A 115,343-nucleotide genomic window follows, 5' to 3' on the forward strand; every position below is an offset into this window, starting at 1 on the left:
ATGATGAGATGGCAATTGGTGCGATTATGGCACTGGATCAGTTGAAGAAGAGCGATGTGTTAGTGGCTGGCATTGATGGCACACCGGATGGTTTGCAATTCATCAAGAATGGCAAAATGGCGGTGACCATTTTCCAGGATGCGAAAGGCCAGGCCATTGGCGCAGTTAATGTGGCAAGCGATATGCTGACCGGCAAAAAAACCGAAGCCTATAACTGGGTGCCCTATCAGACCGTCACGAAGGAAAATTACCAGGCCCTCAGTGACAAGAATCAAAAGTGAGATGATGGCGGTCGACAGGGCCGCCAGTTACACGGATGATGATGGCCCCCCTTTTTTTGGCGTGAAAGCTCCATGTGCCAACGCTGTTCATTCATACCCTGCACGGAATTTCATCCACTTACTGAGTTAGTTTCGCAAGCAAAAAAAGCAGCCCATCGATTGTAATGATAACTATTCGCAGTTAGTATCAGCTCAACTTTACATTTGACACACTTTGACATCATGTTGCCCGCTGCCACTTCCTCTGCTGCGCCTTCGCTTGCGACATTCTATGCCGATAACTGCGGCTGGCTGACGCAATGGCTCACTGCAAAGCTGCGATCCGCTTTTGATGCGGATGACGTCACGCAAGATACTTTCATGCGCCTGATGAGCGGCAACAATCTCTCCGAAGTGCGCGATGCCAAATCTTTCCTGTGTACCATTGCCAAACGCGTGATGGTCGATCGTTTTAGACGTCATGCGCTGGAAAAAGCTTATCTGGAGATTCTCAGCCAACTGCCGGAAGCGGTAACGCCCTCACCCGAGTTACAACAGAGTCAGCTGGAAACGCTGCAACTCGTGGATCAGATGCTGGATGGACTGGGTAACAAAGCACGTCAGGCATTTCTGCTGTCACAGTTGGATAACCTCACCTACGCCGAAATCGCACAGCAGCTTTCGGTGTCTGTTAGTTCAGTGAAAAAGTATATGGCAAAAGCCACCGAGCACTGTCTGCTGTTTCGCCTTGAGCACGGTATCTAAATCATGTCATCCCTCACGACTGAACAACGTCAGGCTCTGCGTAACGCCTCACACTGGTATGCCGTGTTAAGCGGCGAACGTGTCAGTCCGCAGCAGGAAGAAAAGTGGCAGCAGTGGGTCGATGCTAATCATGAAAATCAGTGGGCATGGCAGCAGGTGGAAAATCTGCGCCAGCAAATGCAGACCATGCCAGGCAATATTGCCAGCAAAACGCTGCATGATTCTCAACTGACCCGACGCCACGTTCTGAAGGGCTTACTGCTCGCTGTGGGAGCTGGCGCGAGCTGGCAACTTTGGCAAAGTGACCTTTCCACTGGCATCCGCGCTGACTATCACACGGCGAAAGGCGAAATTCGCCAGTTCCCATTAAAAGATGGCAGCTTGCTCACGCTGGACACCGCTTCCGCCGCTAATGTGCGTTATGACGATAACGAGCGGCATATTGATTTGCTGTTTGGCACTCTGGCGCTCACCAGTGGCAAGGATGCGCTGAAGCGCCCGCTTCGTGTTTATACCCCACAAGGACAACTCACTGCGCTGGGTACCGAATTTAGCGTGGAGCAGCAAGATAATCTCACCCTGCTGAGGGTGAACCAACATGCCGTGGCAGTGCGATTGGCACAGCAACCGGATCAGATCATGATCGTGCAGCAAGGTGAGATGCTGAGTTTCAGCGCTAACGCCTTCGATGCAGTGCAAAAGGTTGACGAAAAACTGCAATGGACACGTGGCCTGTTGAGTGTCAGCGATCGTCCGCTCGGCGAAGTCATCGCGCAACTGGCACGTTATCGCCAGGGCATTTTGCGCTGTGATCCTCAAGTCGCTCAGTTGCGCGTCAGTGGAACCTATCCTCTGTTGCAAAGCGATGTTGCGCTCAATGCTTTGCAACAAACGCTGCCCATTTCCCTGCAACGCGTTACGCGCTATTGGGTCACGGTGAAGGCCCGATAATTTTTTTATAAAAAATGTCTCCGGGGATTGTCCCTTTTCTGCCGCTCATACGACTTCTCTCTGAATACAGCAAAACAATGATAATTTTTGGAGACGTTATGACGGTTTCACGTGCCTCTTCACTGCGCGCATTGTCCAAAGCCAGCCCGCTGGTAATGGCTATTCGCCTGAGTTTGTTACCTTTGGCTTGTTTCACACCAGGCATCGCTCAGGCTGCAGCGCCAGCCACCGCGCATTATGCCATTCCTGCGGGTCCTCTTGATGCCGCGTTGAATCAGTTTGCGGCCTCAGCGGGTATTACGCTGTCACTGGATGCCGAGCTAACTCGCGGAAAAAAGAGTCCCGGCTTACAGGGCGACTATACGATTAATGATGCGTTCACCCATTTGCTGCAAGGCAGCGATCTTCAGGCTAATGGCCTCGGCGCAAATGTATGGACTGTCAAACCGCTCGGTCACACCGTGGGTGAACCCAGTCTGACCGTAGTAGGCGACTGGTTAGGTGATGCGCGTGAATCTGACGTATTCGAACATGCCGGTGCACGCGATGTGATCCGTCGCGAGGATTTCGCCAAAAACGGTGCCGCCAGCATGCGCGAAGTGCTTAACCGTATTCCGGGCGTCAATGCGCCGGAGAATAACGGTACCGGCAGCCACGATCTGGCGATGAACTTTGGTATCCGTGGCCTCAATCCTCGTCTCGCCAGCCGATCAACCGTGCTGATGGATGGCATACCAGTGCCCTTCGCACCTTACGGACAGCCGCAACTCTCTCTCGCTCCGGTTTCACTGGGCAATATGGATGCTATTGACGTGGTGCGCGGCGGCGGTGCAGTACGTTACGGGCCACAAAGTGTCGGCGGCGTGGTCAACTTTGTGACGCGTGCCATCCCTGAGCATTTTGGTATCGAAGCCGGCGTTGAAGGCCAGCTCAGCCCCACCTCCTCACAAAATAACCCAAAGGAAACCCATAATCTTCTGGTCGGCGGAACGGCTGACAACGGTTTTGGCAGCGCGCTACTTTATTCGGGCACCCGAGGCAGTGACTGGCGAGAACACAGTGCCACACGTATTGATGATGTGATGTTGAAAAGCCGTTATGCGCCGAATGAAGTCCATACCTTCACCAGCCTGTTGCAATACTACGATGGTGAAGCCGATATGCCGGGCGGCCTGTCGCGCGCGGATTATAATGCCGATCGCTGGCAATCCACCCGTCCTTATGACCGCTTCTGGGGGCGTCGTCAGTTAGCCAGCCTGGGCTATCAGTTCCAACCCGATCAACAGCATAAATTCAACATTCTTGGTTTCTACACCCATACCTTGCGCAGCGGCTATCTCGAACAAGGGTCGCGTATCACCCTATCACCGCGTGAGTACTGGGTGCGCGGCATTGAGCCACGCTACAGCCAGAGCTTCAATCTTGGCCCTTCTGCCCATGAAGTCGGCGTCGGTTATCGCTATGTCAGCGAATCCGGTCATGAAATGCGCTATTACACCCCAACCGTGAGTGGTGAATTGCCCTCTACTGCCAGCTCTTACGATCGCGACACGCGTTCTGGTACCGAAGCGCACGCCTGGTATCTTGATGACCGCATTGATATTGGCAACTGGACCATCACGCCAGGGATGCGTTTCGAGCACATCAGCTCCTATCAACGCAATGCCATTCGCGGCACTCAGCAGGACGTCAGTTATAACGCGCCACTGCCTGCATTGAATGTGCTTTATCACCTGACCGACAGCTGGAACCTCTACGCCAACACCGAAGGCTCCTTCGGTACAGTGCAATATAGCCAGATTGGTAAAGCCGTAGAGAGTGGCAGCGTTGAACCTGAGAAAGCACGCACCTGGGAGATCGGTACGCGCTTTGATGACGGCGCGCTGACGGCCGAAATGGGCTTGTTCCTGATTAACTTTAACAATCAGTACGACTCAAATCAGACTGACGATTCTGTGACGGCTCGCGGGAAAACCCGTCATACCGGCCTGGAATCGCAGGTACGTTATGACCTTTCCGCCCTGAAGCCTGCGCTGGAAAACGTCTCAGTTTATGCCAGCTACACCTACGTGAATGCCGAAATCCGTGAAAAAGGCGATACCTATGGTAATCAGGTACCGTTCTCACCGCGTCAGAAAGGCACGCTTGGCATTGACTACAAACCGGGCAACTGGACCTTCAACCTCAACAGTGATTTCCAGTCCAGCCAGTTCGCTGATAACGCCAATACCGTTCAGGAGAGTGCTGATGGCAGCACCGGCCGCATTCCCGGCTTTATGCTGTGGGGAGCGCGTGCCAATTATGATTTCGGCCCACAAATGGCCAACCTCAATCTGGCCGTTGGCGTGAAAAATATGTTCGATCAGGACTATTTCACTCGATCGTATGATGACAACAACAAAGGCCTGTACGCTGGACAACCGCGCACCTTCTATTTGCAGGGTTCACTCAAGTTCTGATAAGCCATTTATAACCGGGCAGCCCTTGGGCTAGCCCGGTTTTTTGCTTTGTGGAGATGTCACTATGCAACAATTATTTCGCTGGCTGATGATGGGATGTTTCTTCGCATCGGCTTTAAACGCGCACGCTGTCACGGTGCAGGATCAACATGGGACTTTCACCATCGAGAAGGTTCCTCAGCGCATTGTGGTACTGGAGTTATCCTTTGCGGATGCCCTCGCGGCAGTGGCAGTGAGCCCGGTGGGCATCGCTGATGACAATGATCCGCAGCGTCTGCTGCCAGAAGTCCGTCAGCAGCTGCAACCCTGGCAATCCGTTGGCCTGCGGGGACAGCCAAGTCTTGAAGCCATTAGCGCCCTACATCCTGATCTGATTATTGCTGACAGCAGCCGCCACGCCACGATTTATGCCTCACTGCAGCGCATCGCCCCGGTTTTATTACTGCAATCGAGGAATGAAACTTACGCGGAAAACCTGCAATCTGCCGCGATCATTGGCGATGTGGTTGGGAAACATACTGAAATGCAGCAGCGTTTGGCATTGCATCAGCATCGTATGCATGACGCCGCCGCAAAATTGCCGCCAAATACCTCGGTGCTGTTTGGCACTTCACGTGAAAACCAGTTCACTTTGCACTCCTCAGCCAGTTATACCGGAGGCGTGTTAATGGCGTTAGGAATTCTGGTGCCCCAGCCTGTCAATCACACGCCGATGACCGTGCTCAGCCTGGAGCAGTTGCTGGCGATTAATCCTGATTGGTTACTGGTGGCGCACTATCGCGATGAAAGTATAGTGAAAAAATGGCAGCAAGATCCGTTGTGGAGCCTGATCAAGGCTGAACAGCAGCATCATATCCGCGCAGTGGACAGCAACAGCTGGGCGCGCGCACGCGGATTGTTTGCCGCGGAAAAAATTGCCAGTGACGCCGTCACGTTATTGACTGCGCCATGACACAATTTCAACGCTGGTTAATCAGCCTGCTGGCATTGGGCACCGCGTTTTGGTTCAGCCTGATAAGTTTTGCCGCGCTACCGATATCCGCGCAGGCGGCCTGGCATGCACTGCTGCCAGGAGACGCGCACAGTGTGGCGGAAGCCCTGGTTTATAACCTTCGCCTGCCGCGTACGCTGGTGGCCATCATGTTGGGAGCCAGTCTGGCGTTGGCTGGTGCGCTGTTGCAGGTGCTGACCCACAATCCGCTGGCCTCACCGGCTATTCTTGGCATCAACAGCGGTGCGGCTCTGGCGATTGCGCTGACGTCTGCATTTAGCCCGATTGTGTTGCAGGGCTATCCGCTTTCGATCATCGCGGCTACGGGGGGTGGGTTGAGCTGGCTGTGCGTCAGTGCAGCAGGCCGAGGAAGTAACCAGCACACCGACCGCCAGCGGCTGATCCTTGCTGGCATAGCCCTTTCTGCGTTTTGCATAGCGTTAACGCGTGTGACGCTGCTGCTGTCAGAAGATCACGCCTTTGGCATTCTTTACTGGCTGGCTGGCGGTATTTCCCATGCGCGATGGCAACAAGTCTGGTTACTGCTGCCGTTTGTCGGTTTCCTGACGCCGTTAATTTTATTACAGGCTCGTGCGCTCAATCTGCTCGGCATCGGTGATGAGGCTGCTCATGCGCTGGGGGTGAATTTGTATCGCCTTCGACGACTCCTCAGCGTGGCACTGCTGATACTAGTGGGCGCCTGTGTGAGTGTAGCCGGGCCGTTAGGCTTTATCGGGTTGTTGGTTCCTCATCTGGCGCGGGCGTGGATTGGGCATGATTTACGCATCATGTTGCCGATGTCGATGATCCTCGGCGCGTTGATTTTGTTAATGGCGGATATCGCCGCCCGGTGGTTAGCCTGGCCCGGTGAAATACCCGCTGGCGTGGTGCTGGGATTGATTGGCGCGCCGGGATTTGTCTGGCTGGCGCGGAGACGCCATTCATGAGTGCACGCTTAGTATTCTGTTTACTGTTGGCGGGGATGATAGTCGCCGCGCTGTTCAGTTTGAAACTCGGCGTGCAAGGCATGAGCTGGACGGTGTTTTGGCAATCATGGCATTCCGCTGGCGATGCCCACTATGCCGTGTTCGAATATCGTTTGCCGCGCCTGGTGCTGGCGGTTTTGGTGGGGGCGGCGCTGGCCGTTTCCGGTGTTCTGGTACAGGGCATCATTCGCAATCCCCTGGCTTCACCGGACATTCTCGGCGTCAACCATGCCGCGAGCCTGGCTACGTTGTCAGTGCTGCTGCTCTTCCCTGCGCTTCCTGGCTTCTTGCTGCCCCTGTTTGCCTTCGGCGGTGGATGTCTGGCGTTACTGATATTACGCATGCTGGTGAATTTCTCGACACCTTTACGTCTGGCAGTGGTTGGCATCGCGCTGGCGGCTTGCTGGGCAAGTTTGACGGATTACCTGATGTTATCGCGCCCGCAGGATGTCAACATGGCGCTGCTTTGGCTGACTGGCAGCTTGTGGGGACGTGACTGGTCGATGGTTACGCTGGCATTGCCTATCCCACTGTTGCTGCTGGGCAGCCTGCGTTTTACGCGCGATCTTGATCTGCTGGCCCTCGGCGATGAACGCGCCGCCACCCTCGGCTTCGGCCTGGCGTCCGTTCAGCGTTGGGCTTTAATCATCGCCGTGGCGCTGGCGGCGATCGGCGTGGCGATCTGTGGGCCAATCGGCTTTATCAGCCTGGTGGTACCCCATGTGATGCGCCATTGGGTTGGCGGACGCCATCGCCACTTACTGCCGCTAGCGGCTATTGGTGGTGCATTGCTGCTGGTATTCGCTGATTTATTCGCACGCACTATTGCCCCCCCGATGGAACTGCCAGCAGGTGTGATTACAGCACTACTCGGTGCTCCCTGCTTTTTCTGGTTACTGATTAGGAAGCGCTAAATGCAACTCTCAACTCACGATCTCTGTATCGGTTATGGCAACAAACGCATCCTTCACCATTTGAATCTTGCGCTACCGAGAGGACAGATTAGCGCGTTGCTCGGTCCCAACGGCTGTGGCAAATCGACGTTGCTGAAAAGTTTTGCCCGATTACTTACCCCGCAGCAAGGCGAAATACGCATTAAACAGCAAGCTTTAACGTCTCTGACTTCTCGTCAACTGGCACGACATCTGGCGTTGTTACCGCAGCAGCATTTGATACCCGAAGGCATCAGCGTTGAAGAGCTGGTGGGATATGGACGCAGTCCGTGGCTGCCCTTCTGGGGCCGCCTGTTAGCCAGCGACAAAATGCAGGTTCAGCATGCGATGGATCGGATGGATATTGGTGACCTCGCGCGTCAACGGGTCACCGCTTTATCAGGAGGCCAACGCCAGCGGGTCTTTCTTGCTATGTTGCTGGCGCAAGATACGCCGCTGGTTTTACTCGATGAACCCACCACCTGGTTAGACATCAATCATCAGGTTGAGCTGATGAAATTGATGGGTGAACTCAAAGCACAGGGTAAAACCGTTATTACCGTGCTGCATGACCTTAACCAGGCCGGCCGCTATTGCGATCACCTGGTGTTACTGAAGCAGGGGCAGTTGGTGACTCAAGGCACACCGACAGAAGTATTGACGCCGCAGGTCTTACGCGAGGTTTTTCAGGTCGAAGCCAGCGTGGTGGCCGACCCATTGTGCGGCGCACCACTCTGTTTATTTCACGATGCTTAAATCAAGCGCCACCGAAGGTGGGCAGCCAGCCCACCCAGCTCAGTAACCAGGCGACGATATTCAGCACACCGAAAATCATCACCAGCACAATCGGAAGCGTGGAACGCGGCATCCCGGCAAAACGCTGTTGTGCTTTCCATGCCAGCATTGCCGGGATAAACACCGCCCAAAGCGTAGCAAACAGTCCTGCGAAGCCAATCGCAGCGACAAAGCCATGTGGCCAGAGTAATGACGCCATCAATGGTGGCAGAAAGGTCAGGCAGGCGGTTTTCAGCCGTGCAGCAGGAGAATTGCCCCAGCCTAAACGATCGGCGATGAAATCAAACAGACCGGCTGTAACGCCGAGAAAGGACGCAATCACAGCGAAATGCGAAAAGATCGACATCATCAATGCCAGTGCGCTGACGTGCAGATGATTGCTCAGCGCCGCCATTAGCGCGGCGATATCGCCACCCTGCTGCACGATTGCAGGAAATGCCGCGCGCGGCAAATTGCCCATGGTGCTGGTAACCCAGAACAGATAGAGTGCCAGCGACATTAGGGTACCGAGCACCAGCGCTTGAGTGATATGCCGTTTATTGCGGTGGTAATAACTCACCAGCCCGGTGATATTGCCGTGATAACCAAAAGACGCCAGACAAAACGGCAATACCCCGAGAGCATAAGGCCAATAGCTTTCCCCAACTGGCGCCGCGCTGATCAACGAAGGTAAACTGACCTGCGTCAGCAAACCACCAAAGAGCAGGATCAACAGCAGGATTTTCGCCAGTACGCAGAAGGTCATTAAACGACTCACGCCAGTGGTACCGAGCCACACCACGGCGGCAACGCAGAGCGTTAGCGTGATTTTCGCACCGGCGGTGGAGAGCGGCAGCCCCGCCAGATTGAGCGAGTGCTGATAAACCGGACCGCTGGCGGAGATGTAGGCATAAGTCAGGATGCCCAGCACAAACAGAATACTGAGACCGTTAAGCGTTGCCCAACCGCGACCCAGTAGATCTTTGGTTAAGGTGTCATAACCCGAACCCTGCGGATAATGCAGGCTGGTGCGCATAAACAGCAAACCTGATAGCAACATCGCGCCCCACGTCACCAATAACAGCAGCAGCGCCCAACCAAACCATGCACCGGCCATCACAATTGGCAAGGTGAACATACCCGCACCCACCACCGTGCCGCAGATAATCATCGCGCCCCACCAAACAGAGGGTTGGCGACGGCTCAAGGTTAAATCCGTCATTTTGTAAAATCCCTGCAAACATCAAAGGCGGCGATATTACACGGAAAGCGGCGTGAGGGAGAGGCAACGGCAGCAGGTCGTGACGCGCTGAGTGTCAGCGTAGGGTGACAGCGTCATTCGTTAGAGAGGTGTTCAGACTTGTTGTTGATGAATTCATCGAAACATTGGTAAGTGCTGGTATCAAATAACGAAATGGCCTCTACTTCATTCATTGGTATCACATGCCGGAAATGTTGCAGGTTCAATCCCTTTGAGTCCGCCGTAATCCCCTTCTTCAGATAGAGTTCGTAATAACGATGTTGTTCGTGATAATACAACGTGTCCTTATCCCGGTAGCCACTGATACAAGGGATGATAGACAGGTGCTGGGTGAGACTGTGCTCTATACGAGGTGCGGCGACATAACCAATGTAGACCTTGCGTGATTTAAGCGTAACGAAAATCAACATGTCCTCATCAATAGCCTGAACCAGCAGGGATTCAATCGCATCCAGGGCTGCCATTTCACGATAGGCGGCCTGACGGACGCGTTCGTCACGCAATGATTTTTGTGCGGCATCACCTGCCCTCCAGGCGATAAAACACCCTGCACACAAAGAGAGAATGAAAAACAGTGGATATGAGAGAGCCGTTTTGTTCGTTAACCACGAATAGAAGTCTTTGATGCCATAGGTGGACACAAACACATGGGGATTGAAATAATGAGACTAACAATGAGTAAAAACAGGTAGATGAACAGAACCAGGCAAAATCCCTGAATGACAAACTTGCAACCATGCATGGCAACATAAAAGTACGATGTCCAGCCATTAGTTCTGGCCTGGCGTATGCGTGATTTTGATAATGATTTTCTGTAAACCAAAAGCCACAGACCAATACAACCATAATCACCAACGGACCCATCGTTAATCCTTAACGTTTCGCGGCCAATTCCTTCATGCGAGCCTGCATGGAATCGCGGACCTGCGGATTACTCATATTTAACCAGGCATTACCGTTCGCATCAGTGATAATTTTACTGTCATTTGACTGCTCAATATCCTGCTGGTTGATTGATTGCATCAATCGCCCCGGCATGCTGAGAAAACGCTCCAGAAATTTTGGCATATGATCTCCTGACTTCACGAAGTTTAAACCGTCAACGGGCATCAACCGTTTCAACATGATGCCTCCTCAAAGTAAAAACTCAACCTTTCCTGAAATTTCGACATTTAAATGTGGGCAACATTCAATTCAAGTCTGAAAAAGTAGCCCTTTTAGAAGGCAAAACAAGCCATCTCGCTTTAAATGAACTGAATATTTATACAGCACTTAGCGGTGAATCTCCAACGATAAATCAAGCACACTTTCTGACGCTGGCTACTGACACGGGCGCACTTGGTGCGCCCGTGTTTCCGTCATTGATAAAACGCAGGGCGTGGTGGCATGGTAATCGGCACAATCTCACCGTTGTTCTGCGCGGCAACACAAGCATCGGCAGCAACCGCCGCAGCATAGCCATCCCAGGCCGATGGGCCCGTCATGTTGTCAGACAACACATTGTTGATGAAATCCTGCAATTCCACATCATAGGCATCGATGAAGCGCTTTTTCCAGTCGATCAGAATTCCCGTGTAGAGTTTAGCCGCGCTTCGCGTCTGAACGGACATCGGCTCAGGTAAGCTCGCAATCCCGGTCTCACCCACCACTTCACACTGGATATCATAGCCATAGGCACAGTTGACGAAAATTTCGACGTCAATACGCACACCTTTCGCCGTTTCCAGCAGCACTATCTGTGGGTCTTTCAGATGCGATGAGGCTTTACGGGTTTTACGCGGATAAATCACCTGAGCACTGACGTAATCGTCTTTCAGCAACCAGCGCAGAACATCCAGTTCATGGATCAGCGTATCGGTAATCGCCATGTCCGTGGTGTAGGCATCGCCGACTTCCGGGTTACGGTGTGCGCAGTGCAGCATCAAGGGTTCGCCAATGTCTCCGCTATCAATAACGCTTTTCAATGCACGATAGCCGCTATCGTAAGGGCGCATGAAGCCAACCTGCACGCGCTTTTTACCACTCGCGATCTCCGCCTCCACAATGTTCATACAACCCTGCGCCGTCACCGCCAGCGGCTTTTCACAAAATACCGCTTTCCCGGCTTTAATCGCTGCCAGCACAAATTCTTCATGTGTCGGGCCCCATGATGTCACCAGAACCGCCTGTACATCGGGAGCATTAATCAGGTCATGTGCATTGTCATAGATCTCGGCTTTGAGCGCGAGATCGGTCAGGATCTGCTCGCAGTTAGCACGGTTGATGTCATTCAGTGCAACCACGCGAGCGTTTTGCAGCACCTGACTGCAGCGACGAATGTGTTCGCGCCCGATTGCGCCAGTGCCAATTACACCAATATTCAGCGTCATGGTTTGTTCCTTCGTTCTTCTGTACGAGTAAAATTAATGGTTCAGATAATCAATGCTGGTACGAATCTCACGCGCGATATCCGCTTCGCTCCACGCTTCCATCACTGACGAGAAGGGTTCAAACGCGTAAGTACCGGTGTAACCTCTCTCCTCCAGGCGCTGGACTTGTCGTTTCGATTGCAACATGTCATCAGCGCTGAGCATGATGCGTTCTTCATCAGTCAATTCTGCAGTTGGACGTGTATCCGTCACACCAGACAGGTGAACCAATCCGATGCGGTTAACGTCAACGCCACCGGCGAAGTCCTGTTCTGCGCCTTCATACAAATGATGATGGAAGGTATCGAGCACGATCTTGAATGGCACATCTGCCTGTTTGATCAACTGTTGTGCCAGTGCCGCCGAACGCAGCGAACTCTGTGGAAAGCCCAAAGGTTCCACCAGCCCTTCAATGCCGTATTCGGCGAACAGCGGCGCGAGCGTTTTTAAAGCGGCAACCGTTTGTTCACTGGAGACCACCGTTCCGTCATTGAGTGGGCACAGCACCAGCGCTTTCGCCCCGGTTTCACGTGCGTCTTTTAATAAACCCTGTGTTTTTTCCAATATCTCAGCGGATAACTGGTTAAAGGGATACACCGCATTGATTGTTTCGATGGTCAGCGCATGTTGATTTGCCAATTCACGAATTTTCTCGCCCCCTAAACCATCCGTCACACTTCCGCCCTTCATATCATTACGAATCTCGACCTTATTTATCCCTAAATCTTTCACCAGGGTGAAAAACTGATTAACAGTTAAGTTCGGCGCAATTTTTCGATTAATACAAAAACGGTCACGGCTTATTTTCTGGCTCATGTTATTTCCTGAAATGATTATCAGCGCATTGTGTTTTGGTTATTCTGTTTTGCTGCAGTGTTTAGCGTGTTTTGATAGTAATTTATCTTCTGGATTTATACTGCGTCATCGTTGAGTGATTTACATCAAGCTCGCAAATCCATCCTAAGGCTTGCCGTCATACAGCGCGAAGAAGTAATGCTCGACCTGTTCCAGACTGCGCCCCCGCGTTTCCGGAATGGTGCGCAGCACAAACATCGAGCCACCAATACCGATGATCGCGAAGGTGAGGAATGCGCCTGCAAGACCAAAAGCAGCCAGCAATATTGGAAATGCCATTGAAATTGCAAAGTTGGCCATCCACAGTGCGAACACCGCGCCGCCCATGCAGATCCCACGCATGCGCGCCGGGAAGATCTCCGAAAGCAGCAGCCAGGTCACCGGGGAAAGTGCGCCTTGCTGGAAACACAGGAACATCAGCATGCCAGTCAATACCAGATAGGCACGCAGCAGATTGACCTCTCCGCCTGCCAGATATTCCGGCATGAAGAAGCACACGGCGGCAATAAAGAACAGGCAAGCCGTACAGCCCATCTGTCCCACCAGCACCAGCGGTCGACGACCGATTTTGCCTATCATCCAAATCCCGACCAGGGTCATCAACACGGAAATGACGCCGTTGGCAATGGTGGCAAACAGCGCGGCATCATTGCTCAGCCCCGTTGCTGTCAGCATGGTCGGCGCGTAGTACATAATGGTGTTAACGCCGGTCAACTGCTGGATGGCAGCGATACCAATACCTAACAGAAACACCTTACGTAGCCAGGGCGTACGCAGATCGCGCAGCCGACCTTTACCTTTCTGCCGGTTTTCTTCAATGGTCTCTTCAATCTCTTCTAACTCCCACTCAACATCGTCTGCTGCACGGGTCTTCTCCAACACATGCCTGGCTTCGCGGATATTGCCTCGCATCACAAGCCAGCGCGGGCTTTCTGGCATAAAAATCATGCCCAGCCACAACAGCACGGCGGGAACAGTCGAGAGTGCCAGCATCCAGCGCCAGGTATGTTCACCGCCCCAGATTTCATTGAAGGTTGCATTCGAGACATACGCCAGCAGTTGACCCGATACAATCATCAACTCCTGTAAGGTCACCAGTTGGCCGCGTTTATTGGCTGGCGCGATTTCAGCGATATACACCGGCACAGTCGCCGCAGCACCGCCCACGGCAATGCCGAGGAAAAGTCGTGACATAATCATCGACACAACATCCGGCGCAAAGGCTGAACCGACTGCGCCAAGGGCAAAAATAAACGCCAGAGTGATGATGATTTTGCGCCGGCCCATGGCATCGGCGAAATGTCCGGCCAGTAAAGCGCCGAATGCGGCTCCAAACAGTAACGAGCTGGTCACCAGGCCGGTGGTGAAGGGCGTTAATTGCAGGTCACTGCGCATAAATAACAGCGCACCCGATACCACCCCAGTATCGTAGCCAAATAATAATCCGCCGAGCGTTGCCACCAGCGCAATAATCTTCACAAAAGGCTCAGTTCGCGTCACGCTATTCGGGCCTGACGCGGTATTGGTCGAGATATACAGTTCTTTTTCCATAACCTCTCCTGGTAAAAACGCATTTGGAAATACAGCAGAACAAAACAGAAAATGACGCTATCGGTATTTTTATTTCATGTTAATTTTTATTTGAAATTCATTTTCCGAAATGTGATATCAAGCATTCTGGCTGATTTATTTTGATGGTTAAACATCAAAAGGGAGCGTTAATTTAAAAAGTGAGAGGCGAAGATGGATTCGAATAACCCTGGATTGAGGTGGGCAATGTTTATTAATAGCGGCGTGTATGTATTTAAACATTCGAGAGAGGAAATAAGAAAAACCTTACGCCAATGGATATTGGCGTAAGGTAAACGCGATCAGAATTGCCAGCGAACCCCGCCGTTATAGCGCCAGCCTTTCGTACCGTTACCGTCAATTTCCTGACGATAGTCGGCCTCGGCATACAATGAGAGATTCCCTTTTAGCGCGGCCGTACCACCGATGCCCACATCCCACATCTGTCCGAACTTTCCGCTGTAGAAACTGACACTGTCCGCGCCGCCGTTAATGCCCGCTCGCGTAGTGGCCGCCCCTCCCCAACCACGCGTATAGCTGGTGCGCAGATAAGGCGTATATTGCTGGCCGGCTGTATCTTGCCAGGTGCGATCCAAACGCGCGCCCACGCGGCCAATGGTTTGATCGTAATTGCCCCAACTGACGCGTGTGTTATCCCGATCCACCAGATCATCCATGTTAAGTTGCAAGTACATTAACTGCGCCTGCGGTTCGAGACGTACGCCATTGCCCAACTGCCACGGATAGCCGGTTTCCAGTGAAGCGCCCCAGCCATTGCCTTTCAGTTTGCCCACCTCTTTTTGCCGCGCAATATCGGTATCGCCACGATGCCAGTCGAATGACAGTGCCCCTTCAACATAGAAGCCACTGTCACGCAGCCAGGTGCCGTACAGCGACAAGGTATCGCTATCGAAAGTGGTCGAGCTGTAACCGTCCGCTGCATCAGGACGAATACGGGCATTACCGCGCGTATAGGCCACTCCGGCTCGCAAACTGTCGCTGGCGCCTTGCAGATGAATCAGATTGCCGCCCAGTTGCACTGCGCTGTAATCAAGATCGAAATCGTAGCCGTTTTGACTCAGGCTGCGATCCGTCTTGTAGGTGAGATTGGAACCCAGATAACGGATAAACATCTCACCGCCATTGCCCGCGCTGCTGCCTGAATCCTGACGTAGCTCTCCCAGTCGCTTATGAAGATCGTCCATCACCGCCATATTGTAGTAGGCCAGCCCGACCGGCGCAGAAATATAAGATGGCATCTGAGGCGTAAGTTGTGGGCGCACCGCATTACCTGCTGCATCGCTGACAAAGTTACTCGCGAGACGAAAATCCTGACCGGTTCCGTTAGAACCGCTGTAAAGACCATATTGATAAGGACCCGCGGCGACATAGCCCTTTGCCAGCGCGAAGCTGTTAGCACTGGCATTGCCGGTTACCTGCGCCAGTGCAATGCCCTGTTCAGGCGTCATCACCGCCAGACGGTTCCCCGTCGGGTTAACATCCAGCAGAGTGGTGCCGCTGGTATTGCCATTCACACGCACACTGTCACTGACGCCTGTATCAATTTGCGTATTGAGCTTCACGCGTCCGCCAGCTGAATTGAGATCGCCATCGATGGTTAGCGTGTTGCCCGGAACACCATTGCCATTAGTCAGATCCAGCGTACCGGCATTATTCATCACCAGCGAACCGTCGGTGGCGCCACTCAGCAGTGGATTGACGCCGTTGCCCGCATACAACGTTGAGCCTTCGCCGATATTAATGGTGCTGTGCGCCAGTTTCAGGTTATCGGTCAACGTCCATTGAGTGTTATCGAAGTTGATGGTGCTCCAGCCACCGCCAAGGTTGGTGCCTTTGCTCAGGTCATCGGCGCTAAATGACCCGCCGCGCGCATTGATGTCATTAAAATAGAGCGTGCTGCCTGCGCCATTCTGCGTGGTGATGTGCCGGGTATTGGCCAGATCAACCTTCTCCACCAGCGCCTGGTTAGTGCCGCTCCCCATTGTCACGCTGCCATTAAGCGTGCCGCCGGACACCTGCACGATGTCGTTACCGGCCCCCGTATTCACATCCCCCACCACGCTGCCTGACATCAGTGCAATGCGGTCGTTGGTCGCGCCGCCCGCCACCACCTCAATATCCGGGAAGGTGGCGCTGATTTGCCCCTGGTTGATAAACAGTGTTTGCCCTCCGCGCAGATCAATCACCGGTGAGACTTTACTGTTTGAGACGATACTACCCCGGTTAATCACTTCACTGGCGGTGTCAGTGACAATCGCCGATCCGCCACTAAAGTCATACACACCGATAAAGCCTTCGTTGATCACTCTGCCGGTCGTATTAGCGCGTACGCCGGTAGTATTGGCACCCGAAAGGAAAATGGTGTAATTGGGACCGAGGGTCAAATCGTTGTGGGTGACAGAACCATCTTCATTAGCAAACAGATAGCCGATGCCGGGCGCGTTGGTCAGGCTGTTGCTGCTGACGTTGATATAAACATGGTCGTCATAGCCGAACGACGTTGCCGAGCGAATGCCATTACCGCCATTGACGTCCAGTCGCACATAATTTAGTGCAATATTGCTGGTTTCAGCGCGGTTATTAATAAGATTACGGGCACCACTCAATTCCATATGATCGGCGATAAACCCTGCGGCACCGTTATCAATCACCACCGTGTCTGCGTCACCGCTGGACCAGATATTGCTGCTGTAACTGTTGTACTGTTCGCCTTGCCCATCACCAATAATGTTAAGCGAACCGCCATTGCCAACACGAATGGCAGCGGTCCCTTCGGAATAGATCTGTCCACTGTTTTGCCGATAAGTTGACGCTCCTGATGAGGCATCCAAAGCCACACCTTTATAAGCGGAAATCGAACCACTGTTGATCAGAAGGCCGCCATCCGTCAGTGCAACCGCGCGGCTGTTGTTGCCAATGACGGTGACGGTACCCTGGTTATTGATATAGCCGCCGTCGCCTGCACTCAGTAACGAGATGTTCTCCGCATCCGTCGTCAAATTGGAGCTGTTGCTAATGCTGCTAAAGCCTTCAAGCGCCTGATAACCGATTTGATTGGCAGCATGGAATGCAATTTGACTGCCTTCACCAATCACTACCGTTCCGCCATTGCCCGCCTGCGCACCCACCGCATGTTCACCGTACAGATTGATGGTGCCATTTTGGTAGAAATAAGCTGCGTCCCCAAAAGCTACGCCGCCCACGGAAGGCTGTGTCGCGCTGGCATTGCCGGCGGAGACATTGATCGTGCCGTTGTTGGTCGCACGAGCGCCAACCGAATAGGTATAACCCTCGGTGTAAAGCCCGCTACTGCCATTCGTGATCGACACAGTGCCATTGTTGGTGGCATTCCCGCCGAGCGAGCCAATCCCCACCGTGTTGCTGCCTTCCAGTGCGATATCACCGTTATTGATCAGCTGCCCAGAGCTACTGGCAATAAAACCAATCTGCCGATCCTGCGAGCCATAGATATTGGCATTGTTAGTCAGCAGCGTGTTGGTGTAAGGCAGCGTTGTGGAGTTGGTAATATTGCCATTGAGGTCGGTACGATTGCCTTGTACCTGTGCCACGATGCTATGTATGCCATTCATATTGACGGTGGTTGCAGCGTCAATCGTGCCCTGCGCAGCACCCTCAATACGCAACCCGATGCCATTTTCGCCGAGATTAAAGATGGCATTGCCAGTGGTGACCGTGGTGTTATCTCCACTGCCCAGGACGGCGGTGGAAAGGTTGCCGTTTGAAGTTAACGTCATGCCACTGCCATCAAAGCTCGCGCCATCCTGCACACGAAAGATGGATGCGTTCTCTCCCGTTACGCCGTAGTGGCCATTCTCGGGCAGTAAAATTTTTGCGTTCGGCCCCATAGCGAGAAAGGTGATTTGATCGGCACCGCTATTACCCGTGGGTAGAGCCGCCTGCGACACATTCACCGTGGCATTGCCTTCCGCGCGTATCCCAATCGCGCCAACTCCGTTTAAGGTGATCGGTCCGCTGATCTCCGCCGAAGCGACGCCGCTATTGATACCCTTCACCCATACTGCGGTGTTACGTGTCCCTGTTGTGACATTTGCATTCCCAGCAATATTGATTTGTCCATCAGACCAGGCGTGCGCAAAACCACCGTCATTCGCCGTCACCAACAGGCCGGTACCGTTATCGCCATTCAGGTTAATCACTCCGGCATTGCCCACCTGACCGCCGCTGCCAGAGTCCATCACCGCCAGTCCAGTGCCGCGACCATTGACATCAATGACGCCATTATTCAGGGTGACGGCATCCGCGCCGCCAGACACGCTCATCGCCGCGCCGCTTTGTACGCCCGAACCCATGATGATGTGGCCGTTGTTGACTGCGCTGTTGCGACCCAACTGAAGGATACCGGTGGCGCTATCCAGCATAATGTCAGACGTTGCATCACCGGGATGATTTTGCGGCGTACGGCCAAGATAGATTGTGCCGTTGTTAGTAAAGGTGCTCGCATCGCCGCTCAGCGTCACCGCTGTTGCACTGCCGTTGTCGCCGACCAGATTGATGGTGCCGTTATTCACCCCTTCGCTGTTATCCAGCACAACGGCTGATCCCGCGCTGTTGATAATGCCGTTGTTGATAAAGTGACTATCACTGGCATTCACCGCTAATCCGTTAATGCCGAGCGTGCTGGTATCAATGCCACTCCCATCGGCGTTATTAAAGAAACCACTATTAATCACACCGTTGTTGATGCCGCTGCTGCCGTTGGTTAATACCAGGGCATCATTATCGGTGATTCCGCTACCGGTACTCGCTAACTTGCCGTTAATGGTTGCGGTGGCACCATTGTCCGCGCGCATCGCTCCGCCGTTGGCATTCGCCACCTCAAGGGTTTTTCCTGCCTCAATAGTGGCACGCGCATTGGCACCGTCAGCGCTGAGCACCACGCGCTCGCCTATTGGCAGGAAAGCTTCATCGTCATCCGGGGTATTCACTCCCCACACCACCTGCCCGCTGCTGAGCGTCACTGCTTTATTAAATTCGTTGTTGTAGTCAGCGGAACTAATTTGGCCATTCTGCAGTTGCTCAATCAGCCAGTCGTTGTAATTTTGCAGGTCGCTCAACGACGTCACGTTAAAGTCGGTGGTATCGCCATAGAGGCTGGTCACACTAAATGCGCCGTTATACGCCACCAGATTGTCCACATTCAGACCCCATCGCGACACGGCAGGAATCTGCGTCGCGGTGGATGTGATACGGTTATCCGAATCCCAGTTCATGTTGCCTTTGTTGCTGGCAGTGAATAAGCGGCTCTGCTTTGCCGCCATCTCCCAACCATTTGCCACCGTGCTGGCTCCCTCAGTGCCTAGTTGTACGTTGATAGTGCCATTACTCACTGAGGCAACACGCGCATCAATGTACTGCTGATTCTTCACCTCTTCGAAATCGGTGACCAGGGTGCTGCTATCGACCGGCGCGAGATTGCTTAACGCGGCAGTGTTGTAAGTCTGGAAATTGCTGTAAGAGCGGTGATCCTCATCAGGCACGGAGATCGTGAAATCTTGCGCCCCCAGACTCAACCTCTCTTTACCCAATAAGTTGTTATCTGTCACCAATCGGCCTTGATCCTGTAACTCGCCAATGGAGACCTGCAATTCGCCACTTTTACCCGGCGTAAATTGCGGCAACCCCGTTAGCGATTGTGTGCTGCCGTTGCACACGCAAAACACCCCCACTTTGTTGTCATTTTTCGCAGGGTCAAAGGGTTGAATCACGGCGGCATTGGTTTGCATCGCAGGAATCATAATGCCTTGTGCAGCCAGCAAACTGATAACCAGCGGTTTTAATTTAAATAACATCCTTTCCTCCAGAGAGAAAATAATATTTTTCGCGCGGCAAAAACTAATACCGCGCATGACGATTGGTTTAATAAACGCGAGAACAAGAATGGAGAGCGTATTATGTCGAGTTATCTCACCATTTCGTAAAGAAAACGTCTAGCTGGAGTTAAGGTGAACAGGGGGATTTAAGTCAAATTAAGAATTAACCCTTGAAAATCAGCAGGTAACACGGAATAATTTTAATGGGCTCATCTTCATTTATATCAATGCATTAGACTAAATTTAAAGTCCATTCATTACTGGGTTTATTGAGGTTTTTATATTCTTATTATCGATATTCGCCGATAACAGAAAAAACGATTCCCCAGTGAAATAGATCCGTTCTATTTTGAATATTAACGTTATGAAGATTAATAATCGCAGCGCTGTAGCGGGTCGGAAATAATTGACTCAAAATTGATATGCTGTCGATTCTCGAAGGCAGGAATCAAAGCGAGGATGTAAATTCTCGCCATCTTAAATTTGTGATCGTTCGCGCAACAAACCAACAAACATCCTTGTATGGTAGTCTAAAATTATAAACCTGCAGGATTTTGACTATGGCATCTTCCACTTTTACTCAGACCCAAACGGCACAGGGAAATCACACCTCACTCATTCGTCGTGTCGCCAGTGCTTCGGCGATTGGCACCGCGGCGGAATATTATGATTTCTTTGCCTATGGCACGGCTGCAGTGCTGTTTTTTGGCCACCTGTTCTTCCCCAGCCACGACCCTTTGATCAGCACCCTCGCCGCGTTTGCAACTTATGCCGTTGGCTTCCTCGCCCGGCCGATTGGCGGCATCGTTTTTGGCCATATTGGTGACAAAGTGGGACGTAAAAAAGCGCTGGTGGCCACCATCCTGATAGTGGGTCTCGGTACTTTTTGTATTGGCTTGCTGCCAACCTATGAAAAGATCGGCATCTGGGCACCGGTGTTGTTGATCGCTATTCGCCTGATGCAAGGTTTTGGCGTGGGCGGCGAACAAGCTGGCGCGGTCCTGATGACCGCAGAATATTCGCAAGCATCACGTCGTGGTTTTTTTGCCAGCTGGGTACAAATCGGTGCGCCGGTTGGGTTCCTGCTGCCGCTGGCACTGTTCGCAATTCTTAATGCCTCCCTGAGCGCGGAACAAATGATGGATTGGGGTTGGCGCGTGCCCTTCTTACTGAGCGCAGTGCTGGTCATCGTAGGATTGTTTATTCGTTTGCGCATCGATGAATCGCCAGTGTTCGCCGCCATTCGCGAAACCAAGGCCGCCGAATCGCGTCCGTTAAAAGAAGTGATTCGCGGTAATCCTAAATTAGTCATCAATGGTGTGGCGGCTAAATTAATTGAAGCTTGCGCCTTTGCCCTCTTCACGGTGATTATCCTGGCGTGGGGCAAAGCCAACAATCTCGACGCCGGCATACTGATGAACAGCATGATTGTGGCTGTGATACTCGAGGTATTTGCCATTCCGCTGATGGGGGCGTTATCCGATAAGATCGGTCGCAAACCGGTATACATGATGGGTGCACTGCTGATTGTGATTTCCATCGTGCCGTTCTTTTATGCCCTGTCCCAAAACAGCTACTGGCTAACGCAAAGTGCGATGATTGTCGCGCTGACGCTGGGCCACAGTATGTGCTACGCCCCACAGGCTTCCTGGTTCCCGGAACTGTTCCCGACGCATATTCGCTGCAGCGGCATTGCAGTGATTTGGCAGGTGGGATCGTTAATTGGCAGTGGCGTGCTTGGCTTAGTCGCGGTGAAAATCCTGCAGGCCACCGATGGGCACTGGTATGGCCTGGCGCTGTATGTTGCAGTACTGGGGGTGATTTCCGTTGTAGGCCTGCTGCGATTGCCTGAAACGGCTCCAGGCCGACGTGATGGCGAATATCATACCTGGGAACAACATTAATTAACGATGGGCGCACTAAGGTGCGCCCATATGCTTTATTCAGATATGCAATGCCATTTAAAGCATTTGCCAGACCCCCTTCTTGCAATAGCATGACTTTTCTCTTCTTTATCCTCACAGCTGAATCGCTAGCCCATGCGCAAACTGTATCAACGTTGCCTCTCGTTAAATGATTTCGAGAAATATGCCCAAAAGCGTCTGCCCCATCCGCTGTTCGCTTATGTGTCCGGTGGTGTTGAGGACAACATTGCGCTCCATCACACTCAGCAATCCTATGCTCATTACGGCCTGATACCTGAAAACATGGTCGATGTGTCGCAACGTAATACTGAGGTAGATCTGTTTGGGCATCGCTATGCGGCGCCTGTGGGTATTGCGCCGATGGGCATCTCTGCCATCACCGGTTTTCAGGGCGATATTGCTTTAGCGCGGGCAGCAGCGTGCAAGAACGTGCCCTTTATTATGAGCGGTTCCTCGTTGATTCCACTGGAGGACGTGGCTGCGGCTAATCCGGCGATGTGGTTCCAGGCCTATTTGCCAAAGACGCTGGAAGAGATTGATGCGTTGGTGGATCGCGTCAAGCGAGCGCGCATATCCGTACTGGTCGTGACGGTGGATACGCCGGTCAAAGCTAACCGGGAAAACAACGTGCGCGTCGGATTTTCCACGCCATTCCGCCCCAGTCTGGCCTTGGCGTGGCAAGGCGTCACCCATCCCCGCTGACTTTACGGCACGCTGTTGAAAACCTTACTGACCTCGGGCATACCTTATTTCGAGAACAACAACGCAGTGCGTGGCGCACCGCTGTTTTCCAAAAATGCCGTGCGTGACTTCAGTGGGCGCAGCCATCTCACCTGGCAGCATATCGAACATATTCGTCAGCGCTGGACGGGCGCGATGGTTATTAAAGGCATTCTGAGTCGAAATGATGCATTGCGCTGTAGATCCATTGGCATCGACGGCATTGTGGTCTCGAATCACGGCGGTCGTCAGTTGGATACGGTGATCCCGCCGATTTGTGTTCTGCCCGAGATTGTCACCGCTGCGGGAAATATGACGGTGATGATGGACAGCGGCATCCGACGTGGCACCGACGCCATCAAAGCATTGGCGCTGGGGGCAAGGGCCTGCTTTGTTGGCAGGCCTTTTAACTATGCAAGTGCAGTAGGCGGAACATCGGGGGTTGAGTGGGCCATTGACCTTATCACTAATGAAGTCAGTCGCGATCTGGGCATGCTGGGTGCACCCTCGCTCGCTGACCTCAGTGAAAAGCATTTACGCCTGATAAAGTGACAGTGTCATGCCATGCAGCTCGTCGACGAAATGTGGTCCCCGCTTTGGTTCCATGGGGCTCGCCTGTCACATCTAACGTTCTGCGGCTAAGGTTTACGCGGCAGTGAAACGCACAACAATCCAAACACAATCAATACAACACCGGCAAAACTGCTCCAGCGGAAGGCTTCACCGAACATTGGCAATGAAATAGCTGCCAGCCACACCAGCACATAACTCAGGCTCAGCAACGGATAGAGGCGGTTAAGCTGCATATGACGTAGCGCCAGCATCCAGCACAGCATCGATAATGCGTACGCACCAAGTCCCAGACCGAGCAGGAGCAGCGGCTGCAGATGCTGCCAGAATTGCGGGCTAAGGATTGCAGTCAATGGCGGGAAATGTAGCATCGCGTCACGCAGGACCAATTGCGCCAGCGACACCATCAGCACGCTACACAGTGCGAGGATCACCCCTTTCATAGGTGGCTCCCCATCAGCGCGACCCCGGCAACAATCGCCAGCGTACCGAACCATTGTTGCAAGGTGTATGTCTCACGCCAGATCAACTTAGCTGCTATGGCCACCAACACGAAGTTGAGACTCAGCATCGGATAGGCCACGCTGACCGGCACCACACGCAATACCAGCAGCCATAGCAACATCGCCACGCCGAGCAAAAAGAGGCTCAGCGCAATCCACAAGATGAGCTGCTTCTTGCCGTGGCGCCTCCCCAGATACGCCGCCTGCTTTTGACAAAGCTGGGCGGCGCAGCTCAACAAACTGACCAGAAGAATAAGCAACAGGTTCATGGTGTCGCGTTATAACCGTAATAGACCAGTCGACCTTGACGATAAACGTCATCCGGCGTTGGCATTGCAGGGTCAGGCCCGTTCTCGCCCGAGTTGAGCATCATCACCACGGACACTTTGCCATGGCGACGATGTTCACGCAGCCAGTCAGCAAATGCTGCGCCATCAACATAGCGCGTTTTCGCATCGGGATAGCTAAGACCGTATTGCAGTTCGCCTTTGGCATCATAGAAAGTGATATCACTGCGCTCAGTTTCCCATGCCACCGCAGCCGCGATGCCAGGATTGTCAGCCAGCAGATAACGGCTGTCTGCCAGTTGATGATGCACAGCCTGTACAAAACTCTGCGGCTGTTTGGAGTCACGAACCTTCTGCGGTATCGCGAAGCCGATCAATAGCGCCAGCGTTAACGGACAAAGCGCCGCCAGTTGCCAACGGCAGGCACCCGGTTTGAGACTGAACCACCCCATAATGCCCCAGCCGGCAAAGGCCAGTACGCCACAGATTAACGGCAGTATTTCATCATGGGTATAAACGGGCTTGTGCGCCAATCCCCATGGCGCAACCACCACCAACAGGACTAAGGTGGTTATGGCGCCAAACAGCAGGTTTATCCAGCCATTAACTTTAAACACCTTCACTAATTGTGCAGAACCACTGTGGGCGTAATGCGCCATCAACAGTGCTAAAGGTGCAAAGCACGGCAGAATGTAGGTCGGCAGTTTGCCTTTAGCGATGCTAAAGAACAGCAGTGGCAAGATCACCCAACTTAACAGGTAAACGGCTCCCGCATGTTGACGACGCTGGCGCCATGCGCCCATCAGTGAGCCCGGCAGCAGCGCCAGCCACGGCAGGCATCCCGCCAGCAACACCGGCAGGTAATACCAGAAGGGGGCTTTGTGCTGTGCATCTTTCTCTGCAAAGCGCTGAATATGCTCAACCCAGAAGAAGTAATGCCAGAAATCCCCTTCCTGGCGATAAATGGCCAGCGCCCACGGCGCACTGAGCAGTGCGGCAACGATGATCGTCAAAGGTCCCCAGCGTAATAGCTCGCCGAAGCGTTTTTGCCAAATCGCCCAGGGCACTATCGCCAATACCGGCACCGCCAGCGCAAGGAAGCCCTTGGTCATAAAGCCCATCGCGCAGGCTGCGCCCAGCAGCACATAACCGCAGAGACGCTGTTGCGTAGTAGAAGCTTGCGCCACCAGCCAATAGCTGCACATCGCGGCAACCATCCACAACAGCAGAATAGGATCCAGCACCGCGTAAGTGCCAATGCCATACACCAGAAGCGAAGTGAGAAAAATGATGCTGCCGGTCAGTGCGATTTTCCGGCTGGCAAACATCTGATGGCCCAGCCAATAAATCAGCACTGCACTGAGCATGGTGCAAAAAATCGAACCGGCGCGTACACCGAAGTTGGTATGGCCAAACAAGAGCTGGCCGATATTGTTGACCCAATAACCCGCTATGGGCTTTTCGAAATAACGCAAATCAAAGAAGTGCGGTACCACCCAATTGCCATTAACCAGCATTTCACGGCTGATTTCAGCGTAGCGGGTTTCATCCGGCTGCCATAAGGCGCGGAATTCGATCGGGATAAGATAATAAAGCGCGAAAAGCGCCAGGAGCAGCGCCGTTTTGGTGCCTGTACGCATCCGTGGTTCCTATAAAGTTTCCTGTTAACGTTTAGCGCTGGCAGCCCAGCCAGCCTTCGCGTCCGGGTATATGCCCACGTACCAGATTGCCCTGCGGGAGTGTGCTGAGATCGTCAGGTAACAACTCGCTCAGAGGACAGAAGTGAATGCCTTGTTGCTCTGCGCGGGTTAACAACTCGCCAAACGCCTTAGAACCGATAATGCCTTCAACTTCAGCATGAATGGTGTACACCGGCGATCCTTCGGCTTCGAGCATCTGCTCAAGAATGAAATCGTTATAGTCAGCGGCGCTAACTGACTGTCCGACGACTTCATCCCAGGTAGGCAATGTCACGGGGATTTGCACCGTGCCTAAGCTGCCATCACGCAGACGCGGCAAGAAGGGTCCAGTACCACGACAATCACTGTTATAGCTGAAACCGAAGGTCTGCTTAGCGGCGACAACGCGGCCATCCGCCCGCCATCCGGCCACGGCAGAGCAAGTGACAGCGTCACCGATAATCGCTTCCAGTGCGGCTTTCCCACGCGAAATCTGTTCCAGCAACTTTTCTTCTGACCACACGCCTGCCCAGGTTTGCCAGGCAAAGTGATCCCAGGCGTGCAGACCGACTTCATGATGATCGGCTGTGGCGCTGATGATCTCCTCCAGACCGCGGCCAATCTCACGTCCTGGCCAGGCCGTACCAGCCAATAAAATATCCCAGCCGTAGAGTGAAGCTGCGCGCGAGCGCAGCATTTTCCATAAGAAGCGCGGTTTCATCAGGCGCCACAAGTGGCGCCCCATGTTATCCGGCCCAACGCTAAAGAAGAAACTGGCCTGCAACTGATGCAGGCTAAACTGCTCTAGCAGCGCCGGAACGCCGAGTTTGGTTCCACGCCAGGTATCAACATCTACGCGCAAACCAATTTTCTTCATGGCTTATCCTGCAACTCAACGGTGCGCAGGAAGAAATCCAGCGTGTTATCGATCGTGGTATCCATCTCAATGGTCGGCGTCCAGTCCAGCAAGCGACGCGCATTTTTGATTGACGGCTTACGATGCTCGACGTCCTGATAACCTTTACCGTAGTAGCTGCTGCTCTCTACTTCGCGGAAACCGGCGAACGGCGGGAATTGGTCGCGCAGCGGATGACGTTCGAAGCTTGCCAGCAGGCGTTCAGCCAGCTCTTTGATGCTCGCCTCGTTTTCCGGGTTGCCGATGTTGACGACCTGACCGTCACAGTTGCTGTTTTTGTTCTCAATGATGCGGAACAACGCTTCGATACCATCGCGAATGTCAGTGAAGCAACGCTTCTGTGCACCACCGTCGATCAACTTGATCGGCGAACCTTCAACCAGGTTGAGGATCAGTTGGGTAATCGCACGGGAGCTACCAATACGCGCAGCGTTCAGGTTGTCGAGACGCGGGCCCATCCAGTTGAAGGGACGGAACAGCGTGAAGCGCAGACCTTCTTTTTCGCCGTACGCCCAGATCACACGGTCCAGCAGTTGTTTGGAAACCGAGTAGATCCAGCGCTGTTTATTGATCGGCCCCACTACCAGGTTGGAGTGATCTTCATCGAAGTGTTTATCGGTGCACATGCCGTACACTTCTGACGTGGAAGGGAAGATGATGCGCTTTTTGTATTTTACGCAATCGCGGATGATCTTGAGGTTCTCTTCAAAATCGAGTTCGAACACGCGCAGCGGGTTGCGGGTGTATTCAATTGGCGTAGCAATCGCCACTAATGGCAACACCACATCACATTTTTTGATGTGATACTCGATCCACTCTGAGTGAATGCTGATATCACCTTCAACAAAGTGGAAGCGCGGCTGATCTAGGAAACGGCTAATGGCATCCGATCCAATATCCAGACCGTAAACTTCAAAGTTGTCATCCTGCAGCAAACGTTCGGTCAAGTGGTTACCGATGAAGCCATTCACACCCAGAATCAACACGCGTGTACGACGTTTAACGGCTGCAACCGGCTGAGAGTACAACAGTGCGCCCGGCACCATTCCCAGACTCTGCGCCAGCTGGCTGCCGTTCATATAGACGCCATTTTCACTTTGTCCGGTTACTACTTCCAGGGCACCTTCTCCGCAGGCAATCAGGAAAGGTTCAACGGAAATCACTGTGCCTGGCTTGGCTTTTGGCGCATCAACATGTACGCGCCCTTTCCACACCACAAATTTCACAGTACCGGCGAAGGCAAATGCGCCCGGCCATGGATCGGTGACCGCACGCACCAGGTTGTTGATTGACTGTGCGGACTGTTCCCACTTAATGCGACCGTCTTCTGGTGTGCGACGTCCCACCACCGTCGCCTGGCTGTGATCCTGAGGAATTGCCGCAATTTCCCCACGTTTCATCGCTGGCAGTGCCTGCTCCAGCAGTTGTGTAGCACAGGCTGTCAGTTTGCGATGCAGAGTTAAGGCGTTGTCTTGTTCATCAATGGCGACACGCTGCTGTGCCACGATATCGCCTGCATCCGCGCGTTTTACCATGCGATGCAGGGTCACGCCGGTTTCAGTCTCGCCATTCACTAACGCCCAGTTAAGTGGCGCGCGCCCACGATATTTAGGCAGCAGTGAACCATGCAGGTTGAAAGCGCCCAGGCGCGCGCTGCTGAGGATGCTGTCATTGAGCAGATTGCGATAGTAGAAGGAGAAAATGTAATCCGGTGCCATGGATTTAATGCGGTCGACCCACAAAGGATGGTTAGCATCTTCCGGCGCATACACCGCGATACCCTGCTCTGCCGCCAAACGGGCGACAGAACCAAAGAAGTGGTTCTCATTAGCAGAATCAGCATGGGTGAAGATCGCGCTGATTTCGAAACCCGCATTTAACAGCGCAGTAATACCTGCACAGCCCATATCGTGGTAGGCGAAGACGATAGTTTTCATTGCTCAATTTCCTGTACAGAGGAGACATCTTTCTGCGAGTTAATAACACGTTGAATGAAGTAGCGCGGACGAGCGCGGACGTCGTTGTAAATTCGGCCGATGTATTCGCCGAGTAGGCCCATACCGATAAATTGCGCGCCGACAAAAATAAACAGCACCGCAAACAGCATGAACACCCCGTCTCCGGCCCAGTCGGCACCGAGGAACAGGCGCAATACGATCAGTACCAGTGAGAAGGCGAAACCGGCCAATGCAATCAGACTGCCGACAATACTCAGCAGGCGCAGTGGCGTGGTGGTCAGGCAAGTCACCAGGTCATACATCAGATTGATCAGCTTCATAAAGCTGTATTTCGAATCACCAAATTCGCGCTCGGCGTGGGCGACAGGCAGCTCAATCGTGCGGCGCGCAAAGGTGTTGGCCAGGATAGGAATAAAAGTGCTGCGCTCGTGACAGTTGAGCATGGCATCGACAATGTGACGGCGATAAGCACGTAACATGCAGCCATAGTCACCCATCGCTTTACCGGTGACGCGTTGAATCAGCTGGTTGATGGTGCGGGAAGCGCGGCGACGGAACCAACTGTCCTGACGATTTTGACGCACAGTACCGACCACGTCATACCCCTGCTGAGCGGCTTGCACCAGATTGGGGATCTCTTCAGGTGGATTCTGCAAATCCGCATCCAGTGTGATAATCAGGTCGCCTGATACATGGCTAAAACCGGCCATGATTGCCGAGTGTTGTCCATAGTTGCGGTTCAGCAATACGCCGACCACATGGCTTCCGGGCATGTCAGCGGCATCCGCGATCATCTCACCTGAGCGGTCGCTACTGCCGTCATCCACCAGCAAAATCTCATAATCGAGATTCAGCACAGCACATGCCGCATCGGTGCGACGCACCAACTCTGGCAGGCTCTCCTCTTCGTTGTAAACCGGGATCACCACGGAAACTTTACGAATATCTTTTTCTTCGAGCATGTCAATCAAACTCCAGCGATATGACGTAATGCACCGATTACGCGGCTGACATCTTCATCGCGCATATCAGGGAACAGCGGTATTGAGCAGATGCGGTCGCTATTCCATTCCGTGTTGGGCAAGGAAAGTTGCGGATAACGTTCGCGGTAATACTTGTGGGTATGCGCAGCACGGAAATGCAATCCGGTACCAATATCCTGCTTTCTCAATGTTTCCATTAGTGCATCGCGGCTTAAACCGCAGGTGGCTTCATCGGCGCGGATGATAAACAGATGCCAGGCATGTTGATGAGACCATTCAGGCTGAGCGAGCGGTAAAAAAGGGGTATCCGCCAGCTCGATCAGATAACGCTGCGCAATCTCAGCACGACGCGTATTAATGGCAGCCAATTTGTTTAACTGCACCAGCGCAATCGCCGCGCTGATATCTGGCAAGTTGTATTTGAAACCTGGCATGATCACTTCAGCCTGCGGTTTGCGCCCATGGGTATGGCGGTCATAGGCATCCACACCCAAGCCATGGAATTTCAGGCTGCGCATACGATCGGCAAGTTCAGCGTCATCGGTGACGATCAAACCGCCCTCTGCACAAGTCATATTCTTAATGGCATGGAAGGAGAAAATGGCCGTACCTTGCTGGCCAACGTGCTGACCTTTGTAGTGACAACCTGCGGCATGTGCAGCATCTTCTATGACTGCAATGCCGTGGCGCTCACCGATTGCGCGAATCGCATCAATATCCGCAGGTGCCCCGGCATAATGCACTGGAATAATGGCGCGAGTGCGAGGTGTAATCGCTGCTTCAATTTGCTCAGGGGTAACCATCAGCGTATCGCGATCAATATCAATCATTACCGGCGTGGCGCCGAGTAACGTAATAATGTTAATTGTCGACACCCATGTCAGTGAGGGCGTAATCACCTCATCACCGGGTTGAATATTTAACGCAAGAAGCGTGACGTGCATGCCTGCCGTGGCGGAACTGACAGCAATCGCATGTTGATTGCCGGTTAACTGGCAAAAGGCTTGTTCCAGTTCCGCATTTTTAGGGCCAGTAGTGATCCAGCCAGATTCAAATACCGCTTTTACCGCTGCTAACTCTTCCTCGCCTAATGATGGACGCGAGAATGGAAGAAAAGTCATAAGTTTACCTTACCGTTTCAAACCCAAAGTTGCCTGCAATAGGGCCAGTTGCAGTGTGCAATCATAAAGTTTCTCAACAACATCCAGTAACTTGCTGTTTAAACGTAGATTAAGCGGAACCAATTCGGTAGCACGAACTGTTAATTCTTTAATCTGGCGCAAAAAACTTAAGCACACCTGTCATATTGCCTCGTAGAACAAAATACGGAGGAAAACTTAACGGAACATTAAATGGCAGTAAGACAAGATGAGTTATTTCTTAAATGTTGATGATCGGTAGAAGAATCTGGCTGGTAATGTCGTTGTAAAAAGAATATTCATCAATCTTTCATTAAAGATTCAAAATAGGTTAACCACCGCAAGACATACGAAACGAGGAATAGGAAGTTTCTATTTAAATCAATAATAAACATAACGATAAAAATTCAACCTATACTGTTCTTAAGGTTAAATTAATATTCAAATCTTACTCTATGTTGGGAAATCAAACGGCATATAAATGGAGGAGGATACGCAATGAATACAGGAGCCGACAGACTCGCTCAGGCAGCGCTGCGCCGCCACCATATCGGGGTGAAAACCAAAGGTTTGCGTTTTCGCGGTGACATGTATGTGTTTCGCTACAACGCAGGCCATTATGACGTTTTTCTCAACAATGATCGCGTGATGTCACTGGCCACCAGCAACGTTCAGGAAGCCATTCAAATGTTCAAACAGCAGTCCTCTCTCTAACTGCTGTTCCTGCCCCTTATGCTCTACGTTTTTACGGTTGGATTGTTGAATCTGCTCTGAAATCTCACTGATAAACTATGTAATACCCTGTTCGAACTCGCAAACTTTAACATTCGAGCGTAGCGTCTCCTGGCTCATGCAAAGGGATCGCCGAGGTTAATCATGGAGTGGACGTTATGGATAGTCGTGTGGGTGTTGGGATCAAGCGTTGGCAGCTTCATTAATGTCGTGGTTTATCGACTGCCCAGACAATGGCTGCATTCGGAAGCGCAGATAAGTTTGTGGCGGCCCGCTTCACACTGCCCGAAATGCAAACAGGCGCTGCGCTGGCGGGATTTGCTGCCCGTGATCAGCTGGCTGCTTTTACGAGGTCAATGTCGAGATTGTCACTCTGCAATCAGTGCACGTTATCCCGTGGTCGAATTTTTCAGCTCATCGGTCAGCCTCATCCTCGTCTTCTTGTTTCCTGCTGATGGACATTTCGCCATCACGCTCCTGCTGTTTTGGGCGCTGCTAACCCTATCGCTGATCGATATTGACCATTATTTGTTGCCGGATGTGATCACCCTGCCATTGCTGTGGTTTGGACTATTATTAAAAGCAGTCGGATGGCTACCGGGCTCACTCAATGATGCCGTGCTTGGCGTGGTTTCAGGTTACAGCGCGCTTTGGTTAATCAGCCATTTATATCAATGTGTTAGTGGTAAATTAGCACTGGGTATGGGCGATGCAAAGTTAGTGGCGGCATTAGGCGCCTGGCTGGGTTGGGCACTTTTACCCTATGTGCTTTTGCTAGCTTGTAGTGGCGCAATTTGCGCACTATTTTTCGCCAGTATTGGCTGGCAACGTGACCTCTCTCAACCCCTTGCTTTTGGTCCCTGGATTGCTCTGGCGGGCATAAGTCTTTTTATTAACACGATTATTTAATAACCACTTCATCTGCTGGCGCTAAAATAGCCGGCCAATTAGTGGCCAACGCCCTGATTCCTATATGAAAAGAATAAACAAATCTAAACAAAATAAATCATTGTGATGTACGTCAAAAGGCTCTATATTGGCCGCGTTTTTTAAACCACTGATACTTTTTTGTTCAACTAGTCAATCGGCCAGCCATCACGAGCCCCGGTTGAAGGAGAGATATGATGACGGATAAAGTCCGTATTGATAATTTTGGTGCCAACGCATTCAATGGAAACAACGACGCTTTCTTAGCCCGTCAGGCTGAGTTTGAATCAAACGTCAGGAGCTACCCGCGCAAGTTGCCTTTAGCGATTGCCAAAGCCAACGGCGTGTGGATCACAGATGTCGAGAATAAACAATATCTTGACTGCCTGGCTGGCGCAGGGACGCTGGCACTTGGTCATAACCATCCTGATGTTCTGCAGAGCATCCAAAATGTCATTACCAGCGGCTTGCCGTTACATACTCTTGATCTGACGACACCTCTGAAAGATCAATTCTCAGAATCTCTGCTCTCGCTGCTGCCTGGCCAGGGTAAAGAATATTGCCTGCAGTTCACCGGTCCTTCCGGTGCGGATGCGGTTGAAGCAGCACTGAAGCTGGCGAAGAAAGTCACTGGCCGTAGCGGCGTGATCAGCTTCTCTGGTGGTTACCATGGTATGACTCATGGTGCGCTGGCTGTGACTGGCAACCTGTCACCGAAAGAAGCCGTTAACGGCATGATGCCAGAAGTGCAGTTCATGCCTTACCCGCATCTGTACCGTTGCCCACTGGGTCTCGGCGGTGAAGCGGGTGTGAAAGCCCTGACTTACTACTTCGAAAACCTGATCAACGACGTGGAAAGCGGCGTGCGCAAGCCTGCAGCCGTTATCCTGGAAGCCGTTCAGGGTGAAGGCGGTGTGAACCCTGCTCCGGTCGAGTGGCTGCAGCGCATCCGTAAAGTCACTCAGGAACACGGTATTCTGCTGATTCTTGATGAAGTTCAGGCAGGCTTTGCCCGTACCGGCAAATTCTTTGCCTTCGAACACGCAGGCATTGAGCCAGATATTATCGTGATGTCTAAAGCAGTAGGCGGTGGTCTGCCACTGGCTGTTCTGGGTATCAAAAAGCAGTTCGACGCCTGGTCTCCAGGTCACCATACCGGTACCTTCCGCGGCAACCAACTGGCGATGGCAACCGGTCTGGCCACTCTGAAAGTCCTGACCGAGCAGAACATCGCCGGTAAAGTGGCTGATCAAGGTGAATGGCTGAAAGCACAGCTGGCTGAGATGCAGAAACGCTTCCCGGTTATCGGCCACATCCGCGGTCTGGGCATGATGATCGGTATCGAGATCGTTAAACCAAACGAAGCGGCTGACCATATGGGTAGCCTGCCGGCTGATGGTGAACTTTCTGCACTGCTGCAGAAGAAGTGCTTCGAAGCAGGTCTGATTCTGGAGCGTGGCGGTCGTCACGGTGCAGTACTGCGTCTGTTGCCGTCACTGCTGATCACCAACGAAGAGCTGGCGATTTTCCTGGATAAATTTGAGCAGGCGCTGATTGGCGCTGGCGTCAAACCTGTTTGATTGGAAGAGTAAATGTCTGAAGTAAACCCGATTCTGGCCGCCTCTGCACAAAGCATTGAGGCGTACCAGCAGGCGATTGCCCAAAGCAGCGCCGCGGTTGTGCAGTGGCTGCAACAGCCTGAGATGTATCAAGGCAAAAGCGTTGCCGAACTGCGCGAGCGTATCACGCTCGACTTCAATCCAAACGGCCTGGGTAACCAGGCCGCGATTGAACGCGCGATTGAGTATTTCCTGAAAGACAGCCTGTCAGTGCACCACCCACAATGTGTGGCGCACTTGCACTGCCCTAGCCTGGTCGTTAGCCAGGCTGCCGAAGTGTTGATCAACGCCACCAACCAGAGTATGGACTCATGGGATCAGAGCCCTTCTGCCACCATCATTGAGGTCAAACTGATCGAATGGTTGCGTGCACAGGTGGGTTACCCAGCAGGCGATGCTGGCGTCTTCACCAGTGGTGGCACACAAAGCAACCTGATGGGTCTGATGCTGGCGCGTGATGCGTTCTATCAGCGTCAAGGTCATTCAGTGCAGTTGGACGGCATCACTGGCGATCTGCGTAAGATCAAAGTGTTGTGTTCTGAGAACGCGCACTTCTCGGTACAGAAAAACATGGCGCTGCTTGGCCACGGCTACAATTCTGTGGTGCAGGTGAAGTCTGACCAGTTCGCACGCATGGACGCTAACGACCTGAAAGCCAAACTGGCGCAGGCCGAAGCCAATGGCGAGCAGATTTTGGCGATTGTCGCGACGGCTGGTACTACCGATGCGGGTGCGATTGATCCACTTCGCGAAATCGCGGGCATCGCGGCTGAGCACAACATTTGGATGCATGTCGATGCAGCCTGGGGCGGTGCACTGCTGCTGTCTGAAAAGTATCGTGACTATCTGGACGGCCTGGAGTTAGTGGATTCGGTGACTCTCGACTTCCACAAACAGTATTTCCAGACCATCAGCTGTGGCGCATTCCTGTTGAAAGACGAGCGTCACTATGAGCTGATGCGTTATCAGGCGGCTTACCTGAACTCTGAGTTCGATGAAGAAGCCGGTGTTCCTAACCTGGTTTCAAAATCTCTGCAGACCACGCGTCGTTTCGATGCATTGAAACTGTGGATGGGTCTGGAAGCGTTGGGCCAGAAACAGTATGCCGCGATCATCGACCACGGTGTGACGCTGGCACAGGAAGTGGCGAAGTTTGTTGCGTCAGAACCACGCCTTGAGCTGGTGATGCAGCCACAACTGGCAAGCGTGCTGTTCCGCTATCGTCCAGAGCAGCTGACCGATACCGCGCAGATTGCTCTGTTCAACCAGCGCATCGGCGATGCTCTGCTGGATTCAGGCCGCGCTAACGTTGGCGTGACTGAAAACCAGGGCGTTACCTGCCTGAAACTGACGCTGCTGAACCCAACCGTGATGCTGGAAGACATCAAAGTCTTGCTGGCGCTGGTGGAGAAAACCGCGAATCAGTTGCTGAACGCGTAATTTCGCTTCAAACGAAAAGCCGATAACTGGCAACAGTCATCGGCTTTTTTATTGCCTGTCAATTGCCCAGCCCGTTCATTTTTGCTCACTCATCCCTCTCGAATAACAACCCATTTGGTTGATTGGCAGATAACGTTAGCACGATCAATGACGGTGCAAGTTGCACCGTCATAAGGCTCGATCACGTGGAAAACTGCCTATCAGGTGTTGAAACACTCTCATTTACCCTCTGGCACGGTAATTGCTTATTACTGTCAACCGCATCCTGCATGTCAGGAACAGGCGCCGAAGTCTGGTAAGCGGTTTGTGGCACTCTGCCACTCCAATACATCGAATTCAGGCGAAGAAGCCCCACCGGCAATGCTGTCGGCGGGGCTTTTTTTATTGGAGTAAAATTATGAGCAAGTTAAAAGCGTGGTTTCAGGGACCTCAAGACATCACCGAAGCGGAAGCCGTGGAAGATTATGCCGTTGGGCGTGTTCCCTCCCACTATCGCTGGCCGATCCCGGCCATCATTTTAGTGTTACTGGGAAACTCGACCGCCATGTTTTGGTTCAGCCTCGGCGCGGATATGAGCTATCAGGTCGGCTGGCCGCTGCTGCTATTACCGATTGGATATATGGTGGTGTTTGCGACCTTAATTGGCTCCTGCATTATGAAAATGGCCAGTAAAGAAGGCCTGTCGCTCAATCTGATGACACGAGGGTTGGGCTTCGGATATATGGGTTCGGCCTTTACCTCACTGATCTATGCCATCAATTTTATTTTTTACTTCTTGTTTGAAGGCACCATCGTGTCGCATGCCATTGCGAACTATGCGGGTGTCTCGGTTAACTCCGTTACCGGCATTGCGATTTTTGCATTGATGGGATTGGCGGCAATCTGGTTTGTTTGGAAAGGCATGTCGTCGATGCAGTTCCTGCAAACCTGGGGCGTGCCGATCTTCATCTTGCTGTTCGGTTTCTGCATCTGGCAACTCACTCACCATTATCCGTCGGTGGGCTTCGGTGGCTGGCAGCCTAAAGCGGAAGTCGACAGCAATGCGCTGTGGTTAGTGATGAACATGGCCAATGGACAAATTGTGTTTCAGGGCCTGATGGCGACTGATTATGGCCGCTTCGCTCGTCCCGACATCAGCCATAAAGGCACGGCGACTATCATGCTGGGTATGCTGATTCCGATTGTAGTGGTGATGCTGTTCGGCGCGTTTATGGCCTATACCCTGATGCCACACATTCAGGGAGAGGATGTCTGGTCACTGGCATTAGATCCAGGCTTCGTCTTCCCGCTGATTATTGGGCTGACCGGCGTGCTGTTTGCTGTGATTACACAGATTCGTATTAACGTGCTGAACCTCTACTCCGGATCCATCGCATTGTCGAATACCATGGATATGGCGTTTAACTATCGTCCAGGCCGTCAATGGTGGATGCTGCTGGTCTGGCTGTTCGGCGTGGTGTTCTACGTCTGCAACATTCTGCAGTACACCGGTACTTTCCTGTCGATTACCGGCATTCTGACCAATACCTGGGTGTTCATAATACTCGCTGACTATTATGTCTGCCGCAACGTGTTGCACCTTGCGCCGTCTGATTTTGTCGAATTCCGCAAAGAGTATCTGCGGATGTGGAACCCAAGTGGCGTCATTGCCCTTTGCGTTGCGGTGGCCATTGGTGCCGCTGGCGTACTCGGTGTTTATCCTATGGTGTACGCGTCGTTCATCGCCATGCTGGTGGGGCCTCTGCTGCACGTTGCAATCAGCGTCGCTACGCGCGGTCGCTATTACTTCAAGACGTTCCCGCAAGATATGCAGACCAACTGGAAACCTTCTGATGCCTATCAGGGACCAAAGCCCGTCTTCAATCCATTGCTGAGTAAGGAGGCTGAATAATGAACGTTAAGGTTGCCACAATTCAGTTTGAACCCACGCAATTTCGCAAAGATGAAAACGTCACTCATCTGCTGCAACTTGCCAGCCAGGCGGCCCGTGATGGCGCGCGATTGATTGTCATGCCGGAAATGGCTACCACCGGTTATTGCTGGCAGGATCGTGCGGAAGTTGCACCTTTTGTAGAAACCGCTGATGGCGTGACCAGTCAGGCTTTCGCTGCTATCGCACGGGAGTTCCAATGTTATCTGGTGTTTGGTATGCCGGAGCGTGACCCTGTCACAGAAATCTATTACAACAGTGCTGTTTTAGTCGGCCCGCAAGGTGTGATTGGCGTTCATCGCAAAACCCACCCTTATATTTCTGAACCCAAGTGGGCTGCCAACGGTGATGCCGGGCATCAGGTCTTTGCCACCGAAATTGGTAATATCGCCTTGCTGATTTGCATGGATATCCATTTTATCGAAACCGCTCGCCTGGCGGCGTTAGGCGGCGCGCAAATTATCTGTCATATCAGTAACTGGTTGGCTGAACGGACACCCGCGCCCTACTGGTTAAATCGCGGTTGGGAGAATGGCTGCGCCTTAATTGAAAGTAATCGTTGGGGCTGGGAGCGCGGCGTACAGTTCAGCGGCGGCAGCTGTATCGTTGACCAGAATGGCATCGTTCTGGCTAGCCGTGATAGCGGCGATGGCGTGATAGCAGCCGAGTTAACGCTGTCTGCGGAGAATCCTTCACTGCGCAAACGACGCCCTGAGCTGTATCAGCGCCTGATGACCAATACCTTTATGTGGAATCCGCAGGATTTCTTTGGCTTGTACGGCGGCGATCCCCTGCCTGCCGCCAAAGATTCACGTATCGCTGTAGCGCAGTTTCATCCGGCCAATAACATTGCTGAAAATCTTTCGGTGATCCGTCATTGGGCCGAACAGGCAAAATCACGCGGTGCTGAACTGCTGATTTTGCCAGAACGAGCGCTGACAGGGGGCGAAGGTAAGAATAATGCGCTTACGCTAAACGATGCGCCAATTCAGAGCCTGCTGAAACTGGCGATTGAACTGGATATCGCGTTGTTAACTGGATTTGCCGAATGCGAAGGTCAGCAGTTTTATAACAGTGCGCTATTGGTAAGCAGCGCGGGGTTGAACGCGCACTATCGACAAATTCACCTTAGCGAAAACGATAAGCAATGGGCTAGCGCAGGCAATCAATGGGTGACCTGCGATCTACCCTGTGGACGCGTGGGAATTCTGCTGGGTGAAGATTTGCTGGTACCAGAGGCAGCACGCATTCTGGCACTGGAAGGGTGCGACATCATCGCCTGTCCCGCCCTGCTCAACACGCCGATCCCGCTGGCGCATACGGGGACGGAGATCCCGCACGCCTGGCCGATTCCGCGCGGTGCCGACCCGTATCACTGGCTATTACCTCGCGTACGCGCGGGCGAGAATAATGTCTGGCTGGCCTTTGCCAACTGGACGCCAGCGACCGGCATGAGTTTTGGGCTGAGCGGTGTGTTTGGCCCGGATACGTTTGCGTTTCCACGTACCGAAATCAAAGTGCCGGGCACGGATGGCTTGGCGGTGCTGGATATGACTACCGGGTCAGCGGAAACCGCATATCCTAATCATGTAGTGAGACGAAAGGATTTGGTATTGATGCGCCAGCCGCACTATTACACCCCACTGGTGTTGCCGTCCAGCCAGTAAACACAAGGAGCGGCCTGTTATGACTGTCGTGGTCTTCAACGGTGCAACAGTCGCTCTTATTAAAGCTGATGTATGTCGTTATGTTCTGGCGGCCACCCTGCCGCCAGAACAGGAAAGACGTTTAATCACCAGGAGACTCTATGTCTGCCACACCCCCGCCAAAGAGTGTCATTCCGATTGGCATCCTTTACTCCGTATCCGGCGATTATGCCGTGATCGGCCGCGAAATGCTCAACGGCATCCTGCTGGCGATTGAAGAGATCAACGCCAACCCTGATTATCACTTCACCCTCGCGCCAGTGGTGCGTGACCCTGGCGGTTCGCTGGATAAATATTATGACGACTGCCACGACTTACTTTTTCGCCACGGTGTACGTCATGTGATTGGTTGCTACACGTCAGCGGCCCGCAAAACCATTCTCCCGCTCATCGAATCTGCCAACGCTCTGCTGTGGCACTCCGCACGCTATGAAGGTTTTGAAAGCAGTAACAGCGTAATTTATCTGGGGGCGACGCCCAATCAGCATGTGTTGCCGCTTCTGAACTGGCTGTTGCAGCAGCAGGATGTCGCGATGTATCACGTGGGGTCGAATTACGTCTGGTCATGGGAGATGGATCGCATCACGCGTGAAGCGGTCATCCCGGCTGGTGGCGAAGTATTAGCCAGCAAGTTACTGCCGCTCGGTGAAGAGAATGTCGATGAGCTGATTACCGATATTATCGCGCAGCGGCCCAGGGTGCTACTCAACACCATGGTGGGAAAAAGTGCGTACAGTTTCTACCGTGCCTGGCATCGGGCCAGCCAACAGCAGCCCTGGCTCAACGACGTCTTAAAGTTAAGCCTGACGCTGTGCGAGCCGGAAGTGAACATGATTGGCGCAGAAGCTCTTGAAGGATATCTGGTCTCAGCGAGTTGGTTTCAGTCCATCGACAGTGCCGCCAACCACGATTTTTTACGCTGCTACCGCCAGCGTTTTGGCGAAGACGTGTCCCCCTCCGTTGACAGCCAAAGTGCCTGGTTGGCGGGACACCTGCTGGCGCGCGCTATCAACCGTCAAGGTGATGCTGACGTTGAGGCCGTGCGTGCTGCCGTGCTTAAAGATGAGATGGATTCGCCCGCCGGACCGATCCGAATTGATGCCGATAATAATCACAGCTGGCTGACGCCGCATCTGGCGCGCTGTCATGATGGCAAGCTAGAAAGTTTTTGGCAGGCACCACAACCGGTAAAGCCTGATCCCTGGTTAGCCTGGACCGATCTCGATAATCTGAATCAGGATGGAGAGCGCACATGAGCCGAAAAAACGTGCAAATGCGCGGACTCAAAGTGTGCGTAATGGGCTGTGCGGATCGTGATAATCATCACCTGGAGCAACAATTTTCCCGTATGGGCATTCGGGGAGAATTTTTCCCGGCCTTCCCAGATGTAGAGCAGCTCGTCGGGCAACAGTTACTGGTGTTCGATGGCGACAACCCAGCGCTGTTTCATCCCACTAACAAATTGCCCTGGCCGCCCTTACCTAAAATTGCGCTCACCGCGATGGAAACACCTTCGCGACTGCAGTGGATAACTGAGCAGAAAATTGACAGCTATATGCGTAAACCGGTGCGCTTCGACGGCGTGATGACTGCCTTCACGCTGGCGCTTGAGAGTGCAGCGCGTTTTGCCCAACTGGAACAACAACTTAAGCGTCAGGAGGAACGTCTGCGCGCGCGCAGGTACCTGTTCTCCGCGCAAATACAGGTGATGCAAGCGTTTCAGTTAGGGGAAGATGATGCTTACAACCTGCTACGTCTTGCGGCCATGGCGCAGCATATGACGATTGAGAATCTCAGCTGCGAGTTTCTTAACAATCAAACATCCTGGTTAAACCTGCTTAAAGCGCTGGCAGCTGAGAAATTATGAAAGTGGTTCAGGCAACGTGAAACACTCACTCATCTTGCACATTAAGTTCGCGCACATAATCAAGAAAAGCCTGCAGCGGTGCTGGGATCAAACGGCGGTCGTTATAGTAAAGCCACAGTCCGGAAAAGCTCTGCCACCACTCGCTTAGGATGGGTTGCAGGCTGCCATTATCCAGTGCGGATTTGATCCAATCCTCAAACAGATAGACCACCCCTGCGCCGGATACCGCAGCCGCGACCGTGAGATCCATGGCCACGCCGATGCTGCAAATAAGCGGCCCCTTAGGCTGTAAACGCACCACCTCTTCGCCCTTTTCAAACTCCCAATCTGCAATGACTCCTGTGGCATAGCGGCCATATAGACAACGATGCTTTAGCAAATCACGTGGATGTTGTGGCGTGCCAAATTTTGCAAGATAAGCGGATGAGGCCGCTGCTGCAAAGCGTTGTACGCGGGGTCCAATCGGTAATGCCACCATATCCTGTTCGAGATGATCGTCGTAACGAATTCCGGCATCACAGCCGTCGCGGAAGATATCCTGCACATTGCTTTCCGCCACCACTTCCAGCTGTATGTCAGGATATCGCGCCAAAAAGCCGGGCACGATAGAGGGCAAAACCAGGCGGGCCGCGCTAACGGGCACATTGATTCTTAACGTGCCACCCGGTGTGTTGCGGAAATGATTGAGCGAATCGAGTGCTGCATCCACTTCATTCATTGCTGGCATTAAGCGCGTCATTAACGCCCTGCCTGCTTCGGTGAGCGCGACGGTGCGCGTGGTGCGATTGAACAACCGCACGCCCAACTGCTCCTCAGCTCGTCTTACGGCGTCACTTAAACGAGAAGGATTGCTTCCCGTCATGCGGGCGGCTTCACGAAATCCGCCCGCTTTTGCCACGGCCACCACCGCATGTAGCAGTGCAATATCCAATGCCATTGTTCGCCATTCCGCACACTGTGTCCTGATTTCACCGGATAGTTGCACAGCCATGCGTCGATTACAATCTGTACACACATCGACGAAGGAGGTTTCCATGTCTCACAACGTAAATACTTATACTTTGGGCGATCGTCAGGTTAAACGCCTCGGTTATGGCGCCATGCAGCTCGCTGGCAAAGGCGTGTTTGGCCCACCGGCAGATGAGAATCGGGCATTACAGGTGCTACGTGATGCGGTGGCTGCTGGCGTGAATCATATCGATACCAGCGACTTTTACGGTCCGCACATTACTAATCAACTGATTAAAAAAGCCCTGCATCCCTATTCCGACGATCTGGTGATCGTCACCAAAGTCGGTGCACGTCGTGATGCGAAAGGAGGCTGGTTGCCCGCTTTCTCGCCCGATGAATTGACCCAGGCGGTAGAAGACAATCTGCGTCATCTTGGTCTGGAGGTGATGGAAGTCGTGAATCTGCGTTCGATGCTCGACGTGCACGCACCTGCAGAAGGCTCACTCGAACCGCAGGTCGAAGCGATGATCAAGCTTAAAGAGCGCGGACTGGTTAAGCATATTGGTCTGAGCAACGTAACGGCCAAACAAGTGGCGGACGCGCAGAAAATGACGCCCATCGCCTGTGTGCAGAATCTTTACAATCTGGCGAATCGCCAGGATGAAGCGTTGGTCGATCAACTGGCTGCGCAGGGCATTCCTTATGTGCCGTTCTTCCCATTGGGTGGTTTCTCACCGCTGCAATCCGAGCAGCTTACCGCCGTGGCCGAAGAGCTGAATGCCACTACATTGCAGGTTGCCCTGGCCTGGTTACTTCAGCGTTCGCCAAACATTCTGTTAATTCCTGGCACATCATCACCAGAACATCTCCAGCAGAATCTCGCCAGTGGCGATCTGGTGTTGAGTGCTGATGTCGTGCAACGTTTAAACGGCATCGCTTAGTCCTGAATGACGCGGCCCCCGGGCCGCCCATCATTATGATTGCATGCGCACACGTCTACGAACGCGCTAAAATCCCGCTCTCCATCAGACATGCCTTCAATACACCAAACGCATCCTGACACTGACGCTCATCCACGCAGGCATAACCCAGCAGCAATCCTCGTCGCTCCTGCTGGTGCATGTAATATTGCGACAGCGGTCTAACCTTCACACCGCGCCGCAGCGCCAGTGCAGCAATCGCCACATCATCACATCCAGCCGGTAAATTCACCACCAGATGCAAGCCCGCTTCATGATTGACGCGCGGCATGAAATCAGCGCCAAGATAACGCTCAATCAGACCCGCTAAAAATCGACGACGCTGGCTGTAGAGTTTGCGCATACGGCGGATATGCGCCATGTAATGCCCTTTCTGGATAAATTCCGCCAGCGCCCGCTGCACCAGCAGATGCCCGCCACGATAGAGTTCCGCCGCCGCCACGCGTAAAGGTTGAGCCAGCGCTTTTGGCACCACCAGATAACCCAGTCGCAGTGCCGGATAGAGCGTTTTGCTGAACGTGCCCATGTAAATCACCGGCGCATCGGGCTCAAAACCTTGCAGCGAGGGAAATGGCTGACCCGCGAAGCGAAACTCACTGTCGTAGTCATCCTCTATCAACCAGGTTTTATGTTTGCTGGCTAAATCCAGCAACTGCTTACGTCTTTCAAGGCTGAGATGAACGCCCAATGGGTATTGGTGTGACGGTGTCACAAATATCACTTTTGGCGCCCGACTGCGCGGCGGTAAGTCAGGAATAATGCCCTGATCGTCGACCGGCATGGCCTGTATTTTCAACCCATTGATGCGTAAAAGATTACGGGTTCCCCAGTAGCCAGGCTCTTCAATCCACGCGGTATCACCCGGATCGCAGAGTACGCGCGTGACCAGATCAACCGCCTGATGGATGCCTTCGGTGATGATGATTTGATCCGCATCCGCACGCACCGATCGGGCCACGCTGAGATAGTCCGCCAGTGCCTGTCGCAATAGCGGACAGCCGCCATTGCTGCTGTAAATTAGTCGATCAACATCGGGCTCGCGATTTAATCGCGCCTGAATCTGGCTAAAGAGTTTGTGCGGAAACTGCGTGACATCCGGCGCGCCTGGCACAAACGCGCCCCATTGATAAGGCGAGGCGTTGGCATGGCCCAACAGCGATGCACCGCGTTTAGAAATCGCCGCCGTTTTCACGCTCAGCGGCAGCGTAAGGTCATCGCTGCGCGGGCTATTTAAACAACCTTCCGGCAGGGTTTCGGCGATCCAGGTTCCGCTGCCGGTACGTGCCGTGACATAGCCCTGTGACATCAAATTTTCATAAACGTTAAGTACGGTATTGCGTGACACCGATAACTCCCGTGCCATATCGCGCGTGGCCGGTAATCGCGTAGCGCGTGGAAAAATCCCCTCAACAATCGCCGCCTGCATACACGCCAACAGGCGCTGCTGCAACGTCCCTTCCGGCATAAACTGCAAACGTTCTAATACATGATCGGCGTACAAACTCCGCAATTGGCTCCATCCTTTTCTGTAAAAGTGGCTCTGGCAACAAACCTTAGCGCAGGGATAAATAAGCGTGTTTGTCGTAATTTGTAAAGACGCTTATCGCTAAGGAAAGGTTATGGAAGGTAAAAACAGCCAGCTGCAACAACGTAAAGATGACGCACTCCCACGTGGCACCGGTAATCTTTGCCAGTGGTATGTCGATCAGGCAGAGAACGCGACGTTGCGTGACGTTGAAGGCAACAGCTGGATTGATTTCGCTGGTGGTATCGCGGTGCTCAACACCGGCCACCGTCATCCGCGCATTGTGAAAGCCATCGCGGAACAGTTAGAAAAATTCACCCATACCGCGTTCCAGGTGACGCCTTACGAGAGCTATGTCGGCCTGGCAGAGCGCATCAACAGCGTGGTGCCCATAGCCGGTAAAGCCAAAACCGCCTTTTTCTCAACCGGTGCTGAAGCGGTTGAGAATGCCGTTAAAGTTGCGCGCGCCGCCACACGCCGTCACGGCATTATCACCTTCGGTAACGCGTTCCATGGTCGTACGTTTATGACGATGGCGATGACCGGTAAAGTGGCCCCCTATAAGCGTGACTTTGGCCCGATGCCTGCTTCCGTGTGGCACGCTCGTTACCCCAACAACGTGACCGGTATCAGCGTTGATGATGCTTTGGCGAGCCTGCAAGACATCTTCACTCAGGACATCGCGCCGCAAGACGTGGCAGCCATTGTGCTGGAGCCAGTACAAGGCGAAGGCGGTTTCCACATCGCCCCTGCTGAGTTCTTCGTTCGCCTGCGCCAACTGGCCGATCAACACGGCATTCTGCTGATTGCCGACGAAGTGCAAACCGGCTTTGGTCGTACTGGCAAGCTGTTTGCCATGGACCATTACACCGTTAAACCAGACTTGATCACTATGGCGAAAAGTCTGGCGGGCGGCATGCCGTTGTCTGCGGTGAGTGGTCGCGCAGTGATCATGGATGCGCCCGGCCCCGGTGGGTTGGGTGGCACTTACGCCGGAAACCCGCTAGCGATTGCCGCCGCGCATGCGGTGCTGGATATTATTGCTGAAGAACAACTGTGTGAGCGCTCAGTGAAACTGGGTGCGCAACTGGTCGAATTCCTCAATGAGGCACGTCGCCACTGCTCTGCGATCACCGATATCCGCGCATTAGGTTCGATGGTCGCGGTGGAGTTTGCCGAGGCGCAAACCGCTCAGGCCATCCAGCAACACGCCATGGCGCGCGGTTTACTGTTGTTGACCTGTGGTCCGCAGGGCAACGTGATTCGCTTCCTCTATCCGCTCACTATTCCGGATGCGCAATTCAGCCAGGCGCTGGAGATTCTCAGCCATGTGCTGAGCGCGCACCAGGATTCGTAGGCCCCCAGCTTAACCAGCCCGTATGCGGGCTGGTCATCCACCTGCTGCAGCCAGGCTGTGTCAAATCACAGCCCGAGAGACAATCTGGAGAAAACAATGAGTTCACAGAATGCCGATGCGCTTGCGCAAGGCTTAAAGCCGCGTCATGTCCGCATGTTATCCATTGCCGGTGTGATAGGTGCCGGACTGTTTGTCGGTTCCGGTCATGCTATCGCCGAAGCAGGCCCCGCCGTGTTACTGGCCTACATCGCAGCCGGTGCGCTGGTGGTGCTGATTATGCGCATGTTAGCGGAAATGGCCGTTGCCTCACCGGACTCCGGCTCTTTCTCCACCTATGCAGATAAATCACTGGGACGCTGGGCCGGATTTACCATTGGCTGGCTCTACTGGTGGTTTTGGGTGCTGGTCATTCCGCTTGAAGCCAATGCCGCAGGCACGATATTGCACAGTTGGTTCCCGCAGATTGCCGTGTGGGAATATACACTGGCGATCACCACGTTTCTGACGGTCAGCAACCTGTTCAGCGTGAAGAATTACGGTGAGTTCGAATTCTGGTTTGCGCTGCTGAAAGTGGTCGCCATTGTCGCCTTCCTGATTGTCGGCAGCCTGGCGATATTCGGCCTGATGCCCGGTAGCAGCACACAAGGCATTTCCCATCTCTATGACACGCACGGGTTTATGCCAAACGGCATCGGTGCCGTACTGGCTGCCATTCTGACCACCATGTTCTCCTTTATGGGAACGGAAATCGTCACCATCGCGGCAGCGGAATCACGTGAACCGAAAAAGCAGATAACGCAGGCCACCAACTCCGTGATCTGGCGTATTGCGCTGTTTTATTTGCTGTCGATCTTCATTGTTATCTCGCTGGTGCCGTGGAATACCCCATCGCTGATGAAAGCCGGTTCGTATCAAACGGCGATGGAGATGATGAATATTCCTTACGCGCGGCAAATCGTCGATGTAGTGGTGTTGATCGCGGTGTGCAGCTGTCTTAACTCTGCGCTCTATACGGCTTCACGCATGCTGTATTCGCTTTCTCGACGTCAGGATGCCCCTGCCGCGGCATCAAAAACCACGCGCAGCGGTACTCCCTGGGTTGCAGTCATCGCCTCAACTGCCGCTGCATTTCTCGCGGTGATCGCCAATTATCTGGCACCCGCAGCAGTATTTGAGTTCCTGCTAGCCAGTTCCGGCGCGATTGCGTTACTGGTTTACCTGGTGATAGCGGCCTCGCATCTGGTGTTGCGCAAAAAGCGCGAGGCACGGGGTGAGATCTTAAGTTATCGCATGTGGCTGTTCCCAGGCTTAACCTGGGCAACCATGGTGTTCATCGTGGGAGTGTTGGTCTCAATGCTGTTTATGCCGGCGCATCGCTCTGAGATCATAGCCACCGGTCTACTCACGTTGGCGGTGTTAATCACCAGCCGCATCGTGCATCGTAAACGCGCTTTGCGCGAGCGCGAGGCGTTAGTGGCAGTGCGTTCATAATGCCAGAAATTTCCGGGCTGGGAGGCCCGGAAGCCTTACTCATATTGCACATCGATACTGATCGACTCTTCCGGCACGTTAATCACCACAACGCATTTATTCCACACCGGCTTCCCTTCGGTCATATCGTGCTCAACGAAGTAGTGTTGGAAATCTTTTAATGCTTCAGTTAAATCACCAATTGCCTGTGCATCCGGTTCAAACCAGTCTGGCTCGCCGTTTTCATCCAGATAATCGAACTGGTATTCACCGCCCTCGTCATCGGCAAACAGTTCAGCTTTTACGATTAATTCACGTGCACCTTGCGGTCCACAGCTGAAAACAATCATCGCGATGCGGCGGTAAAGGTCTTCATAGGTCATGGCAGTGTATTCCTGTTTTTGGTGAGTTCCCGTGGGCAGCGTTCGTCATGGATGGCATAACAACGTTACCGAGGGCTCTTATTGACTTTAAGGCTGATGAGAAGAGAATGAGGCTCTTCGAACAGTAAATTGAAAAAAATGGAGTTTATCATAGCCTGTTCCGCGCGTTTTCCCCGTATAACTACCGTGAATAAAATGGCCACGCTATTGGCTGCACTGCTTTTAGCCAGCTGCAGTTCCGAGCCGCCTAAATCACTGGTCACCCCGTTCCCGACAGTAACGCCGAAACCGCATCCTGTTCAGCCCGTTGCCAGCGCAGAACCGGTGCGTGGTGTGTGGCTCACCACGGTGTCGCGCCTTGACTGGCCACCCATAGCCTCAGTGAATGCCAGCCCGGCAAATCGCATCAGCCAGCAACAAAAGGCGCTGACCGATAAGCTGGATAAACTTAAAAGTCTCGGTATTAATACCGTCTTCTTCCAGGTGAAACCTGACGGCACGGCACTGTGGCGTTCTAAAATCTTACCCTGGTCAGATATGATGACCGGAAAGATTGGGGAAGATCCCGGTTACGATCCGCTGCAGTTTATGCTGGATGAAGCACACAAACGCGGTATCAAAGTGCATGCGTGGTTTAACCCTTATCGCGTTTCTACCAACGTGAAACCCTCGACGGTGGCAGAACTTAACAACACACTCTCCCTGCATCCAGCCAGCGTTTTTGTGCTCCATCGTGACTGGATCCGCACCGCAGGTGATCGCTTTGTGCTGGACCCAGGCATTCCTGATGCCCGCGACTGGATTACCAGCATCGTGGCGGAGGTGGTTGCAAATTATGATATCGATGGCGTGCAGTTTGATGACTATTTCTATGCGGAATCGCCCGGCTCAACGCTGAATGACAGCACCACCTTCCGCCAGTATGGTCAGGGATACGCCTCAAAAGCGGACTGGCGTCGTCACAATACCCAGCAGCTGATTGAACAAGTGTCTCGCACCATCAAGCAGTTAAAACCGCATGTCGAATTCGGCGTCAGCCCTGCCGGCGTTTGGCGCAACCTGTCACACGATCCCGCAGGATCAGACACGCGCGGCGCGGCGGCCTACGACGAAGCTTACGCCGATACACGCAAATGGGTGCAGATGGGCCTGTTAGATTACATCGCGCCACAGATCTATTGGCCATTTTCACGCCAGGCTGCACGTTATGATGTGCTCGCGAACTGGTGGGCCAATGTAGTCAAACCCACGCACACCCGGCTCTATATCGGTGTAGCGCTGTATAAAGTCGGTGAAACCTCCAAGATGGAGCCAGACTGGACCATTAATGGCGGTGTGCCGGAACTGAAAAAACAGCTGGACCTCAATGAATCTGTGCCACAAATTAACGGCACTATTCTGTTCCGCGAAAACTACCTTAACCAACCGCAAACTCAGCAGGCGGTGAATTATTTACGCAGCCGTTGGGGAAGTTAATTTCTACAGCAACTTACAACCGATTTTTCCGGTATATCTCATCCAACATACGGAGATGAAAACTACGCCAGCAACAGACGTTGCTGGCTGCTCTTTAGATAAACGGCTCTGTTGCACTATTTAAAGGAATACTCCATTCGTTGCCATTCACCCGGACTTTCAAATAACGCCGGGTACGCCATTTTCCCGGTTCGTACTCTTCAGGCTGGCCAGTAATAACCGTTCCATTTAACAGCAATTCCTGGTCGTTGTTGTAGCCGATCCCGACTTTTTCATTGCCAATCCAGTGTTGTTCGAAAGCCACCACAGGGGCTACATCGAACTTTTGCGCATCGGCTTCAGAGCAGGCGGTATAGCTTTTGCGGAAGATAAAACATAATCCCGCCTTGTAGCGATCTTTACCATTGGTTTCCACCAGCGCGGTGGCAAATCCAGTGAATTGCGCCAATTTAACGTAGAGCTTCGTACGGGTGGCACCGCCTTCAATGTGCACTTTCGTCACCGGACATGAGCCTTCGCCATACCAGCTGCCAATGGTATTGGCATTGTTGCGCGCCTGGAGGTAAATATTGGCCACCCCTTCTGGCGTCCGTCCAGAGTACTGAGTTTGCGTGGCGCTTTGCGATAATATTTGCGATGTCCCCACCACACGCACGTGAATCTGAGTCCCTTCATCCGAGAAATTAAATTCGCCAATGTAGAACCATTTCTCTTTATCGCTACGGTTATCCATATGGTGTTGCGAGGTAATATAATCGTAGTTTAGCGAGCCCTGAATGATGGCACCCCAATCCGATATTTCCATCAGCCCGCGATCACCTTCCGCCAGCAGTGACCAGGGTTCGATACCTGCGGTACTGTAATCAAACCCGGCGCTTTGATTATGAATACTTTTCTGAATGATCAACGCGCGGCAATAACCCAATTTTAACGGGTTAGTCGTTGATTCAATCGCCAACCCCTCTATCACCCACTGACCATTAGTTAAATCCCCGGCGAATTCTGAATGTTCAATCCAGCCATTACGAATAAAGGATTGGGTGCAGCGCGGTAAATCCAACACCGGCTTTAGGGTATTTTCTTGCAAATTGAAGTTGGATAATTCAATGGCCGTGCTGTGGTCCCAGGCACCTGCTGCACGATCGGACCAGCGCGCATAAACAATGCTATCCTGACATCCTCTTGAATAGAACTGATCAATTTTGCAATCCAGCGTATCAATAAGATCCAGCGCTCGTCCGCCCAGATAGCGAAACTCCATACTGCTCACGCGCAGAAACTGCCCGCCAGTAATAATGTTGGCGTAAAAACCGACTTTATTAAATGCGGTACCGCCGTCTCCGCCGTTATTTGAACTCATGCCTTTCACCACAATGCCCGAAATCTCTGCATAGCGCGCATTGACTTTAAAAAAGTGGAGTCCTCTTGGCTGCGTCCCCCAGTTAAATGTCAACGTGGTGGTGGGAAAATATCCAAAGTTGACATTAGCACCCGAAACCTTGAAGCGGTTAATCTCTTTGTCTGAAATGTCGAAAGTAGACATGCTGAATACACCGGCGGTAAAACGGATACCGGCAGCAGGCAGCACACGCTGTGACCAGGTAAACATACGTTTTACTGCCTCGATACAATCCGTTTTACCGTCGGCTATAGCACCAAAATCCAAAACGGTGACGGTGCTGTAATCCTGAATCACTCGCTTCCAGCGTTTATTGCCTGCCGCGATAAAGACAATTCCACCATCGTCTGGGCTGGTGGTATCGGTCGCGTCATACACAAACACCCCGCCGCCCATTTTACTGCCTTTGGTGTACTCCAGCACCGACGCAATTTCCCCGGCGGATGTCGGTTCTGTAGCACGTAATTCATCAATGGTTTTTAACTGCACAACGGTACCCGTTGCGGCGTTGACGGCATTTTGTGGCGTGGTGTTATTGGACGCATTAACCATGGTGTACCCCTTAAATATTAAGAGAAAATAACTGCCCCCATGCAGTATAAGTAGCTGATAGTTAATATGTTGATGTGTGCCAGTGTAATTAGAGGCGTTAAACATTCAACAGATAAATGGAATTAACCAAGATAATGATTGCAGAAAGAAAGCGCAGCGGTAAGGGCGGGGTTTTACAGAATAATCGCAGGCACATTATTGCTTATCGCGGCCCCAAAAATTGAGCAATCTACGCAAGATTCCGATCGAATACCTTCAGCCGGTAACTGATTCATTCACTTATTTATTAAGGTTAAGTGAAGCTAAAACGGTGCCAGCAAGCCACGACTTGCTGGCACATCATCCTAGAATGTGGCATTCACCCCGACGTTCCAGGTCACCTGATGGTAATCGCTGTTACTGGCGACGGTAGACACGCCAGTAAAGGCATTGACCGTATCGCCCAACGGCACATTGGCACCGACCGCCACATCCAGCCAGTTTTTATCCCCAGCCGCCACCGTCCGCTCAAAAGAGGTCTGGGTGGATTTCAAACCCGCGCGTACGGTGGCATCCGTGTCACCAAACTGATGGCTATAACTGACCTGAGCCCACGGATTGACCACCCACTGCCGGCTATCGACGCGCCAGCCAATTGAACCGATCTGTGAGTGAAGCGTTTGATCAGAGAAGCGCATCGAGGTGCTGGTGTTGCCATTTTCCTGATAGCCACCCACGCGACCATAATCCAACGCATAGCTGACTACCGGGCCGGTCGTGATATGGTTCCCCAAGGGTAAGTCCCAGCCGCTTTGTACCCGCATGCCCAGTAATTTACCGCTGCTGTTGCCTTGTTCAGTCCGGGTGGCAGGGCCGATGTTGATGTTACGCTCGATACTGTCGAAATCGAGATCGGCATAATGGAGATCGGCGTTGATCCAGCCTTGATCGAACAAGGTGAGCTGACTGTAGAGCGCCACCAGATTTCCGCGCAGCTTGTAGTCATAGTTTGATGAAGGATCCATGCGCTGATTGCTGTTTGAGAACAACAAACCCGTTTGCCAGTTATCGGTCAATTGATAGCCGATCCCCAACGTCAGATTAGTGGTGTTTGCATCACCGTCGCTCCAGTCATCACCTTGATAATCGACGTGCTGCCCGGCATAGCCACCAAACACCGTGAACTGTCCCGCGCTGGCCGGTTGCTGGCGCTGCTGTTGCAAATGCCCATCCAGTGTATTATGCATGTCGCGCGCCATCAGCAGTGTGGATTGCGACAGTGCCGCGACCTGTGCAGGAGCATCGAGAATCGATTGAATATAATCTGCCAGCATAGCGTGCACTGCCGGGCTGGGATGCAGGCGATCGGCAAACAGATACGCTTGTGCGCTACTAAAACCGGCATCAGAGGAGTGGCATTCATCTGCAGAGGTGCCCACCGGACAGGCAATGCCGATGGTGTTGGTCAAACCATAACGTCCCGGGTTTGCGACCACCTCACTAAATAGTCCAGCGATATCCACCCGAACGATATTGCCCTTCAACGCGGCCAACTGGGCCTCTTCCTGCTGGTTGTAGCCATCGGACAAGGCTGTCACCTGAGTACTGAGTGCTTGCCAGGCGTCGTAAAGCTGTTGAGCCAATACGTCACGCGCCGTGGGGTCGCCCAAAATTTGTCCGGCGGCGGCTGTAAAGGCCTCTTTCACCGCCTGTTGACGGGCGGCAGCATCCGGTGTGGCAGCGTTATCGAGCGACTGAAAAGCCGCGACCATGGCTGATGTTCCAAACGTACTCAAGACGATCTGCACCATGTAGGGCGTCAGCCCCAATTGCGGAACATTGGGCACGATGACCGCTCCCGCGCCCGCATCCAGTAGCGTTTTGACCTGGGAAGCCGCAGAAACTGCGCTGTTGCTAATGGTTTCACGTGCGGTGAGCGGATTGGTGACGGCGGCGGCAATATCATTTGCACCGACCCAATGAATGTACAAGCCGTTGCTGTCAGCGCGCCCACCGGTGGATTGCAGATAGGTCGCCAGCTGGTCCTGGGTGTTCAAATCAGGATCCAAAGCAGGTACCGCAACAGCACCACCTTGGGCATAGTTACTGCCCCCTAAATCGGAAGGCAGTAGATTTTCACCCAGATGCGTTGCCAAAATTTCATCGTACAGCGGATGCTGCGCGCCGTCGGCGGTAAAACGCCCAACATTGCCACCGTCGCTCAGGCTATCACCAAAAACCGTTAAGCTGTCCCACGCCTCAGCGTCAGGTGTTGCCAGCAGGGTACTTATGGTCGCTATCGCGACAAGGGAAAGTGCGGATTTGCGTTTTTTCATCATCCACTCCGTGATGAGTCAGACGGTTTGTGCCTGACGCGTAAAAGATGTGACTTGCGCATGACACCGCAGCAACACAAGTCAATAAGGTCGCATCAAGGATGCGAAAAGGACGTTAAGGAGATAACAAGGACGTTTAAGGTGTAGTCAGTCAGGGAAGGTAATACCAGTTTGCATACATAAGATTACTGCGAGTATTTTTAGGAATTTAACCTCGCTCACATTACCGAACGTCTCTCATGAAGGAAGGACTGATCTATAGTTATGGGTTGCCGGGCAAGGATCCGGCAACCGCAATTTGCGCCACATCTCTGGATATGGAGTCAGTAAATGAGTGATTGTAAAGAGCAGCATCACCAACATCATGACCATCAACATGGTGCGCACTGTGGTCATACCGCGATTCGCCATGAAGGACATATCGATTACTTGCACGACGGCCATCTTCATCATCCACACGGAGATCATGTTGATGAACATTTATTACCGGTGAATGCGCACAATCCCGATCAATGCACGCCAGACCACCATTGCAGTGGTCATGAACCAGGACATGTTCATGGGCCCGGATGTGGGCATGAAGCCGTACCGCATGGCGACCATGTGGACTACCTGGTTGATGGGCATCTGCATCATCCACACGGTGATCATTGCGATAACCATGGGCCGGTTGAGATTGTAGAATCCGCTAAGTCGCTGCCCTAATGCTATCCTCAGAGCCGTGGTGCGCCACTCACGGCTCTTATCAGGAAGAGAATGCACCGTACTGCTGCCACAGCCGTTGCAATTTAACCACCACATCATTGACGACCTGGTGCCTTCTCGCTCCCGGCGCCCACAGTGCCACCAGAGTGATATTGAGTCCCTGATGCCCCACCTCAGTTGGCAAAACTTGCACCTGATGCCATTTCTGCGCCTGAAAATGCGTTGGTAGAAATCCCCAACCTTGCCCCTGCTCCATCAGAGACTGCAGCATGGTTCGCTCGTTCACAAACAGTGACTGTCCCGAAATTTGCAGACGGTGCGTGATTTGTTCATCAGCATGCGCATGCATTACCAATTGCGGTTCCAGGGCGAGGTTTAGCAACGTCAGAGGTGAATCTTGATGAGCGAACAATGCTGTCGCCGCATAAAAGTTCAGTTCAATGGCACCTAACGCGCTCCACTCCATCTCATTACCTAACGAACGATTCACTGCCTGACAAATTGCCAGGTCGGCCTTGCCCGATTTTAGGGCACTCTCAGCTTCGAAACGCGAAGCACACCAGAGACTTAATTGCACCTGCGCCCTGCTGCACTCACTGATGAATGCCTGCAAAAATAACTGCGGGACAAAAGGGTCATACACCAGCGTGATTTGCTGCGTGCGCGACTCCGGCAAGGTCTGCGCGAAAGCTTCAAATGCATGAGCCTGACGCACCAGCAAATGCGCCTGACGATGTAACTGCTCCCCCCTGGATGTCAGCACCAATTTGCGCCCTTCACGCTCAAACAACGAGTAGCCAAGGGCATCCTCCAGGTAATCGATGAGATCGCGCACGGTGGTGCGATCTTTCCCCAGTTTCTCTGCTGCACGGGAAACCGTGCCGAACTCTGCAATCGCCGCAAAGGCTTCAATTTGTGAAAAGGAATAGCGCAGCGCATTCATCGGAAATCCTATGTCTAACATTTGGGGGGAATTTCCCCCATGGGGTGATTTTAACCTTGCCCCATAGATTTCTATACTCGCCGCACTCTTAACCGCACTATAAAGGCACTTTTTATGCAACGTCACACCGTGATTAAACCCCTGCTGTTTTCTCTCTCATTAGCTGTGAGTGGCTATGCAACTGCTGCGACAGAGTGCGATGGCGTGGCGCTCACGCCCTGCCCTGCACCCTTTGATCATCAATTACCTGACCCTCACCAGATGCTGAACTGGAGTCAAAAAGATCGGGTTGTCGGTTTCCGTAATGATTACCGAAATTATGCGGGAGATGTGTTTCATCATGGGCAAGCGAAGCCACTGGCGCGTGCCAATAACCTGTTAGTCGATGCGCAGTATCAGGTTAATGGCCACACCTATCATCTCGCTGATTACTTAAAACGTGAAAATGTCGCGGGCATGCTGGTGCTGAAAAACGGCAAAGTCGCCTACAAATATTTTGCCGAAGGTAATACCGACACCACCCTGTGGACCTCGCGCTCAGTGGGTAAATCGGTGGTGTCTACACTGGTGGGTATTGCCATCAAGCAGGGAAAAATTCATTCACTGGATGACAACATCACAGTATATGAACCCGAACTGAAGGGAACCGCTTGGGATGGCGTAACCCTTAAACAGCTCATCCAGCACACATCCGGCGTGGCATGGAATGAGGACTACACCAATCCGAACTCTGACTTTGCGCAGTTGACCCAGTGCGAAGCGCAAGCTGGCGCCTATGCCTGTGTGCGTAATATCGTCACTCATCTGAAACGCGCGCATCCAGCGGGTGAACAGTGGTCTTACTCTTCCGGTGGCGCATGGTTGTTGGGGGATGTGCTGGAACGGGCAACAGGCATGTCATTGGCGGCTTACCTGCAGCAAACCGTATGGCAACCCAATGGCATGGCCAGTGATGGCGTCTGGCATGCTTACCAATCAGGAAAGCATGACGTGGGTGCTCATGGTTTCAACGCCACGCTGGAAGATTGGGGTCGCTTTGGTGAATTTATCCTCAACGAAGGTCGCCTGCCCGATGGTAAGCAAATCTTGCCTGACAATTGGGTGAATGACGCAGCAACATGGACACAGGCAAAAGACTCTGTCAGTGCGGCCCATCCGGAGGGTATTTACGGTTATCAATGGTGGAATAATGCTATCCCTGCCAATGCACAACATGTCGTGCCCACTGCAGCAGAGGGGCTGAAGCACTCACTATGGGCTCTGGGCATTTATGGGCAAATCATTATGGTTAACCGTGCAGAAAACCTGGTCATCGTACAATGGTCAACCTGGCCTCAGGCTGAACCCTCCTTCAGCGCGCAGCCACTCGAAGCGGCTCTGATGTACAGCGCGATAGCGCAACAGTTGCATTAAGCAGCATTTATTCGCGCCATACAGGGGTGTGGCGCGATAATTTGCTTGTGGGTATGAGTTTACTTTTCCTCTCATTTGTCGGTTTGGGATTGCCACCCGTACTGGGAAAACTCAAGGATATGACCCACAGTTATCATTCAGGTTTACTGGTGGTGGCGGTGGCACTGATCGCGGGTGGCGTGATTGGCATTATCGTCTCGCGACCACCAAATGATCGGTTGAAAACCCTTGCTTATCCGCAGTCTGGCTAGTGAAACGCTTTTTCATGCATTTTAGTTAAATGTTCTGGAAACCGCGCCGATAATTAAGCTACCTTTATCAAAGCGGACCGTAGCCGGCCCGTTTACCACAACATCAGGCAATCAAAACTCAATACACCCAGCCTGCGTAATCGCAGAGAAGCACATCGCAAGAAAAGTGTTCAGCTGAGGAAATTCAGCGGAGCGGCAAAAGCTGCACGCATTATGTTCAATGACATAATATCGCCTGAGGTCACACATGTTTGGGGTGAAGAAATCCAGCCTTTCTCTGCCATTTTATAAAAGTGGCGATGTACTCAAAGATATCAATGCAATCAAACAACATGTGGCATGGATTGAGTTTTCGCCCAGCGGTGAAATCCTCAGCGCCAATCCGCAATTTCTTGAGGTGACCGGCTACAGCCTGCATGAGATTCAGGGACAACATCATCGCATTTTCTGCAGCCCGGCCTACAGCCAGTCATCGGAGTACTTTGCTTTCTGGCAGACGCTGGCCTCAGGTGAATCCGTCACCGGAATTTTTGAGCGCTTTAATAAACAACGCCAACGTTTCTACCTGAGCGCAACGTACTTCCCGGTGAGCGATGATAAGGGCAAAGTCTATAAGGTGATTAAAGTCGCCAGTGATATCACTGCCCGACATGAAGAACTCGAGCATAAAGAGGCAGTGATCACCGCCCTCGACCGCTCCATGGCCGTCATTGAATTCACGCCCGATGGTCATATTCTGACAGCCAACGCGAATTTCCTGACACACATGGGTTACGAGCTCAAAACGATTGTCGGTCAACATCATCGCTTGTTCTGTTTCGATAACTTTTATCGGGAAAATCCCGAGTTCTGGCGCAAAATCGCTAAGGGGCAACACTTTGTCGGGCGCTTTGAGCGGAAGACCGCCGCAGGCGAACGTATCTGGCTGGAGGCGAGCTACAATCCGGTGTTTGATGCCGACGGCAAAGTGTACAAGGTGATCAAAATTGCTTCCGATATCACCACGCGGGTTGAAGCGGCAAAACGGGTCGCTGATATTGCCCTCACCACCTCAGAACAAACTTCGCAAATAACGGATAACGCCAACGAAGTGCTGGATGAAACCATCCGCAACTCCGGTCTGGTGGCAGTGCAGGTCAATGCCGCCACCGATATTGGCACCCAGTTAAATGCCTCAGCGAAAAGCATCAACGAAGTGGTGGAAACCATCAACCTGATAGCTTCACAAACCAATATCCTGGCGTTAAATGCCGCGATTGAAGCCGCGCGCGCGGGTGAAGCGGGGCGTGGATTTAGTGTGGTAGCGGATGAAGTGCGGCGTCTGGCGGCTTCCACCTCCAGCGCAACCAAAAAGATCACTCAAGTCGTGGAGCACAACGCCATGCTGATTCATCAGATGGAGCAACAGTTAGGCGAAGTGAAACAGTTCGTGGTGACCGAGCAGGATAAAATCAGCGTGCTGTCACGCAGCCTGCGAGAAATAAACAGTGGTGTGCATGAGTTTGTGAATGTCATTCATCGACTGGATGTTTAGGTTATCACCCACCAGCGATGCTCAGGCGGCCTGAAGGCCGCCTTTCACTTTTAACGATGCCACGATCGGTCAGTACCTGGCAGGCTTTTACATCATCTGCGGTTCGCGAATCGCATTACCTTTAGCAAAGCGCGCCAGACTGTAAGGTTCAGCATCCGTAAACAGCGGTTGGTTATTCACCATCTGCGCACACAATAAGCCCGCTCCAGGACCGATGCCGAAACCATGGCCACTGAAGCCTGAGGCGATAAACAGGCCCGGCACATTATCCATCTCATCAATCACTGGCACCAGGTCCGGCGTGGTGTCGATCCAGCCCCCCCAGGCATGATCCACTTTGATCCCGGCAAGTTCCGGGTAAAACTGAACCAGCAGTTGCATCGCTTCCTGTACAATCGACGGATCGCCGGCGGGATCGAGCACACGGATCTTTTCAAATGGCGATAAGCTCTGATTCGACCAGGAACCCGCGGCTTCCGGACCATTAAAGAAAGAGCCGTTAATGCGCACTTTGAGTTTTTTGGCAATTTTGCTGCGATACATCGGATAAAATTTGGTGGCATAGCGGATATTTTGCGGAGCCAGGTCGATCTGCCCACGACCGGAGAGTGCCACGGTGTAACTGCCATCCTGACGACGGCGAATGCACAATCCCCCGATGCTCAGACACCCTTTAATCACTTCCGGCGCCACCGTGGTTTTAAACGCTGTACCCAAAATATTGGCGCTCGGCAGTTCAACACCATACTGTTTGCAGAAACGTGAACTCCAGGCACCACCACAGCAGATCACCCGGTTCGCTTTCACTAAGCCGCGCTCGGTCCACACACCGGTGACGCGCCCGCCACTGATGTCCAATCCTCGCACCGCGCATTGTTGATGCACCGAAGCACCCAGGTTTTTCGCGCCCGTGGCGATGGCCGGGGCGGCCATGGAGGGTTCGGCACGCGCATCGCTCGGTGACCACACGCCGCCCACCCATTGGGCCTGTTCACCAATGCGCTCGCGCGTCTCTTTGCCCGTCAATAAGTGGCTAACAAAGCCGATTTGTTTCGCCTGCTTGCCCCAGGCTTCCCAGCGCGCCACATCCGCTTCACTCAATGTGCCGTAGGTGATACCCTGGCGGCTAAAGCCAAGATCGAGTCCGATTTCACCGCTCAACGCTTCCCAACGCTGCAAACTGCGTATCGCCATCGGCAGCTCATACAGATCGCGATTCTGCTGGCGGACCCAGCCCCAGTTGCGTCCCGACTGCTCACCGCCAATCACGCCTTTTTCAAACAGCGCCACGGAAACGCCCTGCTTTGCCAGTTCATAACTGACGGAAGTACCAATAATCCCGCCGCCAATGACGATGACATCCACCGCGCTGGGGAAAGTTTCACTGTCTGCTACGGTATTCACGTTGATGCGCATGATGTTCAATCCTGATCTTTATAAATGTTGCTCAGAGGAAATATGCATGATCCACAACACAGTGGCGTCACTGGACGTCGGGTTAAAAATGTTGTGCGGTAGATGGCTCTGAAATTGAAAACTGTCACCGGGTGTCAAAAGCACGGTGTCACCGTCAATCTCCAGCGTCAGTTCACCCGCCATCACTAAGCCTGCTTTTTCCCCCTTCCCCATTAACATCTCAGCGGACTGCACGCCTGCCGGGATATTGATGAACATGAACTGCAAATCATGGTCGCCCGAGGGGGAAAGCATCTGTTTAGAAATGCCCTGTTTACCCACGTTAAAGTGCGGGCGTTCCGCTGCGCGCCGGACATAATGCTCAGCACCACGAGTGTGAGCTTCGGCCTCTTCCAGAAAGGCCGAAAGGGGGACTTTTAAGACCAGACGCAGTTGTTCCAGCACACGCACTGTCGGATTCGTCAGATTGCGTTCGATCTGACTGATCGCGCCAGCGGAGACATTCGCCAGCAGCGCCAGTTCAGTAATGGTCATATTCCGCGCCTTGCGCACCCGTTTTACGCGGGAGCCGATATCCGCTTCCTGCGCGCCTGACTCCCCTTTGATGATCGGTACTTTTTTCATCGGCTGAATTCCATTCGCATCCCTGTCAGCTGAGCTTAAGGGTGTCATCAATCAGGGCATGCCCCATTTGGTTTTAATCGTCTGCAACGTGCCATCCTCTTTCATGCTGGTTAACGCGCTATTGATCTGCGCCATTAACGCATCGTTGCCTTTCTTCACGCCAAACGCCATGGGGGAAACATGCTCCGGTTTATAACCATCCACCACGTGCATGCCTTTTAGTCCACCGGCTTTTTCCTGCGCTTTTAATATCGGATAGTCATTTAATCCGGCCGCCACGCGACCCAGTGACAAATCTCGCGTCATATCCGCAGGGCTGTCGTAGACCTTCACTTCTTTCGCAATACCGCTGGCCATCAGGCTTTGGGTATAATCGGTACCGGCCATGGTGCCTACCACTTCACCCTTAAGATCCTGCCAGGAGTTATACGCTTTTTTATTGTCATCCCGCACGATCAATCCCGCGCCAAAAGCCGTCACCGGTTGAGAGAATGTAATACGTTTCGCGCGCTCTTCAGTCGGTGTCATTCCCGCCACTATCATGTCAATCTTTCCGGCAATAACAGATTGTATCAGCGTGGAAAAAGGGATTGCGCTGTATTGGATGTCCAAATGCTCACGTTTAGCCACTTCTGCGGCCACATCCGGCATAAAACCCTCAATCTTGCCCGTTTGGGTATTGAGAAAGGTAGTGGGTGCACTCGATGGCGGTGAACCCGCGGTTAACACCGCTGCACTGGCATTGAAACTCAACGCAGCCGTGAGGCCGAGGATCATCAACGGGGAACGAATGGCAAACATGGCTCACTCCTGGGTGCAATGAAAGGGATAACGCTCTTTTTCACTATAATGAAAATTGCACACCCGCTGTCAACGATTTATTTAATGAAAATGCGCCAACTCACAAATTAACAATAAAGCCTTTGATTTCACTAAATATCACACCTATAGCTTGTTCGTATGAGCGTAATAAGTAAATGCTATCTCTGTCATGAGAGTAAAGATTGACAGCGATTTGCTATCAACGATATTCATTATAATGAATTTATCGCCTGATTTTAGGGTGACACTACAAGCCAGGAGAACAAAATGGACTGGAGCAGCATCCACCAGTATCTGCCCTTTTTATTGAAAGGGGCTGAAATGACGATCTATATCACCCTTTTGTCTCTGATAATCAGTACGCCATTAGGGTTGATTTTTGCCGCAGCCAAAATGTGTCCGTGGAAAATCATTTCATGGCCAATCGCCACCATCATTAATATCACGCGTGGTCTGCCGATGATTGTGGTGCTGTTTTATATCTACTTTGTCTTCCCGGATATTGGCATCACCCTCACCTCGTTTCAGGCCAGTGTTATTGGTATCGCCTTTTGCTTTTCCACGTACATCGCAGAAATATTTCGTTCCGGCATTGAATCGGTTGATCGCGGGCAGCTTGAAGCCGCGCGATCAATGGGCATGAGTTATGGCAAAGCCATGCGCCGCGTGGTGCTGCCTCAGGCTTTCCATGTTGCCTTACCCCCGTTCAGCAATACGCTCGTGATGATGCTCAAGGACTCTGCGCTTGCCTCGACCATTGCGGTGACGGAAATGACACGTCAGGGCCAGCTGATTGCTGCCTCAACCTTCGATAACACCACGGTGTACACGCTGGTGGCACTGCTGTATCTGGTGCTTTGCCTGCCGCTGCTGGCACTCACCAAGAAGCTGGAAAAACGTCAGATGAAAGGGGCTTAAGATGATTGAAATTCATGAGGTACACAAAAAATTCGGCCCCATTGAGGTGCTGAAAGGCGTGAGTTTCAAGGTCAGCGAAGGCGAAGTGGTTTGCCTGATTGGCCCTTCGGGTTCAGGTAAATCAACCATACTGCGCTGCATCAACGGCCTTGAAACCTATGAAGGCGGCGATATCACCGTACTGGGCCAGCGCGTCAACAACAAGCACAAGAGCATTAACGACCTGCGGCGTCAGATTGGCATGGTGTTTCAGCGTTTCAACCTTTTCCCGCATCGCAGCGTGCTGGAAAACGTGATGGAGGGTCCGATTCACGTCAACGGTGAATCTCGCAACGTGGCGGAAAAGCGCGCCAAAGACTTACTGGCAATGGTAGGTCTGGCTGAGAAAATCAACGCATGGCCAGCCCAGTTATCTGGCGGACAGCAACAGCGCGTGGCGATTGCCCGCACGCTGGCCCTACAGCCCAAAGCGATCTTATTTGATGAGCCCACCTCCGCGCTTGATCCCGAATTAGTGGGTGAAGTGCTGCAGGTCATGCGCAATCTCGCCCGTGAAGGGATGACCATGATCGTGGTCACCCATGAGATGCAGTTCGCGCGTGAAGTGGCCGATCGCGTCTGCTTCCTGCACAGCGGACAGATTGTAGAACAAGGTCCCGCTGACAACCTGTTACTGCGACCACAAGAAGCGCGCACGCAAGATTTCCTGCGCCGTGTTCTGGGTAACACCGTTGCGCAGCCCTGCTCATGCTGCCAAACGCTGAGTTAGGCGGCGCTCTCACCCCCTTTCAAAGTGCAGGCAGGCGTCGCCTGGAACCGACTCAGATGACTGATCGGGGGTGAATGGACGCCGCCCCCCACTTGCAGCGTGAAGCATGGTGAGGAAACAAAAGTTTCTGCCAAAGCCGTGCGAATAATCATTCAAATATGTTATTCGCACGGCAATAAGTCCCCTCAGGTTTTACTGCAATCGCTTAATCTGAATTGAGTTTTTCCCCAATGCACTTTGCCATTGTGGTGAGTGCTATTTGTCACTGCTTACAGGAAAAAGAACTGATGAAGGTGCAAAAAATTGAACAGCCAGCGTTAATTGAAACAATGGAACCCTGGGGCAGCGTGGAAGGCTTACCGGGCAGCGGCACTATTGCCCTTTCCGGTATCCAGAAAGTGATTCCCGGCAAAGAAGATATCGATACGGGCATATTTGAATGCGCAGCAGGTTCCTATCGTCGCTCAGTGAAACAGGCTGAAATTATGCATTTTCTTAACGGCACAGGTTCATTTACTCCTGATGGCGAAGCAACCCTAAATTTTAAACCGGGTGATTCCTTTTTCTTCGAAGCCAATACTGAAGGGACCTGGGTAATTGAAAACACGATGCGTAAACTGTATGTGATTTTTGATGCCAGCTAATTTATTTCCGCATTTATAAATGGCGCGTTAATTCGCGCCTTTTTTATATCCTCGCTGTGACATCCCGGTGCATATTTTTTCGCCTTGCACCAGTAAAACTCAGATCTCCTGCTTATTACTGCCCAGAAATGTCAATTAAATCAGGCATAAAAATAATGGCACGCGCCTTGCTATGAAATTGGTAGAGATGTTGGACCAATTAAGGCCGCGCTATGCAATCTCCTTTTGAGCTTCAACCGATAACCACACCGCGCAGTGACACGCTGATTCTTGATGCACTCACGCGTTTTATGGCGCAATCCGGCGCGCAGCCGGGGAGTCGCTTACCGCCTGAACGCGAGCTGGCGGAGAAACTCGGGGTGAGCCGCAACACCGTGCGTGAGGCGTTAAAACGCTGGGAAGCACTGGGCATCATTCTGCGTAAGAAAGGCAGCGGCACGTTTTTGCAGGCAGATGTCGGCATCAACGACAGCTTTCTCTCGCTGCGATTCAAAAATGACTCCGCCAATATGCTGCACGCGCTGGAGGTCCGTCGCATTATCGAATCAGAATCCTGTGTGCTCGCTGCACAGCGTGCAAGCGCCGAAGACCTGCTGGAAATCGAACAGCGATTGATTGAAATGGAGCGCGTGCATCTGGCGGTCGGCTCAGCCGGTGCCGAAGACTGGGCGTTTCACACCAGCATTTATCGCGCTTCAGGCAACCCCCTTCTGCTGCAAATGCTCAACGTCATCTACGACAGCATGCACGCCTTTTTTGAATCGCCACCGGAGCAGGCACTGTTTGCCGACTCCTTCCCGTTACACCGCGATCTCTTCAATGCCATTTGCCAGCGGGATGGTGAAGCCGCGCGCGCCATTTGCCATCAAATTCTCGATATCACTGAACGCGACATGAAGGATGTCATCAATGCCAAACGATAAACCGGTCTCGCAACAAACACTTTTGTCCCATGATTTACGCCATGAAAAAGGCGCGGTCACCCCGCCGATCTACCAATCGTCACTGTTCACCTTCAGCGATTACGATAGCATGATTGCCCGCTTCCGTGGCGAAAGCGATCAACCGCTCTATTCGCGCGTCGATAATCCCACGGTCCGAGCGCTGCAGGAGAAAGTTGCCGCACTGGAAGGGGGCGAGGCTTGCCTGGCGTTCGGCAGCGGCATGGCCGCCATCAGCAATGCCATTCTCAGCGTGCTGCAACCCGGCGCAAAAGTGGTGTGTGTTAATCACGTCTATCCCGATACGTATCGCTTCTTGCGTGGCTTCTGCCAGCGTTTTGGTATCACCACCGAGTTCGTCGATGGTGATGATGAAGAGGCAATTCGTGCCGCGCTGCCGGGTGCCAGCCTGCTCTACCTGGAAAGTCCGGTGAGTTGGGTGATGAGCGAGTTGGACCTGAATAAACTGGCCACGCTGGCGCGTGATGCTGGTGCGGTCACCATTATCGATAACAGCTGGGCGTCGCCGATTTTCCAGCAGCCGTTACTGTGTGGGATCGACATCGTGGTGCACTCGGCATCGAAATACATCAGCGGGCACAGTGATGTGGTGGCCGGCCTGGTCATTGCCAGTCAACAGCACATCGGCTATATCTCACGCCACATCAGCCCCTTCCTCGGCGGCAAGCTATCGGCGCATGAAGCCTCATTGCTGATCCGTGGTCTGCGCACGCTCCCCCTGCGCATGAAGCAGCATCACCAAAGCGGCATGGAACTGGCACAAAAGCTGAGTGCCCATCCACAGGTTACGGCAGTGTGCCATCCCGGTTTGTCCCCCAAATCCTGGTCATCGCTGCGCGGCTACAGTGGCCTGTTTGCGTTTGAAGTGACCGAAAAAATCGATATCCCCGCCTTCTGCAACGCCTTGCACTATTTCCATATGGGGGTGAGTTGGGGTGGATTCGAAAGTCTGGTGATGCCCGCCATCTCAGTCATCAATCAAGCCAGCGAATTTAACTCAGCCGTTGATTTCGGCGTCTCGCCACGTTTGATCCGCATCTCGATTGGTCTGGAAGAGACCGAAGACCTCTGGAACGACCTGCAACAGGCGCTGGCTACCGCAACCCGCGCATAATCACTCACTCCCAGGAGAAGCTGCAATGACGACTCGTTTTGCGATTAACGCACTGGTTTTAGCCATTGGATTGGGTTCAGCACTCAGCAGTATGGCGGCAAAATTAACCGTGGTGGAAGTGATTACCAGCCCGCCCCGCACTGAACTGCTGCAGAAGATGCTGACCGAATACAAAACCCAGCATCCCGGCACGGAAATTGAGTTGATCTCACTGCCGTGGGGTCAGGCGTTTGAGAAATTAGGCACCATGCTGCAAAGCGGACAAGTGCCCGATGTGGTGGAAATGCCCGATACCTGGCAAGGGCTGTATGCCAGCAACAACATGCTGGAGGATCTGGAACCGCGCCTGAAAAGTTGGGATGGCACCGCCCAGTTAACCGATAAAACGCTGGCGATGGCGCGTGCCGCCAATGGCAAAGCCACCATGATCCCTTACGGCTTCTACCTGCGCGCCCTGTTCTGGAATAAGAAACTCTTCCAGCAGGCCGGATTGAGCGAGCCGCCAAAAACCATGGATGAGTTTGCCAGCGATGCTAAACGCATCAGCCAGTTGGGTAACGGCATCAGCGGCTACTGTATGCGCGGCGGCGTCGGCGGCACCAACGCCTGGATGATGTTTATGGCGGCAATGAACGGCTCACCGGATTTCTTCGATAAATCCGGCAACAGTACTCTGACTCAGCCAGGGGCGATTAAAGGGGCGCAGTTGCTGGTCGACATGTACAAACAAGGCGGCGCGCCAAAAGACAGTGTGAACTGGGGCTTTAACGAAATCGTCTCCGGTTTCTATTCCGGCAAGTGCGCCATGCTCGATCAAGACCCCGATGCGCTGATTGCGATTAAAAACAGCATGGCCGCCGATGATTTTGCCGTTGCACCGATGCCTGTCGGACCGTCGGGTAAAGCTTTCCCTACCATTGGTTATACCGGCTGGGCGATGTTTAAACAGGGCAAACAAAAAGATCTCGCCTGGCCACTCATCACCTTCCTGAGTAATAAGACCAACAACCTCGCATGGGCAAAATTTGTTGGCACCCTGCCGATTTATAAAGGTGCAGAGCAGGATCCTTTCTATCAAACACCGCAGTTTGCCGGCTGGTTTAAAGAGTTAAACGATCCGAACTATGTGCCCTTAACCATGCCGACACATCTGAAAGGCTGGGGTTACTTTAACTCGGTGATTGTGAAAGAGAGCAGCCAGGAAACCCTGCTGGGCGAAAACGACACCGAAGACATGGTGAAAGACTGGGCTAAATATCTGACCAAAGAACAGAAAAGCTGGCTCGCCACGCAGTAATCACCGATCGCGCGGAGAACAATGATGATGCTAGAAACTTCACTTGATGCCCGCTCGCCGCGCTCACGCTACTCGCGCTGGCTGCGGCTGGCTGAGCCGTGGTTTTATCTTTCGCCGGGACTGTTGCTGATCGCCTTATTTATTTTTGTGCCGATGGCGATCGGCATTTCCTACGCGTTTCAGAGCATGAATCTGCTCAATCCGATGGATAGCGGGTGGGTGGGCTGGGATAACTTTGCCGAAATGTTTGACGATCGGCGCTTTTTTAAAGCACTCGGTCACACGCTGAACTGGACGCTCAGCTCACTACTGTTGCAGTTTATCTTCGGTCTGGCGTTAGCGCTGCTGCTCAACCGCGAATTTCGTTTTCGTCGCTGGGTGCAGGCGCTGGTGTTTCTGCCCTGGGCGGTGCCCGCCTTTCTATCCGGCCTGACCTGGTCCTGGCTGCTTAACCCGGTGGTTGGCCCGTTGCCACAGTGGCTGAGCGATCTCGGATTACTGAGCGAGCCATACAATATCTTGTCCGATCCTCAGTTGGCCATGTGGGGACCGATCATTGCTAACGTCTGGTTTGGTATTCCGTTTTTTGCCATTACCCTGCTGGCCGCTTTGCAATCCATCCCGAAAGATCTGTATGAAGCGGCTTCGATTGACGGTGCCAGCGGCTGGCAACAATTCTGTCGCGTCACGCTGCCCTTCCTGGCACCGATGATCGCCATCACCGTGATGCTACGTACCATCTGGATCGCCAACTTCGCCGATCTGATCGTGGTGATGACCGACGGTGGCCCCGCCGGATCCACCTCGATTCTCTCCAGCTACATCTTCACCACCGCCTATCGCAAACTCGATTTTGGCTATGCCTCGGCAATGGCGGTGTTTCTGTTATTGCTGATGACCTGCTACGCGCTGGTTCTGCTGCGCATTCGTCATCAACTGTTGAAATAAGGAGGCGAAATGAAACTGTTACCGATGATTGGTCACCGCGTGAGTATTGGCCTCTACCTGCTGTTTGCCCTGTTTCCGCTTTACTGGATCATTAAGATTTCAGTCACACCGGATCAGCTGCTGTTCAGCCAGGGCGTGACACTGTTGCCGGGCGGCTTCACTTTAGGCCACTTTCAAAAAGTGCTCACCGACAGTGATTTCCCCACCTTCTTCAGCAATAGTCTGATCGTCTCTTTCAGCACCGCTTTCCTGACCACGCTGATTGCTGCTGGTGCCGGCTATGCATTTTCGCGTTTTCACTTTCGCGGCAAGATGGTGATGGCGGCGCTGCTGTTGTTCACGCAGATGTTCCCCTTGGTGATGATCATCGCCCCGATTTATCGCGTGATGGCCCCGCTCGGCCTGACCAACAGTCTTCTGGGTCTGGTGCTGATTTACACCGCCTTTAACGTCCCGTTTGCCATCTTTTTGATGCAGTCATTCTTTGATGCCATCCCCAAAGATCTGGAAGAGTCTGCGATGCTGGAGGGCTGCACACGTTTTCAGGCGCTGTATCGGGTACTGGTTCCGCTGACGTTACCGGGAATGGCGGCAACGCTCGGCTTCGTGTTTACCGCGGCATGGAGCGAACTGCTGTTCTCGCTGATGCTGATCAACAAAAACGAAGTGATGACCTTCCCGGTGGGTTTACTCAGCTTCGTCTCCAAATTTGCCGTTTCATGGGGTGAAATGATGGCAGCCGCCGTAATGGCGCTGATTCCTGCCTGTCTGTTCTTCGCCTTTATTCAACGATATCTGGTTCAGGGTCTGACCGCTGGCGCGGTTAAGGGGTAAACATGGCAGAAATTACACTGGCGCAGATCGACAAACGCTACGGCAATGTTGAAGTCCTGCGCGATATCAACCTCACGATTAACGATGGTGAGTTCGTGGTGTTGGTCGGGCCGTCCGGCTGTGGCAAATCCACCTTACTGCGCACCATTGCGGGTCTGGAACTGGCGAGTAGCGGCGATCTCCGCATCGGAAAACGACTGATGAATGATGTCGCCCCGAAAGATCGTGATATCTCAATGGTGTTTCAGAGTTATGCGCTCTACCCGCACCTGACGGTGGCACGCAACATGGGCTTTAGCCTCGAAATCCAGAAACGTCCGCGTGCGGAGATTGAGGAGAAAGTGAAGCGAGCGGCGGATATCCTTAATCTTTCACATCTTCTGGATCGTCGTCCCAAAGAACTGTCCGGCGGGCAGCGCCAGCGTGTGGCGATGGGACGCGCGATCGTGCGCCAGCCGCAGGTCTTTCTGTTTGATGAACCGCTCTCCAATCTGGATGCACAACTGCGCGGCAAGATGCGCGTCGAGATTAAACGCCTGCATCAGCAGATGAACAACACTATCGTGTATGTCACGCATGATCAGGTTGAGGCGATGACGCTGGCCGACCGGATTGTGGTGCTGAACCACGGAGTTATCCAACAAGTCGGCACACCACTGGAACTGTATGACACGCCAGCCAACAAGTTTGTCGCCAGCTTTATCGGCTCACCGTCCATGAACTTTATCAATGGCGTTGTCACCCCGAATGGCGTGCGCATCGGCGACAGCGCGCTGTTGCCCGCTAACCCGGCATGGGCCAATCAGCCTGAAGGTCGTGAAGTCATTTATGGCATCAGACCTGAAAACATCGCACTGGCTTCAGCAGGTTCTCCACACGCGCTGCCACTGGAGGTTTCTCTCGTCGAACCCACCGGTTTATCCGAGCTCATCCACGGCAACTTATTCGGGCATGAGGTGATGCTGTTTACCACCCAACGTTCCGGTGCCGCAGCAGGCGATATGATTGCCGTTGAAGTGGATTATGCGCGTGCGATGCTGTTCGATGCCGCGTCACAAAAGCGTTTGTAACCGCCGCCGTGTTGCTTTAGTGGCAATGCGGCGTTGCCAGGATACCTTTACCCGGCAACGCGCACGGGTGATAGCCTTGAAGCGAGAACATTCGCGAACGAAACAGGGTTAAGGAGCGTTATGAGCATTATCAATCCCGCCGGTTTGAAGGCGCGCAGCTATTACAATCACGTCAAAATTCGTCCCGGAACGCCGGTATTCCCGACCGGGCAAGTCGCGTGGGATGAAGAAGGAAACGTGGTCGGCATTGGAGATATGCAGCAGCAGGTCGAGCAAGTGTATGCCAATATCGATTGTTTGCTGGAGGGGCTGGGTGCACAGCGTGACTGGATTGTGCGCACCACCACTTATGTCACCGACCTGGCGCTGGTGCCGCATATTCATCCGGTACGCCAGCGCTTCTTTGAAGGACTTGAGTTACCTGCCAGCACGCTGTTTCAGATCTCTGCGCTCGCCGAACCGGAATTGCTGTTGGAAATTGATGTGGTAATTATGTTGCCCTGAACATAACGGGAGGCACTTGCCCTCCCGTTCTTTAAGTTACAGCGCTGAGAGTTGATGGAACCCCCGGTCGTGATACAACAGCGGTTGCCCATCGCTGTTGGGGTGCGCCACGTGGGTCACCTCACCAAGAAATATCGCGTGCGTATGCCAGTCTACGGTATTAACTAATTTGCAGCTAAAGGCCACCAGCGCATCCGCCGCCACTGGCGAACCTTCAGCGCCGCAGGCGGTGGCGCAACGATATCATTGATTACCTGCTGTCACTGCTGAAGCCAGAGTGGAATCCGCCAGATCCCCTGCTGACCATGGGCGTGAACTTCACGCTGCGCCGCCTGTTTGAATGAATTAATCCCAGCCGTCACATTGCTATCATTTAAAACGATGATCCTGTCTGCCGTCGCAACGGTGCTTTCTCGGGGCGAAATAATGACGCGAGTGATGGCGTCAAGTATAAAAACTCCACTAACTCTCTGGCTTCGCAGGAATGGCATATAAAACAGACTATCCGGGGCTGCGGGCATTTAGTGACGATGCCTGCCATAAAAGATGGTAGTTCCCTTTCCAAAGTCAGTTTCTGATAATAAATCAGCAAGATGTTTAAAAAGGGGCGAGTTAAAGGTGCAGCGGATTACACCCATGTTGTTAACAGTGGCCTGGTTGATGCCGCTATTAAGGACCTTTCAGCGATAGCAATAATAGATAAATGTGAACTGAATCGATTAATCTAACACATTAAAATCAACTCTCAATTATTTGACGAGCAGAAGCCTCCCCCATGCAAATTCATGATGTTCTTACCCTTACCATCGCCTCGGTCTGCGCACTTTTTATGACCAATGGCATTGCGGCTTTTCGCACCATCCTTAACTCCACTGATGACGAACAACGCGAAAAAATCCAAGTAGGTCAATTTGAGATGACCATGCGCCGCTATATGACAGGTGAAGGTGTGGGATATATTCTCACATCTGCTTTAAGCATCATGGGATGGGTAATGTACATTGCGGGTTAAACAGCGTTTTTAATCAGTACCCTAAAGCAGCTGAGGACTTGAATTTCTAGACCGAACATGCCGGTCATGTCTCATGCCTGTGGAGATACAGGACAGTGGTTCTACCATGAAAGCGATATCAGCACCCTAAGACGACTTTACTTTAATGCAGCATCGCTCCACAAACGACCTGTCCTTCCTGATTATCAGGATAAAGAGCCGCGCGTAGGACGAAATCGTTACCATGCCGTTTAGCGCATTGGCGCAATCCTGCAAAACCTATGACGAATACGGCGAGCGCATTGCCAGCGCGAACAGTGGCAACATTGAGCTCGTGGCAATTGTCTTGATTGGCCCTTAAGAAAAAATCACCAGCCTTACAGGTAATTTTAAGCTTTATCGCTAAATATCCTGACCTGCGGCAAACCATGCGGGCGGGTGCCCCACATAACGGGTGAAGGCCACACTAAACGCGCTGGCGGAACGATAGCCGACGCGTTCTGCGACATCCGCTACCGCCATATTTTTGCCACGCAGTAAATTTTTGGCCAAAGCCATGCGCCAGGTGAGCAGATAAACCATCGGCGCTACGCCCACTGCTGCGCGGAAACGCACAAAGAATGCCGAACGGGATAGCGCGGAAACTTTGGCTAATTGCGCCACAGTCCAGGGATGCGCCGGGTTGGCGTGCATGTCGCGGATGGCCGCCGCCAGACGTTCGTCGGCTAAACCACTCATCACGCCAGGGTAAGCATGACAGATTGGCATCGAACGCAGCGCCTCAATCAGCAGCAGTTCCAGCAGGCGTTCTAGTACCACATGGCGAGCAGGACGCTGCGCACGACACTCATCCATCACCAGTTGTACCAGTGTGGTCAGCCGTGACTCCCCGCGGACATGAATAAATTGGGGTAACAGCGAGACGATCAATCCCGCGTCAGGCGCACCAAACTGGCAATAGCCAATCAGCGTTTGCACTTCAGCAGGCTGCTGCTGATCGCCAATCCAGAATTCACCGGGGCTAAGCATTTCCGGCAATGTTTCGGGCGCATCGTCATCGGGTGGTTCGGCACTGCTCATGCAGAACTCCCACGCCGCTGGGATCAGGACAAAATCGCCCTGCTCAAGTGAGAGGGGTTCATGCCCTTTCATCTTCAATTGACTGCGCCCAGCCAGTACCAGGCAGTAAAACGGCTGTCCGGTTTCACTGCGATTGACGCGCCAGCGACCATTGGCGCGTACTCGTTTGGAAAAGGCCGCCTGAGGTTGCAGCAGCGACACTATCTCAGCAAGGGGATCGATCATTATGGACTCCTGCGAATGAAATATGGACTTTGCATTGTAGTGAGTCCATCTCACTGACTCTATAGTGAGCATCCACCCAATGCAATGCAGGAGTGAAAGATGAAAACGATCCTTATCACCGGCTGTTCTTCCGGCTTTGGTCACGCCACCGCGCTCTATTTTCTGGAACGCGGCTGGAAGGTGATTGCCACTATGCGTCATCCTCGCCCGGAATTGTTCCCGGCTTCGGAAAATTTGCGCCTGTTGCCGTTGGACGTCAGCAACGCCGAAAGCATCAGTCAGGCAATCGCTGACGCAGGCGAGATCGACGTGCTGGTGAACAACGCCGGAATAGGCGTGCTGACCTCCCTGGAAGGCATGCCGATGTCCACGGTACGCGAAGTGTTTGAGACTAACACGCTGGGCACCATCGCCATGACGCAGGCGGTGCTGCCTCAGTTCCGCGCCAAACGCGGCGGTATCGTGATCAATGTGACCTCAACCGTGACGCTGAAATCCCTGCCGCTGCTGGCGGTGTATACCGGCAGCAAAGCCGCAGTCAATGCGTTCACTGAATCACTGGCGCTGGAGTTGCAGCCGTTTAATGTTAATGTGCGGCTGGTGTTGCCGGGCCTGGCGCCCACCACCGATTTCGGCAAGAACGCCATGCCGCGCATGGAGCAAACCTTCCTCGACGCCTACCAACCGATGCTGGATGGGATTATGGCGGGCATGCACCAACCGCAGCCCACCACCAAAGCCGAAGATGTCGCCGCCGCGATATGGCAAGCGGCAACCGATCCCAACGCACCGATGCGCATTCCTGCCGGGGAAGATGCGGTGGCTTTGGCCAACCAGACAACCTAATCATAAGAACCAGGCAAATAGCCTGGTTCCTTTCGAGGTTAACGGTTATGTTGTTTGACTCCTCTGTTAGCCTTGAAGAATGATGGATGCAGATACACTGTCTGGCCCAGATGTCACATTTCCATGATGAAATTGCTGACATGCTACACCGCGAATGGTCCGAGCTACCTAACTGGCATGACCGCGATGTGATCCGCCAGCGGCTGCAATCACGCAATGCCGCTGATGCCCAAACGATGACGCTGTTTGCCACCACGCACGAGGGCGAATTGATGGCCACCGCCAGCATCATCCATTACGAATTGAGTGACATCCCCGAGCGTGAATTTTGGCTGGGTGAAGTGATCACCGCTCGCGAACATCGCGGCAAAGGGTTGGCCAGTGCATTAGTGACCCGCCTGATTGCCGAAGCGCGAGCAAAATCGATCCCTGCACTTTGGCTGTATACACCTGACCAACAGGCCTTGTATCGCCGCTTTGGCTGGCAGGACGTGGAACAGCGAAATATCGCCGATGAGGACGTCACGGTGATGGTGTTAAAACTGGATTAAGGAGCAATCGATGTTAATACGCAAAAATTACCCGGAACTGGGCGAAGTGAAAGCGCCATATGTGCACGCGGTGAAGCATGGCGACACCTTATATGTTTCAGGTTTAACAGCCTTTGCCACACCCGCGCAGCAAGGCGATATTGCCTCACAGGCTGAGGCTATCTTTCAGCAGCTGCACCTGATTGCGGCTTCCGAAAATACCTCGCTGAGCCATCTGATTAAAGTGACCATTTTCATCACCTCCTTTGCCCAGATTAATGATCTGCGGGCCGTACTCTTTAAACATTATGGCGAGCATCTACCCGCCAGTTCGCTGGTGCAAATTAGCCAGCTGTTCTCACCGGATCTGAAGGTTGAGATTGAGGCGATTATCGCGCTGTAACCTGTGCGAGATGATGCAACGCGGCTAAGCCATCGCGAACAATCCATGTGCGCAGCGGCGCGAACAGCGGCTGCGGCAAGGCTTCAGGTGCAAACCACTGCCAGCCTTCGCACTTTTCCGGCTCCATCAACTGCGGTTCCCCCTGCGGGTGATGTGCCACCAGCAGCAAGGTGATGTAGTGCTTGTTGGCCTCAGGGAACACATCACTGGTGAATGCGCCGTTTTGCAATTCGGTCAGGGTTAATCCGGTTTCTTCGAGCACTTCGCGGCGTGCGCACTCATCCGGAGATTCACCAAATTCCAGATGTCCGCCGGGTGCTGACCAATCCCCTGCACCGTGGCTGCCCTTGCGGCGGCCCAGTAACAGTTTTCCTTCACGGAAAATCAATACCCCTACACCCACTTGTGGTGACATAAAAGCTCCTGATTGTGTTAATCGCTCGCAATGGTATGCGCTGCCTTGTACCTTCTGCAAGCAGACAAGCCCGGTTATCGCTGGGGTTTAAAACGCAATGCCATCGCCATCAAAACCACCATCCCGACGCTCATAATGGCCCATGCGCTATCCAGTGAGTCGGCACGATCGCGGACAATACCGGCCATCAAGGGCATCAGCGCGGCCAGCAAATAGCCGCCGCCTTGCACAAAGGATAACAATCCCGCCGCCTCTTCCGGAGAATGCGCATGGTCCAGCGTCACGATCAGTGATAGCGGAAACAGCGCACCAATCCCCAATCCGAGCAGCACAGTGGGCAACCAGGCCAGCGCACCGCCCAGCCACATCAGGCTGATTAATCCCAGCAGCAAGGAGGTCAGCACCAGCAACAGCGGAAAACGGCGGTCACGGAAGCGATGGATTAAGCCCGACACGATAAAGCCCGCCACCACTTCCGTTAGCGTCAGTGCACCGAGCACATAGCCGCTGTGCTGCGGCGTCCAGCCATGCTGCATATAAAACGGCGGCAACCAGGCTAATACCAGCGTGTAAGCCCCTGTACCAATTCCGAAGAACACCATAAGCAACCCACTACGGCGTGTTCGTACGGGTTTAACGCACTGAGTATTCGCAGCAGAAACGCTGTGGCGCAACGTGATTAACCATAGCAGTACCGCAACAATCGCGGGCACAACGGGTATGGTAAGTGCCATGCCCAACCCCTGCGCATCCGCCAATGGGGCGGCCGTCGCGGCAGCCAGCGCTGCACCGGCCATAATCCCGGTGGTAAAAAGTGCCATTAGCGTGCCGGCCTGTGCAGCAAAGTGCCGTTTAATCAGCGCAGGCATCAACGCCTGAATTAAGCCTATGCCAATGCCCGCCACCAGCGCACTGGCAATCAGCATCTCAGCTGTTGGGACAGCACCGCGCACAAGGCAAGCTAACGCCAAAAGAATCAAACCGGCGGCGATGCCGCGAACCTCACCAACGCAACGCAGCAACCACGGCCCCGCCAGGGCAGACAGCCCCATCATCACCACCGGCAAGGTGGTGAGTAAACTGAGTTGCGTGGCGTTGAGGTGAGATTCGCGTTGCAGTAGCGGAAACAACGGTCCGATGGCGGCCATGATCGGTCGTAAATTCAGTGCGATGATGAAAACCAGTAAAGCAAACATGCCTAAAGCAGGTAAGGTACGAGTCACTTTGCATCTCCATGTGCGTCGAAAGTATCTTAACGTTAAGATACTTTGCGGCATTTCGATAGAGGGATGCGCACTAAGCAACACATTCGAGGGGAAATATGACCGACCACGTTGATTTTGTTATCGAGCAGTGGGCCAACGCCATGCCTGAGTTGGATGCCTCGTCAATGGCGATATTTGGCCGCATGTTGCGCATCATGAAGCACCTCGCCACCCGGCGCGCGGAGGCACTGGCTCCTTTCCATTTTCGCGATGGGGAGTTTGATGTGCTCGCTACGTTGCGTCGTGCGGGCCCTCCCTATTGCCTTTCACCCACGCAGTTGTACAAATCGCTGCTGATTACTTCTGGCGCCATGACCAATCGGCTCAATCGTCTTGGGGAGGTGGGATCCATTGAGCGCGTGGCCGACCCTGAGGATAAGCGCAGTATGCTGGTCGCCTTAACCGATGCCGGACGTGAAAAGATTGAGCAAGCCCTGCTGGTGCATACAGAGACTCAACGTGATCTGCTCGCGATGTTGAGTGTTGATCAGCAACAGCAGCTGCAGTCTTTACTCAGCCAACTGATGCAGGCATCCGAAGCCCAGCGGTAAGCATTTCGTCGGAGGATGTGTCAAAATATGAATTAATTCAGTACGCTTTCCGCTATGTTAGCGCTTCTGCTACGCCCTTTGATGGAATTAATGATGAGCACCAAATACGCCCCTTCGCAGATTTTTCTCCACTGGCTGACCTTCTTGCTGGTCGTCACGGCCTATTGCACCATGGAATTTCGCGGATTAGCGACGCGCGGATCCTGGCAGGGCTTTGCCATGATCATTGGTCATTTCAGCGCAGGGAGTTGTGTGCTGGTGCTGATGCTGTCACGCGTCATTCTGCGCTTTCGTCATCGCAGCCCGGCGATAGTCCCTAAACCGCCACACTGGCAAACCGGCCTGGCGCACCTCATGCACCTGGCGATCTACCTGTTCTTTATTGTGTTGCCGATTCTCGGCATTTTGTCGCGCTTCTATATGGGCCGCACCTGGTGGATTTTTGGTATTCCGATGCCGGTGAGCGGCGATCCCGATCCTGATTTTGCTGACAGCATTGCAGAGTGGCATGAAACACTCGCCCCTTACGGCTACTGGCTGATTGGTATTCATGCCGTTGCGGCACTGGCGCATCATTATTTATTCAAAGACAACACCTTACTGCGCATGATGCCGTCTCGTCGTTCACGCTAATCCTGCTTTCTGCGCCCGGTAATCGCACTGGCCGGGCGTCCAATAAACGTTGTTTTTAAAATCGTTAATTTTTTAATGATTCATTAGGATCATTCGTGTTTTTAGTATTATCTCTTCTCAAATGTCGCCATGATCTTTGATTTCTATATCTGCGAATCTTGGCAAAAACCATCCTTCTTACATCATAAGTCACTAATATGACGACTGCATGCCTAAACATAGAATACAAAATAACTCCGATTAAGAATGTCAGACCACCAAAGAACCATCTTTGTTTTTTTATAAGTTTGCTTATGTAAATCTTATCCTTTTCTTTATTAAATGAACTGCAGATAACCTCGACTGTTTTGGATGGTAGTGTGCTTCGAATTGATTTTTGATTTTCACAATCTTTTGGGGTAAAACCCCAATCCCCTTTACCAAAAAAATCATATTCTTCAGCTCCTTGTTCATTGAACCAAAACCACCCAGTATTATTTATGTTGATCAGACCCGCAGGCTTTATTGCTACAATTGCACTTCCAAATGACGAAGTGAAAACTAACAATATAATGGCAAATAAGATTGTCAGATATCGCCAGGAATACTTAGTAATTTTCAAATTATCCATATTTAGGTTATTTTTAAGCTTGCCAATGATTTTAAAATCAAGCTCATATTTCTTTATCCATTTTTCAAATGATTTCTTTTGAGAAATGGATATCGCTCGAGTATTAAAAAGGAAATTAAACTGCTCAATGCTATTTATTTCATGTATGAGGTCTTTTTTGTTCTGAAGTGCAGCGCCAAACAAAAATTTATGAAACCTATAGGCTAATGAAAAACCTGAGCCCGCCTTCCTTTTGAAAGAATAAAGCATAAAAATCAATATGATAGAGAAAAACAATATAAATAATGGTTTATTTTCAAGCAAGTCAGATAGATAACTAAATATTGAATCAAAAGAGAATTTCATTTTTTAGCCTTAATATTATAACTAACAATTACAATCATAAGTCAATTAACGTTCATGAGAAATTTGAAAACAATATGATGCATCACGCTCATTGTTTCTTTCTATTACGTTGTAATCATACCAACCCATAAATTCAATACCATATTTCAGTCCTTTCAAAACCAGCCGAGCATGGTTTATCAATAGACATTGTCGTTTTATAGCTTGCATTACCATTCTCTTCTGCGCCCGGTAATCGCACTGGCCGGGCGTCCAAAATAGCGTTGAAACGCGACGCTGAAATTGCGCGGATGTTGATATCCCACTTGCCATGCCGCCTGAGCCACCTGAAATCCCTGTTCCAGCAAGCGATGCGCGTGCTCCATGCGCATCTGTAACAGCATCGCGCCCGGCGTGCAGCTAAAATGCTGCTGAAACCCTGTTTTCAACTGGTGGTCACTCAATCCTGCCGCCAACGCCAGCGCGCTCAGTGAAAAACCCTCAGCCAGATGATTGCGCATCCAGTCGCGTGCCTGTTCCAGCCGTTCAACCATTTGAGGATGTAGCTTGTGCTGAGTAGTAGTGGGTTGAAGCTGATGACGATGCAACGCCAACAGGCTGAGCGCCTGAATTTCCAGTAACAACGGATCCTCATGCACCTGGCTGAGTTGCGCCGCGGTGGCGTGGCCGAAACGGCTAAAAAGGTGGCGCTTAAGCTGAGGCTGCAACAATCCTTCTGCAGCCTGTTCGCCAAAATAGTGGCGCACATTCGCCGCACTGAGAATCAGGCGCACCTGTTGCACCCGCTCACCCGCGCGATACAAACGCTCGCCCTGGCTGGCCTTAAAACTGGTCACGGTGAGATGCCCGGCGCTGAAAGCGATCTCACGTCCGTTGCTTTCCCGAAAGCGCGATTCTCCCTGCACACCAAAAGTCAGCACCAGCTGTGGCTGCTCGTTAGACGGTTTTGAAGACTCGCAGTGTGCCTGAACGGGCCAGTAGTCCGATTGCACCATGCGCATCTCTCGCGACAGTTGATGCTGGCGCACACGCATTTCACCAGGCTTTTGCATCCTTTCTCCTTTCGCAGAGTTAAATCACCGTCTCGCAGACAAATGAGAATAAATTGCATTTACGCCAAAGGCTAGTCTGATGTTCACGTTACCTGTTCAGGAGATTGCTATGCGTTCACCGCTTCCTACCCTCGATCATCTGCTGGCTCAGCACGCCCTCAACGGCGCGGTGGCATTGGCATTTGAACACCGCTTGTTTGATTTTCTGGCGTTACCTGCCACCGCTGCGCAAGTCGCTCAACATTATGACTGGCAGCCGCATCAGACCTATCATCTGTTACGCCTGTTATGGAGCACCGAACTGCTCACGCATGAAGCTGGCTGCTTTGTGCTGGCACCCGATGTGCACACTTATCTGTGTCACGACAGTCGCCGCTATATCGGTGACGCCTGGCGCTATCGTCATCAGGTGTTACAGCAGTTCGCTCAGCGGATGCCACAACTGCTGACGCAGGCGGAACCCGGCTGGCAGGATCCTTTGCAAATCGATACCGCGTGGGCGGATGCCGCCTTGCATCAAATCGCCCAGGAACAGCGTGCGCTGAGCGCGGACACCGCCTGCGCAATCGCTAATACCCTGGCAGATTTTCAGCGTCCGGCGCTACTGCTGGATATGGGTGGCGGTCCGGGGTTGATCAGCATTGCGTTAGCGCAACGCTTTCCGCAGCTTTCGGTGATCGTGCTTGACCTGCCTCAAACCTCCACCGTTGCACAGCGTAATATCGAAAAAGCCGGCCTGAGCGATCGCGGTTGCGCGCTGGCGAAATTGCCTGAAGGGCGTCAGGTGGACATTATCTGGAGTTCATCGTTTCTTTATTTTATGGCGGACAGACAGGCGATGCTGCGCGAGTGGTTCACACGCTTAAAGCCAGGCGGATTGCTGCTCAGCGCCCATGCAGAAGTCCCTGAGCAGCCAGAGGAAGCACGGCAGGTACTGCCATTTTTTACCCCGTTAATGATGCGAGGTTACAACGTCACGAATGAGGGTGTGCTGTGCGAGGAATTGCGGCAGGCAGGATTTGATATTGAGCGCGTCCAGCGGATGCAACCGTTCCCGATGTCACCGCTCAATGTCATCCTGGCGCGAAAGCCTAAAACGTTAAGCTAAAGCTCTCATCCAGCAGTGCAATGATCTCGCTATCCGGCAAGCCATTTTCCAGCGTCAGGCTGATCCAGTGCTCTTTGTTCATGTGATAAGCCGGATAGACGCCGTGCTGCTGGCGCAGGGAGCCGGTGAGTTCGGGACGAGTTTTGATATTCATCACCTGTACCACCGGTCCTGCGTCCAATCCGAGTTTGTGGCTCTCCAGCGGGAACACTAACGCAAACCATTTACGGTGGCGCGGATGCCGCAGCACCGCGTATTCACTGTGTTTCATCCACGGATAGTCGGGTTCAACTTGGTAGGTTTGGCTGATGTGTTCGAACAGTTGCTGGCGATTCATGAGGGTTCCCGATGTGTGGAAATCATTATCGGCCTTGAGCAAATAGCACAAGGCCGCGCCCTACGTTATAAGGCGCGGCCCGTTGTGACAAGGTCTTCAACGCAGACGGCTGGCTCAACTCAACTGAAAACGTCCCACCGTTTGTGCCAGTTGTGCCGCCTGATCTTCCAGCGAACTTGCGGCCGCAGACATCTGTTGCACCAGCGCGGCGTTCTGCTGGGTGGTGCCGTCCATTTCATTCACCGCGATGGTGACCTGGCTGATACCGCGCGCCTGCTCATCGGATGCCACCACGATCTCACCGATGATAGTCCGCACTGAATTCACTGCCTGGGTCATCTCCTGCATCGTCTTACCGGCGTCCTGCACCAGCTGAACACCGCTGCCGACACGCTGGCTCGACTCCTCAATCAGCGCCGCAATCTCTTTCACCGCGTTAGCACTGCGCTGCGCCAGATTACGCACTTCAGAAGCCACCACCGCGAAACCACGCCCCTGCTCACCGGCACGCGCCGCTTCCACCGCCGCATTCAATGCAAGGATGTTAGTCTGGAAAGCGATGCTGTTGATGATGGCAGTGATATCGCCAATCTTCTTCGCACTGTCATCGATCTGCGCCATGGTCTGTACCACTTCACCCACCAGCGATTCGCCACGACTGGCGATCTGCGTGGCGTTTTCCGTCAACGCCGTCGCCTGATGCGCATTAGTGGCGTTGTGTTTCACTGTGGCGGTGATTTGCTCCATGCTGGCGGCGGTTTGTTCCAGTGCCGCCGCCTGTTCTTCCGTGCGCGAGGCCAGATTGAGGTTACCGCTGGCAATTTCGCCTGCGCCCTGACGAACGGAGGAACTGGCGTCCTGAATTTGCCCAACAATCTCACGCAGCTGGTTTTGCATAGTATGCAGCGCATAGAACAGGCTGCTGTTATCGCGCCCTTTCAGTGTGATGACGTTATCCAGCTTGCCGTCCGCCACCGCCAACGCAATGGTCGCGGCTTCCAGCGGCTCGCCACCGATCGGTTTCAATACTTTGCGGCTGAATAACAGCCCCAGCAGGGCGCAGACCACCAGAATGCTAATGATCATCAGTATCACGGCGTTGACCAGTTGACGATGCGCCGCCGCCATCACTTTGCTCACCGGCGCGACCACCCCGAGATACCATTTCTGATCGCTGTTACCGATCACCACCGGCTGCCAGGTGACCAATGCATCTTCACCCAGTAACGCGTCATGCTGTTCCATGACGTCTGAACTGTAGTGATGGGTATCGCCCTTCCACGCTTTGCTGGTTTGGTTTTTATCCGGGTATGACACTACATTCCCCGCACTGGACAGCAGCATGGCGTAGCCCACGCCATCCCAGGGTTTGATTTTATTCACTTTCTCCTGCAGCGAGGCCAGTGAAATATCTGAAGTCACAACACCCCACAATTTCCCCTGGCTGAGAATCGGCGCCGCCACGGACGTCAGCAGTGTGGGAACACCGTTGTAGGCATAGCTGTAGGGTTCAATTAGTGTGTCTTTTTGACTTTTCTGCGGTAGCAGGTAGTAGTCACCCTGGCCCGGTGTAAAGATCGAGGTTAGCGGGTGCATCTTGAAATTGCCCGACTGATCGCGATCGACGAAGAAGGCATAACGCCCCTTCGGTGCAGCACCTGGCTGGGTGGCGAACTCGGCGTCGCGGCCATCGAAGGCGTTTTCTTCAAAGACCACTGAAATCGACAGGTAGTCAGGGTTATCGCGCAGTGCCGACTCCATGACTTTATCGGCGACTTTACGATCCTGAATCCCTGCGGCTGGCAGCGCTATCAGACTGTGGCCGAGGTTATGCGCCACGTCGCGCGCATAGCTCAGCTCCTGCTGGATTTGCAGTGCCTGGGTTTGTGCAATCTGCTGCAGATAGTTTTCGGCCAGTGACTTTTGCTCGTTGCTGGACTGCCAGCTCAACACGCCGATGGTGACGGCAAAGCCGAGGGTGATGGTTAAGGCGCCCGTCAGCAGCATCTGCGTGCGGGTGCTCATTGTTTTCTTTGATGCGTGTTTGGCCATTATGGCGCTCCTGGAGTTGACACTTTTTCGGTTAAAAAATGAACCACTCCCTGTGCACCTACATCCCTCTGTAGAGACTATCGGCGCGCGGCGCAGGAACTTGATGGATGAGCAGGTCGGAGGAGAACTGAATGAGGTGTTGTGTTGCGCGGGCGCCCCTCAGGCCGCCCACCGGTGCATCAAAGTGCACCTTTGCGTCATGAATATTTGAGCAACGACCGGCGTCGTTATTTAAAGCCGTCGCTTGCTGCTTTGGCGATGGCGATTTCATTCGGGTTAGCAGAACCGCTGACGCCCACTGCACCAATGGTGTTGTTCTGCCACACCACCGGTGAGCCGCCGCCGAGCGGAATGACGCCCGGTAAGGTCGCAATCGCCGGTTCTTTACCGTTGGCGCGATCCATATATTTGTCTGTTGGCGTGCGATACAACGCAGCCGCACGGCCTTTCAAAATGGAGGAATCGATGCAGCCAACGGGGGCATTGTCCATACGGTTAAACGCCAGCAGCTGGCCTGACTGATCCAACACGGCAATACAGACGTTGGCGTTCAGCGCGTGCGCTTTTTCCTGCGCGGCCGCGATCAGCTTCTGCGCATCGCCCTGGGAAAGAATGGTTTGCGTCAGGGTGGCATGCGCGGCAGCAGAACCGAACAGCGCGGCGCTCAACAGCGCAAGGGATAAAGCCTTTTTCATTGAAGTTACTCCTTAAAGGGTCATACCGTTTTGAATGCGGGCGACGTCAACGCCGCCCGTAAAAGTTATTTCCGGCGGCGCAGGAAAAGGATCAATGCCATCACGATCACCAGCAGCGCAACGACGCCACCGATGATGCTTAACGCATGCGCGTATCGCACCAGCCAGCTGCCGCTTTCGCCTTTCAGCGTTTGCTCAACATAAGCTGGCGTAATCGCATGCTGCGGGTTGCCGAAGTTGGTAGAGACGTAGTCCGCCACTTTGGCCAGTTCGGCCTGACTAAACTGCGTGCGAAATTCCGGCATAAAGGCATGATCGTTGCCAGTCTGTCGGTCCACGCCTTCCGCAATCGTCATGATCAGGTTGGCGGGATCGTCTGACAGCACCGCTGAAGATCCCACCAGCGAGGGATAGAAACGCTGAGCATCGTGGGTTCCGCGCCCGTCACTGGCGTGGCAGGTGGCACAGGCACCGTTGTACAGTTGCGCCCCGCTCATCGCATCGCCGGAGACATAATCGGCGATCTCATTTTTCATGCCGGTTTCAATGGCTGACAGCGGTGTAGGCTGTGGCGCTACCGACGGGGCTTTACGATCCGCGCCGCCAATCGCAGGCACCTGCTTCAGGTAATGCGCCATTGCCTCCAGATCGCCCTGCTGCATTTTCGAGAACGAGTTCTGCACCGCGGTGCCCATCTCACCCGCGGCAATCGCTTTACCATGCAGCGCGCCGGTGCGCAGATAGGTGACAATTTCCGCTTCGCTCCAGTCACCGATGCCCGCCTGGGCATCTGGCGTGATATTCGGTGCCGTCCAGCTGCCAACCTTGCCGCCCGACAGGAAGCGATCGCCCTGTTCCGCCATCATGCCGTTACGTGGGGTATGGCAGGTGGAGCAGTGCGCCAGCGTGCGCACCAAATACTCGCCACGTTCTGCACTGCCTGCGGCCGCATCGCTGCCCGGCACTGCCGAGCTATCCAGGAACAGTAGATTCCACATCGCCATCACCGGTCGGAAAGAGAACGGGAACGGCAGATCGGTTTCAGGCGCTGGATGGTCGTCGGCTGGCACACCGAGCATCAGATAGGAATAAAGTGCGTGGATATCCTCATCTGAAAGTCCGGCAAATGAGGTATAAGGCATCGCCGGGTAGAGGTAATGATTGCCCGGTGCTTTGCCTTTGCGCATCACCGCAGTGAAATCCGCCAGGCTATAGTTGCCAATCCCCGCGGTTTTCGACGGCGTAATGTTGGAGCCGTAAATCATTCCCATCGGTGACTGAATCGCGTAACCGCCCGAGAAAGGTTTGCCACTGTGCGGATCGCGATGGCAGGCCGAGCAGTCACCGGCGGTGGCCAGATATTCACCCCGCTTGACCAGATCCGGCGAAGCATCCTGTGCCTGCACGGCACCGGCCAGCAACAGGCTTGCCGCAGCCAGATGTCTGATAGGTTTGCGCATGATCAGATCTCCCTCGCGATGGTATCGGCCATACGCAACGCCAGCGCGATCCCCGTCAACGTAGGGTTTACCGTGGCAGAGGTGGGCATCACGCCGGTGGTGGAGAGGAACAGATTGGGATGATCCCAGCTACGACAGTGCGCATCGACCACCGAATCTCGCGGGTTATCGCCCATGATGGTGGTGCCCATGATGTGATACTGATTACGCCAGCCAGTCGGTGCTTCAATCACTTCACCGTTAAAGGCCTGCAGGAAGTTAGCAAAATCCTTGTAAGCCTGAGGGCGCATACCGCGCACGTAATCATCAAGATGGTAATTGACGTTGAGCATCGGCAGGCCAATAGAATCTTTGCGATCGTAATTTGGCGTCACGCGGTTGGTGGGACTGGGCAGCGTTTCACTCATGGTACTGATGTTCATGATGCGTGAAGCGCGGTCGCGAATTGCATCATCCAGCGCTTGCCCCATCATGCCTTGCTTCAGCAGCGGCACAGTGACATCAACATTCGGCACCAGGTTACGCAGTGAATAACGGATTGCCGAGTGCTGTGCGCGAGTGGCTTCATCGCGGCGATTGGCGATAGTACCGTGCTGCACCGAACCGCGCCCGGTCCACAGCGGTTCGTCAGCAAGGAACGTGAGGCTCAAACCGGTGTGATCCATCAGGTTACGACCGACCTGATCGGAACTGTTGGCCACATCATTCATCAGTAGCAACTTCGGCGTTTCCAGCCCGTGAGCGGCGATGATGAAGGTTTTGGCGGTGAGGCGCGTGTCTTTACCATCTGGCTGACGGTAGTGCAACGCGACGATCTTGTTACCTGCGCCTTTCTCCAGCTTCCAGGCCACACATTCGGTGCGTAACTGCACGCCCAGCGCCACGGCTTTATCGACGTGCATATCACCGGAATACATCGCGCCAATCGGACAGATCGGTTCGCAGTTGTTGTTGCCCGCGCAAGCAGGACGGCCATCATAGGGACGTGACACGCGCGCGTGCGGCTCATGGATCACCTGATAACCCATCGGGCCCAGCTTTGATTGCATGCGCTGCACCATATACGGCTTGGCTTCCGGCGGCAGCGGATATTCCGCTGAACGTGGCGGATAGTGACCGCGCCCTTGCCCGCTTTGGTCCTCATTGGCGGTGCCGACGACGCCGACTTCACGCTCGGCTTTGACATACCAGGGCTCCAGCTCGCTGTATTCAAACGGCCAGTCGCGGCCAACGCCGTACACACTTTTCAGCTTGAAGTCGTTAGGTAACAAGCGCCAGCAGGCGGATGCCCAGTGACGCGTGCTGCCGCCGGCTACGCGTAAGTAGCTGGTGACGTATTCGAAATCGTCATCCCCTTTGGCGTCGATATAGCCTTCGGTGTAAGAGTTTGGTGCCCACGGCAGATTCGGATATGGCGTGCACCAGTTACGTTTACTGGCACCGTTTCGGTAGTTTTCCACCACTTTCCAGCGTGGAATATAAGGCCCTGCTTCCAGCATAATCACCGATTTGCCCGCTTTCGCCAGCTGATAAGCGGCGTTGGCGCCCAGCGCACCGGAGCCGACGATCACCACGTCGGCATCAAATTCACTCATGATGTACCTGCTCGATTCTTGTTATAGGGTATTGTGCTGCGCCAGCATCGCCTCGGCTTCCACGAGGGTTTTGGCTTTGCCCTGCACCATCAGTAACCAGGGTGCATCAGGCTCTTTAATCTGCTTTGCGGCGAGAGGCGATTGATCGCCCCATTCGCGGATCAAGGTGGGCATCGGTGGCGCTGTCACGCCCGGAGGCACTTCGGCCCAGTAATCACCGCCCGCTCTGGCATAACTTGGGCGAATGGTGTGATCACGCGTTGGCTCATACATCAGCGCCGACAGGAAGGTCACGAAGTGCGCGTCATCCACCGCTTTGGTCGTAGATGGATGACCGGTATAGCCGAGATACCACGGCGAAATAATCGTTAGCGCGGTCTTCACATCCGCGTCATCGAGTTGCGCGACGATCTGCTCACGATCTTCGCTTTGCAACGCATTGAGACGCGTCATCAGGCGCGCTAGCTGAGCCGGGAACCCTGCATCCTGTTCACACAGCAGCGTCCATAACCGTTCAGAAATGCCGATATCGAGGCCACGGCGTCCGGTTAACAGTTCACTGGCGCGCAACAGCAGCGCTTGTGAGGCATCAGCAGGTGCGGCCAACAGGGGTTGCAACGGGATAGAAACGATGACCGGTGTGGCCATCATCAGTTGTAAAAAACGTCTTCTTTCCATGGCTAACCTGCTTTCAACGCCGACAGCGCGCCCTGCGCCGCTTCCGCATCCACGTTGCCATCTGGCGTGCTGACACCAATGGCGCCCACAACCACACCGTTCACTTTCACTGGCTCACCACCTGGCAGCGGCACCACCACCGGGTTACCCAGCATGCCGACATTACCGGCAGCGATTTTCTGCTGGTAGCTGGACGTCGGCACGCCAAAGGCGGCGGCTGAGTGCGCTTTCTTCGGCGCGAGTTCGCTGTTGGCCAGTGTGGCACCATCCAGACGCTCATAAGCGATCAGCTGACCAAAAGGATCGACCACCGCAATCGCGCCGCCGATGTGATGGCTGCCAATAATCTGCTCAGCTTTCTCCACCAGCTGTTGCGCCTGGTGATGGGTTAATACGGCGACCTGGTTAACGGGTTCGGCGGCCTGGCTCGCGGCACAGAAAAGTCCACCGCACAGCAGCACTGTCGGGAGTTTTTTCATGGGTGTTATCCTGAATAATTAAAGGGTTAGGTGAAAATATTAATGACGTGCTAGACGTTGCTGAATCAGATGATCGAGGCTCCATTTACCGCCGCCGTTCAGACACAGCATCAGGAAACCGGCAGCGCAGGAGATATTTTTTAACCACACCATCAGGTGTGCGTGGCTGTATCCCTGATAGAACAGGAATCCGGCCAGAACCGAGAACACCGCCATAAAAATGGCCGTGAATCGCGTCAGAAAGCCAAAGGCAATGGCCAGACCGCCCCCCACTTCCAGCAGGATCACCAGCGGCAGGAAAAAGGCGGGAACACCGTTGTTCGCCATAGTTTGCAGGTTGTCTGCGTAGTGGGTGATTTTGTCGAGACCCGAAGCGAAGAACAGACCCACCGCCATGACGCGGCCGAGCACAGCGAAGAGATCTTTTGAGTGAGACATGATGTAACCGTTCTATTATGTAGTTGTTAATGAACCAAACGGTACACTCTATAACTTTAGTTACATTTATCATTTCGTGCGGCTAAAAAACGCGCAATGCATGAGTTGTGCAACTTTGCGGTGCACTTTGCTCAAAACAACGACGATAAAATAACTGAGGAGCGTCAGGGTACTGAGGGAGGTTTTTGAAGTGGATCACACTATTCATGCGGTCTTTAGCCTGCTGATATACGGCCGCTGCGCTCCGCTAACTCTACGTTTTTAACGATTTTTTAAGTAAAAATCCTAAAGCGTATAGCAGAACACTATCCCAGCAATATGCGATCTGTTTGTTAACAAAATTCCAACGTTGTGGCGAGTGACGTTTCAACTTCCGTCTGAGGGCATTATTCCTGCCAGGAATGAATTAATAACCTTCGCAGAATATTTTTTATCGGTTGTCGATGCCAGGATGACGTAAACCCTATCGGAGAACCGACATGACTTATCGCTTTCTCGTGACCACTACCAGCCTCGGCCAGGGCGGCCGTGAACTGCTCGCTGAAGCAGGCTGTGTGGTCGATTATCTGGATGACGCCAATGACGTTGCGGAAGTTGAACAGCGTATGAGCAGCGTGGCGTATGACGCGGTGATCTCGCGCACCGTTGAATTGAACGCGAAAGCCATCAACGCTTGTCCAACGCTGAAAATCATCTGCAAACACGGCGTGGGCGTCACCAATATTGATGTGGTTGCCGCGACTGAACGCGGCATTCCGGTGCTGACCACGCCAGCCACCAATGCGCAATCTGTTGCCGAACTGACGCTGGCGCTGATGCTGAACTGCGCGCGCCGTCTGCCCTATTTTCAGCAGGAAGTCGCCGCCGGGCGCTGGACCCGCAGCGGTGATGGCGAAGAACTACATGGCAAAACCCTGGGTCTGGTCGGCTTTGGCGAAATCGGCCGCCGCGTGGCGCGCTTCGCGAGAGTGATTGGGATGCAGGTCGCATTTTTCGATCCCGCTGCTCCGGCTGATGGTGACTTCGAAGGCGCGCAACGCTGTGATTCACTCGACGATTTACTGCCACTGGCAGATGTGCTGAGTCTGCACTGTCCGGTCACGCCCAAAACCCGTTTGATGATCAACGCGCAACGCCTGGCACAGTTGCCTGCTCACGCCACGCTGATCAACACCGCTCGCGGTGAATTGATTGATGAAGACGCGCTGGCTGCCGCGTTACAAAGCGGGCAACTGCGTGCCGCAGCGCTGGACACGGTGACCCTTGAGCCGCTGGCTGCCGATCATCCTTTCCGCACGCTCAGCAACCTGATCGTAACCCCGCATATTGGCGGTTCCACCCCGCAGGCATTGGATGCCGTCGCACAGAGCGCAGCACGTCAGTGTCTCGCTTTTCTTGATAACCAACAGATCAACCCATCCGCCTGCGTCAATCCGCAGGTGTTAAACCGGAGTTAACCTATGACCATCCATAAAGACTGGCCGATTGGCTATTTCATCGGTGAGCGCGGCGCACAGATTGATGCGGGCGTGATTGATGCCTTCCGTGCCTTGCCGGTGCCGAACATTGGCGACTCCATGGGGCGCAGTGTTGGTGCGCTTGGCTTACAGGCTTATCACAACGATGCCAACCTGGTGCTGTGCGGCCCGGCCATCACCGTGAAGGTGCGTCCTGGCGATAATCTGATGATCCACAAAGCCATCGAGATGGCGCAGCCGGGCGATGTGATTGTGGTCGATGGCTCGGGCGATCTGACTCAGGCGCTGATCGGTGGCTTGATGCGCACCTCTGCCGTCACCAAAAAGATTGCCGGTTTTGTGATTGATGGCGCCGTGCGCGACCTGAATGAATGGGCAGAAGGCGGTATTGCCTGCTGGGCACGGGGTAACACCCTGCGCGGCCCTTCTAAAGAAGGCCCTGGTGAAGTGAACACCACGGTGCACTGTGCAGGACTGGTGGTTTCACCGGGCGATTTGATCGTGGCAGATGCCGACGGCGTGATTGCAATCCCGCAGGATGAGCTGAGTGTGCTGCTGCCTCGCGTACAGCAACATGCCCAGCGTGAGGAGAAGATCCGCGCCAGCAACGTGGCAGGCAACAACGACCCTGAGCGCTTCAACGCGATTCTGCGTGCGAAAGGCTGCCCGGTTTAACGTTAACACCCTGAATCACCTGTGTTATCGGGTATGGCCATCCGGCCAGCCCTTAACAAACCATTATAAAAACAACGGAGTACCCTACCGTGCTGAAAAAAATTTCGCTGAGCGAGTCGATCCCCCCGCCGATGACCTGGCGTGACAACTTCACACCACAAGAAGGCAAAGCATTTGGTGCGCAACTCTCTGCGCGTCTGGAACGCTTACCTGCCGCCCGCCCGCTGTGGCTGATTATTTTTGCACTGGCGTTGGGGGGGTGGTTTGAAGTGTATGACGTGTTCCTGACCGCCTATATCGGTCCCGGTATGGTGCGTGAGGGGATTTTTTCCCACGGCAGCCATAACTTTTTTGATCCCCATAGCCTGGGGGCGTTTGTCGCGGCGATGTTCCTCGGGGTTTTCCTCGGCACCTTGTTGATTGCCAATCTGGCCGACCGCATCGGGCGCAAAAAGGTGTTTATTATCGCATTACTGGTTTACGCGATCGCCAGTGGCATCATGGCGTTTCAGCACCATCCGTTTTCCATTGTGTTCTGGCGCATTGTGTCGGGGATTGGCGTTGGCGCCGAGCTGGTCACCATTGATGCCTATGTCTCCGAATTCATTCCGGCGCGTCTGCGCGGCAGATCTTATGCCTTCGTGCAGGCCATCCAGTACACCTCGATTCCGACCATCGCTTTCCTCTCATGGCAGCTGGTCCCCCAGGAAATTCTCGGCCTGAGCGGCTGGCGTTGGGTGGTGTTGTTTGGCTGTATCGGCGCGGTGCTGGTGTGGATCCTGCGCATGGGCTTACCCGAAAGCCCGCGCTGGCTGGTTGAGCAAGGCCGTTACAAAGAAGCGGAAGACGTGGTACGCAGACTGGAAGCGCGCGTGGCTAAATCCACCGGCGCGGCGCTGCCTGCCATTGATAACCCTTTGTTGCAGCCCATTGAATCTAAACCGGCAGTGAAAAATGAGATGTGGCGTCCGCCTTACCGCCGTCGCACCCTCATGCTGCTGGTATTCAACTTCTTTCAGTCGATTGGCTATTACGGTTTTGCCAGTTGGATCCCGACACTGCTGGCAGCAAAAGGTGTGACGTTCACCCACAGCTTGCTCTATTCCTTCCTGATTGCTTTTGCCAGCCCATTGGGGCCGCTGGTGGCAATGACCTTTGCCGATCGCATTGAGCGTAAGTGGCTGGTGAGTGGATCCGCGCTGGCCATTGCCCTCGTCGGCACGGTATTTTCCTGGCAGTCGCAACCGGTGATGCTGGTGACGTTGGGACTGCTATTGTCGCTGGCTAGCACCTGTATGACCTTCTCCTACCGAGCCTATCAGGCCGAACTGTTCCCGACGCGTTTCCGCGCTAAAGCGATTGGATTGGTCTATTCGGTGAGTCGTATCAGCGGCATGTTGTCAGGTTTTACCATTGCCTGGGTGCTGAGTGAGATGGGGGTCAGTTCAGTGTTTGCCGTGATTTCCGGCGCGATGGCGATTGTGGTGTTTACCATTGGTGTATTTGGTCCACGCACGCTGAATCGCCGCCTGGAAGAGGTGAACCCCTGAGGGCGTGATGACCAAAGGGATGTGATGACAATGTGTTTATGACGGGATTAGGCCGCAGCCTAATCCCGTTTTCAATGGTGGTTATTTCTGTTCAGGCAGCGCGTATGCCAGCACATAATCGCCCACCGGCGTCTCCATAAAGTGATGCCCTGCCGCGACAATCACCAGATACTCACGTCCATTTTGCGTGTAGATCATGGGGTTGGCCTGGCCTCCTGCAGGCAGTTCCGTGCTCCACACTTCCTTACCGGTTTTCATTTCGATGGCGCGGATTAAATCATCGGTGACTGCCGCGACAAAGATCAGGCCGCTGGATGTCACCACAGAGCCGCCATTATTCGGCGTACCAATGTTAATTGGCAATCCGGTTGGCAGACCAAACGGGCCATTGCGACGTGCGGTGCCCAGTGGACGATCCCAGATAGTGCGGCCATCACGCAGGTCAATGGCGCGGATGCCACCATATGGCGGCTCTTTACACAGCATGCCGGTGTACGGCAAGCGCCAACCCGCATTCACGTTCACCGCGTAAGGCACGCCGATTTGTGGATCGCCTGCCCCTTCCGCATGACCGGTATCGTGTGGGTTATACGGGATTTCATCGCGGGGTTTCCAGCCCATCGCATCGGCTTTCGCACGCGGCACCAGAATGTTGTAGTTCGGCATATCGTTGTAAATAGCGAATAAGGCTGGTTGAGGCAGGGGCAAACACCCATATCCTATCCCGAACAATTTTTGTCTGCGTATTTCCGCGACAAAATCCTGCTGTTTTTGATCTGGCGCAAGATCGCTATCTCACCATCCTGTCAGCTTATTCCTTACAGGGCGCATGACGCCAAATAACAAGAGGAATGCATCATGACAGGTAAATTAGGCTTAACAGGATTGCTATTGGTATGGCTGGTGTATGTGGCGTGGATGGTGAGTTACTACTCTGGAACATTTTCACTTTTCACCCATTGATTCGCTCTCCATCACTGCTACAACCGAAGTCACTTCATTCTCACTGATGGCGGCGCTCAGGCCGCCATCTGGCACTTAACTCCTTTTCCACTGCCGCAAAAATTTCAGCCTGAAATCGCCACACATATAGCCTTCTCATAGGGCTCAAATTCGCATGTTCACTGGCGTTTGAGCCGATTAAATCGTATCATTCAGCTCAATAACCGAGCCGAATAATCTCTTTTATGGCTCAAAGCATGAGCCTAATAGCATCCCCTTTTGGCTCATAGGCAAATGAGATGAGGCAAATTATGTGGATATGGCAGCAACCTGAGTGGCCAAATTTTCACTGGCAAGAGGAAAAACTCCTGCCACGATTGCGCTATCTCCAGCAGCAGCGCGGTATTTTGCTGGGCCGGGCAAGCATATCCGATAACACAGATACGCAAACTCTCAATACGTTGCTTACCAATATCCTGTCTTCCTCCGCCATTGAAGATGAGCGTGTTAACGCCGAATCGGTCAGATCTTCCCTTGCGCGGCGATTAGGTGTCTCGCTGGAGCAGCCCTATCCCGTCTCCGAACGATCCGAAGGACTGGCCACCATGATGATGGATGCCATCACCCAGCGCGATACGCCACTCACGTTTGAGCGGTTATGCCAGTGGCATCAGTGGCTTTTCCCGGCGAGTGAATGGACGATTAAGCGTCTGAACGTGGGTGGTTTGCGCGGTGAGGAGCCGATGCAAGTGGTATCCGGGCGTATCGATCGCCCAACCGTGCATTTTGAAGCACCACCGCGCGACGGGCTTGAACAGCAGCTTGATGAGTTTATTCGCTGGTTTAATCACAGCCATAACGAGGTTCAACTCGATCCGCTGCTGCGCGCCGCCATCTGTCATCTGTGGTTTGTCACGCTACATCCCTTTGATGATGGCAACGGCCGTATTACGCGTGCGCTGACAGATTTGGCGCTGGCACAAGCAGATAGCCAAAGCATCCGGTTATATGCCATGTCGTCATCGATTCTGACCCGGCGCACGGATTATTATCGGATTTTGCAAGAGACACAGCGTGGCGATTTGGACATCACTGCCTGGATGCTGTGGTTCCTCGATGTGCTTAATGACAGCCTGGAAGAGGCGCTGGCATCGGTCACGCGGATACAGAACAAGGCGAAATTCTGGCTGATCCATCACAATGCCCAATTGAACGCTGAACAAAATCGCGTATTGAATCGCTTGCTCGATGGCGGAGAACAAGGGTTTGAAAACGGCATCAGCGCCAGCCAATACCAAAAAGTGGCGAAGGTCAGTAAGGCCACGGCGACGCGCCATTTGACGGAATTACTGGAGAAAGGTTGTCTGGAGAAATTACCGGGCGGTGGGCGTAGTACGCGTTATCAGATCAAGCTGTAGAATTTAGTGAGGCAACAGGAGCGACCTTCTCGCCGCTCTCAGCTCTCAGCTCTCAGCTCTCAGCTCTCAGCTCTCAGCTCTCAGCTCTCAGCTCTCAGCAAAGTATCAGGCAGCTTTAACCGCGCGCACTTTCTTTTCGGGTTTACCGGTGTCTGCTTCGGCAGAAGCTTCAGATTCCGCAGAGGGTTCAGATTCGACAGAAGCCTCAGTCTCGACTTCGGCTGTCGCATCTTCTTTTACCGCATCCGGTAATTTGCTGGTACGCAGGATATGCTGCACCGCATCCTTCTGCTCAGCCAGTAACATGCCTAACGCTTCAGCCTGTGCTTCACCCAGCTCAGGCTGATGCTGCTGCAGCCAGTCGGTGAAGGCGTCCGCCATATCGAGCATTTTGTCCCAGGCATCCGCGTCTTTTTTATTGGCAAACGTCATTTTTTCTTCACCCTTTCTGACAACAACATATTTGGTTTCGACTGCCATGATGCACCTCGGCTAACTGTATTTATATACAGTATATTCTAAGAAAACTTTTTTGAGCAAACATTTTCTGCTCATTAAGCCAGTAATTCTTCCAGAAACGTTGCCAGCGCTTTGCGCGGATCGTCCTCTTCTGAAACGATCATTTCGATGCCCCACTGCCCCAGCACCTCTTTGGCCACCGGATTATTGCGGTTGGTGAACAAGTAGGATTTGGGGCGCGCGGTAGCCAATCCCGTGCGGCCCCACATCTTGGTCAGCCGGTAGAATAACAGACGAATGTTAAAGTCACTGATGCTGTACCCGACAAACAACACCGAATTGCCCATCACGTCATGCGTCAGTTTGATATCCAGCGGCGAATCGAAATAGAGGCGTTCGAAGTAGCTGCTCTCATCCAGCACGATGGACGTATCATCGTCAAAATCACCATGAAGTTTAATGATATGACGCTTGTCTTCGGTCAATGACACCAAATCCGCCGCATTCGCCACTTTGCTGTACGGCACATTGTGAGCTTCGTGCGCCATCTCCAGCCAGCGATCGTAATTGGTGGTATAGATGCGTGAGAAGTTACCTTGGGTGATCATGGTGTGAATTTCAGAGCTGCGCACGTCAATATCCGGGCGATGCCACTCACGATCCATCCAGCTGCGTAACGGACCGAGCGAACCTTTGCGCTGCTTGTAGTACTCCGCCAGCGAAAGATGTGTGCCATAAGTATTAAAGATCTTCGGATCGTAACCCAGTTCTTTGGCCAGATGCGCAATCAGCTCATGCCACTCCGGCAAACCCAGATTGCGTGAAATACCCGCGCCCGCAAACAGGATCAGTTTGCCTGCATCGTAGGCGCGTTTGAGTTCCGGTTTCATGCCAGTCCCCGTGATGTTTTTAGAAAGGTGGCGAAACGATCCAGTGCCAGGCGGCGCATGGATATTTCGTTTTTGAATTCACCCATTTCGGCGAAGGTCTGCGAATGGCCTTCTGGAATGAATACGCAGTCCCACTGAAACTCGCGCGGTCCTGCCGGTGCCGGTGCGATGGTGCCGCGAAGTTCACCCTCAAACTGGTACATTTTACGGCCATCGCAATAGCCCAGCACGGTTTTGGCGGTGACGCTTGGGGTGTCCAGCCCGCTGACCAGTTTGGTGAAGCGCTCAGCGTTCAGTCGGCTCCAGAAAATGCGCGTCAATCCGGCAGGCAATCCATTCAGCCCATCCAGATACAGGCCGGTGTGCTCAACAAACAGTGGACGCCCAATGATGGAAAAGGCTTTGGTGAGTTTGTCACGTACCAGTTCAACTTCATTTTCTGTTTGTATCTCTTCGATGCGGCGGGCAATGGGAATGACTTCGACGCCGACCGGCTCCAGGATGGTGCGCACTTCAGCCAGCTTGAGTTCATTTGCAGATAGGAAACGAATTTTCATTGCAACCCGTTGTTTTAATGGGGTGTGACCATAAATGATTGTCAAGCTGAAGGTTGTCCAGCTCAGGTGATTGCGCCTTAATATCAGGATGAACTTAAGCGGCGCTCACGTTTCATTCTAACGTGCAGATTTGTCCCTGGATAGGAACAATGTTAATGTTCAGAAAATGCTTTGGCTCAGTTGACGACGTTGACTACAACCGGCCTGAAACATGAAATCGACTCATGACGGGATATCCCAAGCTATCATAATCACCTGATAAGAATGCCTTAATAGATGCCACGCCAGACACCAACGGAGTTAAGGATTAATGGGGAAATCAACGAAACAATCTGTTCGTTCTGCCTCAAATACCCTAATCAACTTTTAAACCATGATGACATAAAAATTGAGAATAGCTCATGATCTCTTATTTCAATTCTAAATATTGTATGGTTCGCAACCTCCCTTTCCTGTTTAAAGGTGATAGTCTGGAAAAGAAACTCCGCTTAACCTTACTTATTGCAGGGACATCCAGTATTATTGCCGGGCTCTGGATGGGATTATTAAATTTTTTAAATGGTCATTATGATGTCACTTGCTTGTACAGCATGAGTACAGCTTTGGGTGTATATATTACTAGTGCAGCCTTTTGTTCTGGGTTAAGGCGTAATTTGTATATCATTGTACACGCATTGCTTATCGTCATCATCGCGTTGCTATTAATCGATAATTATCACGCAACTGGGAAACATTCAGAATATAATTATTTAATTGCTTTAACGATTGGTTCTGCTTTAGTGTTACGCCAGCAGAACAATTATCTCAGTAAAATCTTTCCGATAATTTGCCTGGTTATTTATCTATTTTTCATCATGACGGGATTGACGTGGCACGATAACGCTTTTCAATTGAATATTCCAAAAGAAAAAGGCTTTTATCTTGTGAATTGTGGTGTCCCCATCGTCGCATTGCTGCTTACCGCCTTTACTTGCTGCGGTGATTATTCTGAAACCGATTTGATTAAACGCGAACTCTCAAGCGCCATTGAAAACAATGAGCTTGAACTATACTACCAGCCACAGGTTGATGTTGATAAAACACTGGTTGGCTTCGAGGCGTTACTGCGCTGGAAGCACCCTGTGAAAGGTTTTATTTCACCTGAGGTCTTTATCCCCATCGCAGAGAAAAGCGGATTGATCATCGAGATTGGAAGATGGGTGATGGAACGCGCACTGCAGCAGATGTCGGATTGGCAACGTGTTCACAATATTAGCAATTTGATGTTCTCCATTAATATAAGCCCATTACAATTGATGCATCGTGATTTTACTCAGGACACACTGTTAACACTTTCGCACCACAGAATCAGTCCGGAAAGATTAAAATTTGAAATCACGGAAACCACTTTTATTTATGATCAGAAACGCATTGGTTCGGTGATTTCGCACTTTAGTCATTTGGGCATTAAGTGGGCAATTGATGATTTTGGTGTGGGCTACTCATCGCTTAAATCGCTCAGTGATTTCGCGATTGATGATATCAAGATCGACAAATCGCTTATCATGCATATTTTTGACAACGAATCTGCCGGGATTGTGGTACATAAAACCATTGAACTGGCGCGTGAAATGGGATTGAACGTTCTGGCTGAAGGGATCGAAAGCGAAGAGTATTTCGACTACCTGCGCGACAAAGGGTGTAATCTGTTTCAGGGGTATCACTTTGCCCGTCCACTCCCTGCGGGAGAGGCTGCGCTTTGGATCCGTAAAGCCACCACGTAAGAGACTTTTGCAATGGCGGCAGCTGAGCCGCCATTATGTACAGGATTAAAGTATCACTTCGGCGATATCACGGATATCAGGCATTTACAAAAAAATTATTGATAAACAATTCCAGGCGGATTGACCTGTGACGCCTCCACGCCCTCCTCCTGTTCTCCCCAGCGTGCCAGCACTTGTTGGTACTGTCCGCTGGTTATCGCTCCATTGATCGCCTGCTGTAATGCCACATCCAGCCCATTACCTTTTTTAGTCGTCACTGCCACCCAGGCGCGGAACGGACCGTGACCGACGATTTTGGTTTGACCGCGTGACGCCACTTTCCATGCCGCCATGGCTTGTGGGCCAAATGAAGCATCGGCGCGCCCGGAGAGCAACGCCAGCGTCGCTGATGCATCATCATTGAGATATATCGGCTGAACCGGAGCCAACCCCTGTGCACGGTTTTTCGCATCCCAACTCAGCAAAATTTTCTCCTGGTTGGTACCGGAACCGACAATGATGCGTTTACCCGCCACGTCCTCGCGCCCTTTGATCGCCGTGATTGCACTGTCCGTTTTCACGGCGAACGCATGGTTATCCGCGCGGTAAGTCGCGAAATCGAACTTCTTTTTCCGTTCTTCCGTCACTGCGATATTAAACATCGCCACATCATAACGTCCGGCGGTGAGGCCCAATGGCCAGTCTTCCCAGGCGGCAGGCACCAGCTTGAGTTTCAACCCCAAACTGTCGGCCAGCAGCCGGGCGAAATCAGGGTCGCTACCAATCAGCGTTTTATTGTCTGATGCCCACAAGCCTATTGGCGGGGAATTGGATGCGGAAGTCGCCACCGTCAAATATCCCGGCGTCACAAAATGAAATCCAGCCGGAATTTTGGCAATGGCTTGCGGGTTAGCCGGAATGTGGATTGGCGTTTCGTTGTTTTTTGCATCCAGCGTTGCTGCGGCACACAGTGGCGAGCTTAACAACCATGCGGCCAGCGCACTGACTATCACTCTCTCCATTACAGCACCCGCGCCAAAAATCGTTTCGTACGCTCATGACGCGGTTGGTTCAACACCTGGTGCGTACTGCCTTGTTCGACGATACGGCCATCAACCATAAACACCACCTGATCCGCCACTTCGCGCGCAAAACCAATCTCGTGCGTGACAATCACAAGGGTGGTGCCGGAGCGTGCCAGCTTCTTAATCACGTCCAGCACCTCACCCACCAACTCAGGATCGAGCGCCGAGGTCGGTTCATCAAACAGCATCACGCGTGGATTCAGCATCAACGCACGTGCAATGGCGATGCGCTGCTGCTGGCCACCTGACAGATGGCGCGGCCAGGCATCAGCTTTATGGCGCAATCCCACGATATCCAGCAATTCTCCCGCCCTTTCAATCGCCTCGCGTCGTGACAATTGACGATGGGCAATCGGTGCTTCAATCAGGTTGTCTAAAACCGTCAGATGGGGAAATAAATTGAAGTTCTGAAACACGTAACCGACGTTGATGCGCTGGCGCAAAATCGCCTTCTCTTTCAACTCATACAACTTGTCACCACGCCGTTGATAACCGATGTAATCGCCGTCGATTTGAATAAACCCTTCATCCACGCGTTCCAGATGATTAATGGTGCGCAGTAGCGTGGATTTCCCTGATCCTGACGGGCCAAGAATCACCGTCACCGAGCCGGGCTCCAGCTCCAGCGAGACGTCATCCAGCGCTTTGTGTTTACCAAATGACTTACTGACGCCGGTAATGCTGATGGCACCGGTAGTGTGCAGATTGCGATAATCAATGGCTTCGGACATGAGAAAGCTCCTCATTGGCGGTAGCAGAGCGATTGCGCCATTGACGCCAGCGCGACGGTTGCGGTTCACGCGTCACGCTGCGGGCCAGCCAACGTTCAACGCTGTGCTGCAGCAGTGACAATACGGTGGTGATAATCAGATACCAGGCCGCACCCACCATTAACAGCGGGATCACCTGTTGCGTGCGGTTGTAGATCATCTGGATGGTATAAAACAGTTCCGGCATCGCCAGCACGTACACCATGGAAGTCCCTTTGGCGAGGCTGATGATTTCGTTAAAGGTGGTGGGAATAATGGCGCGCAATGCCTGCGGCAGAATGATGCGGAAGGTACGACGGGACGAGGACAATCCCAGCGCCGACGCTGCCTCAAACTGACCGTGATCGACACCCAAAAATCCGCCGCGAATAATCTCCGCACTGTAGGCGCTCTGCACCAGCGTCAATCCAATCACCGCTGCCGGGAACTGCCCCAGCACATTGATGGTCTGGAAATGGCCCCACGACAGTGCCGTGAAAGGTACGCCGAGCGACAGCGTGTCGTACAGGTAGGAGAAGTTATAGAGAATAATCAGCACCACAATCAGCGGCAGCGAGCGAAATAGCCAGATGTAACCAAACGCCAGCGTGCTCAATAACCATGATGAAGAGAGCCGCGCCAGCGCCAGCAGGCCACCAAAAATCAAACTCAGCACCGTGCCAAACAACGTCAGTAACAGCGTTTGCCCCAGCCCTGTGAGAATCACCGGATCAAAGAACCAGCGGGCAAACACACGCCATTCCCAACGAGGATTAAAGGCCACCGAATCAATCACGCTGGCGAGAATAAACAGTGCGACAATCGCCCCGATGATCCTTCCTGGATAGCGTGCGGGCACCACGGTTAAATGTTTTTCCTGACTCATCTCAACTCCTTAGCTGGCCTGCGCCACGCTGTGCACATCGATCACCTTGAGGAAGCGTAAACGTCCGTCATGAGGTGGCTGACTGTAGATTTCCATATCTTCGCGTAGCGCAAACTGCGGCTGATAACCGTGGCCGATATACAGCTGAACGGCTTCCGGCTGGCGAAATCCGGTGGTCAGGAACACGCGCTGATAACCGGCACGCAACGCACGCCGTTCAAGCTCCTGCAAAATCAGCAGCGCCAATCCCTGACGGCGCAGATCGCTACGCGTCCAGATGCGTTTAAATTCCGCGGTCACCTCGTCATAAGGTTTATAGGCGCCCATGGCGATGATCTCGCCGTCACGCTCCAGCACGATAAACAGCCCACGCGGCGGCAAGTACCACTCGGTTAATTCCACCTCGTTGGAGCTTTTGAAGAAATCACCGTAACGTGCCGCATACTCGCCAAACAGACCGGTGATAATCGGCTGCAACTCAGCGGCCTCAGGATGCACTTCGCGGAAAAATTGCTGGCTCATGCAGCCTCCTTAGTCGCCAAGACCGGCCGGGTTGATTTCAGAGCGATCCAGACGCTCCACGCCTTCACCCCAACGGTTCAGCACCTTGTCGTAATCACCGTTCTTGATCACGCCGTTGAGCGCGGTGTTAATCGGCTGCACCAGACCGTTGTCTTTTTTTACCGTCACCGCGATATGAGCGGCTTTCGGCCAACCTCCATCCACGCTGCCCACCAGTTTGGTTTGATGAGTTAACGCGGCTTTCCACGCGTCAATCACATTCGGACCGAAGTAGGCATCGGCGCGACCGGACTGCAGCGCCAGCGTTTGCGCAGCATCATCTTTGGTGTAAACCGGGGTGAAAGGCTTTAGTCCTTTCGCCTGATTCTCTTTGTCCCACGCCAGCAGGATCGCTTCCTGGTTGGTGCCGGAACCCACAATGATGCGCAGCCCGGCGATGTCTTCAGCTTTGTTCAATGATTTAATCTGGCTGCTGGATTTCACGTAGAAACCCAGGGAATCTTTGCGATAGGTGGCGAAATCGAAGCGCTCTTTACGCTCTTTGGTCACGGTGACATTGGTAATCGCCGCGTCATATTTGCCGGAAGCCACGCCCAGCGGCCAGTCTTCCCACGAGGTCGGCACCACATTGAGTTTCAATCCCAGGCTGTCGGCCACCAGACGGGCGATATCCACTTCGCTGCCGAGCAGGGTTTTGTTGTCATCACTAAATACGGTTAATGGCGGGGAGTTCAGTGCGGCCACCGCCACGGTAAATGAGCCTGGCACGGCAAACTTATGTCCGGCCGGAATTTGCGCCACCGCAGCGGGATTTGCCGCAGTGTTCACCGGTGTTTTATTGGCTTCGATGCTGATCTGCTGACCGTTCACCGCCACGTCTTCAGCCAAAGCCGCACTGCTTAAACTCAGCAACATCAGCGCAATAAGGGATTTTTTCTGCATAGCGTGTTTTCTCTTTAATTTATTGTTGTGTGAACTGATTAACCGGGTCTTTCAGACCGAAGCTGGCACGCAGCGTGGTGCCAGGATATTCGCTGCGGGTCAGGCCGCGCGCTTGCAGGAGGGGGATGACGCGATCGACAAAGCGTTCGAAAGTATCCGGCGTGCCGCCCTGAATAATGAAGCCATCGGTGGCCTCGGTTTCAAACCACAGCTGTAATCCATCCGCCACCTCTTCTGGCTTGCCAAAGAACAGCGGACGCGGCGTGGCCGCTTCCAGTGCGGCCTGACGCAGTGTGTGACCGTGCGCTTGCGCCTTACGTTTGATTTCATCGGTGGTGCTGCGGAAGCTGTTCTGGCCGATATCGCCAATATCCGGGAAAGGCTCATCAAGCGGGTATTGCGAGAAGTCGTGGTGATCGAAGAAGCGACCGAGGTAGTTCAATGCATCTTTGATGGAAACCAGTGCGGCGGTAGTTTGGTACTGACGCTCAACGTCTTCGGCATCATCGCCAACGATTACGCCAACGCCCTGGAAGATATGCAGATCCTGCGGCTCACGTCCGTTCGCCACCAGCTGCTTTTTCACATCTTTATAGAAAGCTTGCGCCTCTTCGCGCGTCGGCTGATGGGTGAAAATGGCATCGGCGTGGCGCGCTGCAAGTTTCTTCCCATCCTCTGACGCACCGGCCTGAAACACGATCGGGCGTCCCTGCGGCGTGCGTTCGATGTTCAGTGGCCCCTGCACCTGGAAGAAATCACCGTGGTGATTAAGGGTATGAAGTTTGGCGGCATCGAAGAACTGACCGCTCTCTTTGTTCCGCACAAAAGCATCGCTTTCCCACGAATCCCACAGCCCTTTCACCACCTGCAAATACTCATCGGCGATGCGATAGCGCAGCGCGTGCTCCGGGTGCTGCTGGCGCGAAAAGTTTTTCGCCGATCCTTCCAAAGGCGAGGTCACCACGTTCCAGCCTGCACGCCCGCCGCTAAGGTGATCGAGACTGGCAAACTGGCGTGCAACGGTAAAGGGTTCGCTGTAAGAAGTGGAGACCGTACCCACCAATCCTAAATGCTCAGTGACTCCCGCCAGCGCCGACAGCAGCGTCAACGGCTCGAAGCGATTAAGAAAATGGGGGATGGATTTTTCATTGATAAACAAACCGTCGGCGACAAACAGAAAATCCAGCTTGCCGGCTTCCGCTTTGCGCGCGATGTGCTTCGCATAGTCAAAATTGATGCTGGCATTGGCCTGCGCCGCCGGATGACGCCATGCGGACATATTGCCGGACGCTCCATGCAGAATAGTGCCAAGTCGCAGTTGTCTTGCAGTCATAGTGTTCTCTCTTTTCCATGGCATAGCCTGACGGCGACGGTTTCGTCGCCATGCAGAGCGGGGAATATTGGGTTAAGTGGGCTAACTCAGAACGGCGTCACGACATCGTGCATTGAGGTGCTGCAAGGCCTGCTGCGCCAGTTGGGTGAAATAGTGCGCGGCTGGGGCGATTAGTGCTTCGTCGGGATTAAAGCCGCCATGATGCAGACCAAATTCGCTGGCACTGCCGATGCTGACAAACGCGCCGGGGATCTGCTGCAGGTAATAGGCGAAATCTTCGCCGCCGAGGTGCAGTTCTGCGGTTTGCACCCGATACCCCACCTGCTGAGCAATCTCACTGGCAAACTGCGCCCAGCGTGCATCGTTTTCTAACACCGGCGGACCTGGATGCCAGCTGAAGGTCGCGGTCGCACCGTTTGCCACAGCAATCTGCTCGACAATCTGACGCGCGCGTTGTTCCAGCTGCGCCCGCACCTGCTTGTCATGGGTGCGCACCGTGCCGCCAAACTCAGCTTCTCTTGGTAAAGTGTTGCCAGATTGACCGGCATCGATGCGCGTCACGCTCAACACCAGGCTATCCAGGGTGTTAAAACTGCGGCTGGTGAGTGATTGCAGAGCCTGAATGATCTGACTGGCCACCAGGATGGCATCGACGCCTTGTTCAGGGCTGGCGACGCGCACCACAAACTTGTCGGCATTGGCATAAAACGCCCCGCCGCGCGTAGCGAAAGCACCCGTCGGTAAGCCGGGTTCGTTGTGCATACCAAAGACCGCCTGCACATCTTGCAACACGCCAGCATGGATAAACTTGCGCGCACCGGTGGCATTTTCTTCGGCTGGCTGGAACAGAATACGGATGCGTCCCGGCAGTTGATCTCCCAGCGCATGCAGTTGCAGTGCCGCGCCCAGCATCACCGCGCTGTGCACGTCATGGCCGCAGGCGTGCATCACACCCGCATTACGCGAACGGTATGGGAGGCCGGTGGCTTCATGAATCGGCAGGGCGTCAATATCAGCTCGCAACGCGATCAGCGTTTCACCCTGACCCACTTCAACCACCAGACCGGTTTCCAGCGGATAATCGAGCAACCGCAAGCCAGCGTCCTGTAGCCAGCGGCGCAAACGCGCCGTGGTTTCCACTTCATATCCAGACAGCTCAGGCCAGCTGTGCAGCTCGCGTCGCCAGTCAATCAGTTGCTGTTCGCTTGTGTGAGTCATGGTTATCTCCGAATTACGCCGCAACCAGTCGATGCGTTGCCAGCAGTTCGAGAGATTTCACTCGCGCCTGCTCCTCAGCAATCGGGGTATCAATCACGAACTCCTCAATGCCGAAATTCTGATGCAAGGCGTCCAGTTTGGCGTGCACCTGCGCAGCGGTGCCTTTCAGCAACGATGGCGTGCGCGGCTCAATGACATAATCGTTATAACCGCCCTGTCGCACGTAACGTTCAGCTTGCTCAACGCTGCCCACGTTGACACTCGGGCCATCTTTCACACTGACGTGATAGACGCGCAAATTATCCACCAGCAAATCAGCTTCAGCCGGTGAATCGGCGACCACCACTTGCACGGCCACCAGCGCCTGCTTGCCGTTGCTGTATTGGCGATAGCTGTTCAAAACCTGCTCCATCAACAGCGGGTCGCCGTTGTGATGTGCCGCAAACACCAGTTGCCAGCCCAGTTCTGCTGCCAGCCTGGCACTTTGCTCGCTGGCACCCAGCAGGAATCGGTTTGCCGGACGTGGCGGCTGCGGCGTGGCGCGCAGGATCTCTTCATCACCCACCGGCGGAACATCCAGCCAGCTATCCAGCAGTGAAAGCTGTTCAGCAAAGCTGCCCTTTTCATCCTGATGGATGCCCTGCTGTAAAGCGCGGGTGGAGAGCGGTAAACCGCCGGGCGCTTTACCCACACCGAGATCGATACGGCCTGGCGCGAGCGAGGCTAACAGATTGAAATTTTCGGCAACTTTGTAAGGACTGTAGTGTTGCAACATCACGCCACCAGAGCCGACGCGAATATGCTGCGTCTGGCCAATGATCCAGGCGATCAGCAATTCAGGAGAGGGGCTCGCCAGACGGTCAGTGTTGTGATGCTCTGCCAGCCAGAAGCGGTGATAGCCCCAGGCCTCAGCCTGCTGCGCCAGCTGTAATGTGCGATGCAGGGCATGCGAAGCGCTCTCTCCATCGGCAATCGGCGATTTATCTAACAAGCTCAGTCGATATGACATACGCCAATTCCTTTTCCTCAATGATGATGGCGAGCAGTGTGTGATGGCGGCGGGTAATGGGTAAAACATATTATTGTCGTATGCATTTTTAATTAATGCATATTGAGATATCACGAGATAAAAAAAGTGAAATAGTAGAGGTAAAACAGAATGTTATTTAATTATCAATGATAATTAATGTTGTTAACTGCACATCAGAAACTAATTGGGAATGGTTTGCAAAAATGAATATAAGCCTATACAAAATGTATTTTGAAGGTAATTAAATGGCGTGAACCGCACCGGTTTGAATACCGGCACGGTGACATTATTATCTCAGCCACATTCACTTAGCTGATGCGAATGCTTACGCCGTTTTAGCGGCCTCGTATTCTTCATCACTGACTTTCTCCAGCCACTCAACCACCTTGCCGTTTTCAGCTTCGGCGATAGCAATGTGCGACATGCTGTTTTCCGGTGCGGCACCATGCCAATGTTTTACGCCTGCCGGGATCCACACAATATCGCCCGGACGGATATCACGTGCTTCACCGCCCCACTCCTGCACACGCCCCAGACCTGCTGTCACAATCAGCGTTTGCCCGAGCGGATGGGTATGCCATGCCGTGCGCGCGGAAGGTTCAAAGGTCACCGTTGCGCCGCCGATACGTGCAGGTTCGCTTCCCTGAAACGGCGCATCAATACGCACCGTACCGGTGAAATATTCTGAGTTGCCTTTAACCGAAGGTTTTTCACCACTTTGCCAGACAGTGATCATCGATGTGTTCTCCTTTGCAGAAACAGCTGAGACAGATAACGCCAGTATGAGGGCAACAGCCATTCTCATTATGTCGGCTCCGTGCTTCAGGTTCGGGTGGTGACCGCTCTGGAACGGGCGGTCACATTGATAGCAGCTAAGAGTGTAGGATCACGCGGATTGATTGATAAGGTAGTCAAATCAGGATGGGTTTATGAGCAAAATTCACCAATAGGTGTAACTCTTCGGTCAACCCTGATAGCGCACTGCTTCAATTAATTTAGAGAAGGCTGCGGTGTGCTGTTTACGGCTGGGATAATATAAATAGTAACCACTAAAAGGTTCGCACCAGTCTATCAGCACACACTGCAACAGACCTTCATCAATATATTTCCGCACAGAATCTTCCGGCGCATACAAAATCCCCATGCCGCTAAGTGCCGCTTCAATACGCGAACTGAGGTTATTGAAAATAAGCTGGCCTTCCACTTTGACGCGAATCTCTTTTTTATCTTTGGTGAACTCCCAGTTATACAATCCACCCAGTGTCGGCAAGCGCATATTGATGCAGTTGTGATGCTGCAATTCATACGGCGTTTCAGGAATACCGTGATGTTTAAAATACTCGGGGGTCGCAACCACCAGCATTCTCCAGTCAGGGCCGATGCGCACCGCCACCATATCCTTTTCCACCTGCTCGCCTAATCTCACCCCGGCATCGAAACGCCCGCTCACAATATCGGTCAGGGTGTTATCGACGGAGAGTTCAATGTTCACGTCAGGGTATTGTTGAAGATAGGGTTTAATTAATGGCCACAGGGTGGAGTGCAGCGCATGTTCACCGGCGGTAATCCGGATATTGCCCGAGGTGCGCGTCTGATGTTCGGTCAATGCCACCAGCGCTTTTTCAATATCTGACATCAAGGGCGCGATATTCTGGATAAGTTGTTCACCGGCTTCGGTCGGTGCCACGCTGCGGGTGGTGCGTGTCAACAGCCGCGTTTTAAGGCGCTCTTCCAGGCCGCGCATCGCATGGCTTAACGCGGATTGAGAGACACCCAATTTGGCAGCGGCACGGGTAAAACTGCGTTCCCGGGCGACCATCACCAGATACACCAGATCGCTGAAATTTTCTCTTAGCATCGCCTACTCACATCTCTTTCCGGGTTAAATAACACGCTCAAAAACACGAAGAATTCGGGCTGCTGTAGCACGAACATATCGTTTCCCTGTCCTCAACTCTTACTCAATGTGTAAGTAAACACCCGGCCATTCTTGGTTTGCACGGTAAGTGTCTTGCCTGCGGTAGTATCCAGCGTACGGGCTTCGCTGTATTTCCACATCATAAGGCGTTGCCCTTCCGGATAAGGGGATTCAGAGTCAGGCGGCCCAAACATATTTATCAACTCGGCTCTGGTGGTTTTATCAGTCTGTATTTTCTGAATGTTCGCACTATCGAAATTATGCCCGACGGAGCTTGAGCACGCTGACAGCATAAACATTAAACCCGGGATCCAATATGCTCTCATTAAACTCCCCCCTCATGCTGTAAGCCATAAATATAAAACCTCTACATTATAGAGAGTTAACGCCACTTTTAATCGGCGAAGAATCTTAATTATTTCCCACAAGTCCATTCATTTTATTTTTTTCGCAAAAGCTTAGTGCAATTCCTTGGTTCTCCTCGCGGGTGCGGCATTTGATGATGAAATCCGCCCGCCGGGCTATTGAATCATAAGGAATTCACCATGAGTAAGCATTTTCACTTGCAGGCATTAAGCTTAGCCCTGCTGACAGGGATATTTAGCGCACACGCGGCGGACACTCCGGTCAAGGGAGGTACGCTGGTGTATCTTGAACAGCAGCCACATACCAACCTCTATCCGCCTGCCGGTGGTTTCTACCCCAACGGCGGTATCCTCAACCAGATCACCGATAAGCTGACGTGGCAGAATCCAAAGACGCTGCAGGTTGAACCCTGGGTTGCGGAAAGCTGGAGCAGCAACACCGATAAAACCGAATATACCTTTAAAATTCGTCCGGGCGTCACCTTCTCCGATGGCACGCCGCTAGATGCCAACGCGGTGGCCAAAAACTTTGATACCTACGGCCTCGGCAATAAAGCCCTGCGCTTGCCAGTTTCAGAAGTGATCAATAACTACGACCACAGTGAAGTCATCGATCCGCTGACGGTGAAGTTCTACTTCAAGAAACCCTCTCCGGGATTTTTACAGGGCACCGCGACCATCGGATCTGGCTTAGTTTCTCTAAGCACTTTGCAACGAAGCTTCGATCAACTGGGTGACGCACGCCATATTATTGGCTCCGGTCCGTTTGTGGTCAGTGATGAAAAACTCGGGCGTGAAGTCGATCTCACCGCGCGTAAAGATTATCAGTGGGGGCCGAAAAATATCGCCCAGCAAGGCCCGGCCAATCTCGATGGCATCAAAATTTTCGTCACGCCGGAAGATAGCGTGCGCATCGGCGCATTGTTGGCGGGCCAGGCAGACTTTATCCGCCAGGTCCAGGCCTATGACGAAAAACAAGCGCAGCAGCAAAACTTCCCGATTTATGCCGCACCCACACGCGGTGTAAACGACAGCATCAGCTTCCGTCCTGACAATGCGCTGGTCAGTGATCTGAAGGTGCGCCGGGCGCTGTTGCACGCTACCAACGCGCAGCAAGTGGTGCAGACACTGTTCTCGCCTAACTATCCGCAGGCCACGTCGGTTATTGCCCATTCTGCAGCCGGTTACGTCAACCTCGCCGACAAGCTGAAGTACGATCCCGCCCTGGCAAAACAGCTGCTTGATGAAGCAGGCTGGAAGGTCGGTAGCGATGGGATTCGTGAGAAAGAAGGTAAAAAGCTCGCCCTCGCCATCTACGAATCCCTGCCACAGCCGCAGAACAAAGAAGTGTTGCAACTGGTGGCACAGCAGTGGCGTCAGGTGGGCGTCGCCTTAGCGGTGAAAGCGGGCGATGCGGGCAGCGCCACGCTGGATAATCTCGATCCGCTGAAAACGCCGCTCAACGTCACGGAAGTCGGCCGTGCCGATCCGGATGTGATCAAAAGCAGTTTCTACCCCACCAACCGTAACGCGCTGCTGCAAAAAGGCGGCTCCAGCGACAAGGTGCAAAACTTCCGCGACGACAAGCTGAATGCACTGCTGGTGGATATCTCAGCGGAAGTGGATCCGGCTAAACGTCTGGCTCTGACCGGCGATGTCCAACGCTATCTGCTCGATCAGGCTTACGTGATCCCGATCTTCGAAGAGCCGCAAGTGTTCGCGGGTGCTCCCTGGTTCAAAGGCGTGAGCTTTGAAGCGGTGGGTCGTCCTTCGTTCTACGGCGCGTGGCTGGAAAAACACTAAGGCAGGCTGATGATGCAACGTTCTCTGCTGCGAAGAGTGGGTCAAAGCGTGCTGGTATTATGGGCCGCGTTTACCCTGTCGTTCTTGCTGCTGCAGGTGCTGCCGGGCGATGCGGTGCTGATTAAATTCCAGAACCCGGATCTGGGCTTGAGCCCGGATCAGATCGCTGAGATGCGGCTGGCTTATGGCGCGGATAATCCACTGTGGCAGCAATATTTCCATACGCTGCTGGCGATGCTGCACGGTGATTTTGGCTATTCAGTACAGGCTGGCGTGTCAGTGAGCGATCTGTTGATCAGCAACCTGCCCGCCACCCTGCAGCTGGCGGTGCTGGGTTTTGCGCTGGCCACGCTGCTGGCCTTTGCGCTGGCGGCACTGTCTCGATTGCCCGCACTGCGTCTGCTGCGTTCGTTGCTGCAATCCGTTCCTGCGCTGTTTATCTCGCTGCCCACCTTCTGGCTCGGCATCGCGTTAATACAGCTGTTCTCGTTTCAGTTGCGCTGGATACCGGTGATCAACCCGTCGCCATTGCAGGGTTTAATCCTGCCGGTGATCACGGTGGCGATCCCGATCTCCGCGCCGCTGGCACAAATCCTGCTGCGCAGTATTGACCAGATTTCAACGCAGCCTTATGTGGCGGTGGCACGAGCCAAAGGCGCCAGCGCCAATCGCGTGCTGTGGCGACACGTGATGCGCAATGCGCTGCTGCCGGTGCTCAACGTGGCCGGTCTGCTGCTGGGCGAGTTGATCGCCGGCGCGCTGATCACCGAAACCGTATTTGGTCTCAGCGGTATCGGCCAACTGACGCAGCAGGCGGTCAATAATCAGGATGTCGCGGTGTTACAGGCGGTGGTGATGATCTCTGCGCTGGCCTTTGTCCTGATCAATCTGCTGGTCGATGTGCTGATGCCACTGTTCGATCCCCGTTTGCAACCTATCGCCGGAGGAAGCCGATGAGTCTCGTCGATTACGCTACCGCTCGCCAACGCGACGCCACCCCACGTACCCAACGCAGCTGGCAGATTCAGCCCGGACTCTGGCTGGCCTGGGCGGTGATGCTGCTGGCCCTATTAGCGGCATTCGCGCCAGGGTTATTGACCCATTACAGCCCGACCCAAGGTGTGCCCGGCGCGCAACGTTTAGCGCCGCAGGCCGCGTATTGGCTCGGGACCGATCAGCTCGGCCGCGATCTGTTTACCCGTATTGTTTACGGTGCTTCACAGTCACTGTCCGCCGCCTTTGCCGCCGTGGCGATGGGTCTGATTGGCGGCACCACGCTGGGTGTATTGGCGGGCGCGGTAGGCGGGCGTACGGAAAACACCCTGATGCGCCTGGTTGACGTGCTGCTGTCGATTCCCTCATTGCTGCTGTCACTCAGCGTACTGATTCTGCTGGGATTTGGCACAGTGCATGCCGCGCTGGCCGTGGGAATTGCCTCCATCGCCAGCTTTGCCCGGCTGGCACGTGGTGAAGTGGTGCGTGTGCGGCGCAGCGAATATGTTGAAGCGGCCTACGGCAGCGGCGGCAGCTTTTGGCAGGTGCTGTGGCGACACATTTTACCCAACTCGCTGACGGCGGTGATTGCCTTTGCCGCACTGCAGTTTGGTCAGGCGATTCTGGCACTCTCCACCCTCAGTTTCCTGGGTTATGGCACACCGCCACCTACGCCAGAATGGGGATTACTGATTGCTGAAGGGCGTAACTACCTGGCCACCGCCTGGTGGCTCACCACCTTCCCCGGCATTGTGGTAGTGGCCGTGGTGCTGGCGGCGAATCGCATTAGCCAACAGTTCGCCGGAGGTGACGCATGAGTGCATTACTCGCAATAGAAAATCTTTCGCTGAGCTATCAACAGCGCGGGCAGTGGCGTGAAGTGGTGCACAACGTGAGCTTCACCTTGCAGGCAGGTGAAATGGTGGCATTAGTCGGCGAATCCGGTTCCGGTAAAACCACCACCGCACAGGCGATTATTGGCCTGCTGGCCGAAAATGGTCGCCGCGACAGCGGCAAGATCGTATTAAACGGCACCGACATTGCCGACTGGTCAGCTAAACGCATGGACAGCCTGCGCGGCGTCAGTATCAGTCTGGTGCCACAGGATCCCGGCAACTCACTCAACCCGGTGAAAACCATCGGCGATCAGGTGGGTGAAATGCTGCAACTGCATCAGAAAATCAGCAAGTCTGAGCGCCAGCAGCGTGTACTGGAACTGCTGGAAAAAGTCGGGTTGAGCCATCCGCAACAGCGACTGACGCAGTATCCGCATCAGCTTTCTGGCGGCATGAAGCAGCGGGTATTGATTGCGATCGCCCTCGCCTTGCGACCGCAAATTATCATCGCGGATGAGCCCACCAGCGCGCTGGATGTCACGGTGCAGAAACGCATTCTGGATCTGCTGGATGTGCTGCGCCGTGAGTCGGGCACCGCGGTGTTGTTTGTCACGCACGATCTGGCGCTGGCGGCTGAACGCGCCGACCGGTTGCTGGTATTCCGTCACGGCGAGATTCAGGAACAAGGGCCAGCCGCTCAGGTGTTTAATGCGCCACAGCACCCTTACACGCGCCAGCTGCTGCAGGATGCTTTAACGGACCACACGGCGCTGGCGATTTCACCTGAAGCAAAGTTTTCGACACCCGCGATCCAGCTTTCAGCCATCAACAAGCAGTTCTCACTCGGTAAACAGCAGCAGTTACAGGTCGCCAGACAGGTCAGCCTGACAGTGCCACGCGGCACCACGCACGCACTGGTCGGTGAATCCGGCTCCGGTAAAACCACGCTGGCGCGCATTCTGCTGGGATTTGAACAGGCTGACAGCGGACGCGTGGTGATTGACGGCATTGATGCCAGTGCGCTGCGCGGTGAAGCGCTGCGCCAACTACGACGCAAAATCCAGTTCGTGTATCAGAATCCGTTTGCATCACTGGATCCGCGCCAGACGCTGTTTGCCATTATCGAAGAACCGCTGCGTAATTTCGAAAAACTCAGTGCCGATGTTCGTCGCCAGCGGGTTGAAGCTGTGGCTGAGCGAGTGGCACTGCCACTGGAATTGCTAACCCGTAAACCGCGTGAACTCTCCGGAGGTCAACGTCAGCGCGTGGCGATTGCGCGCGCACTGATCCTGCAACCGGCGATACTGGTGCTGGATGAAGCCACCTCGGCACTGGATGTCACCGTACAGGCGCAAATCCTGCAGTTGTTGCAACAGCTGCAACAGGAACTGGAATTAACCTATCTGTTTATCACCCACGATCTCGCTACGGTGCGCCGCATTGCGCACAGCGTGACCGTACTGAAGGCGGGCGAAGTGGTTGAGCAAGGTGACACTGTCACCTTATTTAACGCACCTCAGCATACTTATACCCGTGCACTGATTGACGCCATCCCTGCTATCCGTCCGCTGATTAAGGAGTCTGCATGACGCGTAAACGCATTGGCTTTTTCACCCGCCTGCTGGATGAGGTATCGGCGCAAGAGCGCTATCGCCTCGCCACCGAACAGATCCAGCACGCTGAACGTTTAGGATTCGACAGCGCCTGGATCGCTCAGCATCATTTCCATGAGAAGGAAGGCGGTCTGCCTGCGCCACTGGTCTTCCTCGCCCACGTGGCCGCTCACACCCGCACGATCCGTCTTGGCACTGGCATTATTACGCTGGCGATGGAAAACGCGTTGCGCGTGGCAGAGGATGCCGCCGTATTAGACCTGCTCAGTCATGAGCGGCTGGAAGTCGGATTGGGATCGGGCGGCACAAAAACCTCTTTCCTGCCCTTTGGCTTGACCATCGATCAACGCGCCAGCGTGTTTGCCGACCAGCTGCACACGCTGCTTAGCGCCTGGCGAGGCGATACCCTCGCGCACCCGGATAATCATCTCTACCCGCCCGCGCCAACGCTGGCACAGCGCGTGTGGATCGCCACATTCTCGGTTGAGGGTGCCGCGCGAGCCGGCGCCGCTGGCCATGGCTTGATGTTGTCACGCACGCAACCGCGTCCGCCAGGCCAGCCTGATTTGCCGCTGGAGGCGATACAAAATCCAATGATCGATGCCTATCTGGCCGCGTTACCGGCCGGTATTGCACCGCGCATACTCGCCTCGCGCACCGCGTTTGTTGCCGTTTCAAATGACTATGCGCGTCGTCTCGCAGAGCCAGGATTGCGGCGCCAGGCTGAGCAGTTTCAGGCTGCTGGCCACGTCATCACTGGCCATACGCTGGAAAGCCATGCGCGGCAGCTTGATGCGCACTTTGGCGATGCACCTTCCGTCCTGGCGTCATTGCGCGCCGACTCAACCTTGCAACGTGTCACCGATATCACCTTCCAGGTGCACTCAATCGATCCGCCACACGCCGACATTCTGCGTTCAATTGAATTAATCGCTGATCACATCGCCCCTGAGCTACGTGCTCTGGAACAGGCTTAACAGGAGAAAATGATGTCTCAACCCGTTGATTTACTGGCCGCCTTAGCGGATATCGATCCCGCATCGGAACTCGCGTTAGCACGCAACGAGCGCCACGCAGCCACTCAGCACACACAAGGGAGCTATGAGGTGCTGTTTGGTGAAGATGATGCGGATCTCCCGCTGCAATGGCGGTTTGCCTTAGCCGCGCAGGTCGCCGACTGGCACGGCGCCACCCGCTTACAGGCGCATTATCAGCAACAGGTGAACAACAAGGCACATGACGCTCGCTTTGCGGCCGGTCACGCCTTTGCCGAACTGCTCAGCTTGCACCCGGTGGATGCAGCGCCCAAACACATTCAAAACCTGCAAAGCGCTGGCTGGGCACCGCGTGGCATCGTCACCCTCGCACAGTTAATCGCCTTTGTGAGCTTCCAGAGTCGTTTACTGACCGGTTTACGCCTGCTCAACGGCGAGCAGAGTGACGCGCAAGCGCACGCCGTGGCTGGCAAGTGGCACGATGCACCGTTGACGTTGAGTGGCCAAAACGCCCTCACCGCCTTTACCCAGCAAGAGTTAGGCTGGGAACCCTGGCTGGCAGCCAAACCGCTCAACGAATTTACCGCCGATGAACAGGCTACGTTGAAGAAAAACGGCCACAGCGACTCCGATTACTTCCGCCTGCTGGCACGTCATCTGCCGCTGCTGGAACAGCGAACGCTGACCGACAAAGGCATCTTTTACACCGCTGGAGGATTGCCGCGTGCCGAGCGTGAACTGGCGGCCACCGTGGTCAGTAAAGTGAATGGCTGCATCTTCTGCGCCTCGGTCCACGCGCGTAAAGCCAGCCAGTTATCAAAAGACGATGCGGCAGTGCAAAAGCTGCTGAATGTTGCACCGGGCGCAGAATTGGCACACGGTCAGTCACCACGCTGGGCCGCGATGATTGACCTGGTCGCGACGCTTTCCATCACTCCCGCTGCCGCCAGCCTGCAACAGGTGCAGACATTACGCGATCAGGGCTTCACCACGCTGGAACTGCTTGATGTGATCCAGTCCGCTGCTTTCTTTGCCTGGGCAAACCGTTTGATGTTGACGCTGGGCGAGCCTTTTTTACCTGAACACTCACAAGGATGACCATGACCGGGCAAACCCACTCCGCGCAGCGTTTTCACATCACCTTGACCGGTAAAGGCGCGCATGCCGCACGGCCACATGAAGGCATTGATGTGATTGTGATCGGCAGCCATATCGTTTCTGCGCTTTATGCACTCCCCAGTCGTCATCGCCAATGGACGCTGGGTATTACGCGCTTAACGGCCGGTAACAGCTGGAATGTGCTGCCTCAGACAGCGGAGATCGAGGGCATCGTCCGCAGTCAGGATCAGCACACCGATACGCAAATCACCACCCTGATTGCCGGCATTGCCGCCG

The 115,343-nt window shown here is 53.4% G+C and carries 103 protein-coding genes and 4 pseudogenes (2 of these 107 cut by a window edge); 56 read left to right on the plus strand and 51 right to left on the minus strand.

Annotated features, from left to right (window positions below; all coding sequences use genetic code 11):
- The 8 genes from QMZ65_RS08010 to fecE all read left to right on the plus strand — a co-directional run.
- Positions 1 to 281, plus strand: the 3' portion of a protein-coding gene (locus QMZ65_RS08010; RefSeq protein WP_283215756.1) for a substrate-binding domain-containing protein. Its footprint begins 643 nt before the window's first position; 281 of the gene's 924 nt are visible here — the last part of the coding sequence; the start codon falls outside the window, past its left edge; it ends in the stop codon at positions 279 to 281.
- Between the two features lie 222 nt (positions 282 to 503).
- Positions 504 to 1,025, plus strand: a complete 522-nt coding sequence (gene fecI / locus QMZ65_RS08015) for a ferric citrate uptake sigma factor FecI (protein ID WP_097117920.1) — start codon at positions 504 to 506, stop codon at positions 1,023 to 1,025.
- Between the two features lie 3 nt (positions 1,026 to 1,028).
- A complete protein-coding gene (gene fecR / locus QMZ65_RS08020) occupies positions 1,029 to 1,976 on the plus strand; it encodes a ferric citrate uptake sigma factor regulator FecR (protein ID WP_202404563.1) in 948 nt (315 codons plus the stop codon).
- A 98-nt stretch (positions 1,977 to 2,074) separates the two neighbouring features.
- Positions 2,075 to 4,435 carry a TonB-dependent Fe(3+) dicitrate receptor FecA gene (fecA, locus tag QMZ65_RS08025; RefSeq protein WP_283215757.1) on the plus strand — a complete coding sequence of 787 codons (2,361 nt, stop codon included), beginning with the start codon at positions 2,075 to 2,077 and terminating at the stop codon, positions 4,433 to 4,435.
- A 64-nt stretch (positions 4,436 to 4,499) separates the two neighbouring features.
- Complete coding sequence (locus tag QMZ65_RS08030; RefSeq protein ID WP_176505745.1) at positions 4,500 to 5,387, plus strand: Fe(3+) dicitrate ABC transporter substrate-binding protein; 888 nt, start codon at positions 4,500 to 4,502, stop codon at positions 5,385 to 5,387.
- Entirely contained in the window at positions 5,384 to 6,373 is a 990-nt protein-coding gene (fecC, locus tag QMZ65_RS08035) for an iron-dicitrate ABC transporter permease FecC (protein ID WP_097117917.1), read from the plus strand. The genes QMZ65_RS08030 and fecC overlap by 4 nt, the downstream gene beginning before the upstream one ends.
- On the plus strand, positions 6,370 to 7,326 hold the full coding sequence (fecD, locus tag QMZ65_RS08040; RefSeq protein ID WP_283215758.1) for a Fe(3+) dicitrate ABC transporter permease subunit FecD: 957 nt from the start codon (positions 6,370 to 6,372) through the stop codon (positions 7,324 to 7,326). Before fecC ends, fecD begins: the two co-directional genes overlap by 4 nt.
- Positions 7,327 to 8,100 carry a Fe(3+) dicitrate ABC transporter ATP-binding protein FecE gene (gene fecE, locus QMZ65_RS08045; RefSeq protein WP_097117915.1) on the plus strand — a complete coding sequence of 258 codons (774 nt, stop codon included), beginning with the start codon at positions 7,327 to 7,329 and terminating at the stop codon, positions 8,098 to 8,100. It abuts the gene before it with no gap.
- A gap of 1 nt (position 8,101) precedes the next feature.
- Here fecE and QMZ65_RS08050 read toward each other — a convergent pair whose 3' ends face one another.
- The 7 genes from QMZ65_RS08050 to QMZ65_RS08080 form a co-directional block, all read right to left on the minus strand.
- Positions 8,102 to 9,340 carry an aromatic amino acid transporter gene (locus QMZ65_RS08050; protein WP_097117914.1) on the minus strand — a complete coding sequence of 413 codons (1,239 nt, stop codon included), beginning with the start codon at positions 9,338 to 9,340 and terminating at the stop codon, positions 8,102 to 8,104.
- Between the two features lie 113 nt (positions 9,341 to 9,453).
- A complete protein-coding gene (locus QMZ65_RS08055) occupies positions 9,454 to 10,020 on the minus strand; it encodes a hypothetical protein (RefSeq protein WP_255253261.1) in 567 nt (188 codons plus the stop codon).
- A 232-nt stretch (positions 10,021 to 10,252) separates the two neighbouring features.
- A complete protein-coding gene (locus QMZ65_RS08060) occupies positions 10,253 to 10,504 on the minus strand; it encodes a hypothetical protein (protein WP_236699759.1) in 252 nt (83 codons plus the stop codon).
- 233 nt (positions 10,505 to 10,737) lie between these two features.
- Positions 10,738 to 11,748: a bifunctional inositol 2-dehydrogenase/D-chiro-inositol 1-dehydrogenase gene (gene iolG, locus QMZ65_RS08065; RefSeq protein WP_283215759.1), complete on the minus strand. Its 1,011-nt coding sequence runs from the start codon at positions 11,746 to 11,748 to the stop codon at positions 10,738 to 10,740.
- 33 nt (positions 11,749 to 11,781) lie between these two features.
- Positions 11,782 to 12,603 carry a TIM barrel protein gene (locus QMZ65_RS08070; RefSeq protein ID WP_283215760.1) on the minus strand — a complete coding sequence of 274 codons (822 nt, stop codon included), beginning with the start codon at positions 12,601 to 12,603 and terminating at the stop codon, positions 11,782 to 11,784.
- Between the two features lie 144 nt (positions 12,604 to 12,747).
- Positions 12,748 to 14,193, minus strand: coding sequence for a sugar porter family MFS transporter (locus tag QMZ65_RS08075; RefSeq protein WP_097117911.1), 1,446 nt, complete (start codon positions 14,191 to 14,193; stop codon positions 12,748 to 12,750).
- Between the two features lie 320 nt (positions 14,194 to 14,513).
- Positions 14,514 to 20,063, minus strand: a complete 5,550-nt coding sequence (locus QMZ65_RS08080; protein WP_283215761.1) for an autotransporter outer membrane beta-barrel domain-containing protein — start codon at positions 20,061 to 20,063, stop codon at positions 14,514 to 14,516.
- 581 nt (positions 20,064 to 20,644) lie between these two features.
- On the opposite strand from QMZ65_RS08080, the gene QMZ65_RS08085 reads away from it, so the two are divergent.
- Together QMZ65_RS08085 and QMZ65_RS08090 are read left to right on the plus strand one after the other, a co-directional pair.
- Positions 20,645 to 21,988 carry an MFS transporter gene (locus QMZ65_RS08085; protein WP_283215762.1) on the plus strand — a complete coding sequence of 448 codons (1,344 nt, stop codon included), beginning with the start codon at positions 20,645 to 20,647 and terminating at the stop codon, positions 21,986 to 21,988.
- A 135-nt stretch (positions 21,989 to 22,123) separates the two neighbouring features.
- A pseudogene (locus tag QMZ65_RS08090) lies at positions 22,124 to 23,281 on the plus strand (alpha-hydroxy acid oxidase).
- An 86-nt stretch (positions 23,282 to 23,367) separates the two neighbouring features.
- Here QMZ65_RS08090 and arnF read toward each other — a convergent pair.
- Genes arnF through arnB form a run of 7 tightly spaced genes read right to left on the minus strand, consistent with a single transcriptional unit; the run spans position 23,368 to position 30,746 of the window.
- Entirely contained in the window at positions 23,368 to 23,742 is a 375-nt protein-coding gene (gene arnF, locus QMZ65_RS08095) for a 4-amino-4-deoxy-L-arabinose-phosphoundecaprenol flippase subunit ArnF (protein WP_283215763.1), read from the minus strand.
- Positions 23,739 to 24,071 carry a 4-amino-4-deoxy-L-arabinose-phosphoundecaprenol flippase subunit ArnE gene (gene arnE / locus QMZ65_RS08100; protein ID WP_283215764.1) on the minus strand — a complete coding sequence of 111 codons (333 nt, stop codon included), beginning with the start codon at positions 24,069 to 24,071 and terminating at the stop codon, positions 23,739 to 23,741. Before arnE ends, arnF begins: the two co-directional genes overlap by 4 nt.
- Complete coding sequence (arnT, locus tag QMZ65_RS08105) at positions 24,068 to 25,729, minus strand: lipid IV(A) 4-amino-4-deoxy-L-arabinosyltransferase (protein WP_283215765.1); 1,662 nt, start codon at positions 25,727 to 25,729, stop codon at positions 24,068 to 24,070. The genes arnE and arnT overlap by 4 nt, the downstream gene beginning before the upstream one ends.
- Before the next feature lie 31 nt (positions 25,730 to 25,760).
- Positions 25,761 to 26,645, minus strand: a complete 885-nt coding sequence (gene arnD / locus QMZ65_RS08110; RefSeq protein ID WP_097117905.1) for a 4-deoxy-4-formamido-L-arabinose-phosphoundecaprenol deformylase — start codon at positions 26,643 to 26,645, stop codon at positions 25,761 to 25,763.
- Complete coding sequence (arnA, locus tag QMZ65_RS08115) at positions 26,642 to 28,621, minus strand: bifunctional UDP-4-amino-4-deoxy-L-arabinose formyltransferase/UDP-glucuronic acid oxidase ArnA (protein WP_283215766.1); 1,980 nt, start codon at positions 28,619 to 28,621, stop codon at positions 26,642 to 26,644. The genes arnD and arnA overlap by 4 nt, the downstream gene beginning before the upstream one ends.
- Positions 28,618 to 29,604 (minus strand): undecaprenyl-phosphate 4-deoxy-4-formamido-L-arabinose transferase, encoded by a 987-nt coding sequence (gene arnC / locus QMZ65_RS08120; protein WP_034829843.1) that lies wholly within the window; start codon positions 29,602 to 29,604, stop codon positions 28,618 to 28,620. The genes arnA and arnC overlap by 4 nt, the downstream gene beginning before the upstream one ends.
- A gap of 5 nt (positions 29,605 to 29,609) precedes the next feature.
- Positions 29,610 to 30,746 (minus strand): UDP-4-amino-4-deoxy-L-arabinose aminotransferase, encoded by a 1,137-nt coding sequence (gene arnB / locus QMZ65_RS08125; RefSeq protein ID WP_283215767.1) that lies wholly within the window; start codon positions 30,744 to 30,746, stop codon positions 29,610 to 29,612.
- A 516-nt stretch (positions 30,747 to 31,262) separates the two neighbouring features.
- On the opposite strand from arnB, the gene QMZ65_RS08130 reads away from it, so the two are divergent.
- The 8 genes from QMZ65_RS08130 to QMZ65_RS08165 all read left to right on the plus strand — a co-directional run bounded on the left by QMZ65_RS08130 (position 31,263) and on the right by QMZ65_RS08165 (position 40,985).
- Positions 31,263 to 31,478, plus strand: a complete 216-nt coding sequence (locus QMZ65_RS08130; RefSeq protein ID WP_097117901.1) for a hypothetical protein — start codon at positions 31,263 to 31,265, stop codon at positions 31,476 to 31,478.
- A 162-nt stretch (positions 31,479 to 31,640) separates the two neighbouring features.
- Positions 31,641 to 32,405, plus strand: coding sequence for a prepilin peptidase (locus tag QMZ65_RS08135; protein WP_283215768.1), 765 nt, complete (start codon positions 31,641 to 31,643; stop codon positions 32,403 to 32,405).
- A 215-nt stretch (positions 32,406 to 32,620) separates the two neighbouring features.
- Complete coding sequence (locus QMZ65_RS08140) at positions 32,621 to 34,003, plus strand: diaminobutyrate--2-oxoglutarate transaminase (protein ID WP_283215854.1); 1,383 nt, start codon at positions 32,621 to 32,623, stop codon at positions 34,001 to 34,003.
- Between the two features lie 12 nt (positions 34,004 to 34,015).
- A complete protein-coding gene (locus QMZ65_RS08145; protein WP_283215769.1) occupies positions 34,016 to 35,482 on the plus strand; it encodes a pyridoxal phosphate-dependent decarboxylase family protein in 1,467 nt (488 codons plus the stop codon).
- Positions 35,483 to 35,879: 397 nt separating this feature from the next.
- Positions 35,880 to 37,373 (plus strand): purine-cytosine permease family protein, encoded by a 1,494-nt coding sequence (locus QMZ65_RS08150; protein WP_283215770.1) that lies wholly within the window; start codon positions 35,880 to 35,882, stop codon positions 37,371 to 37,373.
- Complete coding sequence (locus QMZ65_RS08155; protein ID WP_283215771.1) at positions 37,373 to 39,079, plus strand: nitrilase-related carbon-nitrogen hydrolase; 1,707 nt, start codon at positions 37,373 to 37,375, stop codon at positions 39,077 to 39,079. Before QMZ65_RS08150 ends, QMZ65_RS08155 begins: the two co-directional genes overlap by 1 nt.
- Positions 39,080 to 39,219: 140 nt before the next feature.
- Positions 39,220 to 40,374, plus strand: a complete 1,155-nt coding sequence (locus QMZ65_RS08160) for a transporter substrate-binding domain-containing protein (RefSeq protein WP_283215772.1) — start codon at positions 39,220 to 39,222, stop codon at positions 40,372 to 40,374.
- Entirely contained in the window at positions 40,371 to 40,985 is a 615-nt protein-coding gene (locus tag QMZ65_RS08165) for an ANTAR domain-containing response regulator (protein ID WP_097117896.1), read from the plus strand. The genes QMZ65_RS08160 and QMZ65_RS08165 overlap by 4 nt, the downstream gene beginning before the upstream one ends.
- A gap of 25 nt (positions 40,986 to 41,010) precedes the next feature.
- Here QMZ65_RS08165 and QMZ65_RS08170 read toward each other — a convergent pair whose 3' ends face one another.
- Positions 41,011 to 41,922 (minus strand): LysR family transcriptional regulator, encoded by a 912-nt coding sequence (locus QMZ65_RS08170; protein ID WP_283215773.1) that lies wholly within the window; start codon positions 41,920 to 41,922, stop codon positions 41,011 to 41,013.
- Between the two features lie 97 nt (positions 41,923 to 42,019).
- Between QMZ65_RS08170 and QMZ65_RS08175 the strand changes: the two genes are divergently transcribed.
- The gene (locus QMZ65_RS08175) at positions 42,020 to 42,877 is read left to right on the plus strand and encodes an aldo/keto reductase family oxidoreductase (protein WP_160833830.1); all 858 of its coding nucleotides are present in this window, start codon (positions 42,020 to 42,022) and stop codon (positions 42,875 to 42,877) included.
- A gap of 55 nt (positions 42,878 to 42,932) precedes the next feature.
- Here QMZ65_RS08175 and pdxR read toward each other — a convergent pair whose 3' ends face one another.
- Complete coding sequence (gene pdxR / locus QMZ65_RS08180) at positions 42,933 to 44,426, minus strand: MocR-like pyridoxine biosynthesis transcription factor PdxR (RefSeq protein WP_283215774.1); 1,494 nt, start codon at positions 44,424 to 44,426, stop codon at positions 42,933 to 42,935.
- 109 nt (positions 44,427 to 44,535) lie between these two features.
- Between pdxR and gabT the strand changes: the two genes are divergently transcribed.
- Both gabT and gabP read left to right on the plus strand, forming a co-directional pair.
- Positions 44,536 to 45,798, plus strand: coding sequence for a 4-aminobutyrate--2-oxoglutarate transaminase (gene gabT / locus QMZ65_RS08185; RefSeq protein ID WP_160833829.1), 1,263 nt, complete (start codon positions 44,536 to 44,538; stop codon positions 45,796 to 45,798).
- Positions 45,799 to 45,894: 96 nt separating this feature from the next.
- Positions 45,895 to 47,289: a GABA permease gene (gene gabP / locus QMZ65_RS08190; RefSeq protein ID WP_058961045.1), complete on the plus strand. Its 1,395-nt coding sequence runs from the start codon at positions 45,895 to 45,897 to the stop codon at positions 47,287 to 47,289.
- A 35-nt stretch (positions 47,290 to 47,324) separates the two neighbouring features.
- On the opposite strand, the gene QMZ65_RS08195 is transcribed toward gabP, so the two are convergent.
- The gene (locus QMZ65_RS08195) at positions 47,325 to 47,651 is read right to left on the minus strand and encodes a hypothetical protein (RefSeq protein WP_045815361.1); all 327 of its coding nucleotides are present in this window, start codon (positions 47,649 to 47,651) and stop codon (positions 47,325 to 47,327) included.
- A gap of 138 nt (positions 47,652 to 47,789) precedes the next feature.
- Between QMZ65_RS08195 and QMZ65_RS08200 the strand changes: the two genes are divergently transcribed.
- Complete coding sequence (locus QMZ65_RS08200) at positions 47,790 to 49,127, plus strand: glycoside hydrolase family 10-like protein (protein ID WP_283215775.1); 1,338 nt, start codon at positions 47,790 to 47,792, stop codon at positions 49,125 to 49,127.
- 94 nt (positions 49,128 to 49,221) lie between these two features.
- On the opposite strand, the gene QMZ65_RS08205 is transcribed toward QMZ65_RS08200, so the two are convergent.
- Positions 49,222 to 51,183, minus strand: coding sequence for a putative phage tail protein (locus QMZ65_RS08205; protein WP_283215776.1), 1,962 nt, complete (start codon positions 51,181 to 51,183; stop codon positions 49,222 to 49,224).
- A 239-nt stretch (positions 51,184 to 51,422) separates the two neighbouring features.
- Complete coding sequence (locus tag QMZ65_RS08210) at positions 51,423 to 53,393, minus strand: autotransporter outer membrane beta-barrel domain-containing protein (RefSeq protein ID WP_283215777.1); 1,971 nt, start codon at positions 53,391 to 53,393, stop codon at positions 51,423 to 51,425.
- 330 nt (positions 53,394 to 53,723) lie between these two features.
- Between QMZ65_RS08210 and QMZ65_RS08215 the strand changes: the two genes are divergently transcribed.
- Positions 53,724 to 54,098 (plus strand): hypothetical protein, encoded by a 375-nt coding sequence (locus QMZ65_RS08215; RefSeq protein ID WP_283215778.1) that lies wholly within the window; start codon positions 53,724 to 53,726, stop codon positions 54,096 to 54,098.
- Positions 54,099 to 54,138: 40 nt separating this feature from the next.
- On the opposite strand, the gene QMZ65_RS08220 is transcribed toward QMZ65_RS08215, so the two are convergent.
- Positions 54,139 to 55,041 carry a LysR family transcriptional regulator gene (locus QMZ65_RS08220; protein ID WP_283215855.1) on the minus strand — a complete coding sequence of 301 codons (903 nt, stop codon included), beginning with the start codon at positions 55,039 to 55,041 and terminating at the stop codon, positions 54,139 to 54,141.
- 114 nt (positions 55,042 to 55,155) lie between these two features.
- On the opposite strand from QMZ65_RS08220, the gene QMZ65_RS08225 reads away from it, so the two are divergent.
- The 3 genes and pseudogenes from QMZ65_RS08225 to QMZ65_RS08235 all read left to right on the plus strand — a co-directional run bounded on the left by QMZ65_RS08225 (position 55,156) and on the right by QMZ65_RS08235 (position 58,239).
- Positions 55,156 to 56,454 carry a serine hydrolase domain-containing protein gene (locus QMZ65_RS08225; protein ID WP_283215779.1) on the plus strand — a complete coding sequence of 433 codons (1,299 nt, stop codon included), beginning with the start codon at positions 55,156 to 55,158 and terminating at the stop codon, positions 56,452 to 56,454.
- A gap of 71 nt (positions 56,455 to 56,525) precedes the next feature.
- Positions 56,526 to 56,705, plus strand: a pseudogene (locus QMZ65_RS08230) (MFS transporter); the annotation flags it as partial.
- Positions 56,706 to 56,952: 247 nt separating this feature from the next.
- The gene (locus QMZ65_RS08235) at positions 56,953 to 58,239 is read left to right on the plus strand and encodes a methyl-accepting chemotaxis protein (protein ID WP_058961052.1); all 1,287 of its coding nucleotides are present in this window, start codon (positions 56,953 to 56,955) and stop codon (positions 58,237 to 58,239) included.
- An 87-nt stretch (positions 58,240 to 58,326) separates the two neighbouring features.
- On the opposite strand, the gene QMZ65_RS08240 is transcribed toward QMZ65_RS08235, so the two are convergent.
- From QMZ65_RS08240 to QMZ65_RS08250, 3 genes are read right to left on the minus strand one after another with little or no spacing between them, the layout of a single operon-like run.
- A complete protein-coding gene (locus QMZ65_RS08240) occupies positions 58,327 to 59,655 on the minus strand; it encodes an NAD(P)/FAD-dependent oxidoreductase (RefSeq protein WP_283215780.1) in 1,329 nt (442 codons plus the stop codon).
- An 18-nt stretch (positions 59,656 to 59,673) separates the two neighbouring features.
- The gene (locus QMZ65_RS08245; protein ID WP_283215781.1) at positions 59,674 to 60,279 is read right to left on the minus strand and encodes a cupin domain-containing protein; all 606 of its coding nucleotides are present in this window, start codon (positions 60,277 to 60,279) and stop codon (positions 59,674 to 59,676) included.
- A 51-nt stretch (positions 60,280 to 60,330) separates the two neighbouring features.
- Positions 60,331 to 61,080 (minus strand): ABC transporter substrate-binding protein, encoded by a 750-nt coding sequence (locus QMZ65_RS08250; protein WP_097117883.1) that lies wholly within the window; start codon positions 61,078 to 61,080, stop codon positions 60,331 to 60,333.
- A 288-nt stretch (positions 61,081 to 61,368) separates the two neighbouring features.
- Between QMZ65_RS08250 and QMZ65_RS08255 the strand changes: the two genes are divergently transcribed.
- From QMZ65_RS08255 to QMZ65_RS08300, 10 genes are all read left to right on the plus strand, one after another.
- Complete coding sequence (locus QMZ65_RS08255; protein WP_058961056.1) at positions 61,369 to 62,019, plus strand: amino acid ABC transporter permease; 651 nt, start codon at positions 61,369 to 61,371, stop codon at positions 62,017 to 62,019.
- Position 62,020: 1 nt separating this feature from the next.
- Positions 62,021 to 62,788 carry an amino acid ABC transporter ATP-binding protein gene (locus QMZ65_RS08260; RefSeq protein WP_034829813.1) on the plus strand — a complete coding sequence of 256 codons (768 nt, stop codon included), beginning with the start codon at positions 62,021 to 62,023 and terminating at the stop codon, positions 62,786 to 62,788.
- A 287-nt stretch (positions 62,789 to 63,075) separates the two neighbouring features.
- On the plus strand, positions 63,076 to 63,432 hold the full coding sequence (locus QMZ65_RS08265; RefSeq protein ID WP_045815471.1) for a cupin domain-containing protein: 357 nt from the start codon (positions 63,076 to 63,078) through the stop codon (positions 63,430 to 63,432).
- 212 nt (positions 63,433 to 63,644) lie between these two features.
- A complete protein-coding gene (locus QMZ65_RS08270) occupies positions 63,645 to 64,355 on the plus strand; it encodes a FadR/GntR family transcriptional regulator (RefSeq protein WP_283215782.1) in 711 nt (236 codons plus the stop codon).
- On the plus strand, positions 64,342 to 65,508 hold the full coding sequence (locus tag QMZ65_RS08275) for a PLP-dependent transferase (RefSeq protein ID WP_283215783.1): 1,167 nt from the start codon (positions 64,342 to 64,344) through the stop codon (positions 65,506 to 65,508). The genes QMZ65_RS08270 and QMZ65_RS08275 overlap by 14 nt, the downstream gene beginning before the upstream one ends.
- A gap of 25 nt (positions 65,509 to 65,533) precedes the next feature.
- Positions 65,534 to 66,805, plus strand: a complete 1,272-nt coding sequence (locus QMZ65_RS08280) for an ABC transporter substrate-binding protein (protein ID WP_160833818.1) — start codon at positions 65,534 to 65,536, stop codon at positions 66,803 to 66,805.
- A gap of 21 nt (positions 66,806 to 66,826) precedes the next feature.
- Positions 66,827 to 67,753 carry a carbohydrate ABC transporter permease gene (locus QMZ65_RS08285; protein WP_283215784.1) on the plus strand — a complete coding sequence of 309 codons (927 nt, stop codon included), beginning with the start codon at positions 66,827 to 66,829 and terminating at the stop codon, positions 67,751 to 67,753.
- 9 nt (positions 67,754 to 67,762) lie between these two features.
- Complete coding sequence (locus QMZ65_RS08290) at positions 67,763 to 68,587, plus strand: carbohydrate ABC transporter permease (RefSeq protein ID WP_283215785.1); 825 nt, start codon at positions 67,763 to 67,765, stop codon at positions 68,585 to 68,587.
- 2 nt (positions 68,588 to 68,589) lie between these two features.
- Positions 68,590 to 69,657, plus strand: coding sequence for an ABC transporter ATP-binding protein (locus tag QMZ65_RS08295; protein ID WP_182058310.1), 1,068 nt, complete (start codon positions 68,590 to 68,592; stop codon positions 69,655 to 69,657).
- Positions 69,658 to 69,777: 120 nt separating this feature from the next.
- The gene (locus QMZ65_RS08300; protein WP_160834514.1) at positions 69,778 to 70,161 is read left to right on the plus strand and encodes a RidA family protein; all 384 of its coding nucleotides are present in this window, start codon (positions 69,778 to 69,780) and stop codon (positions 70,159 to 70,161) included.
- A 36-nt stretch (positions 70,162 to 70,197) separates the two neighbouring features.
- Here QMZ65_RS08300 and QMZ65_RS08305 read toward each other — a convergent pair.
- Positions 70,198 to 70,368: pseudogene (locus tag QMZ65_RS08305) on the minus strand (flavin reductase family protein); the annotation flags it as partial.
- A 568-nt stretch (positions 70,369 to 70,936) separates the two neighbouring features.
- Between QMZ65_RS08305 and QMZ65_RS08310 the strand changes: the two are divergent.
- Positions 70,937 to 71,173: a hypothetical protein gene (locus QMZ65_RS08310; RefSeq protein WP_097117877.1), complete on the plus strand. Its 237-nt coding sequence runs from the start codon at positions 70,937 to 70,939 to the stop codon at positions 71,171 to 71,173.
- A 208-nt stretch (positions 71,174 to 71,381) separates the two neighbouring features.
- Positions 71,382 to 71,513: pseudogene (locus QMZ65_RS08315) on the plus strand (DUF2000 family protein); the annotation flags it as partial.
- A 41-nt stretch (positions 71,514 to 71,554) separates the two neighbouring features.
- On the opposite strand, the gene QMZ65_RS08320 reads toward QMZ65_RS08315, so the two are convergent.
- Entirely contained in the window at positions 71,555 to 72,457 is a 903-nt protein-coding gene (locus tag QMZ65_RS08320) for an AraC family transcriptional regulator (RefSeq protein WP_283215786.1), read from the minus strand.
- Between the two features lie 99 nt (positions 72,458 to 72,556).
- On the opposite strand from QMZ65_RS08320, the gene QMZ65_RS08325 reads away from it, so the two are divergent.
- The 3 genes from QMZ65_RS08325 to QMZ65_RS08335 all read left to right on the plus strand — a co-directional run bounded on the left by QMZ65_RS08325 (position 72,557) and on the right by QMZ65_RS08335 (position 74,236).
- Positions 72,557 to 73,303 carry an SDR family oxidoreductase gene (locus QMZ65_RS08325; RefSeq protein WP_283215787.1) on the plus strand — a complete coding sequence of 249 codons (747 nt, stop codon included), beginning with the start codon at positions 72,557 to 72,559 and terminating at the stop codon, positions 73,301 to 73,303.
- Positions 73,304 to 73,389: 86 nt separating this feature from the next.
- Positions 73,390 to 73,854: a GNAT family N-acetyltransferase gene (locus QMZ65_RS08330; RefSeq protein WP_097117875.1), complete on the plus strand. Its 465-nt coding sequence runs from the start codon at positions 73,390 to 73,392 to the stop codon at positions 73,852 to 73,854.
- A 10-nt stretch (positions 73,855 to 73,864) separates the two neighbouring features.
- The gene (locus QMZ65_RS08335) at positions 73,865 to 74,236 is read left to right on the plus strand and encodes a RidA family protein (protein ID WP_160834509.1); all 372 of its coding nucleotides are present in this window, start codon (positions 73,865 to 73,867) and stop codon (positions 74,234 to 74,236) included.
- Here the strand turns inward: QMZ65_RS08335 and QMZ65_RS08340 are convergent.
- Together QMZ65_RS08340 and QMZ65_RS08345 are read right to left on the minus strand one after the other, a co-directional pair.
- Complete coding sequence (locus QMZ65_RS08340; protein ID WP_283215788.1) at positions 74,223 to 74,651, minus strand: nucleotide triphosphate diphosphatase NUDT15; 429 nt, start codon at positions 74,649 to 74,651, stop codon at positions 74,223 to 74,225. The two genes, QMZ65_RS08335 and QMZ65_RS08340, sit on opposite strands and share 14 nt — an antisense overlap.
- Positions 74,652 to 74,725: 74 nt before the next feature.
- Complete coding sequence (locus tag QMZ65_RS08345; protein WP_283215789.1) at positions 74,726 to 75,874, minus strand: MFS transporter; 1,149 nt, start codon at positions 75,872 to 75,874, stop codon at positions 74,726 to 74,728.
- A 98-nt stretch (positions 75,875 to 75,972) separates the two neighbouring features.
- On the opposite strand from QMZ65_RS08345, the gene QMZ65_RS08350 reads away from it, so the two are divergent.
- Together QMZ65_RS08350 and cybB are read left to right on the plus strand one after the other, a co-directional pair.
- Complete coding sequence (locus QMZ65_RS08350) at positions 75,973 to 76,467, plus strand: MarR family winged helix-turn-helix transcriptional regulator (protein ID WP_283215790.1); 495 nt, start codon at positions 75,973 to 75,975, stop codon at positions 76,465 to 76,467.
- 93 nt (positions 76,468 to 76,560) lie between these two features.
- On the plus strand, positions 76,561 to 77,100 hold the full coding sequence (gene cybB, locus QMZ65_RS08355) for a cytochrome b561 (RefSeq protein WP_283215856.1): 540 nt from the start codon (positions 76,561 to 76,563) through the stop codon (positions 77,098 to 77,100).
- Positions 77,101 to 77,164: 64 nt separating this feature from the next.
- Here the strand turns inward: cybB and QMZ65_RS08360 are convergent, their stop codons facing one another.
- Positions 77,165 to 78,055 (minus strand): DUF6216 family protein, encoded by an 891-nt coding sequence (locus tag QMZ65_RS08360; RefSeq protein ID WP_283215791.1) that lies wholly within the window; start codon positions 78,053 to 78,055, stop codon positions 77,165 to 77,167.
- A 209-nt stretch (positions 78,056 to 78,264) separates the two neighbouring features.
- Complete coding sequence (locus QMZ65_RS08365; RefSeq protein ID WP_283215792.1) at positions 78,265 to 79,107, minus strand: helix-turn-helix domain-containing protein; 843 nt, start codon at positions 79,105 to 79,107, stop codon at positions 78,265 to 78,267.
- Positions 79,108 to 79,216: 109 nt separating this feature from the next.
- Between QMZ65_RS08365 and QMZ65_RS08370 the strand changes: the two genes are divergently transcribed.
- On the plus strand, positions 79,217 to 80,215 hold the full coding sequence (locus tag QMZ65_RS08370; RefSeq protein ID WP_283215793.1) for a methyltransferase domain-containing protein: 999 nt from the start codon (positions 79,217 to 79,219) through the stop codon (positions 80,213 to 80,215).
- Here QMZ65_RS08370 and QMZ65_RS08375 read toward each other — a convergent pair.
- The 8 genes from QMZ65_RS08375 to QMZ65_RS08410 form a co-directional block, all read right to left on the minus strand.
- Positions 80,199 to 80,552 (minus strand): MmcQ/YjbR family DNA-binding protein, encoded by a 354-nt coding sequence (locus tag QMZ65_RS08375; protein WP_283215794.1) that lies wholly within the window; start codon positions 80,550 to 80,552, stop codon positions 80,199 to 80,201. The two genes, QMZ65_RS08370 and QMZ65_RS08375, sit on opposite strands and share 17 nt — an antisense overlap.
- A 114-nt stretch (positions 80,553 to 80,666) precedes the next feature.
- Positions 80,667 to 82,604 (minus strand): methyl-accepting chemotaxis protein, encoded by a 1,938-nt coding sequence (locus tag QMZ65_RS08380; RefSeq protein ID WP_160834502.1) that lies wholly within the window; start codon positions 82,602 to 82,604, stop codon positions 80,667 to 80,669.
- 227 nt (positions 82,605 to 82,831) lie between these two features.
- The gene (locus QMZ65_RS08385) at positions 82,832 to 83,299 is read right to left on the minus strand and encodes a GlcG/HbpS family heme-binding protein (RefSeq protein ID WP_283215795.1); all 468 of its coding nucleotides are present in this window, start codon (positions 83,297 to 83,299) and stop codon (positions 82,832 to 82,834) included.
- Between the two features lie 65 nt (positions 83,300 to 83,364).
- Complete coding sequence (locus QMZ65_RS08390; RefSeq protein ID WP_283215796.1) at positions 83,365 to 84,759, minus strand: cytochrome c; 1,395 nt, start codon at positions 84,757 to 84,759, stop codon at positions 83,365 to 83,367.
- Positions 84,760 to 84,761: 2 nt separating this feature from the next.
- On the minus strand, positions 84,762 to 86,354 hold the full coding sequence (locus QMZ65_RS08395) for a GMC family oxidoreductase (protein WP_283215797.1): 1,593 nt from the start codon (positions 86,352 to 86,354) through the stop codon (positions 84,762 to 84,764).
- A 21-nt stretch (positions 86,355 to 86,375) separates the two neighbouring features.
- Complete coding sequence (locus QMZ65_RS08400; protein ID WP_283215798.1) at positions 86,376 to 87,032, minus strand: sugar dehydrogenase complex small subunit; 657 nt, start codon at positions 87,030 to 87,032, stop codon at positions 86,376 to 86,378.
- A gap of 2 nt (positions 87,033 to 87,034) precedes the next feature.
- Positions 87,035 to 87,511, minus strand: a complete 477-nt coding sequence (locus tag QMZ65_RS08405; protein ID WP_283215799.1) for a GlcG/HbpS family heme-binding protein — start codon at positions 87,509 to 87,511, stop codon at positions 87,035 to 87,037.
- 39 nt (positions 87,512 to 87,550) lie between these two features.
- A complete protein-coding gene (locus QMZ65_RS08410; protein WP_058961083.1) occupies positions 87,551 to 87,949 on the minus strand; it encodes a DoxX family protein in 399 nt (132 codons plus the stop codon).
- A 479-nt stretch (positions 87,950 to 88,428) separates the two neighbouring features.
- Here QMZ65_RS08410 and QMZ65_RS08415 point away from each other — a divergent pair, with 479 nt between their 5' ends.
- The 3 genes from QMZ65_RS08415 (at position 88,429) to QMZ65_RS08425 (ending at position 91,652) form a co-directional block, all read left to right on the plus strand.
- Positions 88,429 to 89,406, plus strand: coding sequence for a hydroxyacid dehydrogenase (locus QMZ65_RS08415; RefSeq protein WP_097117860.1), 978 nt, complete (start codon positions 88,429 to 88,431; stop codon positions 89,404 to 89,406).
- 3 nt (positions 89,407 to 89,409) lie between these two features.
- Entirely contained in the window at positions 89,410 to 90,102 is a 693-nt protein-coding gene (locus QMZ65_RS08420) for an RraA family protein (protein WP_097117859.1), read from the plus strand.
- Between the two features lie 89 nt (positions 90,103 to 90,191).
- Positions 90,192 to 91,652: an MFS transporter gene (locus QMZ65_RS08425; RefSeq protein WP_283215800.1), complete on the plus strand. Its 1,461-nt coding sequence runs from the start codon at positions 90,192 to 90,194 to the stop codon at positions 91,650 to 91,652.
- An 81-nt stretch (positions 91,653 to 91,733) separates the two neighbouring features.
- Here QMZ65_RS08425 and QMZ65_RS08430 read toward each other — a convergent pair whose 3' ends face one another.
- Entirely contained in the window at positions 91,734 to 92,360 is a 627-nt protein-coding gene (locus QMZ65_RS08430; protein ID WP_283215801.1) for an outer membrane protein assembly factor BamB family protein, read from the minus strand.
- A 545-nt stretch (positions 92,361 to 92,905) separates the two neighbouring features.
- Between QMZ65_RS08430 and QMZ65_RS08435 the strand changes: the two genes are divergently transcribed.
- Positions 92,906 to 94,012, plus strand: coding sequence for a Fic family protein (locus QMZ65_RS08435; protein WP_283215802.1), 1,107 nt, complete (start codon positions 92,906 to 92,908; stop codon positions 94,010 to 94,012).
- A 105-nt stretch (positions 94,013 to 94,117) separates the two neighbouring features.
- Here the strand turns inward: QMZ65_RS08435 and QMZ65_RS08440 are convergent, their stop codons facing one another.
- The 3 genes from QMZ65_RS08440 to QMZ65_RS08450 form a co-directional block, all read right to left on the minus strand.
- Complete coding sequence (locus QMZ65_RS08440) at positions 94,118 to 94,492, minus strand: YebG family protein (protein ID WP_097117856.1); 375 nt, start codon at positions 94,490 to 94,492, stop codon at positions 94,118 to 94,120.
- 74 nt (positions 94,493 to 94,566) lie between these two features.
- Complete coding sequence (locus QMZ65_RS08445; RefSeq protein ID WP_034829783.1) at positions 94,567 to 95,361, minus strand: SIR2 family protein; 795 nt, start codon at positions 95,359 to 95,361, stop codon at positions 94,567 to 94,569.
- Entirely contained in the window at positions 95,358 to 95,918 is a 561-nt protein-coding gene (locus QMZ65_RS08450) for a non-canonical purine NTP pyrophosphatase (protein WP_097117855.1), read from the minus strand. Before QMZ65_RS08450 ends, QMZ65_RS08445 begins: the two co-directional genes overlap by 4 nt.
- Positions 95,919 to 96,319: 401 nt before the next feature.
- On the opposite strand from QMZ65_RS08450, the gene QMZ65_RS08455 reads away from it, so the two are divergent.
- Positions 96,320 to 97,681: a putative bifunctional diguanylate cyclase/phosphodiesterase gene (locus tag QMZ65_RS08455; protein WP_097117854.1), complete on the plus strand. Its 1,362-nt coding sequence runs from the start codon at positions 96,320 to 96,322 to the stop codon at positions 97,679 to 97,681.
- 95 nt (positions 97,682 to 97,776) lie between these two features.
- Here QMZ65_RS08455 and QMZ65_RS08460 read toward each other — a convergent pair whose 3' ends face one another.
- From QMZ65_RS08460 to QMZ65_RS08505, 10 genes are all read right to left on the minus strand, one after another.
- Entirely contained in the window at positions 97,777 to 98,682 is a 906-nt protein-coding gene (locus QMZ65_RS08460; protein WP_283215803.1) for an ABC transporter substrate-binding protein, read from the minus strand.
- Positions 98,682 to 99,476: an amino acid ABC transporter ATP-binding protein gene (locus QMZ65_RS08465; RefSeq protein ID WP_058962363.1), complete on the minus strand. Its 795-nt coding sequence runs from the start codon at positions 99,474 to 99,476 to the stop codon at positions 98,682 to 98,684. Before QMZ65_RS08465 ends, QMZ65_RS08460 begins: the two co-directional genes overlap by 1 nt.
- Positions 99,460 to 100,380 carry an amino acid ABC transporter permease gene (locus QMZ65_RS08470; RefSeq protein WP_097117852.1) on the minus strand — a complete coding sequence of 307 codons (921 nt, stop codon included), beginning with the start codon at positions 100,378 to 100,380 and terminating at the stop codon, positions 99,460 to 99,462. The genes QMZ65_RS08465 and QMZ65_RS08470 overlap by 17 nt, the downstream gene beginning before the upstream one ends.
- A 9-nt stretch (positions 100,381 to 100,389) precedes the next feature.
- On the minus strand, positions 100,390 to 100,902 hold the full coding sequence (locus tag QMZ65_RS08475; protein ID WP_283215804.1) for a GNAT family N-acetyltransferase: 513 nt from the start codon (positions 100,900 to 100,902) through the stop codon (positions 100,390 to 100,392).
- Between the two features lie 9 nt (positions 100,903 to 100,911).
- Entirely contained in the window at positions 100,912 to 101,844 is a 933-nt protein-coding gene (locus tag QMZ65_RS08480) for an ABC transporter substrate-binding protein (protein ID WP_283215805.1), read from the minus strand.
- Between the two features lie 19 nt (positions 101,845 to 101,863).
- Positions 101,864 to 103,177, minus strand: a complete 1,314-nt coding sequence (locus QMZ65_RS08485) for an LLM class flavin-dependent oxidoreductase (protein ID WP_283215806.1) — start codon at positions 103,175 to 103,177, stop codon at positions 101,864 to 101,866.
- 81 nt (positions 103,178 to 103,258) lie between these two features.
- A complete protein-coding gene (locus QMZ65_RS08490) occupies positions 103,259 to 104,395 on the minus strand; it encodes an amidohydrolase (RefSeq protein WP_283215807.1) in 1,137 nt (378 codons plus the stop codon).
- 13 nt (positions 104,396 to 104,408) lie between these two features.
- Entirely contained in the window at positions 104,409 to 105,404 is a 996-nt protein-coding gene (locus tag QMZ65_RS08495; protein ID WP_160834487.1) for an MsnO8 family LLM class oxidoreductase, read from the minus strand.
- Positions 105,405 to 105,750: 346 nt separating this feature from the next.
- Positions 105,751 to 106,230, minus strand: a complete 480-nt coding sequence (locus QMZ65_RS08500; RefSeq protein ID WP_097117846.1) for a (R)-mandelonitrile lyase — start codon at positions 106,228 to 106,230, stop codon at positions 105,751 to 105,753.
- A 159-nt stretch (positions 106,231 to 106,389) separates the two neighbouring features.
- Positions 106,390 to 107,283, minus strand: a complete 894-nt coding sequence (locus QMZ65_RS08505; protein WP_034829771.1) for a LysR family transcriptional regulator — start codon at positions 107,281 to 107,283, stop codon at positions 106,390 to 106,392.
- 605 nt (positions 107,284 to 107,888) lie between these two features.
- Here QMZ65_RS08505 and QMZ65_RS08510 point away from each other — a divergent pair.
- The 7 genes in view from QMZ65_RS08510 to QMZ65_RS08540 are tightly spaced (at most 12 nt apart) and all read left to right on the plus strand, a layout consistent with a single transcriptional unit that may run on beyond the window.
- A complete protein-coding gene (locus tag QMZ65_RS08510; protein WP_283215808.1) occupies positions 107,889 to 109,511 on the plus strand; it encodes a TIGR04028 family ABC transporter substrate-binding protein in 1,623 nt (540 codons plus the stop codon).
- 12 nt (positions 109,512 to 109,523) lie between these two features.
- Positions 109,524 to 110,468: an ABC transporter permease gene (locus QMZ65_RS08515; RefSeq protein ID WP_176505748.1), complete on the plus strand. Its 945-nt coding sequence runs from the start codon at positions 109,524 to 109,526 to the stop codon at positions 110,466 to 110,468.
- On the plus strand, positions 110,465 to 111,322 hold the full coding sequence (locus QMZ65_RS08520; RefSeq protein WP_283215809.1) for an ABC transporter permease: 858 nt from the start codon (positions 110,465 to 110,467) through the stop codon (positions 111,320 to 111,322). Before QMZ65_RS08515 ends, QMZ65_RS08520 begins: the two co-directional genes overlap by 4 nt.
- Positions 111,319 to 112,929, plus strand: coding sequence for a dipeptide ABC transporter ATP-binding protein (locus QMZ65_RS08525; RefSeq protein WP_283215810.1), 1,611 nt, complete (start codon positions 111,319 to 111,321; stop codon positions 112,927 to 112,929). Before QMZ65_RS08520 ends, QMZ65_RS08525 begins: the two co-directional genes overlap by 4 nt.
- Positions 112,926 to 113,930 (plus strand): putative FMN-dependent luciferase-like monooxygenase, encoded by a 1,005-nt coding sequence (locus QMZ65_RS08530; RefSeq protein WP_283215811.1) that lies wholly within the window; start codon positions 112,926 to 112,928, stop codon positions 113,928 to 113,930. Before QMZ65_RS08525 ends, QMZ65_RS08530 begins: the two co-directional genes overlap by 4 nt.
- 12 nt (positions 113,931 to 113,942) lie before the next feature.
- Positions 113,943 to 115,046, plus strand: coding sequence for an alkylhydroperoxidase domain protein (locus QMZ65_RS08535; RefSeq protein WP_283215812.1), 1,104 nt, complete (start codon positions 113,943 to 113,945; stop codon positions 115,044 to 115,046).
- Positions 115,047 to 115,048: 2 nt separating this feature from the next.
- Positions 115,049 to 115,343, plus strand: the 5' portion of a protein-coding gene (locus QMZ65_RS08540; protein WP_409566160.1) for a peptidase dimerization domain-containing protein. 77 nt of this gene lie beyond the right edge of the window; 295 of the gene's 372 nt are visible here — the first part of the coding sequence; it begins with the start codon at positions 115,049 to 115,051; its stop codon lies off the right edge, out of view.

It is taken from the genome of Pantoea sp. EABMAA-21 (assembly GCF_030053335.1).
Classification (GTDB): domain Bacteria; phylum Pseudomonadota; class Gammaproteobacteria; order Enterobacterales; family Enterobacteriaceae; genus Pantoea; species Pantoea communis.

Excerpts from the sequence above, each read along its gene's own strand:
- QMZ65_RS08085 (WP_283215762.1), top strand. The coding sequence starts at position 20,645 with ATGGCATCTTCCACTTTTACTCAGACCCAAACGGCACAGGGAAATCAC.
- arnT (WP_283215765.1), bottom strand. The coding sequence starts at position 25,729 with ATGCGTACAGGCACCAAAACGGCGCTGCTCCTGGCGCTTTTCGCGCTT.
- QMZ65_RS08380 (WP_160834502.1), bottom strand. The coding sequence starts at position 82,604 with ATGGCCAAACACGCATCAAAGAAAACAATGAGCACCCGCACGCAGATG.
- QMZ65_RS08420 (WP_097117859.1), top strand. The coding sequence starts at position 89,410 with ATGACCATCCATAAAGACTGGCCGATTGGCTATTTCATCGGTGAGCGC.
- QMZ65_RS08360 (WP_283215791.1), bottom strand. The coding sequence starts at position 78,055 with ATGAAATTCTCTTTTGATTCAATATTTAGTTATCTATCTGACTTGCTT.
- QMZ65_RS08445 (WP_034829783.1), bottom strand. The coding sequence starts at position 95,361 with ATGAAACCGGAACTCAAACGCGCCTACGATGCAGGCAAACTGATCCTG.
- QMZ65_RS08460 (WP_283215803.1), bottom strand. The coding sequence starts at position 98,682 with ATGGAGAGAGTGATAGTCAGTGCGCTGGCCGCATGGTTGTTAAGCTCG.
- QMZ65_RS08195 (WP_045815361.1), bottom strand. The coding sequence starts at position 47,651 with ATGACCTATGAAGACCTTTACCGCCGCATCGCGATGATTGTTTTCAGC.
- QMZ65_RS08480 (WP_283215805.1), bottom strand. The coding sequence starts at position 101,844 with ATGCAGAAAAAATCCCTTATTGCGCTGATGTTGCTGAGTTTAAGCAGT.
- QMZ65_RS08375 (WP_283215794.1), bottom strand. The coding sequence starts at position 80,552 with ATGAATCGCCAGCAACTGTTCGAACACATCAGCCAAACCTACCAAGTT.
- gabT (WP_160833829.1), top strand. The coding sequence starts at position 44,536 with ATGGAAGGTAAAAACAGCCAGCTGCAACAACGTAAAGATGACGCACTC.
- fecA (WP_283215757.1), top strand. The coding sequence starts at position 2,075 with ATGACGGTTTCACGTGCCTCTTCACTGCGCGCATTGTCCAAAGCCAGC.
- QMZ65_RS08255 (WP_058961056.1), top strand. The coding sequence starts at position 61,369 with ATGGACTGGAGCAGCATCCACCAGTATCTGCCCTTTTTATTGAAAGGG.
- arnA (WP_283215766.1), bottom strand. The coding sequence starts at position 28,621 with ATGAAAACTATCGTCTTCGCCTACCACGATATGGGCTGTGCAGGTATT.
- QMZ65_RS08080 (WP_283215761.1), bottom strand. The coding sequence starts at position 20,063 with ATGTTATTTAAATTAAAACCGCTGGTTATCAGTTTGCTGGCTGCACAA.
- QMZ65_RS08285 (WP_283215784.1), top strand. The coding sequence starts at position 66,827 with ATGATGATGCTAGAAACTTCACTTGATGCCCGCTCGCCGCGCTCACGC.
- QMZ65_RS08495 (WP_160834487.1), bottom strand. The coding sequence starts at position 105,404 with ATGTCATATCGACTGAGCTTGTTAGATAAATCGCCGATTGCCGATGGA.
- QMZ65_RS08415 (WP_097117860.1), top strand. The coding sequence starts at position 88,429 with ATGACTTATCGCTTTCTCGTGACCACTACCAGCCTCGGCCAGGGCGGC.
- QMZ65_RS08405 (WP_283215799.1), bottom strand. The coding sequence starts at position 87,511 with ATGAAAAAACTCCCGACAGTGCTGCTGTGCGGTGGACTTTTCTGTGCC.
- QMZ65_RS08295 (WP_182058310.1), top strand. The coding sequence starts at position 68,590 with ATGGCAGAAATTACACTGGCGCAGATCGACAAACGCTACGGCAATGTT.
- QMZ65_RS08140 (WP_283215854.1), top strand. The coding sequence starts at position 32,621 with ATGACGGATAAAGTCCGTATTGATAATTTTGGTGCCAACGCATTCAAT.
- QMZ65_RS08280 (WP_160833818.1), top strand. The coding sequence starts at position 65,534 with ATGACGACTCGTTTTGCGATTAACGCACTGGTTTTAGCCATTGGATTG.
- QMZ65_RS08250 (WP_097117883.1), bottom strand. The coding sequence starts at position 61,080 with ATGTTTGCCATTCGTTCCCCGTTGATGATCCTCGGCCTCACGGCTGCG.
- QMZ65_RS08300 (WP_160834514.1), top strand. The coding sequence starts at position 69,778 with ATGAGCATTATCAATCCCGCCGGTTTGAAGGCGCGCAGCTATTACAAT.
- arnE (WP_283215764.1), bottom strand. The coding sequence starts at position 24,071 with ATGAACCTGTTGCTTATTCTTCTGGTCAGTTTGTTGAGCTGCGCCGCC.
- QMZ65_RS08470 (WP_097117852.1), bottom strand. The coding sequence starts at position 100,380 with ATGAGTCAGGAAAAACATTTAACCGTGGTGCCCGCACGCTATCCAGGA.
- QMZ65_RS08205 (WP_283215776.1), bottom strand. The coding sequence starts at position 51,183 with ATGTTTAACGCCTCTAATTACACTGGCACACATCAACATATTAACTAT.
- QMZ65_RS08385 (WP_283215795.1), bottom strand. The coding sequence starts at position 83,299 with ATGAAAAAGGCTTTATCCCTTGCGCTGTTGAGCGCCGCGCTGTTCGGT.
- QMZ65_RS08340 (WP_283215788.1), bottom strand. The coding sequence starts at position 74,651 with ATGTCACCACAAGTGGGTGTAGGGGTATTGATTTTCCGTGAAGGAAAA.
- QMZ65_RS08060 (WP_236699759.1), bottom strand. The coding sequence starts at position 10,504 with ATGTTGAAACGGTTGATGCCCGTTGACGGTTTAAACTTCGTGAAGTCA.
- QMZ65_RS08175 (WP_160833830.1), top strand. The coding sequence starts at position 42,020 with ATGTCTCACAACGTAAATACTTATACTTTGGGCGATCGTCAGGTTAAA.
- QMZ65_RS08075 (WP_097117911.1), bottom strand. The coding sequence starts at position 14,193 with ATGGAAAAAGAACTGTATATCTCGACCAATACCGCGTCAGGCCCGAAT.
- QMZ65_RS08290 (WP_283215785.1), top strand. The coding sequence starts at position 67,763 with ATGAAACTGTTACCGATGATTGGTCACCGCGTGAGTATTGGCCTCTAC.
- QMZ65_RS08455 (WP_097117854.1), top strand. The coding sequence starts at position 96,320 with ATGATCTCTTATTTCAATTCTAAATATTGTATGGTTCGCAACCTCCCT.
- QMZ65_RS08510 (WP_283215808.1), top strand. The coding sequence starts at position 107,889 with ATGAGTAAGCATTTTCACTTGCAGGCATTAAGCTTAGCCCTGCTGACA.
- QMZ65_RS08320 (WP_283215786.1), bottom strand. The coding sequence starts at position 72,457 with ATGATCGATCCCCTTGCTGAGATAGTGTCGCTGCTGCAACCTCAGGCG.
- gabP (WP_058961045.1), top strand. The coding sequence starts at position 45,895 with ATGAGTTCACAGAATGCCGATGCGCTTGCGCAAGGCTTAAAGCCGCGT.
- QMZ65_RS08535 (WP_283215812.1), top strand. The coding sequence starts at position 113,943 with ATGTCTCAACCCGTTGATTTACTGGCCGCCTTAGCGGATATCGATCCC.
- QMZ65_RS08235 (WP_058961052.1), top strand. The coding sequence starts at position 56,953 with ATGTTTGGGGTGAAGAAATCCAGCCTTTCTCTGCCATTTTATAAAAGT.
- QMZ65_RS08165 (WP_097117896.1), top strand. The coding sequence starts at position 40,371 with ATGAGCCGAAAAAACGTGCAAATGCGCGGACTCAAAGTGTGCGTAATG.
- QMZ65_RS08170 (WP_283215773.1), bottom strand. The coding sequence starts at position 41,922 with ATGGCATTGGATATTGCACTGCTACATGCGGTGGTGGCCGTGGCAAAA.
- QMZ65_RS08240 (WP_283215780.1), bottom strand. The coding sequence starts at position 59,655 with ATGCGCATCAACGTGAATACCGTAGCAGACAGTGAAACTTTCCCCAGC.
- iolG (WP_283215759.1), bottom strand. The coding sequence starts at position 11,748 with ATGACGCTGAATATTGGTGTAATTGGCACTGGCGCAATCGGGCGCGAA.
- QMZ65_RS08330 (WP_097117875.1), top strand. The coding sequence starts at position 73,390 with ATGCAGATACACTGTCTGGCCCAGATGTCACATTTCCATGATGAAATT.
- QMZ65_RS08350 (WP_283215790.1), top strand. The coding sequence starts at position 75,973 with ATGACCGACCACGTTGATTTTGTTATCGAGCAGTGGGCCAACGCCATG.
- QMZ65_RS08465 (WP_058962363.1), bottom strand. The coding sequence starts at position 99,476 with ATGTCCGAAGCCATTGATTATCGCAATCTGCACACTACCGGTGCCATC.
- QMZ65_RS08490 (WP_283215807.1), bottom strand. The coding sequence starts at position 104,395 with ATGACTCACACAAGCGAACAGCAACTGATTGACTGGCGACGCGAGCTG.
- QMZ65_RS08130 (WP_097117901.1), top strand. The coding sequence starts at position 31,263 with ATGAATACAGGAGCCGACAGACTCGCTCAGGCAGCGCTGCGCCGCCAC.
- QMZ65_RS08210 (WP_283215777.1), bottom strand. The coding sequence starts at position 53,393 with ATGAAAAAACGCAAATCCGCACTTTCCCTTGTCGCGATAGCGACCATA.
- fecR (WP_202404563.1), top strand. The coding sequence starts at position 1,029 with ATGTCATCCCTCACGACTGAACAACGTCAGGCTCTGCGTAACGCCTCA.
- QMZ65_RS08525 (WP_283215810.1), top strand. The coding sequence starts at position 111,319 with ATGAGTGCATTACTCGCAATAGAAAATCTTTCGCTGAGCTATCAACAG.
- QMZ65_RS08220 (WP_283215855.1), bottom strand. The coding sequence starts at position 55,041 with ATGAATGCGCTGCGCTATTCCTTTTCACAAATTGAAGCCTTTGCGGCG.
- QMZ65_RS08370 (WP_283215793.1), top strand. The coding sequence starts at position 79,217 with ATGCGTTCACCGCTTCCTACCCTCGATCATCTGCTGGCTCAGCACGCC.
- QMZ65_RS08440 (WP_097117856.1), bottom strand. The coding sequence starts at position 94,492 with ATGGCAGTCGAAACCAAATATGTTGTTGTCAGAAAGGGTGAAGAAAAA.
- arnB (WP_283215767.1), bottom strand. The coding sequence starts at position 30,746 with ATGACTTTTCTTCCATTCTCGCGTCCATCATTAGGCGAGGAAGAGTTA.
- QMZ65_RS08215 (WP_283215778.1), top strand. The coding sequence starts at position 53,724 with ATGAGTGATTGTAAAGAGCAGCATCACCAACATCATGACCATCAACAT.
- QMZ65_RS08265 (WP_045815471.1), top strand. The coding sequence starts at position 63,076 with ATGAAGGTGCAAAAAATTGAACAGCCAGCGTTAATTGAAACAATGGAA.
- QMZ65_RS08520 (WP_283215809.1), top strand. The coding sequence starts at position 110,465 with ATGAGTCTCGTCGATTACGCTACCGCTCGCCAACGCGACGCCACCCCA.
- QMZ65_RS08160 (WP_283215772.1), top strand. The coding sequence starts at position 39,220 with ATGTCTGCCACACCCCCGCCAAAGAGTGTCATTCCGATTGGCATCCTT.
- arnD (WP_097117905.1), bottom strand. The coding sequence starts at position 26,645 with ATGAAGAAAATTGGTTTGCGCGTAGATGTTGATACCTGGCGTGGAACC.
- arnC (WP_034829843.1), bottom strand. The coding sequence starts at position 29,604 with ATGCTCGAAGAAAAAGATATTCGTAAAGTTTCCGTGGTGATCCCGGTT.
- QMZ65_RS08475 (WP_283215804.1), bottom strand. The coding sequence starts at position 100,902 with ATGAGCCAGCAATTTTTCCGCGAAGTGCATCCTGAGGCCGCTGAGTTG.
- QMZ65_RS08150 (WP_283215770.1), top strand. The coding sequence starts at position 35,880 with ATGAGCAAGTTAAAAGCGTGGTTTCAGGGACCTCAAGACATCACCGAA.
- QMZ65_RS08030 (WP_176505745.1), top strand. The coding sequence starts at position 4,500 with ATGCAACAATTATTTCGCTGGCTGATGATGGGATGTTTCTTCGCATCG.
- QMZ65_RS08395 (WP_283215797.1), bottom strand. The coding sequence starts at position 86,354 with ATGAGTGAATTTGATGCCGACGTGGTGATCGTCGGCTCCGGTGCGCTG.
- QMZ65_RS08155 (WP_283215771.1), top strand. The coding sequence starts at position 37,373 with ATGAACGTTAAGGTTGCCACAATTCAGTTTGAACCCACGCAATTTCGC.
- fecE (WP_097117915.1), top strand. The coding sequence starts at position 7,327 with ATGCAACTCTCAACTCACGATCTCTGTATCGGTTATGGCAACAAACGC.
- fecC (WP_097117917.1), top strand. The coding sequence starts at position 5,384 with ATGACACAATTTCAACGCTGGTTAATCAGCCTGCTGGCATTGGGCACC.
- QMZ65_RS08335 (WP_160834509.1), top strand. The coding sequence starts at position 73,865 with ATGTTAATACGCAAAAATTACCCGGAACTGGGCGAAGTGAAAGCGCCA.
- QMZ65_RS08325 (WP_283215787.1), top strand. The coding sequence starts at position 72,557 with ATGAAAACGATCCTTATCACCGGCTGTTCTTCCGGCTTTGGTCACGCC.
- QMZ65_RS08275 (WP_283215783.1), top strand. The coding sequence starts at position 64,342 with ATGCCAAACGATAAACCGGTCTCGCAACAAACACTTTTGTCCCATGAT.
- QMZ65_RS08135 (WP_283215768.1), top strand. The coding sequence starts at position 31,641 with ATGGAGTGGACGTTATGGATAGTCGTGTGGGTGTTGGGATCAAGCGTT.
- QMZ65_RS08400 (WP_283215798.1), bottom strand. The coding sequence starts at position 87,032 with ATGGAAAGAAGACGTTTTTTACAACTGATGATGGCCACACCGGTCATC.
- QMZ65_RS08225 (WP_283215779.1), top strand. The coding sequence starts at position 55,156 with ATGCAACGTCACACCGTGATTAAACCCCTGCTGTTTTCTCTCTCATTA.
- QMZ65_RS08050 (WP_097117914.1), bottom strand. The coding sequence starts at position 9,340 with ATGACGGATTTAACCTTGAGCCGTCGCCAACCCTCTGTTTGGTGGGGC.
- QMZ65_RS08530 (WP_283215811.1), top strand. The coding sequence starts at position 112,926 with ATGACGCGTAAACGCATTGGCTTTTTCACCCGCCTGCTGGATGAGGTA.
- QMZ65_RS08485 (WP_283215806.1), bottom strand. The coding sequence starts at position 103,177 with ATGACTGCAAGACAACTGCGACTTGGCACTATTCTGCATGGAGCGTCC.
- fecD (WP_283215758.1), top strand. The coding sequence starts at position 6,370 with ATGAGTGCACGCTTAGTATTCTGTTTACTGTTGGCGGGGATGATAGTC.
- QMZ65_RS08145 (WP_283215769.1), top strand. The coding sequence starts at position 34,016 with ATGTCTGAAGTAAACCCGATTCTGGCCGCCTCTGCACAAAGCATTGAG.
- QMZ65_RS08260 (WP_034829813.1), top strand. The coding sequence starts at position 62,021 with ATGATTGAAATTCATGAGGTACACAAAAAATTCGGCCCCATTGAGGTG.
- QMZ65_RS08450 (WP_097117855.1), bottom strand. The coding sequence starts at position 95,918 with ATGAAAATTCGTTTCCTATCTGCAAATGAACTCAAGCTGGCTGAAGTG.
- QMZ65_RS08435 (WP_283215802.1), top strand. The coding sequence starts at position 92,906 with ATGTGGATATGGCAGCAACCTGAGTGGCCAAATTTTCACTGGCAAGAG.
- cybB (WP_283215856.1), top strand. The coding sequence starts at position 76,561 with ATGAGCACCAAATACGCCCCTTCGCAGATTTTTCTCCACTGGCTGACC.
- arnF (WP_283215763.1), bottom strand. The coding sequence starts at position 23,742 with ATGAAAGGGGTGATCCTCGCACTGTGTAGCGTGCTGATGGTGTCGCTG.
- QMZ65_RS08245 (WP_283215781.1), bottom strand. The coding sequence starts at position 60,279 with ATGAAAAAAGTACCGATCATCAAAGGGGAGTCAGGCGCGCAGGAAGCG.
- QMZ65_RS08505 (WP_034829771.1), bottom strand. The coding sequence starts at position 107,283 with ATGCTAAGAGAAAATTTCAGCGATCTGGTGTATCTGGTGATGGTCGCC.
- fecI (WP_097117920.1), top strand. The coding sequence starts at position 504 with ATGTTGCCCGCTGCCACTTCCTCTGCTGCGCCTTCGCTTGCGACATTC.
- QMZ65_RS08500 (WP_097117846.1), bottom strand. The coding sequence starts at position 106,230 with ATGAGAATGGCTGTTGCCCTCATACTGGCGTTATCTGTCTCAGCTGTT.
- QMZ65_RS08310 (WP_097117877.1), top strand. The coding sequence starts at position 70,937 with ATGCAAATTCATGATGTTCTTACCCTTACCATCGCCTCGGTCTGCGCA.
- QMZ65_RS08200 (WP_283215775.1), top strand. The coding sequence starts at position 47,790 with ATGGAGTTTATCATAGCCTGTTCCGCGCGTTTTCCCCGTATAACTACC.
- QMZ65_RS08515 (WP_176505748.1), top strand. The coding sequence starts at position 109,524 with ATGCAACGTTCTCTGCTGCGAAGAGTGGGTCAAAGCGTGCTGGTATTA.
- QMZ65_RS08410 (WP_058961083.1), bottom strand. The coding sequence starts at position 87,949 with ATGTCTCACTCAAAAGATCTCTTCGCTGTGCTCGGCCGCGTCATGGCG.
- QMZ65_RS08390 (WP_283215796.1), bottom strand. The coding sequence starts at position 84,759 with ATGCGCAAACCTATCAGACATCTGGCTGCGGCAAGCCTGTTGCTGGCC.
- QMZ65_RS08365 (WP_283215792.1), bottom strand. The coding sequence starts at position 79,107 with ATGCAAAAGCCTGGTGAAATGCGTGTGCGCCAGCATCAACTGTCGCGA.
- QMZ65_RS08270 (WP_283215782.1), top strand. The coding sequence starts at position 63,645 with ATGCAATCTCCTTTTGAGCTTCAACCGATAACCACACCGCGCAGTGAC.
- QMZ65_RS08070 (WP_283215760.1), bottom strand. The coding sequence starts at position 12,603 with ATGAGCCAGAAAATAAGCCGTGACCGTTTTTGTATTAATCGAAAAATT.